Annotated in this window: 53 protein-coding genes and 1 pseudogene (2 of these 54 cut by a window edge); 18 read left to right on the top strand and 36 right to left on the bottom strand. The window is 73.6% G+C overall.

The window, feature by feature from the left end; genetic code table 11:
- Positions 1 to 12,513 carry the 5' portion of an SDR family NAD(P)-dependent oxidoreductase gene (locus tag ACFYXV_RS19425; RefSeq protein WP_389383569.1) on the bottom strand. The gene continues 4,131 nt to the left of window position 1, outside the view, so the window shows 12,513 of its 16,644 coding nt (coding positions 1-12,513); the start codon lies at positions 12,511 to 12,513; the stop codon falls past the left edge of the window.
- A 308-nt stretch (positions 12,514 to 12,821) separates the two neighbouring features.
- On the opposite strand from ACFYXV_RS19425, the gene ACFYXV_RS19420 reads away from it, so the two are divergent.
- Entirely contained in the window at positions 12,822 to 13,580 is a 759-nt protein-coding gene (locus ACFYXV_RS19420; RefSeq protein ID WP_385476402.1) for a thioesterase II family protein, read from the top strand.
- A 73-nt stretch (positions 13,581 to 13,653) separates the two neighbouring features.
- Here the strand turns inward: ACFYXV_RS19420 and ACFYXV_RS19415 are convergent, their stop codons facing one another.
- From ACFYXV_RS19415 to ACFYXV_RS19365, 11 genes and pseudogenes are all read right to left on the bottom strand, one after another.
- Positions 13,654 to 14,568 (bottom strand): proline iminopeptidase-family hydrolase, encoded by a 915-nt coding sequence (locus ACFYXV_RS19415; protein ID WP_389383568.1) that lies wholly within the window; start codon positions 14,566 to 14,568, stop codon positions 13,654 to 13,656.
- A gap of 114 nt (positions 14,569 to 14,682) precedes the next feature.
- Positions 14,683 to 31,185: an SDR family NAD(P)-dependent oxidoreductase gene (locus ACFYXV_RS19410; protein WP_389383567.1), complete on the bottom strand. Its 16,503-nt coding sequence runs from the start codon at positions 31,183 to 31,185 to the stop codon at positions 14,683 to 14,685.
- On the bottom strand, positions 31,186 to 46,908 hold the full coding sequence (locus ACFYXV_RS19405) for an SDR family NAD(P)-dependent oxidoreductase (RefSeq protein ID WP_389383667.1): 15,723 nt from the start codon (positions 46,906 to 46,908) through the stop codon (positions 31,186 to 31,188).
- Between the two features lie 96 nt (positions 46,909 to 47,004).
- The gene (locus tag ACFYXV_RS19400; RefSeq protein ID WP_389383566.1) at positions 47,005 to 51,921 is read right to left on the bottom strand and encodes a type I polyketide synthase; all 4,917 of its coding nucleotides are present in this window, start codon (positions 51,919 to 51,921) and stop codon (positions 47,005 to 47,007) included.
- A 6-nt stretch (positions 51,922 to 51,927) separates the two neighbouring features.
- Positions 51,928 to 61,200: an SDR family NAD(P)-dependent oxidoreductase gene (locus tag ACFYXV_RS19395; protein WP_389383565.1), complete on the bottom strand. Its 9,273-nt coding sequence runs from the start codon at positions 61,198 to 61,200 to the stop codon at positions 51,928 to 51,930.
- A gap of 222 nt (positions 61,201 to 61,422) precedes the next feature.
- Positions 61,423 to 62,862, bottom strand: a complete 1,440-nt coding sequence (locus tag ACFYXV_RS19390) for an NAD(P)/FAD-dependent oxidoreductase (RefSeq protein WP_389383564.1) — start codon at positions 62,860 to 62,862, stop codon at positions 61,423 to 61,425.
- Positions 62,859 to 64,055, bottom strand: a complete 1,197-nt coding sequence (locus ACFYXV_RS19385) for a DUF993 family protein (protein ID WP_385466716.1) — start codon at positions 64,053 to 64,055, stop codon at positions 62,859 to 62,861. The genes ACFYXV_RS19390 and ACFYXV_RS19385 overlap by 4 nt, the downstream gene beginning before the upstream one ends.
- 282 nt (positions 64,056 to 64,337) lie before the next feature.
- Positions 64,338 to 65,864, bottom strand: a complete 1,527-nt coding sequence (locus tag ACFYXV_RS19380; protein WP_385466719.1) for an MFS transporter — start codon at positions 65,862 to 65,864, stop codon at positions 64,338 to 64,340.
- A 268-nt stretch (positions 65,865 to 66,132) separates the two neighbouring features.
- Complete coding sequence (locus ACFYXV_RS19375) at positions 66,133 to 67,404, bottom strand: LLM class flavin-dependent oxidoreductase (RefSeq protein WP_385466722.1); 1,272 nt, start codon at positions 67,402 to 67,404, stop codon at positions 66,133 to 66,135.
- A gap of 123 nt (positions 67,405 to 67,527) precedes the next feature.
- Positions 67,528 to 68,061 carry a flavin reductase family protein gene (locus ACFYXV_RS19370; protein WP_385466725.1) on the bottom strand — a complete coding sequence of 178 codons (534 nt, stop codon included), beginning with the start codon at positions 68,059 to 68,061 and terminating at the stop codon, positions 67,528 to 67,530.
- 23 nt (positions 68,062 to 68,084) lie between these two features.
- Positions 68,085 to 69,443: pseudogene (locus tag ACFYXV_RS19365) on the bottom strand (type I polyketide synthase); the annotation flags it as partial.
- A 219-nt stretch (positions 69,444 to 69,662) separates the two neighbouring features.
- Here ACFYXV_RS19365 and ACFYXV_RS19360 point away from each other — a divergent pair.
- A complete protein-coding gene (locus ACFYXV_RS19360) occupies positions 69,663 to 71,216 on the top strand; it encodes an AMP-binding protein (RefSeq protein WP_389383563.1) in 1,554 nt (517 codons plus the stop codon).
- Between the two features lie 86 nt (positions 71,217 to 71,302).
- Here the strand turns inward: ACFYXV_RS19360 and ACFYXV_RS19355 are convergent, their stop codons facing one another.
- Positions 71,303 to 72,838, bottom strand: coding sequence for an AMP-binding protein (locus tag ACFYXV_RS19355; protein ID WP_389383562.1), 1,536 nt, complete (start codon positions 72,836 to 72,838; stop codon positions 71,303 to 71,305).
- Positions 72,839 to 72,963: 125 nt separating this feature from the next.
- Here ACFYXV_RS19355 and ACFYXV_RS19350 point away from each other — a divergent pair, with 125 nt between their 5' ends.
- On the top strand, positions 72,964 to 73,206 hold the full coding sequence (locus ACFYXV_RS19350; RefSeq protein WP_385466734.1) for a phosphopantetheine-binding protein: 243 nt from the start codon (positions 72,964 to 72,966) through the stop codon (positions 73,204 to 73,206).
- Between the two features lie 96 nt (positions 73,207 to 73,302).
- On the opposite strand, the gene ACFYXV_RS19345 is transcribed toward ACFYXV_RS19350, so the two are convergent.
- The 5 genes from ACFYXV_RS19345 to ACFYXV_RS19325 form a co-directional block, all read right to left on the bottom strand.
- Positions 73,303 to 74,265 carry an ACP S-malonyltransferase gene (locus tag ACFYXV_RS19345; RefSeq protein ID WP_389383561.1) on the bottom strand — a complete coding sequence of 321 codons (963 nt, stop codon included), beginning with the start codon at positions 74,263 to 74,265 and terminating at the stop codon, positions 73,303 to 73,305.
- A 14-nt stretch (positions 74,266 to 74,279) separates the two neighbouring features.
- Positions 74,280 to 75,536, bottom strand: coding sequence for a pyridoxal phosphate-dependent aminotransferase (locus ACFYXV_RS19340; RefSeq protein WP_385466740.1), 1,257 nt, complete (start codon positions 75,534 to 75,536; stop codon positions 74,280 to 74,282).
- Between the two features lie 13 nt (positions 75,537 to 75,549).
- On the bottom strand, positions 75,550 to 76,923 hold the full coding sequence (locus ACFYXV_RS19335) for a KamA family radical SAM protein (protein ID WP_385466743.1): 1,374 nt from the start codon (positions 76,921 to 76,923) through the stop codon (positions 75,550 to 75,552).
- Between the two features lie 6 nt (positions 76,924 to 76,929).
- Complete coding sequence (locus ACFYXV_RS19330; protein WP_385466746.1) at positions 76,930 to 77,778, bottom strand: mycofactocin-coupled SDR family oxidoreductase; 849 nt, start codon at positions 77,776 to 77,778, stop codon at positions 76,930 to 76,932.
- A gap of 364 nt (positions 77,779 to 78,142) precedes the next feature.
- Entirely contained in the window at positions 78,143 to 78,451 is a 309-nt protein-coding gene (locus ACFYXV_RS19325; RefSeq protein ID WP_385466749.1) for a PqqD family protein, read from the bottom strand.
- Positions 78,452 to 78,532: 81 nt separating this feature from the next.
- Here ACFYXV_RS19325 and mftA point away from each other — a divergent pair, with 81 nt between their 5' ends.
- Genes mftA through mftE form a run of 12 tightly spaced genes read left to right on the top strand, consistent with a single transcriptional unit; the run spans position 78,533 to position 90,440 of the window.
- Positions 78,533 to 78,679 carry a mycofactocin precursor MftA gene (mftA, locus tag ACFYXV_RS19320; RefSeq protein WP_385466752.1) on the top strand — a complete coding sequence of 49 codons (147 nt, stop codon included), beginning with the start codon at positions 78,533 to 78,535 and terminating at the stop codon, positions 78,677 to 78,679.
- Positions 78,680 to 78,686: 7 nt separating this feature from the next.
- A complete protein-coding gene (mftB, locus tag ACFYXV_RS19315) occupies positions 78,687 to 78,977 on the top strand; it encodes a mycofactocin biosynthesis chaperone MftB (protein WP_389383560.1) in 291 nt (96 codons plus the stop codon).
- Complete coding sequence (gene mftC, locus ACFYXV_RS19310) at positions 78,974 to 80,179, top strand: mycofactocin radical SAM maturase (RefSeq protein WP_385466759.1); 1,206 nt, start codon at positions 78,974 to 78,976, stop codon at positions 80,177 to 80,179. Before mftB ends, mftC begins: the two co-directional genes overlap by 4 nt.
- A complete protein-coding gene (locus ACFYXV_RS19305) occupies positions 80,176 to 82,167 on the top strand; it encodes a mycofactocin system FadH/OYE family oxidoreductase 1 (protein ID WP_389383559.1) in 1,992 nt (663 codons plus the stop codon). The genes mftC and ACFYXV_RS19305 overlap by 4 nt, the downstream gene beginning before the upstream one ends.
- Positions 82,164 to 84,140: a mycofactocin system FadH/OYE family oxidoreductase 2 gene (locus ACFYXV_RS19300; protein ID WP_389383558.1), complete on the top strand. Its 1,977-nt coding sequence runs from the start codon at positions 82,164 to 82,166 to the stop codon at positions 84,138 to 84,140. The genes ACFYXV_RS19305 and ACFYXV_RS19300 overlap by 4 nt, the downstream gene beginning before the upstream one ends.
- Positions 84,137 to 85,069, top strand: coding sequence for a mycofactocin-associated electron transfer flavoprotein alpha subunit (locus ACFYXV_RS19295; protein WP_389383557.1), 933 nt, complete (start codon positions 84,137 to 84,139; stop codon positions 85,067 to 85,069). Before ACFYXV_RS19300 ends, ACFYXV_RS19295 begins: the two co-directional genes overlap by 4 nt.
- Positions 85,062 to 86,372: an FAD-dependent oxidoreductase gene (locus tag ACFYXV_RS19290; RefSeq protein ID WP_385466771.1), complete on the top strand. Its 1,311-nt coding sequence runs from the start codon at positions 85,062 to 85,064 to the stop codon at positions 86,370 to 86,372. The genes ACFYXV_RS19295 and ACFYXV_RS19290 overlap by 8 nt, the downstream gene beginning before the upstream one ends.
- Positions 86,369 to 86,683, top strand: coding sequence for a ferredoxin family protein (locus tag ACFYXV_RS19285; RefSeq protein ID WP_389383556.1), 315 nt, complete (start codon positions 86,369 to 86,371; stop codon positions 86,681 to 86,683). The genes ACFYXV_RS19290 and ACFYXV_RS19285 overlap by 4 nt, the downstream gene beginning before the upstream one ends.
- Positions 86,680 to 87,591, top strand: coding sequence for a mycofactocin-associated electron transfer flavoprotein beta subunit (locus ACFYXV_RS19280; RefSeq protein ID WP_389383555.1), 912 nt, complete (start codon positions 86,680 to 86,682; stop codon positions 87,589 to 87,591). The genes ACFYXV_RS19285 and ACFYXV_RS19280 overlap by 4 nt, the downstream gene beginning before the upstream one ends.
- Positions 87,592 to 87,601: 10 nt before the next feature.
- Positions 87,602 to 88,366 carry a mycofactocin-coupled SDR family oxidoreductase gene (locus tag ACFYXV_RS19275; protein WP_389383554.1) on the top strand — a complete coding sequence of 255 codons (765 nt, stop codon included), beginning with the start codon at positions 87,602 to 87,604 and terminating at the stop codon, positions 88,364 to 88,366.
- Positions 88,363 to 89,754, top strand: a complete 1,392-nt coding sequence (mftF, locus tag ACFYXV_RS19270; RefSeq protein ID WP_389383553.1) for a mycofactocin biosynthesis glycosyltransferase MftF — start codon at positions 88,363 to 88,365, stop codon at positions 89,752 to 89,754. Before ACFYXV_RS19275 ends, mftF begins: the two co-directional genes overlap by 4 nt.
- Entirely contained in the window at positions 89,751 to 90,440 is a 690-nt protein-coding gene (gene mftE, locus ACFYXV_RS19265) for a mycofactocin biosynthesis peptidyl-dipeptidase MftE (protein WP_389383552.1), read from the top strand. Before mftF ends, mftE begins: the two co-directional genes overlap by 4 nt.
- A gap of 40 nt (positions 90,441 to 90,480) precedes the next feature.
- Here the strand turns inward: mftE and ACFYXV_RS19260 are convergent, their stop codons facing one another.
- The 7 genes from ACFYXV_RS19260 to ACFYXV_RS19230 all read right to left on the bottom strand — a co-directional run bounded on the left by ACFYXV_RS19260 (position 90,481) and on the right by ACFYXV_RS19230 (position 100,079).
- A complete protein-coding gene (locus tag ACFYXV_RS19260) occupies positions 90,481 to 91,305 on the bottom strand; it encodes a metallophosphoesterase family protein (protein ID WP_389383551.1) in 825 nt (274 codons plus the stop codon).
- Positions 91,306 to 91,429: 124 nt separating this feature from the next.
- Positions 91,430 to 93,610: a condensation domain-containing protein gene (locus tag ACFYXV_RS19255; RefSeq protein WP_389383550.1), complete on the bottom strand. Its 2,181-nt coding sequence runs from the start codon at positions 93,608 to 93,610 to the stop codon at positions 91,430 to 91,432.
- Positions 93,611 to 93,772: 162 nt separating this feature from the next.
- A complete protein-coding gene (locus tag ACFYXV_RS19250; protein ID WP_389383549.1) occupies positions 93,773 to 94,747 on the bottom strand; it encodes an aromatase/cyclase in 975 nt (324 codons plus the stop codon).
- A gap of 76 nt (positions 94,748 to 94,823) precedes the next feature.
- Positions 94,824 to 95,777, bottom strand: coding sequence for an aromatase/cyclase (locus ACFYXV_RS19245; RefSeq protein WP_389383548.1), 954 nt, complete (start codon positions 95,775 to 95,777; stop codon positions 94,824 to 94,826).
- Positions 95,777 to 96,595, bottom strand: coding sequence for an SDR family NAD(P)-dependent oxidoreductase (locus tag ACFYXV_RS19240; protein ID WP_389383547.1), 819 nt, complete (start codon positions 96,593 to 96,595; stop codon positions 95,777 to 95,779). The genes ACFYXV_RS19245 and ACFYXV_RS19240 overlap by 1 nt, the downstream gene beginning before the upstream one ends.
- On the bottom strand, positions 96,592 to 98,418 hold the full coding sequence (locus tag ACFYXV_RS19235) for an FAD-dependent oxidoreductase (RefSeq protein ID WP_389383546.1): 1,827 nt from the start codon (positions 98,416 to 98,418) through the stop codon (positions 96,592 to 96,594). The genes ACFYXV_RS19240 and ACFYXV_RS19235 overlap by 4 nt, the downstream gene beginning before the upstream one ends.
- 59 nt (positions 98,419 to 98,477) lie before the next feature.
- The gene (locus tag ACFYXV_RS19230; RefSeq protein WP_389383545.1) at positions 98,478 to 100,079 is read right to left on the bottom strand and encodes a class I adenylate-forming enzyme family protein; all 1,602 of its coding nucleotides are present in this window, start codon (positions 100,077 to 100,079) and stop codon (positions 98,478 to 98,480) included.
- Between the two features lie 172 nt (positions 100,080 to 100,251).
- Here ACFYXV_RS19230 and ACFYXV_RS19225 point away from each other — a divergent pair, with 172 nt between their 5' ends.
- Positions 100,252 to 100,692, top strand: a complete 441-nt coding sequence (locus ACFYXV_RS19225; RefSeq protein ID WP_389383544.1) for a nuclear transport factor 2 family protein — start codon at positions 100,252 to 100,254, stop codon at positions 100,690 to 100,692.
- Between the two features lie 9 nt (positions 100,693 to 100,701).
- On the opposite strand, the gene ACFYXV_RS19220 is transcribed toward ACFYXV_RS19225, so the two are convergent.
- On the bottom strand, positions 100,702 to 100,905 hold the full coding sequence (locus ACFYXV_RS19220; protein ID WP_389383543.1) for an EF-hand domain-containing protein: 204 nt from the start codon (positions 100,903 to 100,905) through the stop codon (positions 100,702 to 100,704).
- A gap of 247 nt (positions 100,906 to 101,152) precedes the next feature.
- On the opposite strand from ACFYXV_RS19220, the gene ACFYXV_RS19215 reads away from it, so the two are divergent.
- Positions 101,153 to 102,325, top strand: a complete 1,173-nt coding sequence (locus ACFYXV_RS19215) for a serine hydrolase domain-containing protein (protein WP_389383542.1) — start codon at positions 101,153 to 101,155, stop codon at positions 102,323 to 102,325.
- An 11-nt stretch (positions 102,326 to 102,336) separates the two neighbouring features.
- Here the strand turns inward: ACFYXV_RS19215 and ACFYXV_RS19210 are convergent, their stop codons facing one another.
- The 7 genes from ACFYXV_RS19210 to ACFYXV_RS19180 form a co-directional block, all read right to left on the bottom strand.
- Entirely contained in the window at positions 102,337 to 104,553 is a 2,217-nt protein-coding gene (locus ACFYXV_RS19210; RefSeq protein WP_389383541.1) for a condensation domain-containing protein, read from the bottom strand.
- A gap of 265 nt (positions 104,554 to 104,818) precedes the next feature.
- Complete coding sequence (locus ACFYXV_RS19205; protein WP_389383540.1) at positions 104,819 to 106,105, bottom strand: FAD-dependent monooxygenase; 1,287 nt, start codon at positions 106,103 to 106,105, stop codon at positions 104,819 to 104,821.
- A 4-nt stretch (positions 106,106 to 106,109) separates the two neighbouring features.
- Positions 106,110 to 106,373 (bottom strand): acyl carrier protein, encoded by a 264-nt coding sequence (locus tag ACFYXV_RS19200; protein ID WP_385466824.1) that lies wholly within the window; start codon positions 106,371 to 106,373, stop codon positions 106,110 to 106,112.
- Between the two features lie 51 nt (positions 106,374 to 106,424).
- Entirely contained in the window at positions 106,425 to 107,693 is a 1,269-nt protein-coding gene (locus tag ACFYXV_RS19195) for a ketosynthase chain-length factor (protein WP_389383539.1), read from the bottom strand.
- On the bottom strand, positions 107,690 to 108,955 hold the full coding sequence (locus ACFYXV_RS19190; RefSeq protein WP_389383538.1) for a beta-ketoacyl-[acyl-carrier-protein] synthase family protein: 1,266 nt from the start codon (positions 108,953 to 108,955) through the stop codon (positions 107,690 to 107,692). The genes ACFYXV_RS19195 and ACFYXV_RS19190 overlap by 4 nt, the downstream gene beginning before the upstream one ends.
- Complete coding sequence (locus ACFYXV_RS19185; protein WP_385466833.1) at positions 108,952 to 109,758, bottom strand: thioesterase II family protein; 807 nt, start codon at positions 109,756 to 109,758, stop codon at positions 108,952 to 108,954. The genes ACFYXV_RS19190 and ACFYXV_RS19185 overlap by 4 nt, the downstream gene beginning before the upstream one ends.
- Before the next feature lie 137 nt (positions 109,759 to 109,895).
- The gene (locus ACFYXV_RS19180; protein WP_385466836.1) at positions 109,896 to 110,717 is read right to left on the bottom strand and encodes a BTAD domain-containing putative transcriptional regulator; all 822 of its coding nucleotides are present in this window, start codon (positions 110,715 to 110,717) and stop codon (positions 109,896 to 109,898) included.
- A 214-nt stretch (positions 110,718 to 110,931) separates the two neighbouring features.
- Between ACFYXV_RS19180 and ACFYXV_RS19175 the strand changes: the two genes are divergently transcribed.
- Positions 110,932 to 111,897: a BTAD domain-containing putative transcriptional regulator gene (locus tag ACFYXV_RS19175; protein WP_389383537.1), complete on the top strand. Its 966-nt coding sequence runs from the start codon at positions 110,932 to 110,934 to the stop codon at positions 111,895 to 111,897.
- Here the strand turns inward: ACFYXV_RS19175 and ACFYXV_RS19170 are convergent.
- From ACFYXV_RS19170 to ACFYXV_RS19160, 3 genes are all read right to left on the bottom strand, one after another.
- Entirely contained in the window at positions 111,823 to 112,731 is a 909-nt protein-coding gene (locus tag ACFYXV_RS19170; RefSeq protein WP_389383536.1) for an MBL fold metallo-hydrolase, read from the bottom strand. The genes ACFYXV_RS19175 and ACFYXV_RS19170 overlap by 75 nt on opposite strands.
- 249 nt (positions 112,732 to 112,980) lie before the next feature.
- Positions 112,981 to 113,802, bottom strand: a complete 822-nt coding sequence (locus ACFYXV_RS19165) for a 4'-phosphopantetheinyl transferase family protein (RefSeq protein ID WP_385466845.1) — start codon at positions 113,800 to 113,802, stop codon at positions 112,981 to 112,983.
- Positions 113,799 to 115,343 carry the 3' portion of a beta-ketoacyl synthase N-terminal-like domain-containing protein gene (locus tag ACFYXV_RS19160; protein ID WP_389383535.1) on the bottom strand. Its footprint extends 303 nt past the window's final position, so only the last 1,545 of its 1,848 coding nucleotides appear in the window; its start codon lies beyond the right edge, outside the window — the gene reads right to left on this strand; its stop codon occupies positions 113,799 to 113,801. Before ACFYXV_RS19160 ends, ACFYXV_RS19165 begins: the two co-directional genes overlap by 4 nt.

Below are 115,343 nucleotides of genomic sequence, written 5' to 3'. Positions count from 1 at the left end.
CGCGGCGTGCAGTTCACGGCCCATGCCCAGGCGCTGCGCACCCTGGCCGGTGAACAGGAACGCCGTACGGCCCTTGGCGGCGGCCGCACCGAGGGATCCGGCGGCGGGCTCCTCGCCCGCCGCCAGGGCGGCGAGGTCCCGCAGGACGGCGTCGCGGCCGTCGGGGGCCGCGACCAGGACCGCGCGGTGTTCGAGCGTGGCACGCCCGGTCGCGAGGGAGAACGCCACGTCGGTGAGGTCCGCTCCGGGCTCGGCCAGCAGCTGGGCGCGGAGCCGCTCGGCCTGCCGGGCGAGGGCCTCGGGACCGGTCGCGGACAGCAGCAGCGGCAGAGCGTCCGGAGCGGACGCGCGCTCGGCCGGGCGGGCCGGCGCCGGTGCCTCCTCCACGATCAGGTGGGCGTTGGTGCCGCTGATGCCGAACGAGGACACGGCGGCGCGGCGCGGACGGCTGCGCTCGGGCCAGGCACGGGCCTCGGTGAGCAGTTCGACGCTGCCCGCGTCCCATTCGACCTCGGGCGAGGGCCGGTCGACGTGCAGGGTCTGCGGCATGATCCCGTTGCGGATCGCCATGACGGACTTGATGACGCCGCTGACGCCCGCCGCCGCCTGGGCGTGACCGATGTTGGACTTGATGGAGCCGAGCCACACCGGGTCGTCGCCGTCACGGCCCTGACCGTAGGTGGCCAGCAGCGCCTGCGCCTCGATCGGGTCGCCGAGGCGGGTGCCGGTGCCGTGGCCCTCGACCATGTCGACGTCGGCCGTGGTGAGTCCGGACGCCTCCAGGGCGCGCTGGATGACGCGCTGCTGGGAGGGGCCGTTGGGCGCGGTGAGGCCGTTGCTGGCACCGTCCTGGTTGATGGCGGTGCCCCGGATGACGGCGAGGACCTCGTGGCCGAGGCGCTGGGCGTCGGAGAGCCGCTCGACGAGGAGCACGCCGACGCCTTCGGACCAGCCGGTGCCGTTCGCCGCCGCCGAGAAGGCGCGGCAGCGGCCGTCGGCGGAGAGCCCGTACTGCTGGCTGAACTCGACGAAGACCTCGGGCGTCGACAGCACGGTGACGCCGCCCGCGAGGGCCATGCCGACCTCGCCCCGCCGCAGTGCCTGGCAGGCCATGTGCAGGGCGACCAGGGACGAGGAGCAGGCGGTGTCGACACTGACCGCGGGGCCCTCAAGGCCGAGCGTGTAGGCCACGCGGCCGGTGAGGATGGAGGCCGCGGTGCCGTTGCCGAGGTAGCCGGCGATGTCGTCCGGGACGTTGTGCAGTCGGGTGCCGTAGTCGTGGTACATCACACCGGCGTAGACGCCGGTCTGCGTGCCGCGCATGCTCGACGCGTCGATCCCGGCGCGCTCGAAGGCCTCCCAGGAGGCTTCGAGGAGCAGGCGCTGCTGCGGGTCCATGGCGAGGGCCTCGCGCGGGCTGATCCCGAAGAACGCCGGGTCGAACTCGGCGGCGTCGTAGACGAATCCGCCGTCGCGGGCGTACGTCTTGCCGGGAGTGGCCGGCTCGGGGTCGTAGACGTCTCCCCATCCCCGGTCGGCGGGGAAGCCGCCGACGGCGTCGCGGCCGTCGGCCAGCAGCTCCCACAGGTCCTCGGGAGAGCGCACCCCGCCGGGGTAGCGGCAGCTGATGCCGATGATGGCGATCGGCTCGTCGTCGGAGACGGCCGTCGGCGCGACGGCTTGCGCCGACGGCTGCTTGGCCTGCGCCCCGCCGAGCTGGCCGTCGATGTACTCGGCCACGGCGCGCGTGGACGGGTAGTCGAAGACCAGGGTGACGGGCAGCCGCAGCCCGGTGGCCGCGTTGAGGGCGTTGCGCAGCTCGACGGCGGCCAGTGAGTCGAAGCCGAGCTCCTTGAACGCCCGGTCGGCGCCGACCGCGTCCGCGGAGGCGTGTCCGAGGACCGTCGCCGCGTGGCCGGCCACCAGGTCGAGCAGGGTCCGCGTGCGCTCGGCGGCGGTCAGGCCGGCGAGGCGGCGGGCGAAGTCGCCGCCGCTCTGCGCTGTGCCGGCGACGGCACGCCGCTGGGCTGGCCGTGCCGTGCCGCGCAGCAGCGGGGGCACCTCCGCGCGGGCGTGCAGCGCGGCGGGGGCGATCGGCAGCGGGACGAGCAGGGCGTGCCGCGTGCGCAGCGCCTCGTCGAACAGGGCCAGGCCCCGCTCGGTGGGCAGCGCCGGCAGACCGCTGCGCTCGGCCTTCTCCAGGTCTGCGTCGGTCAGGTCCCCGCCGAGTCCGGTGTTGACGGCCCACAGGCCGAAGGCGAGGGAGGTGGCGGGGAGCCCGGCGGCGCGGCGGTGCGCGGCGAGGGCGTCGAGGAAGACGTTGGCCGCCGCGTAGTTGCCCTGTCCGGCGGGGAGGACGAGGCCTCCGGCCGAGGAGTACAGCGCGAAGACCGTGATCCGCTCGGAGTGCTCGGTCAGTTCGTGCAGGTGCCAGGCGGCATCCGCCTTGGGCCGCAGGACGGCGTCGACCCCGTCCGGGCCGAGTGCTCCGACGAGGCCCGGCGCGACCACGCCCGCGGCGTGCACGATGCCGGTCAGGGGCCGGTCGGCGGGGATGCAGGCGAGCAGCGCGGCCAGCGCGTCCCGGTCGGACACGTCGACGGCCGCGATCCGCACGTCGGCGCCCGACTCCGAGAGTTCCGCCCGCAGTTCGCGGGCCCCGGGGGCGTCCTCGCCGCGCCGGCTGGTCAGCACCAGGTGGCGCACCCCCTGCTCGGCCACCAGATGGCGGGCGACGATGGCGCCCAGGCCGCCCGTGCCTCCGGTGATCAGGACGGTGCCGTCGGTGTCCCACGGCGCCGGGGCGTCCGGGACGAGGGCGGACACGAGCCGGGGAGTGAGGAAACGGTTCTCGCGCAGGGCCAGTTCGGGCTCGCCGAGGGTCGCGGCGAGGAGCGCGGCGTTCAGGTCCGCCTCCCCGTCCGCGTCGGTGTCGGTGTCGGTGTCGAGGAGCACGATCCGGCCCGGGTTCTCGGCCTGCGCGGCGCGGACCAGGCCCCACACGGGTGCCTGGGCGAGGTCGGGTGCCGCGTCCTCGGTGGTGGCGACCGCGCGCCGGGTGAGCACGACCAGGGTCGACGTCTCGGAGCGCGGGTCGGCCAGCCACGCCTGGAGCAGGCCGAGGACCCGGATGGTGGTGGCGCGGACCGCTTCCGGCAGTTCTCCGTCGGCGGTGGCGACCGGCGCGATCACGGTACGGGGCAGCTCGGCGAGCCCGGAAAGCGCGGCCAGCGCGTCGGCCGTGCCGTGGGCGAGCCGCTCGTACGAGGAGGGCTGCGGGTTCCCCGGGACCTGGACCGGGGTCCACTCCAGGCGGCGCAGGTCCTCGGACAGGGTGCCGTCGGCGGGCTCCAGCTGCTCGGCGGAGACCGCGCGGCAGATCAGGGATTCCACGCTGAGGACCGGGGCGCCGCTCTCGTCGGCGACCAGCAGGGCCGATTCCTCGGCTCCGCGGATGCGCCGGATGTAGACGCGCAGGGCCGCGGATCCCGAGGCGTGCAGCGAGACTCCGCTCCACGCGAAGGGCAGCAGTGCCTCGGTGCCGCCCTCGCCCTGGTCGACGAGTACGTCGGCGTGCATGGCGGTGTCGAGCAGGACCGGGTGCAGTCCGTAGCGGACGGCTTCGGCGCGCACGCCCTCGGGGAGGGCGACCTCGGCGAAGAGCTCGTCGCCGCGCCGCCAGGCGGCCCGCATGCCCTGGAAGGCGGGCCCGTATCCGTAGCCGCGCCCGTTCAGCCGCTCGTAGGCGCCGGTGACGTCGACGGGTGTGGCGCCGGGCGGCGGCCACTGGGTGAGGTCGGGGGCGTCGAGCCGGGCGGTACCGGTGGCGAGGAAGCCCGTGGCGTGCCGGGTCCACGACTGCCCGGCGGCGTCGTCACGGCGCGAGTGGATGGTCAGCGGGCGGCGGCCGGTGTCGTCGGCGGCGCCGGCGACGGCCCGCAGGGTGGCCCCGCCGTGCGGCGGCAGCACCAGCGGTGCTTCGAGCGTGAGTTCCTCAAGGAGGTCGCAGCCGACCTGGTCGCCGAGGCGTACGGCCAGTTCGACGAAACCGGTGCCGGGGAGGAGCACGTTGCCGTGGACCTCGTGGTCGGCGACCCATGCGTGGGCCGCCGTGGACAGCCGGCCGGTCAGGACGACGGAGCCGTCCTGCGGGGACTCGACGGCCGCCGTGAACACGGGGTGGTCGACCGCGTCGAGGCCCGCGGAGGCGACGTCCCCGGTGGGGGCGGTCACGTCCAGCCAGTACCGCTCCCGCTGGAAGGCGTACGTGGGCAGATCGGCCCGGGCGTCGCCGGTGCCGCCCAGCACGGCGGCCCAGCCGACGCCGACGCCGTGCGCCCAGGCGGCGCCGAGGCCGGAGAGCACCTCGCGCCGCTGGTCGCGGTCGCGGCGCTGCAGGGAGACGAACGCGGTGTCCTCGTGGGCGGCGCACCCCTGGCCGAGTGCGGTCAGGACGGCGTCGGGGCCCAGCTCGACGAACGTACGGGCGCCGGCGCTTTCGGCGCCGCGGACGGCGTCGGCGAAGCGGACGGCGGCGCGGACCTGGCGCACCCAGTACTCGGGCGTCTGCCACTCGGTGGCCCGCTCGCCGGTGACGGTGGAGACCGCGTGGATCTGCGGATCCCTGAAGGTGACGGTCCGCGCGACGGCGCGGAACTCCTCCAGCATCGGGTCCATCAGCGGCGAGTGGAACGCGTGCGACACCTTCAGACGGCTCGTCTTGCGGCCCTGCGCCTCGAAGTGCGCGCCGATCGCCAGCGCGGCGGCCTCCTCACCGGAGACCACCACCGACGACGGCCCGTTCACCGCGGCGATCGACACACCGTCGGTCAGCAGCGGGAGGACTTCCTCCTCGGCCGCCTGGACGGCGACCATCGCACCACCCGGGGGCAGCGCCTGCATCAGGCGGCCGCGGGCCGCCACCAGACGGGCCGCGTCCTCCAGGGAGAACACCCCGGCGACGTGTGCGGCGGCCAGCTCGCCGATGGAGTGGCCGGCCAGGAAGTCCGCGCGGACCCCCCACGCCTCCACCAGACGGAACAGCGCGACTTCGAGTGCGAACAGGGCGGGCTGCGCGAACTCGGTCCGGTTCAGCGCATCCGCGTCCTCACCCCACACCACCTCGCGCAGCGGGCGCTCCACGTGGCGGTCCAGTTCTGCCACGACCTCGTCGAAGGCCTGCGCGAACGCCGGGAACGCGGCGTGCAGCTCGCGGCCCATGCCCAGGCGCTGCGCGCCCTGGCCCGTGAACAGGAACGCGGTCTTGCCGTCCCGGGCGGCCGCGGCGCCGCCGAGGAGTTCGAGCGAGCGGGCGAGTTCGGCGCGGTCGGCGCCGACGGCCACGGCCCGGTGCTCCAGGGCCGCCCGGGTGGTGGCGAGGGCGCGGGCGGCCGCGGGCAGCCGGTCGTCGGGCAGCGTGCCGAGGAAGGCGGACAGGCGGTCGGCCTGGGCGCGCAGCGCCTGCGGCGTGGCGCCGGAGACGACCAGCGGGACGAGGCCGGGCGGGTTCGTCTCCCGCTCCCGCGCGTCCTGCGCGGATCCGCCCGCGGGCGCCTCTTCGACGATGACGTGGGCGTTGGTGCCGCTGATGCCGAAGGAGGAGACGCCGGCGCGGCGCGGGCGGCCGTCCGCCGTCCAGGCACGGGCCTCGGTGAGGAGTTCGACGTGGCCCGCGTCCCAGTCGACCTGGTCGGAGGGGGTATCGGCGTACAGGGTGTGCGGCATGAGGCCGTTGCGCATCGCCATGACCGTCTTGATGATGCCCGCGACGCCCGCGGCGGCCTGGGTGTGGCCGAGGTTGGACTTCACCGAGCCGAGCCAGAGCGGTTCCCCGGACTCGGGGCGGTGCTGTCCGTACGTCTCCAGCAGCGCCTGCGCCTCGATCGGGTCGCCGAGGCGGGTGCCGGTGCCGTGGCCCTCGACGAGGTCGATGTCGGCGGCGGTCAGGCCGGCGTCGGCGAGCGCCTGCTCGATGACGCGCTGCTGGGCGGGGCCGTTGGGCGCGGTGAGGCCGTTGCTCGCACCGTCCTGGTTCACGGCGGAGCCCTTGACCACCGCCAGGACCTGGTGGCCGTTGCGGCGGGCGTCCGAGAGCCGCTCAAGGACGAGCAGGCCCGCGCCTTCGCTCCATCCGGTGCCGTCGGCGCCGATGCCGTAGGACTTGCAGCGGCCGTCGGCGGCGAGCCCGCGCTGGCGGGCCATGTCGGTGAAGGTGTCGGGGGTCGACATGACGGTCACGCCGCCGGCCAGCGCCAGGGTGCACTCGCCGCGGCGCAGCGACTGCTGGGCCCAGTGCAGGGCGACCAGCGAGGAGGAGCAGGCGGTGTCGACGCTGACCGCGGGGCCTTCGAGGCCGAGCGTGTAGGCCACGCGGCCGGAGACGACGCTGGCCAGGCTGCCGTTGCCGTGGTAGGCCGCGACGTCCTCGGGCAGCGGGCCCAGGCGCAGACCCCAGTCGTGGTACATCACTCCGGCGAACACGCCGGTGCGGCTGCCCTTGACCGAATGCGGGTCGATGCCGGAACGCTCGAAGGCCTCCCAGGCGACTTCGAGGAGGAGGCGCTGCTGCGGGTCCATGGCCTGGGCCTCGCGCGGGCTGATCCCGAAGAACGCGGGGTCGAACTCGGCGGCGTCGTAGAGGAATCCGCCGTCGGTGGAGTACGTCTTGCCGGGCTTGCCGATCTCCGGGTCGTACAGGTCGGCGGCCCAGCCCCGGTCGGTGGGGAACGGGCCGATGGCGTCGCTCCCCTCGGCGACGAACTGCCACAGGTCCTGCGGCGAGCCGATCCCGCCGGGGTAACGGCAGGCCATGCCGACGATGACGATCGGGTCCTCGTCGGTGTCCGTGGAGGGCGCCGCGACGGCGGGTGCGGCGGCCGGCCGCGCGGCCGGTCCCCGCAGCTTCGAGACGAGGAACTCGGTGAGCGCGGCCGCGTTCGGGTAGTCGAAGGTGAGGGTGGGGCTCAGGCGCAGCCCGGTGACGGCGGAGAGCCGGTTGCGCAGTTCGACCGCGGCCAGCGAGTCGAAGCCGGTCTCGTTGAAGGCCCGGTGGGGGGCGATGTCCTCGGCGCCGTCGTAGCCGAGCACACCGGCGGCCTCGGTGCGCACCAGGCGCAGGACGGTTTCGGTGCGGGCGCTCTCGTCGAGTCCGGCGATCCGCTCCGCGAGCGGGGAACCGGCGCCCGCCGCGGCCGCGGCGGTAGCCGCGGCGGCCTTGCGTGCGGGCCGGCGCACGAGCGCGCGCAGCAGGGTCGGGATGTCGTCGCCGCGTTCACGGACGGCACGGTGGTCCACGCGGACGGGGACGACGGCCGGGTCCGTGGCGGTCAGCGCCTTGTCGAGGCGCTCCAGGTTCTCCTCGAACGTCAGCGAGTCGAGGCCGAGCCGCTTGATGCGGGTGAGGGCCGCCTCGTCGAGGCCGGCCCCCATGCCGGCGTCTCCGGCCCACAGGCCCCAGGCGAGGGAGGTGGAGACCAGGCCCTCGGCGGCGCGCCGCACGGAGAGCGCGTCGAGGAACAGGTTGGCCGCGGCGTAGTTGGCCTGCCCCGCACCGTCGAGGATGGTCGAGGCGGAGGAGAAGAGGACGAAGGCCTTCAGGCCGTGGTCCCTGGTGAGTTCGTGCAGGTTCCAGGCGGCATCCACCTTGGGCCGCATGACGGTGTCGACGCGCTCGGCGGTGAGGGAGCCGACGAGGCCGTCGTCGATGACGCCGGCGGCGTGCACCACGCAGGTCAGCGGGTGTTCGGCCGGGACGGCGGCGAGGAGCGCGGCGAGGGCCTCGCGGTCGGAGACGTCGACGGCGGCGATGCGTACGTCCGCGCCCGACTCCCGCAGTTCCGCGAGGAGTTCCGCGGCGCCGGGGGCATCGGGCCCGCGGCGGCTGGTGAGGACGAGGTGGCGGACGCCGTGTTCGGTGACCAGCTTGCGGGCGAGGGCCGCGCCCGCGCCGCCGGTACCACCCGTGACCAGGACGGTGCCGGTCGCGTCCCAGGGCAGCTCGGTGGGGACCTCGGGCTCGGGGACGGCCGCGAGCCGCGGCACGAGGACGCGGCCTTCGCGGAGCGCGAACTCGGGTTCACCGGTGGCCAGGGCCTCGGTCAGCGCCGCCTCGGAGGCTTCGGTTCCGTCGAGGTCGGCGAGGACGAAGCGGCCCGGGTTCTCGGCTTCCGCGGATCGGACCAGACCCCACACGGGTGCCTGGCCGAGGTCCGCGGTGGTGCCGTCGGCCCAGGTGCCCCGGCGGGTGACCACGACGAGCCGGGAGTCGGCGGCGCGCTCGTCGGCGAGCCAGCGGCGTACGGCGTCCAGGGCGTCGGCGGTCACGGCGCGGACCGCGGCCGGGACGTCGCCCTCGGGGGTGTGCGGGACCCGGTACTGGACGAAGCCGGGCACGGGGGCGGCCGGAGCCGGCTCCGCGAGGGCGACGGGTGCGGCGTCCGCGGTGCGGCGGGGCTCCGCGGCCTGCGGGAGCGGGTTCCACCGCACGCTGAGGAGCGGGTCCCGGCGGGCGCTCGCCAGCTGGTCGCCGCTGACGGAGCGCAGCAGCAGCGAGTCGACGGTGGCGACGGGCGCGCCGGCGGAGTCGGCGAGGGCGACGGCGAGTTCGTCGCCCTCCGAGGTGATCTTGACGCGGACGGCGGTCGCACCCGTGGCGTGCAGGGTGACGCCGTTCCAGGAGAACGGGATCCGGACGCCGTCGGAGGCCCCGTCGGAGAGGGCGAGGTCGGCGGGGTGCAGCGCGGCGTCGAGGAGGGCCGGGTGCAGGCCGAAGGCGGCGGCGTCGCCGCGGGCGCCTTCGGGCAGCGCGATCTCGGCGAACACCTCTTCGCCCCGGCGCCAGGCGGCGCGCACTCCGTGGAAGGCGGGCCCGTACCCGTAGCCCTGTCCGGCCATGTCGGTGTACAGGGTGGCGACGTCGAGGGGCTGGGCGCCGGCCGGGGGCCAGGTGCCGGCGAGGGCGCCGTGGGCGTCGGCGCGGGCCGCGGCGGTCGCCGGGGCGAGGGTGCCGGTGGCGTGGCACACCCATGCGTCGTCGCTCTCGTCGTCCTCGGGCCGGGCGTGGCAGCCGACGGTGCGGCGGCCGGAGGCGTCGGCGGGGCCGACGACGACCTGGAGGACGGTGGCGCCGGTCTCGGGCAGGACGAGCGGCGCTTGGAGGACGAGCTCCTCAAGGAGCTCGCAGCCGGTCTCGGCCCCGGCCCGGAGGGCGAGTTCGACGAAGGCGGTGCCCGGGAGCAGCGTGGTCCCGGAGATGACGTGGTCGGCGAGCCAGCCGTGGGTGCGCAGGGACACGCGGCCGGTGAGGACGGTGCCGTCGCCGCCGGCGAGGCCGACGACGGAGCCCAGCAGCGGGTGCTGCGCGTCGAGCTGGCCGAGACCGGCCGGGTCGGCGCCGTCCCGGGTGTCGGTCAGCCAGTAGCGGCGGGTCTGGAAGGCGTAGGTCGGCAGGTCGACGCGGTCCGTGGCGCGGTCCGCGTAGAAGGCCGTCCAGTCCAGGGCGGCGCCCCGGGCGTGCGCGAGGGCGACGGCGGACAGCGTCTGGCGGACTTCGTCCTTGCCGCGGCGCAGCAGGGAGGTGAACGCGCTGTCGGCGGCGGCGAGGTCCGGCAGGCAGTGCTGGCCGAGCGCGCTGAGGACGGCGTCGGGGCCCAGCTCGACGTACGTGCGGACACCGCCGGCCCGGGCGAGCCAGTCGATGCCGTCGGCGAACCGCACGGCTTCGCGGACGTGGCGCACCCAGTGGTCGGGAGAGGTCAGTTCCGCGGTCGTGGCGAGGCGGCCGGTGAGGGTGGAGACGATGGGGACGCGCGGCGAGGAGTACGTCAGGACGGACGCGACCCGGCGGAACTCGTCGAGCATCGGCTCCATCAGCGGCGAGTGGAACGCGTGGCTGACCTTGAGGCGGCTGGTCTTGCGGCCCAGGGCGGCGAAGTGGTCGCCGACCGCCAGCGCGGCTTCCTCGTCGCCGGAGACCACCACGGACGAGGGGCCGTTGACCGCGGCGATGCCCACCCGGTCCGTCAGGAGCGGCAGGACCTCCTCCTCGGTGGCCTGGACGGCGACCATCGCGCCGCCGGCCGGGAGGGCCTGCATGAGGCGGCCGCGTGCGGCCACGAGGGTGGCTGCGTCCCGCAGGTCGAGTACGCCGGCGACGTGGGCCGCGGCGATCTCGCCGATCGAGTGGCCGGCGAGGAAGTCGGGGGTGAGGCCCCAGGACTCCAGGAGCCGGAAGAGGGCGACCTCGACGGCGAACAGCGCGGGCTGCGCGTAGCGGGTCTGGTCGAGGAGGGCGGCCTCGGCCGAGCCCTCCTCGGCGAACAGCACGTCCCAGAGGGAGACGTCCAGCTGGAGGTCGAGGTGGCCGAGGGCGTCGGCGAGGGCGTCGGCGTAGACGGGGAAGGCGTCGTAGAGGCGGGCCCCCATGGCGACGCGCTGGCTGCCCTGGCCGGTGAACAGGAAGGCGAGGCGGCCGGTGTGGGCGGTGCCGGTGAGGACGTCGGGGGAGGACCCGTCGCCGGCGAGGGCGTGCAGGGCGTCCAGGAGGGCGTCCCGGTCCTCGGCGAGGACCACCGCGCGGTGTTCGAGGGCAGCCCTGGTGGTCCCGAGGGAGTGTCCGACGGAGGCGGGGTCGAGGTCCGGGGCCGCGGTCAGGAAGTCCGCGAGGCGGGCGGCCTGGGCTCCCAGGGCGGCGGCCGAGCCGCCCGAGACGGCGAGCAGCGAGGGCAGCTGCGGCTGCCCGGCCCCGTCCTGGCCGGCGGAGTCCTGGCCGGCGGAGTCCTGGCCGGTGCCGTCCTGCCCGGCGGCGTCCGGCCCGTCCTCGCGGGGCGCCTCTTCGATGATCAGGTGGGCGTTGGTGCCGCTGATGCCGAAGCCGGAGACACCGGCGCGCCGGGGACGCTCTGCCTCGGCGGGCCACGGTACGGGCTCCGTGAGCAGGCGTACGGTTCCGGCCGACCAGTCGACGTTCGGGGAGGGCTCGTCGACGTGCAGGGTCGCCGGCAGGACGCCGTGGCGCAGCGCCATGACGACCTTGGCGATCCCGGCGACGCCGGCGGCGGCCTGGGTGTGGCCGATGTTGGACTTCACCGATCCCAGCCACAGCGGCTTGCCGGCGTCGCGGCCCTTGCCGTAGGTGGCGATGAGCGAGGCGGCCTCGATGGGGTCGCCCAGGGTGGTGCCGGTGCCGTGGGCCTCGACGGCGTCTACCTCACCGGGGGTGAGACCGGCGTCGGCGAGCGCCTGCAGCACGACCCGCTGCTGCGCGGTGCCGCTGGGGGCGGTCAGGCCGTTGCTCGCGCCGTCCTGGTTGATGGCGGTACCGCGGACCAGGGCGAGGACGGGGTGGCCGTTGCGGCGGGCGTCGGAGAGCCGCTCGACGAGGATCAGACCGGCGCCTTCGGCGAAGGTGGTCCCGTCCGCGCCGGCGGCGAAGGCCTTGGTCAGACCGTCGGGGGCCAGCCCGCGCTGCCTGCTGAACTCGGTGAACAGGCCGGGGGTGCTCATGACGGTGATGCCGCCGGCCAGGGCCAGCGAGCACTCGCCGCGGCGCAGCGACTGCACGGCGAGGTGCAGGGCGACCAGCGAGGAGGAGCAGGCCGTGTCGATGGTGAGGGCGGGGCCCTCAAGGCCGAGCGCGTACGCGATGCGGCCCGAGGCGACGCTGAGGGCGCCGCCGGTGATCAGGTAGCCGGCCAGGGCCTCGGGGGCGTGCTTGACCCGCGTGCCGTACTCGGTGGCGCCGGCGCCCACGAAGACGCCGGTGCGGCTGCCCCGCAGACCGGTGGGGTCGATGCCGGAGCGCTCAAGGGTCTCCCACGCGGTTTCCAGCAGCAGGCGCTGCTGGGGGTCCATGGCGAGGGCCTCGCGCGGCGCGATCCCGAAGAACTCGGCGTCGAACTCGGGGGCGTCGTGCAGGAATCCGCCGACGCGCGTGTAGACGGTGCCGTACGCCTCGGGGTTCTCGTCGAACAGGGCGTCGAGGTCCCAGCCCCGGTCGTCCGGGAAGGGACCGACGCTGGTCCCGCCGGAGCTGACCAGCTCCCACAGCTCCTCGGGGCTGCGCAGGCCGCCGGGGAAGCGGCCGCCGATGCCGACGATGGCGATGGGGTCCTCGTCGTCGTTGGCGAGCGGCGCCTCGACGACGAGGGGGCCCGCGTCCGCGCCCAGCAGCTGTGCGCGCAGGTGCCCGGCGAGCAGTTCGGGGCTGGGGTGGTCGAAGGCGGCGGTCACCGGAAGGCGCAGCCCCGTCGCGGCGTTGATCCGGGCGTGCAGTTCCACCAGCCCGATGGAGTCGAGACCGAGCTCCTTGAAGGGTCTGGCGGTCTCCGTCACCGCCTCGGTGTCGGGACGGGTGGTGCGGCGCAGCACGTCGAGGGTCTGTGCGCACACGAGGTCGAGCAGGAGGCGGCCCTGCTCGGTGTCGGGCAGGCCGGCCAGCCGGCCTGCGAGTACGGCCCCGGGACGGGCCTCGTCGCCGTTCAGGTGATCAGCGTCAGGAACGAAGCCCGCGGACATCTGCACGCTCCAAGCTCGGTGTCGATTTGCATCGGGCCTACTCGGGCCCGAGGTCATCGCACGGTAATTGCGGGAGAAAGCCGCAGGACACCCCTAACACCGCCCCGCCTGCCCCTGATCGGTGCAGGCGGGGGCGGGTCCGAAGCCGGGTGCTCAGCACCGCGGCACGGCTCGGGAGCCGGAATCCCGGGGTGGATTCAGGGGGGTGCCCGGGTTCTCCCCGGCCCCCTCGTCCCTTTTCAATGACAGGACAGGAATCCAGCACTCCCGAACTCGAAAAAGACGCAAGCCGAAGACATGGGGCACTCATGACCAATGCGACAACCACGACCGGCGCGTGGGTGCGCCGGTTCCACCCGGCCGACGACGCGGCCGCCCGCCTGGTCTGCTTCCCCCACGCGGGAGGGTCCGCCAGCTACTACTTCCCGGTGTCGCGGGCGCTGTCGCCGGCACTGGACGTGGCGACCGTCCAGTACCCGGGGCGTCAGGACAGGCGGTTCGAGCCGTGCGTGGACGACGTGCGGCGGATGGCGGACGTGGTGGCCGCCGAGCTCGGCCCGTGGTGCGACCGCCCGGTGGCGCTGTTCGGGCACAGCCTGGGCGCCACGCTGGCGTTCGAGGTCGCACTGCGCCTGGAGGCGCAGGGGACGCCCCTGGTGTCCCTGTTCGCCTCGGGCCGGCGCGCCCCTTCCCGCCACCGCGAGAAGGAGTTCATGCACCTGGCCGACGACGACCGGCTGCTGGGGACCATCAAGCGCATGGGCGGCACGAACGCGGCGGTGCTCGCCGACGACGAGGTGCTCCGCATGGCGCTCCCGGCGATCCGGGCCGACTACAAGGCGGCGGAGACCTACCGCTACGAGCCGGGGCCGCAGCTCACCTGCCCGGTGGTCGTCCTCAACGGCGAGTCCGACCCGGAGGTCACGGCGCACGAGGCCGAGGGGTGGCGCGAGCACACCGCGGCCGACGTCGCGTTCCACTGGTACGCGGGCGGCCACTTCTACCTCAACGACCACGCGTCCGAGGTGATCTCGCTGATCCGCGACCGGGTGCTGAACGGCCGGTAGCGAAACGGACCGAAGGGGGTGCCCGCCGCGCGTGCGGCGGGCACCCCCTTCGTCCGTCCCGGAGCCGGCCGCCTCAGGCGGCGGCGACCCGCTTCAGGTAGTCGAGCATGACCTCGTCGAACCGCTCGGGCTCCTCCAGGTGCGGTACGTGGCTCGACTCCTCCAGGATCTCCCAGCGCACGTCGGGGATCAGGTCCTGGAACGGCTGCACCGTCCGCGGCGTCGCCTCGTCGTGGCGGCCCGAGATCACCAGCGTCGGGACGTCGATGTCGGCGATGCAGTCCACCACACCCCAGTCCTTCAGGGTTCCGTTCACGTGGAACTCGCTCGGGCCGTTCATCGCGTAGTAGACGGTCGGGTCGTTGAAGAGCTCGTAGAACGTGGCCTGCCAGTCCCGCGGCCACGGCTTGAGACGGCACACGTGGCGCTCGTAGAACGGCAGCGCGGCCGCGTGGTACTCGTCGGTGTTCGTCGTCCCGGCCGCCTCGTGCCGGCGCAGGGTCTCGTCGACCCCCTCGGGCAGCTGCGCGCGCAGCACCTCCATCTCCTCCAGCCACAGGGGGTACGAGGCGGGCGAGTTGGCGATGATCAGGCCCTTGAGGCCGGCCGGGCGGGCGGCGGCGTACTTCGCGGCCAGCAGTCCGCCCCACGACTGGCCGAAGACCATGTGGTTGTCCGCGATCCCCAGGGCCTCGACCAGGTTCTTCAACTCGGCGAGGAAGAGGTCGACCGTCCAGAAGTCCGCACCCTTCTCCGGCAGGTGCGTGGATCCGCCGTTGCCCAGCTGGTCGTAGTGGACGACCGGCCAGCCGTGCGCGGACAGCTCGGCGAGCCGCAGCAGGTAGTCGTGGGTGCTGCCCGGGCCGCCGTGCACGACGACCAGGGCGGGGAGCCCGGAGTTCAGGTCTCCCGTCACCCGGTACCAGGTCTTGTACGGGCCGAAGGGGACGGTTCCCTTGGCGGACGGGGCGATGCGGGCGGACTGCATGCGGCTGCCTCTCGATGGCGCGGGGTGCCGGGCGGGCCGCCCTCCTGCGGACGGCCCGCCCGGCCTGACGGATACGGCTGCGGCGGGACCGCCGCACCGCAGTTGCTGCTACTGCTACTGCTGCTGTTCGAGCGAGGTCAGCCACTCCTCGACGACACCGGCCGTGACCGGCGCGTCCTGCTCGATCATGCTGAAGTGGTTCGTCGGCAGGGTCCGGTGCGCGTGCCGGTCCTCCCACGGCTTCGCCGCCCAGCTGTCGTCCTCGGGCTCCGCGCCGCTCGGGTCGGGCATGAAGGGCTTCTCCGCTCCGACGAACAGCACCGGCGCCTCCACCGAGGTGAGCTCGAACTTCGGCACGAGGTCGAAGTAGCAGGCCATGGCCGACAGCACGGTGCTGTCGAACATGCCGTACTCCGAGTCCTTGCCGACCAGCGCCATCGCGAGCTGCTTCATCAGCTCGTTCGAGTCGCCGTTGCCGGTGTCCACCCGGTAGGTGTCGAGCAGCACGACACCGGCCGGCTTCACGCCCATCTCCCGCTCCAGGTACGCCGCCACCTCGTGGGCGATGATGCCGCCGGCCGAGTAGCCGACCAGCGCGAAGGGCTCGCCCTCCGCCGTCTCGAGGATGCTGCGCGCGAAGGTCTCGATCACGGTGGGGACCGAGGTCGGCAGGCTCTCCCCGGCCGCGAACCCCTGGGTCGGCAGTGCGCTCACCTTGCGGACGCCGCGGAACGGCGCGGCGAAGCGGGCGTGCTGCTGGGGTCCGGCCGTGGCCATCGGCGAACTGACGCAGATGAGGCGGATCCGGCCCGGGCCGTCGGCGAGCCGCACGCCCGCCGGCACCCGGCCGAGGTCCTCGACCGTGTCGAACCGCGGCCGCAGGGCCACCACCGCGCGCAGCAGGTCGAAGCCCTGGACGACCTGGCCCGAGAGGACCGCGCCGCGGAACATCTCGGTCAGCGTCTCCGAGGGACGGTTCTGCCCACCGGGCTGGACGGACGCCTCCGCCACGGGGGCCGAGCCGTCCAGGTGACCGGCCAGGTCCTCGACGAGCTGGCGGGCCAGCCCGGCCGGGTTCTTGCTGTCGAAGACCACCATGGGCGGCAGCCGAAGCCCGGTCGCGGAGACCAGGGTGTTGCGCAGTTCCATCGCGGCCAGCGAGTCGAATCCCGCCTCAAGGAAGTCCCGCTCCGGGTCGACGGCCGAGGCGTCCGCGTAACCGAGTGCGGTCGCCGCGTGCCGCAGGACGAGCTCCACGAGGACCTGCTCCTGCTCGGCCCCGGTGAGCGGGGCGAGCTGCCTGCGCAGCGCGCCCGGATCGTCGCCGCCCGCCGCTGCCCGCCGCTTGGTGGCGGGCACCAGCCCGCGCAGCAGCGCCGGCAGACCGTCACCGCGGCCGCGCAGACCCTGCGGGTCGACCTTCAGCGGGACGAGCGTGGCGTGCTCCGTGGTCAGCGCCGCGTCGAAGGCGGCGAGGCCGTCCGCGACGGGCAGCGCGGGCAGGCCCTGGCGCTTCATGCGCTCGCGGTCGGCGTCGGTCAGCCACTGGGACAGACCGGTGTCCGCGTCCCACAGGCCGTAGGCGAGCGAGGTGGCGGGCAGGCCCAGCGAGCGGCGGTGGGCGGCGAACGCGTCCAGGAAGACGTTGGCCGCGGCGTACCCGCCCTGGCCGGCCGCCATCACCAGGCCGCCGGAGGAGGAGAAGACCACGAAGGCGGCGAGGTCGAGGCCGGACGTCAGCTCGTGCAGGTGCCAGACGGCGTCCGCCTTCGGCCGCAGCGACACCTCCACCTGGTCCGGTGTGAGCGTGGAGACGAGGCCGTTGTGGGCGGTACCGGCGGCGTGTACGACCGCGGTGAGCGGGTGTTCGGGGTCGATGCCGGCGAGGAGGGCGGCGAGGCTGTCGCGGTCGGAGACGTCGCAGGCCGCGATGGTGGCCCGGGCGCCCAGTGCGGCGAGTTCGTCGCGCAGTTCGGCGGAGCCGGGGGCGTCGAGGCCGCGCCGGCTGGTGAGCAGCAGGTGACGTACGCCGTGCTCGGCGACCAGGTGGCGGGCGACGAGCGCACCCAGACCACCCGTACCACCGGTCACCAGCACCGTACCCCCGGGACCGAAGACGGGCTCCTGCGGGGTCTGCGCGGGTGCGGGCACCCGGACCAGCCTCGGCAGCAGCACCTGTCCGCCGCGCACCGCCAGTTCGGGTTCGCCGACCGTGACCGCGGCGGACAGCAGCCGCTCGGACGCCTCGGTCCCGTCGGTGTCGACGAGGACGAACCGTCCGGGGTTCTCGGCCTGCGCGGCCCGTACGAGGCCCCAGACCGGGGCCTGATCGAGCGCGGTGGCGGCTCCGGACGTCACCAGGGCCAGGGACGAGGAGACGAACACCTCGTCGGCCAGCCACTGCTGGAGCAGCTCCAGCGCCTCGAAGGTCCGGGAACGCACGGCCGACAGCACGTCGTCCCCGGCCGCGGTCCCGGAGCCGATCCGGGCGATCACGGTGTCCGGCGCCGTGATGGTGCCGTCGGCGATCGCCGCCGCCAGCTCGGCGATCCCGGCGAAGGCCGGTGCGTCGAGGGCGGGTTCCGGTGCTCCGAGGACGGCGACGGTCCCGCCGGCCGCCGCGGCGGAAGCCGGGGCCGCGATCCAGTCGACTCGCAGCAGCGAGTCCCGTCGCGCGCCGCCGCCGAACGCCTCCGGGGCGGCCTCGCGCAGGTCGAGTGCCGCCACGTGGGCCACGGGGGCACCGGACGGGTCGGCCAGTTCCAGCGTCACCGTCTGCGGTCCGGTCGGCGCGATGCGGACGCGTACGGCCCTGGCACCGGTCGCCTGGAGCGTCACCCCGCCCCAGGAGAAGGGCAGCAGGGTCTGGCCGCCCTCGTCGTCCTCACGCAGGCCGGCGAGCGGCATCACGTGCATGGCCGAGTCCAGCAGGGCCGGGTCGATCCCGAAGGCCGCGGCGGGCGCCTCCTCGGGCAGGGCGGCTTCGGCGAACAGCTCGTCGCCGCGCCGCCAGGCGGCCTGGATGCCCTGGAACAGGGGGCCGTAGTTGTAGCCGTACTCCACGAGCGTCTCGTACGCGCCGTCGACGTCGACGACCTTGGCGTCGGCGGGCGGCCACTGGGAGAAGTCGTACGAGGGCGCCGGGCGCCGGCCGGTCCCCAGGTGTCCTTCGGCGTGCTGGACCCACGGCTCGTCCAGGCCTTCGGTACGGGAGTGAATGGTGATGTTGCGGGCGCCGGACTCGTCCGGGCCGCCGACGGCGACCTGGAGCGCGACACCACGCTCGTCAGCGAGCACCAGCGGTGCCTGGAGCGTCAGTTCCTCGACGCTGTCGCAGCCGACGTGCTCGGCGACGCCGAGCGCCAGGTCCACGAAAGCGGCTCCGGGCAGCAGCACGTTGCCCAGCACGTCGTGGTCGGCCACCCAACGGTGGGTACCGGCCGCGAGCCGGCCGGTGAAGACGAACCCGTCGGTGTCGGGCAGCGCCACCACGGCGCTGAGCAGCGGGTGGTCGATCGAGTCGAGCCCCATGGCGCCGGGGCTCGTGCCGGGGTCGTCACCGAGGTGCCAGAAGTACTGGCGCTGGAAGGCGTAGGTGGGCAGGTCGACGCGGCGGGCACCGGTGCCCGCGAAGAACGCCGTCCAGTCGACGGCGGTGCCGCGGACGTGAAGCTGGCCGAGGGCGGTCAGCAGCGCCGCAGCCTCCGGACGGTCCTTGCGGACCGCCGGGACGGTCAGGACGTTGTCCCCTTCCAGGGACTGCTGAGCCATCGCAGACAGCACACCGTCCGGACCCAGCTCGAAGAACCGGGAAACGCCTTCCGCCTCAAGGAACCGAACACCGTCGGAGAACCGCACCGCCTCACGCACATGGCGGACCCAGTACTCGGGACTCGACAGCTCCTCACCCGCGAGGGTGCCGGTCACGTTCGAGACGACCGGGATGGCCGGCTGACCGTAGGTCAGACCCTCGGCGATCGCCCGGAACTCGTCGAGCATCGGCTCCATCAGCGGCGAGTGGAACGCGTGCGACACCTTCAGACGGCTCGTCTTGCGACCCTGCGCCTCGAAGTGCGCACCGATCGCCAGCGCAGCAGCCTCCTCACCGGAAACCACGATGGACGACGGCCCGTTGACCGCAGCGATCGACACACCGTCGGTCAGCAGCGAGAGGACTTCCTCCTCGGTCGCCTGGACGGCGACCATCGCGCCACCCGCAGGCAGCGCCTGCATCAGACGACCACGAGCCACCACCAGACGGGCCGCGTCCTCCAGCGACAGCACCCCCGAGACGTGAGCTGCCGCCAACTCACCAACCGAGTGACCGGCCAGGAAGTCCGCATGAACCCCCCACGCCTCCACCAGACGGAACAGAGCGACCTCAACAGCGAACAGAGCGGGCTGCGAGAACTCCGTCTGGTTCAGAGCATCCGCATCCTCACCCCAGACCACGTCCCGCAACGGACGCGAGAGGTGCCCGTCCAGCTCGCCCGCGACCGCGTCGAACGCGGCGGCGAACACCGGGAACGCGGCGTGCAGCTCACGGCCCATACCGATGCGCTGCGCACCCTGACCCGTGAACAAGAAGGCGGTACGAGACGTCGAACGACGGGCCGAAACCGCACCACGGCCGGCAGCCACAGCCGCCAGACCCCGCACCAGCTCCTCACGGTCCTCACCGACCACCACCGCACGGTGATCGTGGACCGTACGCCCGGTCGCCAGGGAGTACGCCACGTCCAGCGGGTCCAACTCCCCGCGCTCCCCGACGTGCGCCAGCAGCCGCTCCGCCTGGGCCGCCAGGCCCTCGGCGGAAGCTGCGGACACCAGCCACGGCACGAGACCGCCGTCCTTCGCCGCGTCCGCCTGCGGGCCGTCCTCGGCGACCTGCTCGATGATGACGTGCGCATTGGTACCGCTGATGCCGAACGAGGAGACACCGGCCCGGCGCGGACGCCCCAGCTCCGGCCACTCCCGCGACTCGGCGAGCAGCTCTACGTCACCCGACTGCCAGTCGACGGCCGGCGAGGGCTCGTCGAGGTGCAGGGTCTTGGGCATCACGCCGTTCCGCATCGACTGGATCACCTTGATGATGCCCGCGACACCGGCGGCGGCCTGCGTGTGGCCGATGTTGGACTTCAGCGAACCCAGCCACAGCGGCTGTCCTTCCGGCCGCTCCTGGCCGTAGGTGGCGAGCAGCGCCTGCGCCTCGATCGGGTCACCGAGCGTGGTGCCGGTGCCGTGCGCCTCCACCAGGTCCACGTCCGCCGTCGACAGCCCGGCCGAGGCGAGCGCCTGCCGGATCACCCGCCGCTGGGCCGGTCCGTTGGGGGCGGTGAGGCCGTTGCTCGCACCGTCCTGGTTGACGGCCGAACCACGCACCACCGCCAGCACCGGATGCCCGTTGCGGCGCGCGTCCGACAACCGCTCCACGAGCAGCATGCCGACGCCCTCGCCCCATCCGGTGCCGTCCGCGCCCGCCCCGAAGGACTTGCAGCGGCCGTCGGGAGCAAGGCCGCGCTGGCGGCTGAACTCGACGAACACGTCCGGGGTGGCCATCACAGCCACACCGCCGGCGAGGGCCATCGAGCATTCACCGGTGCGCAGCGCCTGGATGGCCCAGTGCAGGGCGACCAGCGAGGACGAGCAGGCCGTGTCGACCGTGACGGCCGGGCCTTCCAGCCCGAAGACGTAGGAGAGCCGGCCGGAGGCGATCGATCCGGTGTTGTTGTTGTCCGCGTAGTCGTGGTACATCATGCCGGCGAACACGCCGGTGGAGCTGCCCCGCAGCGTCGCCGGGTCGATGCCCGCCCGCTCGAAGACCTCCCACGAGGCCTCCAGCAGCAGACGCTGCTGCGGATCCATGTAGAGCGCCTCGTTCGGGCTGATCCCGAAGAACGCCGGGTCGAAGTGCGCGGCGTCGTGCAGGAATCCGCCTTCGCGGGTGTACGTCCGGTTCGCCTTGCCGGGTTCGGGGTCGTAGACGTCGGGGTCCCAGCCGCGGTCGGTCGGGAACTCGGTCACGCCGTCGATGCCGTTCGCGACGAGGTGCCACAGGTCTTCGGGCGATTCGACTCCGCCGGGGTAGCGGCAGGCCATCGACACGATCGCGATCGGGTCGTCGTCCAGCACCGCCAGGGCGGCGACGGTGTCGCTGCCCTCGACGGATCCGGTCAGCTCGGCCGCCAGGTGGTCGGCGACCGCTTCGGAGGTCGGGTAGTCGAACACCAGGGTCGGCGAGAGGCGCAGACCGGAGAGCTCGTTGAGGCGGTTGCGCAGTTCGACGGCCGCGAGGGAGTCGAAGCCCAGCTCGTTGAAGGCGCGTCCGGCCTCGACGGCGTCGGCGGACGCGTGGCCGAGCACCTCGGCGACCTGGCCGCGTACGAGGTCCAGCAGCAGTCGTCCGCGTTCGCCGGCCGGCAGCGCCGAGAGACGCGCACCGAGCGAGGACTCGCCCCCGCCCGAGCGGGCCGCCTGGCGGACGGGGATCCGGACCAGGCCGCGCAGGACCGGCAGGACGAATCCCGACGCGGCCTGGGCACGCAGGGCGGCCAGGTCGAGCTGGAGGAGCACGACGTGCGCCGCCGGGGAGCCGAGCGCCCGGTCGAAGAGCGCGAGGCCCTCGTCGACGGAGAGCGGCGGGAAGCCCTGGCGCTTGAGCCGGGCCACGGAGGCGGCGTCCAGCTCACCGCCCATGCCGAAACCGGTGTCCCACAGGCCCCAGGCCATGGAGACGGCGGGCAGGCCGGCCGCCCTGCGCTGGGCCGCGAGGGTGTCGAGGAAGCCGTTGGCCGCCGTGTAGTTGGCCTGTCCGGCGCCGCCGAAGGTGCCGGCGATGGAGGAGAAGAACACGAAGGCGGACAGGTCCATGCCGCGGGTGAGTTCGTGCAGGTGCCAGGCCGCGTCGGCCTTCGGCGCCAGCACGGTGTCGAACCGCTCCGGCGTCAGAGCGCCCAGGACACCGTCGTCCAGGACACCGGCCGAATGGACCACACCCGTCAGCGGATGCTCCGCCGGCACCGCCGCCAGGACCGCCGCCAGCGCCTCACGGTCGGAGACGTCACACGCGACGACGGTGACCTGCGCACCGGATGCGCCGAGCTCCTCGCGGAGTTCGGCGGCGCCCGGAGCGGCGAGACCCCGGCGGCTGGTCAGCAGCAGGTGCCGCACGCCGTACTCGGCGACCAGGTGGCGGGCGAACAGCGCGCCCAGACCACTCGTACCGCCGGTGACCAGCACCGTGCCCTCGGCGTCGAAGCTGACGTCGGAGGCGGTGTCGGCCGCGGCCCGGGCCAGTCGGGGCACCAGTGCCTCGCCGGCCCGCAGCGCGACGTCGGACTCGCCGCCGGCCACCACGGCCGCCAGCACCCGGAGCGACTCGGCCGAGCCGTCCACGTCCACGAGCGCGAAGCGGTCAGGGTTCTCGCTCTGCGCGGCCCGCACCAGACCGCGCACGGCGGCCACGGACAGGGCGTCCACGCAGATCTCGCCGGGCTCTCCCGCGGTTCCGGTGAGCGCCGCGTTGCGGGTCACCACCACCAGCTGGGAGTCGGCGAAGCGCTCGTCCTCAAGCCAGTTCTGTACGACGTCCAGCGCACGGTGGACGCCGTCGCGCATGCCGGCGACCGCGTCGCCGTCGGCGCGCACGGAGATCGGATAGACCACCCGCTCCGGGGCGGGGGTTCCCGCGTCGACCTGGTCCGCGAGGGCCGCCAGGTCCGCGTACCGGGTGCCCGCGAAGCCGTCGACGAGGTCGCCGTCGGGGCCGATCACGCTCCAGCCCGAGTCCTGTGAGCCGTCCGCCACGGTGACGGGAACGCGAGCCCACCGGACCTCGTACGAGCCCTGGTTGCGTTCGCTGCCCGCGGCGGCGAGCTGCTGGGCGGAGACCTCGCGGGCCACCAGCGAGGACACCGTGAGGACGGGCCGGCCGGTCCGGTCCGCGACAAAGAGCGCCGTGCCGGTGCCGGGGCCGTCCGTCTCCTGAGGTGATACGCGGACGCGCAGGGCGGTTCCGCCCACCGAGTGCAGCTCGACGCCGTTCCATGCGAACGGGACCAGGGTGCGGTCGTCCTCGCTGTCCGCGGCGACGAGGTTCACGTGCAGGGCGGCGTCCAGCAGGGCGGGGTGCAGGCCGAACTTCGCCGCGTCGCCGTGGGCCGCCTCGGGCAGCTCCACGTCGGCGAACAGCTCGTCGCCGTTGCGCCAAGCGGCCTTGAGGCCCTGGAAGACGGGGCCGTAGTGGTAACCGGACTCGCGCAGCCATGCGTACGCGCCCTCGACGTCGATCGGCGTCGCGGCCGCGGGCGGCCAGGCGGCGAGGTCGAAGGAGGGGGCGTCCGTCGGCGCCGTGAGCACACCGGTAGCGTGCAGGGTCCACGGCAGTTCGGCGTCCTGCGCCTCCTCGGAGCGGGAGTGGATGCTCAGGCTCCGCGCGCCGGAGGCCTCCGGGGCGCCGACGGCGACCTGCAGGGCGACGCCGCCGCGCTCGGGGAGGACGAGCGGGGCGTGCAGCGTGAGCTCCTCGACCCGTCCGCAACCGACCTGGTCACCGGCGCGCACGGCGAGTTCGACGAACGCCGTGCCCGGCAGCAGCAGGCTGCCCAGCACCTCGTGGTCGGCCAGCCAGCGCTGCGTACCGGCCGCGAGGCGACCGGTGAGGACGACGGAGTCGTTCTCGGGCGAGGCGAGGGCGGCGCTGAGGATCGGGTGGTCCACCGGCTCAAGGCCGGCCGCGCCCAGGTCGGCGGTTCCGCCGGGGAGGGAGTCCTGCCAGTAGCGGGTCCGCTGGAAGGCGTAAGTGGGCAGGTCGACGCGGCGGGCACCGGTGCCCGCGAAGAACGCCGTCCAGTCGACGGCGGTGCCGCGGACGTGGAGCTGCCCGAGGGCGGTCAGCAGCGCCGCAGCCTCCGGACGGTCCTTTCGCACCGCCGGAACGGTCAGGACGTTCTCGCCTTCCAGGGACTGCTGAGCCATCGCAGACAGCACACCGTCCGGGCCCAGCTCGAAGAACCGCGAGACCCCTTCGGCCTCAAGGAAACGGACCCCGTCGGAGAACCGCACCGCCTCACGCACATGCCGCACCCAGTACTCGGGAGTGGACAGCTCCTCACCCGCGAGGGTGCCGGTCACATTCGAGACGACCGGGATCCGAGCAGTGCCGTAGCGCAGCTCCTCAGCAACGGTCCGGAACTCGTCGAGCATCGGCTCCATGAGCGGCGAGTGGAAAGCGTGCGACACCTTCAGACGGCTCGTCTTGCGACCCTGCGCCTCGAAGTGCGCACCGATCGCCAGTGCGGCAGCCTCGTCACCGGAGACGACCACCGAAGACGGTCCGTTGACCGCAGCGATCGAGACGCCGTCAACCAGGTGCGGGAGGACTTCCTCCTCCGTCGCCTGAATGGCGACCATCGCACCACCTGACGGCAGCGCCTGCATCAGACGACCACGAGCCACCACCAGACGCGCAGCGTCCCCCAGCGACAGCACCCCCGAGACGTGAGCTGCGGCCAGCTCGCCCACCGAGTGACCGGCGAGGAAGTCCGGACGGACTCCCCAGGCCTCCACCAGACGGAACAGAGCCACCTCAACAGCGAACAGAGCGGGCTGGGAGAACTCCGTCTGGTTCAGAGCATCCGCGTCCACACCCCAGACCACGTCCCGCAACGGACGCGAGAGGTGCCCGTCCAGCTCACCCGCCACCGCATCGAAGGCGGCAGCGAACACCGGGAACGCCCCATACAGCTCACGGCCCATACCGATGCGCTGCGCACCCTGACCCGTGAACAAGAAGGCGGTACGAGACGCCGAACGACGGGCCGAAACCGCACCGCGGCCGGCAGCCACAGCCGCCAGACCCCGCACCAGCTCCTCACGATCCTCACCGACCACCACCGCACGGTGGTCCAACAACGACCGGCCGGACGCGAGCGAGTACGCCACATCCAGCGCATCCAGGGCGTCGTCGGCCTCCACGTGCGCCAGCAGCCGCTCCGCCTGGGCCGCCAGACCCTCGGCGGTCTTGGCGGACAGGATCCAGGGCGTCACGCCCGTGGCAGCGGTCTCGACCGGAACCCGCTCGTCCTCGGCGACGTGCTCGACGATCACGTGGACGTTGGTGCCGCTGATGCCGAAGGAGGAGACACCGGCGCGGCGCGGACGCCCCAGCTCCGGCCACTCCCGCGCCTCGGCGAGCAGCTCTACGTCACCCGACTCCCAGTCCACCTGCTCTGACGGCGCGTCCACGTGCAGGGTCTTGGGCAGGACACCGTGACGCATCGCCTCGACGACCTTGATGATGCCCGCCACACCCGCAGCGGCCTGGGCGTGGCCGATGTTCGACTTCAGCGAACCCAGCCACAGCGGCCGGCCCTCCTCGCGGCCCTGGCCGTAGGTGGCCAGCAGCGCCTGCGCCTCGATCGGGTCACCCAGCGTGGTACCGGTGCCGTGCGCTTCCACCAGGTCCACGTCCGCCGTCGACAGCCCGGCCGAGGCAAGCGCCTGCCGGATCACCCTCCGCTGCGAAGGACCGTTGGGGGCGAAGAAGCCGTTGCTCGCGCCGTCCTGGTTGACGGCCGAACCACGCACCACCGCCAGCACCGGATGCCCGTTGCGGCGCGCGTCCGACAACCGCTCCACGAGGAGGATGCCGACGCCCTCGCTCCAGCCGGTGCCGTCCGCCGCGTCCGCGAAGGACTTGGAGCGGCCGTTCGGGGCCAGACCGAGCTGGCGGCTGAACTCGACGAGCATTTCCGGGGTGGCCATGACGGCCACACCGCCGGCGAGCGCCATCGAGCACTCCCCCGCGCGCAGCGCCTGGATCGCCCAGTGCAGGGCGACCAGCGACGAGGAGCACGCCGTGTCGACCGTCACCGCCGGGCCCTCCAGCCCCAGCGTGTAGGCGATGCGGCCGGAGACGAGGCTGCCGCCGCTGGTGCTGCCGCCGCCGTGCCCCATCCCGTAGTCGTGGTACATCAGTCCGGCGAACACGCCGGTGGAGCTGCCGCGTAGCGCGTCGGGGTCGATTCCGGCCCGCTCCAGGGCCTCCCAGGACGCTTCCAGCAGCAGCCGCTGCTGCGGGTCCATGGCGAGGGCCTCGCTGGGCGAGATGCCGAAGAAGCCGGCGTCGAAATCGGCCGCGTCGTGCAGGAAGCCGCCCTGGTTCACGTACGACTTGCCCGGCTTTCCGGGCTCGGGGTCGTACACGTCCGGGTCCCAGCCGCGGTCGGTCGGGAAGTCCGCGATGGCGTCGACGCCGTTCGCGACGAGCTTCCACAGGTCCTCGGGGGAAGCGACGCCGCCCGGGTAGCGGCAGGCCATCGACACGATCGCGATGGGCTCGTCGTCGTTGCGTACGCCGACGGGCGCGAGAGCCGCTGCGGACGACTCCTCGGTGCCCTCGAAGGCCTCGTCGATGTGCTGGGCGACGGCCTGGGAGTTCGGGTAGTCGAACAGAAGGGTGGCGGGCAGGCGCAGGCCGGTCTCCGCGTTGAGCACGTTGCGCAGTTCGACGGCGGCGAGGGAGTCGAAGCCCAGTTCCTGGAACGCGCGGTCCGCTTCGATGGCGTCACCGGACGGGTAGCCGAGCAGGTTGGCGACGTGCCCGCGGACCAGCTCCAGCAGGATGCGGGACCGGTCTTCGGCGCTGCGGCCGGCGAGCCGTCCGGCCAGGGCCGGGGCACCGCCTTCGCCCTGGCCGCTCGCCACTTGGCGTACGGGGGTCCGTACGAGGCCGCGCAGCAGGGAGTGGAGGTCACCGGCACGGGCCCGCAGGGCGGTGGTGTCGATGCGCAGCGCCACGAGGACGGCCGGCGAGGCCGGAGCCTCGAACAGGGCCGCGTCCACGGCGGACAGGCCCTCCTCCGCGGTGAGCGGCGGGAACCCCTGCCGCTTGAGGCGGACGAGGTCGGCTTCGCCGAGGTACGCGCCGAGGCCGGCGTCCACGCCCCAGAGCCCGTATTCGAGCGAGGTGGCGGGAAGGCCCGCGGCCCGGCGGTGGACGGCCAGGGCGTCCAGGAAGACGTTGGCGGTGGCGTACGCGGCCTGTCCCGCGGCGAAGATGGTGCCGCCCGCGGAGGAGAACAGCACGAATGCGGAGAGGTCGAGGTCGCGGGTGAGCTCGTGCAGGTGCCAGGCGGCGTCGGCCTTCGGCGCGAGCACGGCCTCGAACTCGTCCTCGGTCAGACCGGTGACGACACCGTTGTAGGCGACACCGGCGGCGTGTACGACCGCGGTGAGCGGGTGTTCGGGGTCGATGCCGGCGAGGAGGGCGGCGAGGCTGTCGCGGTCGGAGACGTCGCAGGCCGCGATGGTGGCCCGGGCGCCCAGTGCGGCGAGTTCGTCGCGCAGTTCGGCGGCGCCGGGGGCGTCGAGGCCGCGCCGGCTGGTGAGCAGCAGGTGACGTACGCCGTGCTCGGCGACCAGGTGGCGGGCGACGAGCGCACCCAGACCACCCGTACCACCGGTCACCAGCACCGTACCCCCGGGGGCGAGCGCGGCGCCCTCCTGCGGTGCCGCGACGGCGGCCCGGGCGAGGCGGGGTGCCCGTACTTCGCCGCCGCGCAGCGCGATCTCGGGCTCGCCGCGATCGAGGGCGGCCGCGAGGACGCGGGCGGACTCCTCGGTGCCGTCGGTGTCGACGAGGACGAACCGTCCGGGGTTCTCGGCCTGCGCGGCACGCAGCAGTCCCCAGACGGGGGCGAGGACGGTGTCGATGCCCTCGGTGTCGGCCACCGCGACGGCGCCCCGGGTGAGGACGGCGAGGCGGTGGGAGGCGTAGCGCTCGTCGGCGAGCCAGGCCTGCACGGCGGCGAGGGTCTCGTAGGCGACGGACCGGAGGTTCGCGAGAACGTCGCCGGACGGTGCCACCGGCTGCCAGACGACGGTCTCCGGGAGGGTCTCGCCGGAGTCGAGGGCCGCGGCGACGGCGGAGAGGCTGTCGTGGACGACCACCTCGGTGGCGGGACCGCCGGTGGCGGGCAGCAGGGTCCAGTCGATGCGGAACATGTGCTGCTGGCGGGCGGCCGAGCGGGCGAGTTCGAGCTGCTCGGAGGAGACCGGCCGGGAGACCAGTGCCTCGACGTGGACCACGGGCCGGCCGGCCGCGTCGGCCGCGGCGAGGGTGACGGCGTCGGAACCGGCCGAGGCCATGCGCATCCGCAGGGACGTCGCGCCGACGGCGTGCAGGGAGACACCGTTCCAGGAGAAGGGCAGCAGGGTTTCGTCCCCGCTCGACTCCTCCTCCAGCAGGGCGGCGTGCATCGCGGAGTCGAGGAGGGCGGGGTGCAGGCCGAAGCGGGCCGCGTCCTCGTGGGCGGCTTCGGGCAGCCGGACTTCGGCGAACAGCTCCTCGCCGCGCTGCCAGGCCGCTTGGAGGCCCTGGAAGACCGGGCCGTAGCCGTAGCCGCGCTCACGCAGCCGGGTGTACGCGTCCTCGACGTCGACCGCGGTGGCGCCGGCGGGCGGCCACTGGGTGAAGTCGAACGGGGAGGCCTGCGCGCCACTGCCGATCAGGCCCTCGGCGTGCAGCGTCCACGGGGCGTCCTCGGACTCCTCCCGGGAGTGGACGCTCAGCGGGCGGCGGCCGGCCGGGTCCGGACCGCCGACGGTCACGCGAAGGACGACGCCGGTCTCGGGGGTCAGGATCAGCGGTGCCTGAAGGGTGAGCTCCTCCAGGACGTCGCAGCCGACGTGGTCGCCGGCGCGCAGCGCCAGCTCGACGAATCCGGTGCCGGGCAGGAGGACGGAGCCGAGTACGTGGTGGTCCGCGATCCAGGCGTGGGTGTCGAGGCCGAGGCGGGCGGTGAAGACCAGCCCGTCGGTCTCGGGGAGGGTGACGACACCGCCGAGCACGGGGTGCTCCACGGCAGTGAGGCCCATGGAAGCCGGGTTGCCGCCGAGTTCGGTGCCGAGCCAGGACTCGGCGAGGTACTCCAGGGTGTGCAGCCAGTACCGCTGGCGCTGGAAGGCGTAGGTGGGCAGGTCGACGCGGCGGGCACCCGTACCGGTGAAGAACGCCGTCCAGTCGACGGCGGTGCCGCGGACGTGGAGCTGGCCGAGGGCGGTCAGCAGCGCCGCAGCCTCCGGACGGTCCTTGCGCACCGCCGGAACGGTCAGGACGTTCTCACCCTCAAGGGACTGCTGCGCCATCGCCGACAGCACACCGTCCGGGCCCAGCTCGAAGAACCGCGAGACCCCTTCGGCCTCAAGGAAACGGACCCCGTCGGAGAAACGCACCGCCTCACGCACATGGCGGACCCAGTAGTCGGCAGTCGACAGTTCCGCACCCGCGAGGGTGCCGGTCACGTTCGAGACCACCGGGATGGCCGGCTGACCGTAGGTCAGACCCTCGGCGATCACACGGAACTCGTCGAGCATCGGCTCCATCAACGGCGAGTGGAACGCGTGCGACACCTTCAGACGGCTCGTCTTGCGACCCTCCGCCTCGAAGTGCGCACCGATCGCCAGCGCAGCAGCCTCCTCACCGGAAACCACCACCGAAGACGGCCCGTTGACCGCAGCGATCGAAACCAGCTCGGTCAGATGCGGGAGGACTTCCTCCTCCGTCGCCTGAATGGCGACCATCGCACCACCCGCAGGCAGCGCCTGCATCAGACGACCACGAGCCACCACCAGACGCGCAGCGTCCCCCAGCGACAGCACCCCGGACACATGCGCAGCGGCGATCTCGCCCACCGAGTGACCGGCCAGGAAGTCCGGACGAACTCCCCAGGACTCCACCAGGCGATACAGGGCGACCTCAACGGCGAACAGAGCAGGCTGCGAGAACTCCGTCTGATTCAGAGCATCCGCATCCACACCCCACACAACGTCCCGCAGCGAACGCGACAGATGCCCGTCCAGCTCACCCGCCACCGCGTCGAAGGCGGCAGCGAACACCGGGAACGCCCCATACAGCTCACGGCCCATACCGATGCGCTGCGCACCCTGACCCGTGAACAAGAACGCCGTACGGCCCTTGGCGCTGCGCCCGACAGCCTGACCACGGCCCTCGGCCACCGCCGCCAGACCGTGCAGGAGCTCCTCACGGTCCTGGCCGACGACGACCGCACGGTGCTCGTGCAGGGTGCGCCCGGTCGTCAGCGAGTAGGAGACGTCGAGCGGCTTCAGTACCTCTCGTTCCTCGACGTGCGCGAGCAGCCGCTCCGCCTGGGCCTCCAGGCCCTCGGCCGTCGCCGATGACAGCAGCCACGTCACGGCGGACGGCGCGGGGCCGTCCTCGACCGCGTCGGTGGCCGCCTCCTCATCCGGAGCCTGCTCGATGATGACGTGTGCATTGGTACCGCTGATGCCGAACGAGGAGACCCCGGCTCGGCGGGGACGCCCGAGCTCCGGCCATTCCCGCGCCTCGGCGAGCAGCTCGATGTCGCCCGCCTCCCAGTCCACCTGGTGCGAGGGCTCGTCACCGTCGAGGTGCAGGGTCTTGGGCAGGACACCGTGACGCATCGCCTCGACGACCTTGATGATCCCCGCGACACCGGCGGCGGCCTGCGTGTGGCCGATGTTCGACTTCAGCGAACCCAGCCACAACGGCTGCCCCTCCGGCCGCTCCTGGCCGTAGGTGGCCAACAGCGCCTGCGCCTCGATCGGGTCACCCAGCGTGGTACCCGTACCGTGCGCCTCCACCAGGTCCACGTCCGCCGTCGACAGACTCGCGGACGCCAGCGCCGCCTTGATCACCCGACGCTGCGAAGGACCGTTCGGAGCCGTCAGACCATTGCTCGCACCATCCTGGTTCACCGCGGAACCACGCACCACCGCCAGCACCGGATGCCCATTACGACGCGCATCCGACAACCGCTCCACGAGCAGCATGCCCGCGCCCTCGCCCCACACCGTGCCGTCCGCACCCGCAGCGAAGGACTTGCAGCGGGCGGCGTGGGAGAGGCCGCGCTGGCGGCTGAACTCGATGAAGGTCTCGGGGGTGGCCATGACGGCCACACCACCGACCAGTGCCAGCGAGCACTCCCCCGACCTGAGGGACTGGATGGCGGAGTGCAGAGCGACCAGCGAGGACGAGCAGGCCGTGTCGACGGTGACGGAGGGGCCCTCCAGCCCGAGGGCGTAGGAGATGCGGCCGGAGGCGATCGATCCGGTGCTCGCGTTGGCCGGGTAGTCGTGGTACATCATGCCGGCGAACACGCCGGTCGAGCTGCCCCGCAACGAGACGGGGTCTATCCCCGCCCGCTCCAGGGCTTCCCACGAGGTCTCCAGCAGCAGACGCTGCTGCGGGTCCATCATCAGCGCCTCGTTCGGGCTGATCCCGAAGAACGCCGGGTCGAACTCCGCCACCGAGTGAAGGAATCCGCCTTCACGGATGTAGCTGGTGTTCTCGCGCTCGCCGCTCGGGTCGTAGATCCGTTCGGTGTCCCAGCCCCGGTCGGACGGGAACTCGGAGATCCCGTCCACACCGTCGGCGACCAGCTTCCAGAGGTCCTCCGGCGACTCGACACCGCCCGGGTAGCGGCACGCCATCGCCACGATCGCGATCGGTTCACGGGCAGCCGCAGTGAGTTTCCGGTTCTGCGCGCGCAGCCGCTCGGTCTCCTTCAGCGACGACCGAAGAGCCTCGACAAGCTTCTGGTCAGAGCTGGCCATTTAAAGTTCTCCCGTTTCCTCTGTCGTATCGTCGAAGCCCTGACCGTCGAGCGCCATGAGGATGAGCGCATCGGTGTCCAAGTCGTCGATGGACGGCTGCCCGTCGGGGTCATCGTTGTCGGCGCTCCCAGAGCGCCGGTCGAGGATTCCCCCTAGTTCCAGCAGGGCATCGATGAGCCCCGCGTCCCTGAGGCGGCTGAACGGGATGTTCTGCAGTACCTGGCGGATCTCCTGCTCTTCGTCGAGGTCGGTTTCCGAGGCCGGTGCGAACTCGGATTCCAGGTGTTCCACCAGCACGGCGGCGTTCGGGTAGTCGAACACGAGGGTCGGCGGCAGCCGCAGTCCGGTGGCCGCGTTGACGAGGTTGCGGAACTCGACCGCACTCAGCGAGTCGAAGCCCAGTTCCTTGAAGGCGCGGTCCGGCTCGATGCCGTCGGCGTCCCCGTGGCCCAGTACCTCCGCCGCGTGCGTGCGGACGAGGTCCAGCAGGATCGAGCGGCGCTCCGCCTCTCCGGCGGCCTCAAGCCGCCGGCGCAGCGCCGAGCTGAGCCCGGCGGCGTTTCCGCTGCCGGCCGCACGGCGCGCGGGACGGCGTACGAGACCCCGCAGCAGGGCGGGCACGTCCGCGCCGTCCGCCGCCGACAGGTCCAGCTGTACGGGGACGAGGACGGGCGCGTCCAGGCCGCTCGCCGTGTCGAACAGGGACATGCCCCGCTCCGCGGAGAGCGCCTCGACGCCGGTGCGGTTCATCCGCTGCAGCGCCGAGTCGTCCAGCTCACCGGCCATGCCGCCGTCGTCGGCCCACAGACCCCACGCGAGCGACTGGCCGGCCAGGCCCTGCGCCCTGCGCCGGGCGGCGAGTGCGTCCAGGAAGGCGTTGGCCGCCGCGTAGTTGCCCTGGCCGGGGGTACCGAAAGTGCCCGCCGCCGAGGAGAACAGCACGAAGGCGGTGAGTTCCGCTCCGATCTCCTGCGTCAGTTCGTGCAGGTTGAGGGCGGCGTCGACCTTGGGCCGCAGCACTCCGTCCACCCGCTCCGGAGTGAGAGCGGTGATCACACCGTCGTCGAGCATGCCCGCCAGGTGGACCACTCCGGTGAGCGGGTGTCCGGCCGGCACCGACGCGAGGACCTTGGCCAGGGCGTCACGGTCGGCCGCATCGCAGGCGGCGACCTCGATGTGGGCGCCCTGCGCGGTCAGTTCCTCGACCAGTTCGGCCGCCCCGGGCGCCTCGATGCCGCGCCGGCTGGTCAGCAGCAGACGCCGCACGCCGTGCTCCGTGACCAGGTGACGGGTGACGAGTCGGCCCAGCGTGCCGGTGGCGCCGGTGAGGAGGACCGTGCCCCGGGCACCGAAGGTGCTCGCGGGCACCGGCTCGGCGGCGACGGGTACGCGCTGCAAGCGTGCCGCGTGGAACACGTCGCCCCGCACTGCGACCTGCGGTTCACCGAGGGCGACCACGGCCGGGACGGCTGCGGAGTCGGACAGATCGGCCAGCAGGAAGCGCTCCGGGTTCTCCGACTGCGCTGCGCGGACCAGACCCCAGACAGCGGCGCCGGCGAGGTCGGTGAGGGCGGAACCGTCCACCTCCACCGCGCCTTCGGTGACCACGAGCAGCTTCGCGTCGTCGTACCGGGCGTCCGCCAGCCAGCTCTGCAGAACGGACAGCGTCCGCTGTACCGCGGCGTGCACGGAGTCGGTGTCGGTGCCGGGTGCGGAGCGCAGTACGACCACCGCGGGCACGGGGTCCGCGGCGCCGAGCTCATCCCAATCCGCCCACGAGACGGCGGAAACCGCAGCCTGTGCCGGGGTCGGCAGCTGCGTCCAGCCCAGCTGGAACAGGCCGTCGTGGTGGGCGGACCCGCCGGCGGCGGAGAGCTGCTCCGCGGAGACCTCGCGCAGCACGAGGGTGTCCACGGACGCGACGGGCCGGCCGGCCGCGTCGGCCACGGCGAGCTTCACACCGTCGGTTCCGGCAGGGGTGACCCGTACGCGAACCAGACCGGCGCCCGCCGCGTGGAGGGCGACCCCGGTCCAGGCGAACGGAAGACGGGCGGCGGAGCGGTCGCCTTCGGAACCGGTACGCAGGCCGACGGCGTGCAGGCACGCGTCCAGCACGGCGGGGTGCATGGCGAACCGTGCCGCCTCGGCCAGGTGTGCCTCGTCGAGCGCGACCTCGGCGAACACCTCGTCGCCCAAGGTCCAGGCGGCGCGCAGGCCCTGGAAGGCCGGGCCGTACTCCAGACCGCCGGCGGCCAGGGACTCGTACAGGTCGTCCACCGCGACGGGCTCGGCACCGGCCGGCGGCCACGCTCCGAGATCGAAGCCCGCTTCGGCCGCGGCCGGGGACAGCAGACCGGTGGCGTGCCGGGTCCACGGGACGTCGGCCTCCGCGCGCTGGGGCCGTGAGTAGACGGCCAGCGGCCGGGCACCGGCCTCGTCGGGGATGCCGACGGTGACCTGAAGCTGGACGCCGCCGCCCTCGGGCATGACGAGCGGCGCCTCGATGGTCAGCTCGTCGATCAGGGCACAGCCGACCTGGTCACCGGCCCTGACGGCCAGCTCGACGAAGCCGGTGCCGGGGAAGAGCACGGTCCCCGCGACGGCGTGGTCGGCGAGCCACGGGTGGGTGGCGACGGACAGCCTGCCGGTGAGGACGACCGAGTCGTCGGCGGGCGATTCCAGCACGGCGTTGAGCAGCGGGTGCTCGACGGCGTCCAGGCCTGCGGCACCGAGGTCGGTTCCCGCGCGCTGCGCTTCGGTCCAGTAACTCCGGCGCTGGAAGGCGTAGGTGGGGAGGTCGACGCGGCGGGCACCGGTGCCCGCGAAGAACGCCGTCCAGTCGACGGCGGTGCCGCGGACGTGGAGCTGGCCGAGGGCGGTCAGCAGCGCCGCAGCCTCCGGACGGTCCTTGCGGACCGCCGGGACGGTCAGGACGTTGTCACCCTCAAGGGACTGCTGAGCCATCGCAGACAGCACACCGTCCGGGCCCAGCTCGAAGAACCGGGAAACGCCTTCGGCCTCAAGGAAACGGATCCCGTCGGAGAACCGCACCGCCTCACGCACGTGCCGGACCCAGTACTCGGGAGTCGACAGCTCCTCACCCGCCAGCGTGCCGGTCACGTTGGAGACCACCGGAATGCGGGGTGTGTGGAAGGTGAGGCCCTCGGCGATCGCACGGAACTCGTCGAGCATCGGCTCCATGAGCGGCGAGTGGAACGCGTGGCTGACCTTGAGACGGCTCGTCTTGCGACCCTCGGCGGCGAAGTGCGCACCGATCGCCAGCGCGGCAGCCTCGTCACCGGAAACCACGATGGACGACGGCCCGTTGACCGCAGCGATGGACACGCCATCAGTCAGCAGGGGAAGGACTTCCTCCTCGGTCGCCTGAATGGCGACCATCGCACCACCCGCAGGCAGCGCCTGCATCAGACGACCACGAGCCACCACCAGACGGGCCGCGTCCTCCAGCGACAGCACCCCGGAGACGTGAGCTGCGGCCAGCTCGCCGACCGAGTGACCGGCCAGGAAGTCCGCACGGACCCCCCACGCCTCCACCAGGCGATACAGGGCGACCTCAACAGCGAACAGAGCGGGCTGCGAGAACTCCGTCTGGTTCAGAGCATCCGCATCCACACCCCACACAACGTCCCGCAGCGAACGCGACAGATGCCCGTCCAGCTCACCCGCCACCGCATCGAACGCGGCAGCGAACACCGGGAACGCGGCGTGCAGCTCACGGCCCATACCGATGCGCTGCGCACCCTGCCCCGTGAACAAGAACGCCGTACGAGACGTCGAACGACGAGCCGAAACCGCACCACGGCCGGCAGCCACAGCCGCCAGACCCCGCACCAGCTCCTCACGATCCTCACCGACCACCACCGCACGGTGATCATGGACCGTACGCCCGGTCGCCAGGGAGTACGCCACATCCAGCGCATCCAGGGCGTCGTCGGCATCCACATGCGCCAGCAGCCGCTCCGCCTGAGCCGCCAGACCCTCGGCGGAAGCCGCGGACACCAGCCACGGCACGAGGCCACCGGTCTTCGCCGCGTCCGCCTGCGGGCCGTCCTCGGTGACCTGCTCGATGATGACGTGCGCATTGGTACCGCTGATACCGAATGCCGAAACGCCGGCTCGGCGGGGACGCCCGAGCTCCGGCCACTCGCGCGCCTCGGCGAGCAGCTCGATGTCGCCCGCCTCCCAGTCCACCTGGTGCGAGGGCTCGTCACCGTCGAGGTGCAGCGTCTTGGGCAGGACACCGTGACGCATCGCCTCGACGACCTTGATGATCCCCGCCACACCAGCCGCGGCCTGCGTGTGGCCGATGTTCGACTTCAGCGAACCCAGCCACAGCGGCCGGCCCTCCTCGCGGCCCTGGCCGTAGGTGGCCAGCAGCGCCTGCGCCTCGATCGGGTCACCCAGCGTGGTACCCGTACCGTGCGCCTCCACCAGGTCCACGTCCGCCGTCGACAGACTCGCGGACGCCAGCGCCGCCTTGATCACCCGACGCTGCGAAGGACCGTTCGGAGCCGTCAGACCATTGCTCGCACCATCCTGGTTCACCGCAGAACCGCGCACCACCGCCAGCACCGGATGCCCGTTACGACGCGCATCCGACAACCGCTCCACAAGGAGCATGCCGACGCCCTCGCCCCAGGCGGTGCCGTCCGCACCGGCCGCGAAGGAGCGGCATCGGCCGTCGGCCGACAGACCTCGCTGGCGGCTGAACTCGACGAACACGTCCGGGGTGGCCATGACGGCCACACCGCCGGCGAGCGCCATCGAGCACTCCCCCGCACGCAGCGCCTGGATCGCCCAGTGCAGGGCCACCAACGACGAGGAGCACGCCGTGTCGACCGTCACCGCCGGACCCTCCAGCCCGAAGACGTACGAAAGGCGGCCCGAAGCGATCGATCCGGTGTTCGTGTTGTCGGCGTAGTCGTGGTACATCATGCCGGCGAACACGCCGGTCGAGCTGCCCCGCAGCGTCGCCGGGTCGATGCCCGCCCGCTCGAAGACCTCCCACGAGGCCTCCAGCAGCAGCCGCTGCTGCGGATCCATGTAGAGCGCCTCGTTCGGGCTGATCCCGAAGAACGCCGGGTCGAACTCGTCCGCGGTGTGGAGGAATCCGCCCTCGCGGACGTAGCTGGTGTTCGGGCGCTCCTTGCTCGGGTCGAAGATCTCGTCGAGGTCCCAGCCGCGGTTCGACGGGAACTCGGAGATCCCGTCGACACCGTCGGCGACCAGCTTCCAGAGGTCCTCCGGCGACTCGACACCGCCGGGGTAGCGGCAGGCCATCGACACGATCGCGATCGGGTCGTCGTCCGACGCCGTCGCGGCGGCGACGATGTCGCTGCCCTCGACGGATCCGGTCAGCTCGGCCGCCAGGTGACCGGCGACCGCTTCGGAGGTCGGGTAGTCGAAGACGAGCGTGGCCGACAGACGCAGGCCGGACACCTCGTTGAGGCGGTTGCGCAGTTCGACGGCGGCGAGGGAGTCGAAGCCCAGTTCGCTGAAGGCGCGTCCGGCCTCGACGGCGTCCACCGACGGGTGCCCGAGCACCTCGGCCACCTGTGCACGGACCAGGTCGACGAGGAAGCGCTCCCGCGTGTCCTGCGGCATCCCGGCGAGCTGTGCACCGAGGCCCGAACCCGCGCCGGTCCCGGCGCCGTTGCGGGCGGTCTGCCGGGTCGGCGTACGGACGAGACCGCGCAGCATCGGCAGCGAGTTCCCGGTCGCGGCCTGGGCGCGCAGAGCGGCCAGGTCGAGCCGGAGCAGGACGTTCAGCGGAGCCTCGGAGCCGAGTGCCCGGTCGAAGAGCGCGAGGCCCTCGTCGACGGAGAGCGGCGGGAAGCCCTGGCGGCGCAGCCGCCGGACGGTCGCCTCGTCGAGGTGCCCGCCCATGCCCGACTCCCACAGGCCCCAGGCCAGGGAGACCGCGGGCAGTCCCAGGGACCGCCGGTGGGCGGCGAGGGTGTCCAGGAAGACGTTGGCCGTCGCGTAGTTGGCCTGCCCCGCCGCGCCGAGCGTGCCGGCGACGGAGGAGAAGACGACGAACGCGGCCAGGTCCGTGGCGCGGGTGAGTTCGTGCAGGTGCCAGGCCGCGTCGGCCTTCGGCGCCAGCACGGTGTCGAACCGCTCCGGCGTCAGAGCCCCGACGACACCGTCGTCCAGGACTCCGGCCGAATGGACCACACCTGTCAGCGGATGCTCCGCCGGCACCGCCGCCAGGACGGCCGCCAATGCCTCACGGTCGGAGACATCGCAGGCCGAGACGGTGACGCTCGCGCCCAGTCCGGCCAGCTCCGCCCGCAGTTCGGCGGCGCCGGGGGCGTCGAGGCCCCGCCGGCTGGTGAGCAGCAGGTGCCGCACCCCGTACTCGGTGACCAGGTGGCGGGCGACGAGCGCACCCAGACCACCCGTACCGCCGGTGACCAGCACCGTGCCCTCGGCGTCGAAGGCGACGTCGGAGGTCTCGTGCACCGCCTTCACCAGACGGGGAACCAGCACCGTGCCCGCTCGCAGCGCCACCTCGGACTCGCCGCCGGCGACCGCGGCCGCCAGCACCCGGAGCGACTCGGCCGAGCCGTCCACGTCCACGAGCGCGAAGCGGTCGGGGTTCTCGCTCTGCGCGGCCCGCACCAGGCCCCACACCGCGGCGGGTGCCAGGGTCTGCGCCGCGCGGCCGGCATCGGGTCCGGCGGCACCGCGTGTCACGACGACGAGCCGCGAGGCGGCGAACCGCTCGTCGCCCGACCAGGTCTGTACGGCCTCCAGGACCAGGTGCGCGGCCCGGTGCGCCGCGGCCGGGACTTCCGCGTCGGGCTCCGTGACGACCGGGAGCAGCACGTGCGCCGGCACGTCCCCGCCGGCGTCGACCGAGGCCAGCAGGGCGGTCAGGTCCGCGTGGTGCGCGGCGCCGGTTCCCAGGTCCAGTACGTCCGGGCCGACCACGGCCCAGTCGGTGCCGGCCGGCGGGGTCGCGGCCGAGACCGGTACGGGCGCCCACTCCACCTCGTACGAGACGGGTCCGCGGTCGGTGCCGGCAAACGCGAGCTGCTCGGCCGAGACCTCACGGGCCACCAGTGAGGAGACGCTGAGGACGGTGTGGCCGGAGCTGTCCGCGACGGTCAGCTCGCGGCTGTCCGGGCCGGTCGGCGAGACGCGCACCCGCAGCGAGGTGGCACCCGTGGCGCGCAGCGCCACCGCGTTCCATGCGAAGGGCACGAGAGCACCGCCCGCGTCGGCCCCCGCGGCGTCGTCCTCGGCGGCGTCGCCGATCAGGCTGACGTGGAGGGCGGAATCGAGGAGGGCGGGGTGGATGCCGACACGGTCGGCGTCCTCGTACGCCTCTTCGGGCAGTTCGACCTCGGCATAGACGGTGTCACCGGCCCGCCAGGCGGCCTTGAGGCCCTGGAAGGTCGGCCCGTAGCCCAGGCCGCGCGCGAGCAGCCGCTCGTAGACGCCGTCGACGGGCAGCTGCTCGGCGCCGGCGGGCGGCCACTGGGCGAGGTCGTGCGCCGGAACGGGCACATCGGACGCCAGCAGACCGTCGGCGTGCAGCAGCCATGCTTCGTCGCCGGACTTGGCCCGCGAATGGATCCGCACGGAACGGCTGCCGTCGGCACGGGTGACGCCGACGGCGACCCGCAGCACCACGGCTCCCTGCTCGGGCAGTACGAGGGGTGCCTGCAGGGTCAGTTCGGCGAGGCCGTCGAGACCGACGTGCTCTCCGGCTTGCAGAGCCAGTTCGACGAAGGCCGTGCCGGGCAGCAGGACGCTGCCGAAGGCCTGGTGGTCGCCGATCCACGGGTGCGTGGCGAGCGACAGCTGTCCGGTGAACACCGGTCCGTCGGCATCGGGCGATTCGACGATTCCGCCGAGCAGAAGGTGGTCGAGTGCATCCACACCGGTGGCCGCCCCACCGCCGGAGCCGGCGCCGGCCCACGGGTCGGCCCAGTAGCGGAGGGTGTCCACCCAGTACCGCTGGCGCTGGAAGGCGTAAGTGGGCAGGTCGACGCGGCGGGCACCGGTGCCCGCGAAGAACGCCGTCCAGTCGACGGCGGTGCCGCGGACGTGGAGCTGGCCGAGGGCGGTCAGCAGGGCCGGGGCCTCCGGACGGTCCTTTCGCACCGCCGGAACGGTCAGGACGTTCTCACCCTCAAGGGACTGCTGAGCCATCGCAGACAGCACACCGTCCGGACCCAGCTCGAAGAACCGGGAAACGCCTTCGGCCTCAAGGAAACGGATCCCGTCGGAGAACCGCACCGCTTCACGCACATGGCGGACCCAGTAGTCGGCAGTGGACAGTTCCTCACCCGCGAGGGTGCCGGTCACGTTCGAGACGACCGGGATGCGGGGTGTGTGGAAGGTGAGGCCCTCGGCGATCGCACGGAACTCGTCGAGCATCGGCTCCATCAACGGCGAGTGGAACGCGTGACTGACCTTGAGACGGCTCGTCTTGCGACCCTCGGCGGCAAAGTGCTCGCCAATGGCCAGCGCGGCAGCCTCGTCACCGGAAACCACGATGGACGACGGCCCGTTGACCGCAGCGATCGAAACCAGCTCGGTCAGATGCGGGAGGACTTCCTCCTCGGTCGCCTGAATGGCGACCATCGCACCACCCGCAGGCAGCGCCTGCATCAGACGACCACGAGCCACCACCAGACGCGCAGCGTCCTCCAGCGACAGCACCCCGGAGACGTGCGCTGCGGCGAGCTCGCCGACCGAGTGACCGGCGACGAAGTCCGGACGGACCCCCCACGCCTCCACCAGACGGAACAGGGCGACTTCGATGGCGAACAGAGCGGGCTGCGAGAACTCCGTCTGGTTCAGAGCATCCGCATCCACACCCCAGACCACGTCCCGCAACGGACGCGAGAGGTGCCCGTCCAGCTCGCCCGCGACCGCGTCGAACGCGGCGGCGAACACCGGGAACGCCCCATACAGCTCACGGCCCATACCGATGCGCTGCGCACCCTGACCCGTGAACAAGAAAGCGGTACGGCCCTTGGCGCTGCGCCCGACAGCCTGACCACGGCCCTCGGCCACCGCCGCCAGACCATGCAGGAGCTCCTCACGGCTCTCACCGACGATCGCCGCACGGTGTTCCATCGCCGGGCGGGTCGTGGCCAGCGACAGTGCCACGTCGAACAGGTCCGGGCCGTCGTTCGCCTCGACGTGCGCGATCAGCTGGGCGGCCTGGGCGGGCAGTGCCTCGGCCGACTTCGCCGAAAGCACCCACAGGGCGGGTGTCGTGGCGTCGGATCCGGCGGGTGCCGCCGTGTCGTCCTGTACGTGCTCGATGATGACGTGTGCGTTGGTGCCACTGATGCCGAACGAGGAGACCCCGGCTCGGCGGGGACGCCCGAGCTCCGGCCACTCGCGCGCCTCGGCGAGCAGCTCGATGTCGCCCGCCTCCCAGTCGACCTGGTGCGAGGGCTCGTCACCGTCGAGGTGCAGGGTCTTGGGCAGGACACCGTGACGCATCGCCTCGACGACCTTGATGATCCCCGCCACACCGGCGGCGGCCTGCGTGTGGCCGATGTTGGACTTCAGCGAACCCAGCCACAACGGCTGTCCCTCCGGCCGCTCCTGGCCGTAGGTCTCCAGGAGGGCCTGGGCTTCGATCGGGTCGCCGAGCGTGGTGCCGGTGCCGTGCGCCTCCACCAGGTCCACGTCCGCCGTGGAGAGCCCGGCCGAGGCGAGCGCCTGCCGGATCACCCGCCGCTGCGAAGGACCGTTCGGAGCCGTCAGACCATTGCTCGCACCGTCCTGGTTGACGGCCGAACCGCGCACCACCGCCAGCACCGGATGCCCGTTACGACGCGCATCCGACAACCGCTCCACGAGCAGCATGCCGACACCTTCACCCCACACGGTGCCGTCCGCGCCGGCGGCGAAGGACTTGGCCCGCGCGTCCTGGGAGAGGCCGCGCTGGCGGCTGAACTCGACGAAGGCCTCGGGGGTGGCCATGACGGCCACGCCGCCCGCGAGGGCCATCGAGCATTCACCGGTGCGCAGCGCCTGGATCGCCCAGTGCAGGGCGACCAGCGAGGACGAGCACGCCGTGTCGACCGTGACGGCCGGGCCCTCCAGCCCGAAGACGTACGAGACGCGGCCGGACGCGATGGCGCCCGTGCCGCTGTTCGCGGCGTAGTCGTGGTACATCATGCCGGCGAACACGCCGGTGGAGCTGCCCCGCAGCGTCGCCGGGTCGATGCCCGCCCGCTCGAAGACCTCCCACGAGGCCTCCAGCAGCAGACGCTGCTGCGGATCCATGTAGAGCGCCTCGTTCGGGCTGATCCCGAAGAACGCCGGGTCGAAGTGCGCGGCGTCGTGCAGGAATCCGCCCTCGCGGATGTAGCTGGTGTTCTCGCGCTCGCCGCTCGGGTCGAAGAGGGCGTCGGTGTCCCAGCCGCGGTCGGTCGGGAACTCGGAGATCCCGTCGATGCCACCCGCGACCATCTGCCACAGCGCCTCCGGCGACTCGACGCCGCCGGGGTAGCGGCAGGCCATCGAGACGATGGCGATCGGGTCGTCGTCGACGGGGGCCTGCCCGGGGGTGAGCGGGGTCGCCGTGGTCTCGCCGAGGCCGGACAGCTCCTCCAGCAGGTGTCGGGCCAGCGCCGTCGGGGTCGGGTAGTCGAAGACGAGGGTGGCCGGGAGGCGCAGCCCCGTATCGCTGTTGAGGCCGTTGCGGAGTTCGACGGCGGCGAGCGAGTCGAAGCCGAGGTCCCGGAAGGCGCGTTCCGCCTCGATGGCCTGGCCCGAGCCGAAGCCGAGGACGAGGGCCGCGCGGTTGAGCACGAGGTCGAGCAGGGTGGTTTCCCACTCGGCCTCCGGCAGTCCGGCCAGCTGACGGCGCAGGGAGCCGGATCCGGCGGCGGTGTCCCGGGCGGTACGCCGTCGGGCGGCGGGGACGAGACCGCGCAGCAGTGCGGGGAAGGTGTCGCCGGCGTTGCGGATGGCCGGGAGGTCGAACTTGACGGGGACGACCGTGGGCGCGTCGGTCGCGACGGCCGCGTCGAAGAGGTCGAGCCCTTCCGCCGGTGCCAGCGGGAAGATGCCGCCTTGCGACATCCGCGCGTGATGGGTGTCGGCGAGGGTCTCGGCCATGCCACCGGCCCACGGGCCCCAGGCCAGCGCTTGCGCGGGCAGGCCGGAGGCGCGTCGGTGGGTGGCGAGCCCGTCGAGGAAGGCGTTCGCCGCGGCGTAGTTGCCCTGTCCCGGGGTGCCGAGGGTGCCGGCGCCCGAGGAGAAGAGGACGAACGCCGTCAGGTCGATGCCCGCGGTGAGTTCGTGCAGGTTGAGTGCGGCGTCGGCCTTGGGTGCGAGGACGGAGTCGACGCGCTCGTGGGTGAGGGAGGTCAGGATGCCGTCGTCGAGGACGCCCGCGAGGTGGACGATGGCGGTCGGCGTGGTGCGGGAGAGCAGGCGGGCCAGCGCTTCGCGGTCGGCCGCGTCACAGGCTTCGAGAGTGACCTCGGCTCCCAGCCCGACGAGTTCGGCGCGCAGTTCGGTCGCCCCGGGGGCGTCCGGGCCGCGGCGGCTGGTGAGCAGGAGGCGCCGGACGCCGTGGCGGGTGACCAGGTGGCGGGCCAGGAGGGATCCGAGGCTGCCGGTGGCTCCGGTGAGCAGCACGGTGCTGTCGGGGCCGAAGGCGGGGGCCTGCTCCTCGGCGGGGGCGGACACCCGGGCGAGTCGGGCGGCGTACGGCACTCCGGCGCGTACGGCGATCTGGGGTTCGCCGGTGGCCAGCGCGATGTCGAGGGCCTGGTCACGGCCTTCCTGCGTGGCGTCGGCGCCCGTGTCGACGAGGACGATGCGGCCCGGATTCTCGGACTGTGCGGAGCGGGCCAGACCCCAGACGGCCGCGCCGGCCAGATCGGTGACGTCCTCGCCGTCCAGGGCGACGGCGCCCTGTGTGACCAGGACCAGCTGCCGTTCGTCCGCGTCGGCGAGGCCGCTCTGCAGGAAGTCGAGCGCGTCCTTGACGGCACCGTGCAGGGCCTCGGCGTCGGTGCCGGGCGTGCTGCGCAGCACGAGGGTGCGGCTCGCCGCGGGGTCCGCGTCGTCGGTCGCGGGGACGGCGGTCCAGTCCGTCCGGTAGAGGGAGTCTTGCTGCGGGGAGCTCGCGGAGGCGATCTGCTCGGCGGAGATGGGCCGTACGGTGAGGGACTCGACGGAAGCCACGGGCCGGCCCGAGCCGTCGGCGACGGCGAGCGTGATGCTGTCCGTACCGGTACGGGTGAGCCGGACCCGGAGGTCGGCGGCGCCCGAGGCGTGCAGGACGACCTGGCTCCACGCGAACGGGATGGCGGCCTGCTCCGCGGAGGCACCGGTGAAGACGATCGCGTGAAGGGCGGCGTCCAGCGCCGCCGGGTGGAGACCGAGCCGCTGGGCGTCGGCGTGCGCCCCGGACGGCAGGGCGACCTCGGCATAGACGGTGTCACCGGCCCGCCAGGCGGCCTTGAGGCCCTGGAACACGGGGCCGTAGGAGAGTCCGGCCTCCGACAGGGTCGTGTAGTGACCGTCGAGGTCGATGGCCTCGACGTTCAGCGGCGGCCACGGATCGAGGGTGGTGCCGGTGGAGGTGCCGGCGGTCTGGGGACGGAGCACACCGGTGGCGTGCCGGGTCCACGGCAGGTCCGCTTCGGCGTGCTGGGGGCGGGAGTGGACGCTGAACGGGCGCGCCTGCGAGCCCTCTGCGGGTGCGCCGATGGCGACCTGCAGCTGGACGCCGCCGCGCTCGGGCAGGACGAGCGGAGCCTCCAGGGTCAGCTCGTCGACCTCTCCGCAGCCGACCTGGTCGCCGGCCCTGATGGCCAGCTCCACGAAACCGGTGCCGGGGAAGAAGACGGATCCGCCGACCACGTGGTCGGCGAGCCAGGGGTGGGTGGAGACGGACAGGCGCCCGGTCAGTACGACGCCCTCGGAGTCGGCGAGGACGACGGCGGCGCCGAGCAGCGGGTGGTCGGCGGAGTCGAGACCGGCCGAAGCCACGTCGCCGATGCCGCTTTCGGGAACGATCCAGTAGCGCTCGTGCTGGAAGGCGTAGGTGGGGAGGTCGACGCGGCGGGCACCCGTACCGGTGAAGAACGCCGTCCAGTCCACGGCGGTGCCGCGGACGTGGAGCTGGCCGAGGGCGGTCAGCAGCGCCGCAGCCTCCGGACGGTCCTTTCGCACCGCCGGGACGGTCAAGACGTTGTCACCCTCAAGGGACTGCTGCGCCATCGCCGACAGCACACCGTCCGGACCCAGCTCGAAGAACCGGGAAACACCCTCCGACTCCATGAACCGAACACCGTCGGAGAACCGCACCGCCTCACGCACATGCCGCACCCAGTACTCGGCAGTCGACAGCTCCTCACCCGCCAGCGTGCCGGTCACATTCGAGACCACCGGAATGCGGGGTGTGTGGAAGGTGAGGCCCTCGGCGATCGCACGGAACTCGTCGAGCATCGGCTCCATCAACGGCGAGTGGAACGCGTGACTGACCTTGAGACGGCTCGTCTTGCGACCCTCGGCGGCGAAGTGCTCGCCAATGGCCAGTGCGGCAGCCTCGTCACCGGAGACGACCACCGAAGACGGTCCGTTGACCGCAGCGATCGAAACCAGCTCGGTCAGATGCGGGAGGACTTCCTCCTCGGTCGCCTGAATGGCGACCATCGCACCACCCGCAGGCAGCGCCTGCATCAGACGACCACGAGCCACCACCAGACGGGCCGCGTCCTCCAGGGACAGCACCCCCGAGACGTGAGCTGCGGCCAGCTCGCCCACCGAGTGACCGGCGAGGAAGTCCGGACGGACCCCCCAGGCCTCCACCAGCCGGTACAGGGCGACTTCGATGGCGAACAGAGCGGGCTGCGAGAACTCCGTCTGATTCAGAGCATCCGCATCCACACCCCACACAACGTCCCGCAGCGAACGCGACAGATGCCCGTCCAGCTCACCCGCCACCGCGTCGAACGCGGCAGCGAACACCGGGAACGCCCCATACAGCTCACGGCCCATACCGATCCGCTGCGCACCCTGACCCGTGAACAAGAAAGCGGTGAGTCCCTCGGTCACGAGACCGGTCTGCAGCGCCGGGTGCGGTTCGCCCTCGGCCAGTGCGGTGAACGCCGCGAGGGCGCCGGCGGCGTCTTCCGCCAGGACCACCGCCCGGTGTTCCAGCGCCGAACGCCCGGTGGCGAGGGAGTGGGCGAGGTCGAGGGGCTCCGCCCCTGCCAGGACGGGCGCGATCCGGTCGGCCTGGCCCGCGAGCGCCGCGGCGCTGCGCGCCGAGACCAGCCAGGGCAGCGGGAGCCCGTCGGCCCATGCGGCGGGGGGTGCGCCCTCCTGCGGTTCCTCGGCGGGCGCCTCGGCGGCCGGGGCCTCCTCCACGATGACGTGGGCGTTGGTCCCGCTGACGCCGAACGCGGAGATGCCGGCCCGGCGCGGGTGCTCGGTCTCGGGCCAGTCGACGGACTCGTCGAGCAGCCGGACGTCTCCGGCCGTCCAGTCCACGTGGCTGGACGGCTCGGTGACGTGCAGGGTCTTGGGCAGGACGCCGTGGCGCATCGCCTGGACCATCTTGATGATCCCGCCGACGCCGGCCGCGGCCTGGGCGTGGCCGATGTTCGACTTCAGCGAGCCCAGCCACAGCGGCCGGCCTTCGGGGCGGCCCTGGCCGTAGGTGGCGAGCAGGGCCTGCGCCTCGATCGGGTCGCCGAGGGTCGTGCCGGTGCCGTGGCCCTCGACGGCGTCGACCTGGGCGGCGGGGACTCCCGCGGCGGCGAGGGCCTGGCGGATGACGCGCTGCTGGGCGAGGCCGTTGGGGGCGGTGAGGCCGTTGCTCGCACCGTCCTGGTTGACGGCGGAGCCGCGTACCACGGCGAGCACCGGGTGGCCGTTGCGGCGGGCGTCGGAGAGGCGTTCGAGGACGAGCATGCCCGCCCCCTCGGCCCAGCCGGTGCCGTCCGCACTGTCGGAATAGGCCTTGCAGCGGCCGTTGGCGGCGAGTCCCTTCTGCTTGCTGAAGGCGATGAAGGGGCCGGGCGTGGACATCACCATGACGCCGCCCGCGAGGGCGAGGCTGCATTCGCGCTTGCGCAGGGCCTGGGCGGCGAGGTGCACGGCCACCAGCGAGGACGAGCAGGCGGTGTCGATGGTGAGGGAGGGGCCTTCGAGACCGAGGGCGTACGAGATGCGGCCGGAGATCACCGCGGCCACGGCGGCCGTGCCGAGATACGCCTCGGCGGCTTCGGGTGCTGCGGAAAGGAGGTCGCCGTAGTCCTGGAAGCCGGAGCCGACGAACACGCCGACCCGGCCGCCGTGCAGGCTGTCGGGGGCGACGCCGGCGCGCTCGACGGCCTCCCAGGAGACCTCCAGCATCAGCCGCTGCTGCGGGTCCATGGCGAGGGCCTCGCGCGGCGATATCCCGAAGAACGGGGCGTCGAACTCGCCGGCGCCGTAGAGGAAGCCGCCTTCGCCGACGTAGCTGGTGCCGGAGCCCGCGGAGTCGCCGTCGCCGAGGATGGCGTCGAGGTCCCAGCCGCGGTCGGCGGGGAAGGGTGCGACCGCGTCGGCGCCGTCGGCGACGAGCTGCCAGAGCTGCTCGGGCGACTCGACTCCGCCCGGGTACCGGCACGCCATCGACACGATGGCGATGGGGTCGTTGTCCGCGGACTCGACCTCCTGGAGCCGGCGGCGCGTCTGTGCCAGGTCGGCGGTCACACGCTTCAGATACTCAAGGAGCTTGCCGTCGTCAGCCATCCCAGCCTCACAACACCTTTCAGTCCCCGGTGGGACCCCAACACAACTGATCGTTTTTCAGGACAGGCCGAGTTCTTGGTCGATGAACGCGAGGACGTCCTCGGCGGAAGCGTCGTCGAGCCCGCCGATGTCGCTGCCGAAGTCGCCCTCGGCCGCGGGTGAGGCGGACCCCCCACGGTTCCTCAGCCTGGTCGCAAGGTCCTGGAGTCGCGCTGCGATGCCGTGGTCCTCGGCCTCCTGCGGGGTGAGGGAGGCCAGTGCGAGTTCGAGCCGGTCGAGTTCGGAGAGCAGCCCCAGTACCTCTCCCGCCTGGTCCTTGCACAGCTGCTGGTGCAGGTACTCGGCGACGGCGGCGGGGGAGGTGTGGTCGAAGACGAGGGTGGCGGGCAGGGCGATGCCGGTGGCGGAGCCGAGCCGGTTGCGCAGGTCGGTGGCGGCGACCGAGTCGAAGCCCAGGTCGGTGAAGGCCCGGCCGGGCTCCAGCTGGGCCGGGTCGTCGTAGCCGAGCAGGGCGGCCACGTGCGTGCGTACGAGTTCCAGCAGGGTCCTGGTCTGCTGTGCGGGCGGCATGCCGTCGAGCCGTGCCGCGAGCCCGGAGTCCGCGCGGCCGTCCGACGCGTCGCCGCCGTCCGGGGCGGCGAGGGCCTCGCGGGCCTCGGGCAGGCCGTCGAGCAGTGGCCGCGGGCGGGCCGTCGTGTAGACGGGGGCGAACCGGGACCAGTCGATGTCCGCGACCACCAGGTGGCTTTCCTCGTGGTCGAGGGCGGTCCGCAGGGCGCGCAGGGCGAGTTGCGGCTCCATCGGCGGGGCGCCGATGCGCTGCATGACGGAGGTGATCTCGTCGTCGACCATGCCGCTCGCCCAGGAACCCCAGGCTATGGAGGTGGCGGCGTGGCCCTGGGCGCGGCGCCGGTGGGCGAGCGCGTCGAGGTAGGCGTTGGCGGCCGAGTAGGCGGCCTGGCCGGCGCTGCCCCAGACGGCCGCGCCGGAGGAGAAGAGCAGGAAGGCGTCGAGGGGCCGGTCTTGGAGGAGTTCGTCCAGGAGTGCGGCGCCAAGCACCTTGGCGCGGCCCACCTCGGCGAATTCCTCCAGGCCGAGTTCGGCGGCGGGGGCGAGGCGCTGCAGTACGCCGGCCGCGTGGACGACCGCGGTGAGCGGGGTGTCCTCGGGGATGGCGGCGAGCAGGGCGGCCAGGTCGTCGCGGTCGGCCGCGTCGCAGGCGGCGATGGTGACGCGGCAGCCGAGGGCGACGAGTTCGGCCTCAAGGTCCGCGGCTCCGGCGGCGGCCCGGCCGCGGCGGCTGGTGAGGACGAGGTGTTCGGCGCCGAGGCCGGCGAGGAGGCGGGCGACGTGTGCGCCCAGTCCGCCGGTGCCGCCGGTGATGAGGACGGTGCCGCGGGGCTTCCAGTCGCGGGGTGCGGGCAGCTCGCCGAGGGGGGCGTGCACCATGCGGCGGGCGAAGAGGCCTCGGGCGCGGACCGCGAGCTGGTCCTCGCCCGCCGTTCCGGCCAGGGCGGACACCAGGCGGCGGGCCGCCGCGGAGTCGATCGTCGCGGGCAGGTCGACGAGGCCGCCCCAGGTGTCGGGCTGGTCGAGGGAGAGACCGATGCCGGTGCCCCACAGCAGGGCCTGCCAGGGGTCGGTGGGTTCGGCGGGGTCGACGGTGGCCGCACCGGTGGTGGCGCTCCACAGCCGGGCGCGGCTGCCGGTGTCGCCGAGGGCCTGGGCGAGGGCGAGGGTGGCGGCGGTGCCGCGGGTCAGCGAGGGGTGCGCGGGGTGGACGCGGTCGTCGAGGGCGAGCAGGGAGAGGACTCCGGCGGCCCGTGCGGCGGCGTCGGTGGCGCGGAGCCGTGCGGCGAGGGCGGTGCGGTCCTCTTCGCCGGTCTCGATCCGTACGACGGCCGCGGCCCCTCCCGTCTCGAGGGCGGCGGCGACGGTCCGTACCCGCTCGTCGTCGGACAGGCCGGCGGGTACGGCGAGCAGCCAGGTCCCGTCGAGGCGTGCCGAGGTCTCCTCGGGTACGGGCTGCCAGGCGACGCGGTAGCGCCAGGAGTCGACGGTGTGGGCTTCGCGCACCGTGCGGCGCCAGGCGGTCACCGCGGGCACGACCTCGCCGAGGGAGACGGGGTCGACGCCGAGGCGGTCGGCGAGGACGGGGAGGTCCGCGCCTTCGAGGGTGTCCCAGAAGGTGGCGTCGGCCGGGTCGGCGGAGCTCCGCTGCGGGGTCGCGTCGGTGTCCTGCCAGTACCAGCGGCGCTGGAAGGCGTAGGTGGGCAGGTCGACGCGGCGGGCGGCGCTGCCCGCGTAGAAGGCGCTCCAGTCGACGGGGAGGCCGCGGACGTGCAGGTGGCCGAGGCCGGCGAGCAGTTCGCGCTCCTCGCTGCGGCCGCGGCGCAGCAGCGGGACGAACGCGGAGTCGGTGTCCGGCCCGGTGCAGTCGGGTCCGGTGGCGGACAGGGCTGCGTCGGGGCCGAGTTCGACATACGTGGTGACGCCCTTGGTGCTGAGGAAGCCGATGCCGTCGGCGAAGCGGACGGCTTCCCGGACGTGGCGGACCCAGTAGTCGGGGGTGGAGAGTTCGCCGCCGGCGGGGGTGCCGGTGACGTTCGAGACGACGGGGACGGCCGGGGTGCCGTACGTGATGCTCTCGGCGACCGTGCGGAACTCGTCCAGCATCGGATCCATGAGCGGGGAGTGGAAGGCGTGGCTGACGCCGAGGCGCTTGGTCTTGCGGCCGAGGGAGTCGAAGTGCGCCGTGACCGTGAGGACCGTCTCCTCGTCGCCGGAGATCACGACGGATCGCGGGCCGTTGACGGCCGCGATCGCGACGGCGCCGCTGAGCTGCGCGAGGACCTCTTCCTCGGTGGCCTGGAGGGCGGCCATGGCGCCGCCGGCGGGCAGGGCCTGCATGAGACGGCCGCGGGCGGCGACCAGCCGTGCCGCGTCCGCGAGGGTCAGTACGCCGGAGACGTGCGCCGCGGCGAGTTCGCCCACCGAGTGGCCGGCGAGGAAGTCGGGGCGCACTCCCCAGGAATCGAGGAGCCGGTGGAGCGCCACCCCTACGGCGAACAGGGCGGGCTGGGCGAACTCGGTACGGTTCAGGGCGGCTTCGTCCTCGCCCCACATCACCTCGCGCAGGGGGCGGGACAGGTGCGCGTCCAGCTCGGCCGTGACCTTGTCCAGGGCTGCGGCGAACGCGGGGAAGGCCTCGTACAGTTCGCGGCCCATGCCGGTGCGCTGGGCGCCCTGGCCGGTGAAGAGGAACGCGGTGCGGCCTTCGGTGACCGCGGCGGTGGACAGCCCGGGGTGGGGTTCCTCGGCGGCGAGCGCCTTGAGGGCCTGGCCGAGTTCGGTCCGGTCGGCCGCGACGACGGCGGCGCGGTGGCGCAGCGCGGCGCGGGTGGTGGCCAGGGAGAAGCCGAGGTCGACGACGGTGGGTTCGTCGCCGGTGCGGGCGTCGAGGTGGGTGAGGATCCTGCGGGCCTGGTCGGTGAGGGCGTCCGGGCTCTGGCCGGAGAGCACGACGGGGACGGGGGACGTCGCCGCGGGGGCCGGGGCGCCGGCCGTCTCGGCCGTGCCGGGCGTCTCGGCCGTGCCGGCCGTCTCGGGTGCGGGCGCGGGTGCGGGCGCCTCCTCGATGATGACGTGCGCGTTGGTGCCGCTCATGCCGAACGAGGACACGCCGGCCCGGCGCGGCTGCTCGCCGCGGGGCCAGGGCCGGGCCTCGGTGAGCAGCTCGATGTCGCCCGCCGTCCAGTCGACCTCGGTGCTGGGTCCGGCGATGTTGAGGGACTTGGGCAGCAGGTCGTGGCGCATCGCCTGGACCATCTTGATGATTCCGCCGACGCCCGCCGCCGCCTGCGCGTGGCCGATGTTCGATTTGAAGGAGCCGAGCCACAGGGGGCGGCCCTCGGGCCGGCCCCGGCCGTAGGTCGCGAGCAGGGCCTGGGCCTCGATCGGGTCGCCGAGGACCGTGCCGGTGCCGTGCGCCTCGACGGTGTCGATCTCGTGGGCGGAGAGCTGGGCGGCGGCGAGCGCGGCCTGTATGACGCGTTGCTGCGAGGGACCGTTGGGCGCGGACAGTCCGTTGCTGGCGCCGTCCTGGTTGACGGCGGATCCGCGGAGGACGGCGAGTACGGGGTGCCCGCTCCGGACCGCGTCGGAGAGCCGCTCCAGCAGGAGCAGGCCGACGCCCTCGCCCCAGCCGGTGCCGTCGGCGTCGGAGGAGAAGGACTTGCAGCGGCCGTCCGGGGCGAGCCCGCGGTCCTGGCTGAAGCCGACGAACGACGACGGGGAGGACATGACGGTGGCACCGCCCGCGAGGGCGAGCGTGCACTCGCCGGCGCGCAGGGCGCGGGCCGCCAGGTGCAGGGCGACGAGGGAGGAGGAGCAGGCGGTGTCGACGGTGATCGCCGGGCCTTCGAGGCCCAGGCAGTAGGAGATCCGGCCGGAGGCGACGCTGGCCATGCTGCCGGTGCCGCCGTCGCCGTAGTCGTGGTAGACGATCCCGGTGTAGACGCCCGTGGAGGTGTTCTTCAGCGAGTCCGGTGCGATGCCGGCCCGTTCCAGGACCTCCCAGGCCGTCTCCAGCAGGAGCCTCTGCTGCGGGTCGGTCTCGCGGGCTTCGCGGGGGCTCATCTTGAAGAAGTCCGCGTCGAATTCACCGGCGTCGAGCAGGAAGCCGCCCTCACGGGCGTACGACTTGCCCGGTGTGCCCGGTGTGGGGTCGTAGAGGCCCGCGGTGTCCCAGCCGCGGTTCTCCGGCAGGTACGAGATGCCGTCGCGGCCTTCGGAGACCATCTCCCACAGCTCTTCCGGCGTGCTGATCCCGCCGGGGAAGCGGCAGCCCATCGCGACGATGGCGATCGGCTCGTGCTCCTTGGCCTCGACCTCTCTCAGCCGCCGCCGGCTCTGTTGCAGGTCGGACGTGGCGCGCTTGAGATAGTCGCGGAGCTTGTCCTCGTTCGTCGACATGGCACATCAACCAATCTCAAGGTCGTCCAGGGCCTGGAACAACTCGTCGTCCGTGGCCGAGGCGAATTCGTCGTCTGTTTCCGCGGTGGCGGCACCGTCCTGCGCGTCACGCCATTTGCGCAGCAGGGCCTCCAGGCGGGCCGTGATCCTGGCCGCTTCGGCCAGGGTGGGGGCGGCGGCCGCGAGGGCGGTCTCCAGCCGGTCGGTCTCGTCGAGCACCGGGCGGGCGCCGTCGGCGTCCTGCGGGGCGAGCACGCCGTCCAGGTAGCCGGCCGCGGCGCGGCAGGTCGGGTGGTCGAAGACGAGGGTGGCGGGCAGCCAGAGCCCGGTGACGGCGCCGAGGCGCTTGCGGAGGTCGACCGCCGCCATGGAGTCGAAGCCGAGTTCCTGGAACGCCCGCTCGGGGTCGACCGCTTCGGGGTCGGGGTGGCCGAGCACCGCAGCGACGTGCTCGCGGACCAGCGCGAGCAGGGTCCGCTCGCGCTCGTCCGCGGTCAGCCCCGCCAGCCGCTCCGCGAGGGAGGCGCCGCCGGCGGCCGCCGCGGACCGGGCCGGGGTGCGGACCACGGAGCGCAGGACGTACGGGAGTTCCTCCGGCCGGGTGCGCAGCGCGGCCCGGTCGAGGCGGACGGCGGCCAGGGTTCCCGCCGCCTCCTGGGCGAGGGCGGCGTCGAAGAGGGCGAGTCCTTCCTCGGCGGTGAGCGCGGGCAGGCCGGCCCGCTCCTGGGCTGCGGCGGCCGTTCCCGGTGTCCGCCAGGGGCCGTAGGCGAGGGCGGTGGCGGGCAGGCCCCGGCTCCGGCGGTACCCGGTGAGGGCCTCGAAGCCGATCTGGGCGAAGCCGGTGCCGGACTGCCCGTCGCCCTGCAGCAGCGCCTCGGCCGAGGAGACCAGGACGAAGGCGGCGAGGTCGCTGTCGCGGGTCGCCCTGTGGAGGTTCCACGCGGCCTGGTCGGCCCGGCCGGCGGCGGCGAGGCGGTCGGCGGTGAACCCGGCGAACGAGGAGCCGTCCGCGAGGTCGTGGGCCGTGTGGACGACCGCGGTCAGCGGGTGCTCGGGGGCGATCGTCGCGAGGAGCGCGGCGACCGCGGCGGGGTCGGTGAGGTCGGTGGTGAGCACGGAGATCTCCGCGTCCGGCCCGCCCACCCCGTCGGCGTCCGCCGCAAGGCCCTGTTCGGTGGCCAGCACCAGGTGCCGCACGCCCCGCTCGGTGACCAGGTGGCGTGCCAGCGCGCCGGCCGTGCCGGCGGCGCCGGTGACCAGGACCGTTCCCTGCGGGTCCCAGGCGGGCGCGGCGGCGGGGGCCGGGACCGGGGCCGGGGTGAGCCGCGGGACGAGGGCGGCGCCTGCGCGCAGCGCGGTCTCCGGCTCGTCCGAGGCCAGGGCGGCGGGCAGGGCGTGCAGCGACTCGTCGGAGCCGTCCAGGGCGACCAGGGTCAGCGGGCAGCCGCTCTCGGCGCGCGCGGTGCGGACCAGGGCCTGCACCATGCCGGCGGCGGCGCTGTGTTCGCGGGTGACGACGGCGAGCGGCAGGGTGCCGAGCCGCTCGTCCGCGGTCCAGTGGTGGAGCAGGGCGAGGGTCTCGGGGGCGGCGTCGGGGCCGTCGGCGAGGTGGACCACCAGTTCGGGCGCCGCGCCCCGCTCGAGGTCGGCCAGCAGGGCTTCCAGGTCCTGGTGGGCGGGTACGTCCTCGCCGAGGCCGAGCCGGTCGCCGCCGAGCACCGCGATGCCCTGCGGACGGATCCGGGTCCCGGCCGGCCGTGCGTCCTGCCAGTCGAGCCGGAAGAGTGCCTCCTGGGCGATGCCCCGGCCCGCGGTCAGCTCGGCGGCCGTCACGGGGCGGGAGACGAGGCGGTCGACGGTGAGCACGGGCCGCCCGTCGGTGTCGCTCGCCGTCAGCGCGGTGCCCCCGTCCTCGGCCGGGGCGAGGTGGACGCGCAGGTCACGGCTGCCGGTGGCGTGCAGGGCGACGCCCTGCCAGTCGGCGTCGTACTGCACGGAGGCGTCCGCGGTGAGGCGCTGGGCGTGCAGGGCGGCGTCGAGCAGGGCCGGGTGGAGGGTGAAGCGGTCCGCGTCCCGGTCCGCGCCCTCGGGCAGCCCGATCTCGGCGAAGAGTTCCCGGCCGCGCTGCCAGGCGGCGCGCAGCCCCTGGAAGGCGGGCCCGTATCCGTAACCGCGGGCGAGGAGTTCCTCGTACGCGCGGTCGGTGGCCAGCGGTGTCGCGCCGGCGGGCGGCCAGGCGGCGCCGGTGTCCGGGGTCTGTGCGGGGGTGTGGCCGGGGACGGCGGTGCCGGTGGCGTTCCGGCGCCAGCCGGAGTCGGGGCCGGTGCCGGTGCCGGTGCCGGTGCCGGTGCGGGAGTGGACGTGTACCGGGCGGGCTCCGGACGCGTCCGGTGCGCCGACGGTGACGCGCAGGTCGACGGTGTCGCGCTCGGGGAGCACGAGCAGGCTCTCGACGGCGAGTTCCCGCAGCCCGGTGCAGCCGGTGCGCGCCGCGGCGTGCAGCGCCAGCTCGACGAGTGCGCCGCCGCCGAGCAGTACGGTGCCGAGCAGGTCGTGGTCGGCGAGCCAGGCCTGGCCGGTGGCGGAGAGCCGCCCGGTCAGGACGAGGCCGTCGGTGTCGGGCAGTTCGACGACGGCCCCGAGCAGCGGGTGTCCGGCGCTCTGCTGGCCGACGGTGGTGACGTCGCCGCTGCCGGCGACGGAGTCGAGCCAGTAGCGGCGGCGCTGGAAGGCGTACCCGGGCAGTTCGACGCGGTGCGGCTGCCGCGGGGTGTGGACGGCGCTCCAGTCGACGGCCACGCCGCGGGACGCGGCCCGGCCGGCGGCGGCCACCAGCTCGCGCGGCTCGGGCCGGTCGCGGCGCAGCGCGGGCAGGAACGCGACGTCGCGCTCGCCGGTGAGGCAGTCCGCGCCGAGGGAGGACAGGACGGCGTCGGGGCCGAGTTCGAGGTACGTGGTGACCTCGTGGGCGTCGAGGGTGCGCACGGCGTCCTCGAAGCGGACGGTGCCGCGTACGTGCCGGACCCAGTACTCGGGGTCGCCGAGCTCCTCGGCGGTGGCGAGCCGGCCGGTCAGCGTCGAGACCACGGGGATGGCCGGCTTGCGGTAGGTCATCTTCCGGGCGACCGTGCGGAAGTCGTCGAGCATGGGCTCCATGAGCGGCGAGTGGAAGGCGTGGCTGACCTTGAGACGGCTCGTCTTGCGGCCGTCCGCCTCGAAGCGGGCCGCGAGGGCGAGGACCTCGTCCGCGGCGCCGGAGACGACCACGGACGAGGGGCCGTTCACGGCGGCGAGGGACACCGCGTCGTCCAGGAACGGCGCGACCTCGGCCTCGGCGGCCCGGATGGCGACCATGGCGCCGCCGGCCGGCAGGTTCTGGATCAGGCGGCCGCGGGCGGCGACGAGCGCGGCGACGTCCTCAAGGCTGAAGACGCCGGCGGCGCGGGCCGCGGCGAGCTCGCCCACCGAGTGCCCGGCGAGGTAGTCCGGTCGGATGCCCCAGGACTCGGCGAGCCGGAACAGGGCGATCTCGAGGGCGAACAGGGCGGGCTGGGCGTACTCGGTGCGGCTCAGGAGTTCGGCGTCCGTGCCCCACATGACGTCGAGCAGCGGCCGCTCCAGGTGCGGGTCGAGGGCCTCGGCGGCGGCGTCGACGGCTCGGGCGAACACCGGGTGGGCCTCGTACAGTCCGCGCCCCATGCCCGGCCGTTGCGCACCCTGGCCGGTGAAGAGGAAGGCGGTGGACCCGGCGGGGCCGGAGGCGGCCGTGGCGGCGGGCGGCTGCCCGGCGAGCCCGGCGAGCGCGCCGAGGAGTTCCTCGCGGTCCTCCCCGACGACGACGGCACGGTGGCTCAGCAGCGGGCGGCCGGTGCCGAGGGAGTACGCGACGTCCACCGGGCGCAGCCCGGGGCGCCGGGCGACGTGGTCGGCCAGGCGGCGGGCCTGGTCGGCGAGGGCTTCGCCGCCCGCCGCGGACAGCAGCCAGGCGACGGCGCCGGTGTCCTCGGCGGATTCCGGCCCGGGGGAGGCGGACCCGGGAGCGGCGGCGGACCCGGGTTCCTCGTCGGGCACGTGCTCGACGATCACGTGGGCGTTGGTGCCGCTGATGCCGAAGGAGGAGACGCCCGCGCGGCGGGGTCCTTCCGCGCTCCAGTCACGGGCCTCGGTGAGCAGCCGGACGGCGCCGGCCTCCCAGTCGACCTTCTGCGAGGGCCGGTCCACGTGCAGGGTCCGGGGCAGCACCCCGCGGCGCATGGCCTCGACCATCTTGATGACGCCGGCGACTCCGGCCGCGGCCTGTGCGTGGCCGATGTTCGACTTGATCGACCCGAGCCACAGCGGCCGGTCCCCGGGCCGGTCCTGGCCGTAGGTGGCGAGCAGGGCCTGGGCCTCGATCGGGTCGCCGAGCACCGTGCCGGTGCCGTGCGCCTCGACCGCGTCGACGTCGGCGGCCGACAGTCCGGCCGAGGCGAGGGCCTGGCGGATGACGCGCTGCTGCGAGGGGCCGTTGGGGGCGGTCAGGCCGTTGCTGGCGCCGTCCTGGTTGACGGCGGAGCCCTTCACGACGGCGAGGACCTGGTGGCCGTTGCGCCGGGCGTCGGAGAGCCGCTCCAGCAGGAGGAGGCCGACTCCCTCGGAGAAGCCGGTGCCGTCGGCGGCGTCGGCGAACGGCTTGCACCGGCCGTCCGCGGCTAGGCCGCGCTGCTGCCCGAACTCGATGAGGACACCGGGGGTGGCCATGACCGTGACACCGCCGACGAGGGCCAGCGAGCACTCGCCGGAACGCAGCGCCTGCCCGGCCAGGTGGACGGCGACGAGCGAGGAGGAGCAGGCGGTGTCGACCGTGACGGCCGGGCCCTCAAGGCCGTAGTGGTAGGACAGGCGGCCCGAGACGATCGATCCGGCCGCGCTGCTGTCCGCGTAGTCGTGGTACATCATGCCGGCGAAGACGCCGGTCGAGCTGCCGCGCAGGGTGGCCGGGTCGATGCCCGCCCGCTCGAACAGCTGCCAGGAGGTCTCCAGCAGCAGACGCTGCTGCGGGTCCATGGCCAGCGCCTCGTTGGGGCTGATGCCGAAGAAGCCGGGGTCGAAGTCGGCCGCGTCGTGGAGGAACCCGCCGGACTTGGTGTACGTACGGCCGGGCCGGCCGGGCTCGGGGTGGTAGAGCTCGTCGATGTTCCAGCCGCGGTCCCCGGGGAAGGCGGAGACGGCGTCAGTGCCGTCCGCGACCAGCTTCCACAGGTCCTCGGGGGACTCCACGCCTCCGGGGAAGCGGCAGGCCATGGCGACGATGGCGAGCGGCTCGTCCGGGTCGGCCGCGGCGGCGGCCGGGGCGGCCCCGCCTGCTTGGGCGCCGGAGCCCGCGAACTGGCCTTCCAGGTGCTTGGCGAGGACGCGGGCGCTCGGGTAGTCGAAGACGAGGGTGGGGGGCAGCCTCAGTCCGGTGGCCGCGTTGACGCGGTTGCGCAGCTCGACGGCGGTGAGGGAGTCGAAGCCGAGCTCCTTGAAGGCCCGGTCGGGGTCGACGGCGTCGACGCTGCCGTGGCCGAGGACCTCGGCGACCTGGCGGCGTACGAGGTCGAGGAGGGCCTTGGTCCGCTCGCCTCCCGACAAGGAGGCCAGCCGGTCTCCGAAGGAGGCCTCGCCGCGGTCGGCCTTGACGGCCTGCCGCAGCGGGACCCGGACCAGGGAGCGGAGCAGGGCCGGTACGGTGCCCGAGCCCGCGGCGACGCGCAGCGCAGCGGTGTCCAGCTTGAGCAGGACGCGCAGCGACCCGCCGTCCGCGGTGGCGGTGAACGCGCTGTCGAAGAGGGCGAGGCCCTCCGCGGCGGCGATGGGCGGGAACCCGCCGCGGCGCATGCGGGCGACGGTGGCCTCGTCGAGGTGGCCGGTCATACCGGTGCCGTCGGCCCACAGGCCCCACGCCATGGACACGGCGGGGAGTCCGGCGGCGCGGCGGTGGGCGGCGAGGGCGTCGAGGAAGCCGTTGGAGGCGGCGTAGTTGGCCTGGCCGGCCGAGCCGAGCGTCCCGGCGATGGAGGAGAACAGGACGAAGGCGGCCAGGTCCAGGTCGCGGGTCAGCTCGTGCAGGTGCCAGGCGGAATCCGCCTTGGCACGCAGGACGACGTCGAGCCGCTCCGCGGTGAGGGAGCCGATCAGGCCGTCGTCGAGGACGCCGGCGGCGTGCACGACGGCGGTGAGCGGGTGGGCGGGGTCTATCCCGGCGATCAGGGCGGCGAGGGAGTCCCGTTCGGCGGTGTCGCACGCCGCGATCTCGGCCTCGGCGCCCAGTTCGGCCAGCTCGGCGCGCAGGTCGGCGGCGCCGGGCGCGGCGGGGCCGCGGCGGCTGGTGAGCAGCAGCCGGCGGGCGCCGTGCCGGGTGACGAGGTGGCGGGCGACGAGCGCGCCCAGGCCTCCGGTGCCGCCCGTGATCAGGACGGTTCCCTCGGGGTCGAATTCCGCGCGGGGCGCGGGATCGGCGGCGGTCAGCCGGGGGGCGAGGACCTCGCCGTCGCGGAGCGCGGTCTCGGGCTCCCCGGTGGCGAGGGCCGCGGCGAGGGCGTCCGCGCCGGGCGCCGTACCGGCGGCGAGGTCGGCGTCGGTGTCGACGAGGACGAACCGGCCGGGGTTCTCGGCCTGGGCCGAACGGAGCAGGGCCCACTGCGGGGCCTGGGCCAGGTCCGGGGCGCCGTTCCCGGCCGCGGCGACGGCGCCGCCGGTGACCAGCAGGAGGGTGGCGTCGGCGAAGCGGTCGTCGGCGAGCCAGGACTGGACGCGTTCCAGGGCCCGGCCGGTGCTCCGGCGCACCGCGGCCGGTACGTCGCCGGGCTCGGCGGATCCGGTGAGCAGGGCGACGACCACCTGGGGCGGGGCGTCGGCGGTGGCGTCCGCGAGGGCTGCCAGGTCCTCGTGGGCGGGGACGCCGAGGGCGGCGGCGAGGTCGTCGGCGGCGGCGCCGGATCCGGCCACCGCCCAGCTGCCGGCGGCGGGTCGCGCGGCGCCCGCGGTCGTCGACACCGGTATCCAGCGCACGGCGTACGGCTGCGGGCCGCTGCCCGCGCCGGCGGCCGCGAGCTGCTCCGGGGAGACGGCCCTGGCGACGAGCGAGTCGACGGTCAGGACGGGCTCGCCGGTGCCGTCGGCGGCGGTGATCCGCGTGGCGTCGGGTCCGGCCTCGGCGAGGTGGACGCGCAGCGAGGTGGCGCCGATCGCGTGCAGGGTGACGCCGGTCCAGGCGAAGGGCAGGACGGTGTCGCCGGACTCGTCCTGTCCGGCGAGGAGTTCGGCGTGCAGGGCGGAGTCGAGGAGCGCGGGGTGCAGATCGAAGCGGGCGGCGTCCGTGTGCGCCTGCTCGTCCAGCTCGACCTCGGCGAACAGCTCGCGGCCGCGCCGCCACAGGCCCTTGAGGCCCTGGAAGACGGGTCCGTAGGCGTAACCGCGGTCCAGGAGCCTTTCGTAGGCCCCCTCCAGCGGTACGGGTTCGGCGCCGGGCGGCGGCCAGGAGGCCAGGTCCGCGGCGGGGGCCGCCGCGAGCGGTGCGCGGGCGTCGAGGGTGCCGGTGGCGTGGCGGGTCCAGGTGTCGTCGCCGTTCTCGCCGCGGGACTGGATCGTGACGGGGCGGCCGTCGCCCTCGTCGGGTGCGCCGACGGTGACCTGGAGCTGGAGCCGGCCGTCGGCGGGCAGGACCAGCGGTGCCTGGAGGGTGAGCTCGCGGACGGACTCGCTGCCGGTGTGCCGGCCCGCGCGCAGGGCCAGGTCGACGAAGGCGGTGCCGGGGACGAGCACGCTGCCGAGGGCCTCGTGGTCGGCGAGCCACGGGTGCGAGGAGAGCCCGACGCGGCCGGTGAAGACGGTCTCGCCGGAGGCGGACGAGGTGATGACGGCGCCGAGCAGCGGGTGGGCGGCGGAGTCGAGTCCGGCGGCGGTGACGTCGGCGCCCCCCGTGGTCGAGTCGATCCAGTAGCGGCGGTTCTGGAAGGCGTACGTGGGGAGGTCGGTGACGCGGGCGTCGGGGGCGAAGAAGTCGGTCCAGGCGACGGGGGCGCCGCCGAGCGAGGCCTCGGCCAGGGAGGTGGCGAAGCGCAGGAGTCCGCCGTCGTTGCGCCGCAGCGAGCCGACGGCGGTGGCCTGGGCGCCGGCGGACTCGAAGGTCTCGCCGAGGCCGTTGCGGAGCACGGGGTGCGGGCTGGCTTCGACGAACAGGCCGTAGCCGTCGGCGAGCAGGGCGCGGGTGGCGGCCTCGAAGCGGACGGTCTGGCGCAGGTTGGTGAACCAGTAGGAGCCGTCGAGCTCGGAGGTGTCGATGAGGGCGCCGGTCACCGTCGAGTAGAAGGCGATCTCGGAGCGGCGCGGGCGGACGGGGGCGAGGAGGACGTGCAGCTTGTCCTTCAGCGCCTCGACGTAGTGCGAGTGGGAGGCGTAGTCCACCCGGATCTTGCGCGCCTGGACGCCCTGCGCGGTGAGGTTTTCGTGCACCTCGTCGAGCGCGGCGTTCTCGCCGGCCACGATGGTGGAGCCCGGGCCGTTGACGGCGGCGAGCTGTACGCGCCCCTGCCACGGGGCGAGGCGGGTCTCCAGCTCGGCCGCGGGCAGCGGTACGGACATCATGCCGCCCTGGCCGGCCAGTTCCTCGGCGATGAGCTGGCTGCGGAGGGCGACCACGCGGGCGCCGTCCTCAAGGGTGAGCGCTCCGGCCACGCACGCGGCGGCGATCTCGCCCTGCGAGTGGCCGACGACGGCCGCCGGTTCGATCCCGTACGAGCGCCACAGCGCGGCCAGCGAGATCATGACGGCCCACAGCACGGGCTGGACCACGTCGACCCGCTCGAAGGTCGGTGCGCCCGGCTCGCCGCGCAGCACGTCTTCCAGGTCCCAGTCGGTGAAGGCCCTCAGCGCGGTGGCGCACTGGGCCAGCGCGGTGGCGAAAGCCGGTGCGGTGTCGAGCAGTTCGACGGCCATGCCCTGCCACTGGGAGCCCTGGCCGGGGAAGACGAAGACCGCGGGGGTGGAGCCGGTGCCCGTCACGGGGCCGGTGACCACGGTGCCGCCGAGGCCGCCGGCGGCGAGGGCCTCGAGACCTTCGAGGAGGCTTTCGCGGTCGGTGCCGAGGACCACGCCGCGGTGCGGCAGGGCGGCGCGCGTGGTCGCCAGGGAGAGGCCGATGTCGTGCGGGCGGGGTGCCTGCCCTTGCGGGCCGCGCTCCGAGAGGAAGGCGCTCAGCTTCAGCGCCTGGGCACAGACCGCCGCCTCGCCGGTGCCGTGCAGCACCCAGGGGATCACTGCGGGAGTGGGAGCCGCCCCGCCCGGAACGCCATGCTCCCCCGAATTCCGGTCGGAAACGGAGAATTCCTGGTCGCCGCTCATGCGGGGCACCCTCCTCGAGATGTCCAGAGCTCTTTTGAAAGCCGTGACGGCACCCTGCGGGTGCCGTCGAAATGACGCTATTCAGCGCACCGTAGGGAGCCAACCCTTATGTGGACGGGCGGGCCCCCTATCGGGGTGCTACTGGGGGTGGGACACGGGTACCCGTCCTTCTGCACGGGCGTCGTCCAGCAGATTCCCGAATCCGGGGAACTGGGCGATGGCCTGGTCGGCCGTGAGGGCCGGCTTCCGGGGTCCGCGCAAAACGGGCCACAGATAGGCGAAGGAGAACATCCGGCTCACCGGGGCGACGAACGTGCCGACGGTGAAGGCGATGTTGCAGACGGTCGGATTGCGGGCCGCCACCTGCGAAATGCGGGCCGCGAGCCAGATCTGGAACTTCTCGCCCTTGACCGGTACGGAGGTCTGCACACCCGGGAAGAACACGTCGTTGCCCGCCGAGGTCTGCCACGCGAACGCCACGATCTTGGCGATGCGCCCCTGTACCCGCTTGGCCAGGCCCGGTGTCAGACCGCCGCCCGCGCGCAGTTCGGCGCGCAGCTCCAGTGCGCTCTTGGCGGATACGGTCATACCCGTTCCGTACGTGGGGTTCAGCGCCGCGTTGGCGTCGCCGACGACGAGATAGCCCTCGGGCATCTCCGCCTTCTCGTAATGCCGCCAGCGGTTCTGCATGCCGCGGTAGGAGCGGATTTCGGTGAGCGGGGTGGCGTTCGCGAGCAGCTTGGGAATGACGGGGTGGTCCCAGTCGCCCGTGTAGTTCGCGAAGCCCTCCTCGTCCGTGGGCGGCTCGCCGCCCTTGGAGCCGAACAGGGTGACGATCCACTTGTTGCCCTCGTTGGGCAGCAGGGCCACGCCCCGGCCCGGTCGGCCGGTGCCCGGCTGGACCTGGATCATCACGCCGGGGAAGTCCTCCGGTGTGCCCTCGGGAGCCTCGTACCAGCGGCTGGCGTAGGCGAAGCCGGCGTCGACGACGTCCTCCGCCGCCGCGGCGACGCCGAGTTCCTGCAGCCACTGCGGGGTGCGGGCGCGGCGGCCCGTGGCGTCGACGACGAAGTCGGCGGCGAGCGTCTCCTCCGTCACGGACTGGCCGGCCTCGCGGCCGCCCTTCTCGATGCGCACGCCGGTGACCCGCTGCGCGTCCCCCACCAGGCCGATGACCTTGGTGTTCTGCAGGACCTTCAGCTTCTCGTTCTTCAGTGCCTGGCCGCGCACGACGTCGTCGAGCACGGCCCGGCTCATGAGCAGCAGCCAGGTGTCGGTGTGGCTGCGCTCGAACCAGTCGCGCGGGCCGCGCGTGAGGATGTCCTGCGGCAGTCCGCGCTGCTTGGCGCCGGCGGCGCGCAGCAGAGCGGTGGTGCCGGGGAGGAGTTCGTCAAGGGCGTCGGCGCCGCCCTTCATGAACAGGTGGTTGTGCTGTCCCTGGGGCAGGCCGCGGCGCGGTCCGGGGGCGTCGGGGTACCGGTCGCCCTCGATGACGACGACCTCGTCGACGTGGTCGGCGAGCACGGTCGCGGCCAGCAGTCCGGCCATGCCGCCGCCGAGTACGACCGCGGCGGTCACTGCTCTATTCCGTACGTGCCGAGGAAGGCGCGGAAGCGGCGCTCGGCGAGTGCCGGGTCCGGCAGGGTGCCGAGGCTGTCGGCGATGCGGTACAGCTTCGCCAGGTGCGGCAGGGAGCGGGCCGAGGACTCTCCCCAGACCATCTGGTAGTGGCTGGTCTCGCCCCGGAGCCAGCCGAGGAAGGCCAGGCCGGTCTTGAAGAAGATGATGCTGCGGCCGAAGCCGGAGAAGAGGTGGCGCGAGAGCTCCTGGGTGGGGTCGAGGAGCGCGCGTGCCTGGGCGTGGTCGCCGGCGTCCGCCGCGCGCAGCGCCTCGGCGGCGATCGGGGCGAACGCGCCGAAGACCGGGGTGAGTCCGTCGCTGAAGCCGTGCTCGTCGCCGACCAGCAGCTCGGAGTAGTTCTCGGTGTCGCTGGTGTAGAAGCGGATGCCCTCCGGGAGGCGGCGGCGGATCTCCACCTGGCGCTCGGGGGTGAGGAACAGCGCGGCGATCTTGATGCCGTCGACCTTGTCGGCGTTGTTCTTCGCGATGTCGATGAGGGTGTCGAGCGCCGCGTCGAGGTCCTGGTGGCCCCAGTAGCCGGTGTGGCCCGGGTTCCAGTCGGACGCGACCCAGTGCAGGACGGCCGGCTTCGAGACCTGGCGCAGCAGCGAGCCGTAGAGCTCCGCGTACGCCTCGGGGCCCTGGCCCAGCGGGGCCAGCTGCGGGCTGCACATGATGATGGCGGACGCGTCGGCGCCCTCGACGACCTCAAGCTGCTGCTCGTACGCCTTGGTGATGTCCTCGGGGGAGGCCGGGGCGAACGGGTTGAGCTGGTCGGTGGTGACGGCGACGGCCAGCTTGCCGCCGACGGCCTTGGCCTCGGCGGCCGAGCGGTTGATCAGCTCCACGGACGCGGGCCAGTCGAGGCCCATGCCGCGGTGCGCGGTGTCCAGCGCCTCGGCGAGGGTGAAACCGTGCTTCCAGAGGTTGCGGCGGACCTCAAGGGTGGCGTCCCAGTCGACGGCCGCCGGCGGCGGCGGACCCATGGGCGGCCCGAAGGGCTCGTTGCCGGCCAGCGGGTCGCCCAGGATGTGCGCGGTCGCCAGCGGGGACCGGGTGCGGAAGGGGCTGCTGTCGGGAGTGGCCACTCGCGGGGACTGATTGGGGTGGTACTCGGTCAGCGTCCCGTCGGCCTCAGGGAGTTTGATCACTGTTTTTGCTCTCCAAGTCTCAATCGGACCAGCGCGGCGGCATCCCGCCTGTGCGCCTTTCATTCAACTGACGCGGAGTCCGGACGGGCCAGAGCACAGACCCCCTGAAGGCCGTTGATCCACCCCTAGGTCCGGTGCCGCGAGATATTCGGGGTACCTGTTTTCGCGGGAAACTCGCCGGGAAAAGGGCGAAGACCCCCGCCGGAAATCCGGCGGGGGTCTTCGTTTTCGCGGCCGGCCACCCGTCTGCGGGGGGTTGAGGAATGGCCGGTGGCAGGTGGATCAGCGCATCGGGGCGTCCTGCAGCACCGGTGCGTCGACGATCAGGTCGGGGTTGACCGCGTCCGGGCGGACGTTGACCTTGCGCAGGTAGGTCGCGGCGAAGACCGTACCGGCGGCGAGCAGCGCCATGCACATGTAGGCGGTGGTCTGGACTCCGTTGGTGAAGGCCTCCCGGGCCGCGCCGAGGACGGCGTCGCCGATTTCCTTGGGCAGCTGGCCGGAGACCGCGACGGCCCCGCCCAGGGTCTGCTCGACCGCCGCGGTGGCCGACTCCGGAAGCCCGTTCGGCAGGGCGCCCACGACCTCGTCGCGGTAGACCGCGCCGGCGACGGAGCCCATGACCGCGAGTCCGAGCGCACCGCCGAGCTGGGCACCCGTCTCCAGGGTGGCGGCGGCGATGCTGGCCCGCTCTGGCGGGGCCGAGCCGACGAGCAGTTCCGTGGCGAGGGTCATGACGATGACCAGGCCGCCGGCGAGCATGCCCGCCGAGAGCAGGATGACCCAGATCCCGGAGTCGGGGGTGGCCAGGGTCAGTACCGCGAAGGCCGCGATGCCGATGATGTAGCCCACGCTGACCAGGATCGAGCGGTGCACGCCCTTCTTGAGGAGGATCGTGACGATCGGGGTGGTGATGCTGACGCCCGCCGAGGGGAGCAGGCTCCACAGACCGGCGACGAGCGGGGTCAGGCCGTACACGGACTGGAGGTACTGGGCGGTGAAGGCCGACATGCCGACCAGGCAGAACATGGCGATCATCTTGCTGAAGACCGGGCCGTTGATCTCGCGGCGGCTGAGCAGCCTCAGGTCGATCATCGGGTCGGGGCGGCGCTGGCGGAGCACGAACAGCAGGCCGATGACCACACCCACGGCGATCGCGCCGATGCGGGTGCCGTTGACGCCGTTGGCCGCCCATTCCTTGATGCCGTAGATGATCGGGAGGATCGCGGCGAGGGAGAGGAAGGAGCTGATCCAGTCGAAGCGGCCGGCGTTCGGGTCACGGGACTCGGGCACCAGGAGCGGGGTCAGGATCAGGAGCATCGCCATGAAGGGCAGGTTGACGAGGAAGACCGAGCCCCACCAGAAGTGTTCGAGCAGCAGACCGCTCATGACCGGGCCGAGACCGATGCCGCCGGCGAGGCCGCCGGTCCAGATCGCCACCGCGGTCTGGCGCTGCTTCTCGTCGTGGAACATGTTGCGGATGAGACCGGCGGTCGTGGGCGTCAGCACCGCACCGGCGATGCCGAGCACACCGCGGGCGATGATGAGCATCAGCGGGCTGGAGGCGTAGGCCGCGGCGACCGAGGCCAGGCCGAAGCCGACGGTGCCGATGAGCAGCAGCTTGCGGCGGCCGATACGGTCGCCGAGCCAGCCCATCGTCAGCAGCGTGCCGGCCAGAACGAATCCGTAGATGTCGAACATCCACAGCTGTTCAGTGCTGCTCGGCGAGATTTCCTCGCTGATGTACGGCACCGCGAAGTACAGCACCGAAACGTCCATGGAAACGAGCAGCAGAGGCAGAAGGAGCACGAAGAGCGCAATCCATTCCTTGCGCCCCGCCTTCGGCTGCAACTGATTCACGTCGGGATTCATGTACACGTCCTATCCATACGTATAGCCAATCCGGTCGTCCGTATAGGACAGGTTTCCAGTACGAACGTATTACCGACACGGGTGCGGGAACGGCCCCGTGCGAGGCCGGCCCCTGATGCACCGTCGGTACGGTGCGCCCGCGGTTGAAGCAGTGTTCGGCGGGCCGGCCGGGGCCGGGCCGGCCCGCCTGTCCGGCGGGAGCCGGTCAGGAGCCCTGCGTGATGATCGCGAGCTCGTTGTCGATCACGAAGTCCGAGGCGTCGTTCGTCTTGACCTCGACGCGGCCGAGCGCCTCCTTGATCGGGATCTCAAGGCGGGCGGCCTTCTCGGCCTCGCGCTCGTCGCGGCCCTCGGTGAAGTGCGGGAGCACCTCACGGGCGAACAGCTCGAGCGACTCCATGATGTGCTCGTGCTTGTTCTTGCCGATCTGGACCGAGAAGATCACCTGGTCGACGCCGGCGGCCTCGTACTGGCGCAGCAGGTCGACGATCTGCTCCGGCGTGCCGATGCCGCGGCGCAGCGAGGTGATCTGCTCCAGCATCTGCTCGGCACCGGGCGCCTTCGGCGAGTCGTCCGGCGCCGGGATCTCGCGCGTGAAGCCGAGCATCTCCTTGGTCGCCTGGAACTGCTGCCACACGTCCGTCTGGCCCGGCTTGTGCTGGCCGAAGACGAAGTAGTGCATCAGCGAGTACGCGAAGAAGTGCGCGCCTTCCAGGCCGCGGTCGAGCGCGGTCTCCTGGTCCTCGTGGCACATGAACGGCACCACGACGGCGAAGTTCGGGTTGACCGTGCGGCCGGCCGGGCGGCACTCCTCCGAGTTGATGATGGAGTAGTACGTGTCGACGTACTCCTTCGCCTGGTCGGGCGAGGAGAAGGAGAAGGAGAGCGCGCCGAGGCCGAGGCGGGCCGCGTTCTCGATGGTGTCGCGGGCGCTGCAGGCCAGCCACAGCGGCGGGTGGTCCTTCTGCTTCGGCTTGGGCACCACGTTGCGCGGCGGGATGTCGAAGAACTCGCCCTTGTGACCGGTGAAGGGCTCCTCGGTCATCATGCGCACGACGATGTCGAGGGCCTCGCGCCAGTGCTCGCGCTTGGTGGTGCGCTCGACGTTGAAGGCGCCCAGCTCAAGCTGCGAGCTGCCCTGACCGGTGCCGAACTCGACGCGGCCGCCGGAGATGAGGTCCAGGGTGGAGACGCGCTCGGCGACGCGGGCCGGCGGGTTGACCGCGCCGGGAAGCTGGACGATGCCGTGGCCGAGACGGATGTTCTTGGTCCGCTGGGACGCGGCGGCGAGGATGACCTCGGGCGCGCCGGAGTGCGAGTACTCCTCCAGGAAGTGGTGCTCCGTGGCCCAGGCGTAGTCCAGACCGATGCGGTCGGCCAGCTCGATCTGCTCAAGGGCCTCGTTGAACATCCGCTCTTCGCTGTCGGCGGCCCACGGCCTGGGCAGCTGGTGGTGGTAGCTGAGCCCGAATCGCATTTCGTTTCCTCTCCTTGGCAAGCAAGACGGTAGGGGCAGCACCGGCGGCCCTGGAGCCTTCGGAGCGAAGGACAGGGGGGTGCTGCAAGGCATCAGGGGGGTATCGGGGTAAGGGGTGTGGTGCTAGGGGGTGGGCGCGGAAAGGGAGCGGAATCCGGCCTCGTAGTAGAGGAGCGGTTCGATGGAGCCGGGGCCGGCCGCATCGAGCGCCTGCACCCGTCCGACCACGATGCTGTGGTCACCGCCCGGATGGACGGCCTCGATCCGGCAGTCGATCCATGCGAGGGATCCGGCCAGTCGCGGCGACCCGGTGCCGGGTCCCGGGCTCCACTCGACGCCGGCGAACTTGTCGGTGCCGCTGCGGGCGAAGGACCGGCACAGCATCTGCTGGTCGGCCGCGAGGACGTTGACGCAGAAGGCGCCCGACGGCTCGATGTGGGGCCAGGTGGCGGACCGGTCCGAGACGGTGAAGGCGACCAGCGGCGGGTCGAGGGAGAGCGAGGTGAACGACTGGCAGGTGAACCCCACCGGCGCTCCCGTCGCGGGGTCGATCGCGGTGATGACGGTGACCCCGCTGCAGAAGTGCCCGAGGACGTGCCGGAAGCCCTCGGTGTCGGCCGGGTTGACGAAGACCGCGGATTGCAGGGCGTGTGCCATCAGGCCACCTCCTTGTTGGGCGCCACCGGCTCCGCGCCGCCGTGCGGCGCCTGTTCGACGATGACGTGGGCGTTGGTCCCGCTGATGCCGAAGGAGGAGACCCCCGCGCGGCGCGGCCGCCCGGTATCGGGCCACTCCCGGTTCTCCGTGAGCAGCCGTACGTGCCCGGCCTCCCAGTCCACCTGGGGTGAGGGCGCGTCGACGTGGAGGGTGGCGGGCAGCACGCCGTGGCGGATCGCCATCGTCATCTTGATGATTCCGGCGACGCCGGCGGCCGCCTGCGTGTGGCCGATGTTCGATTTGACCGACCCGAGCCACAGGGGGCGTTCGGCCGTGCGGCCCTGCCCGTAGGTGGCGAGGAGCGCCTGCGCCTCGATCGGGTCGCCGAGCCGGGTGCCGGTGCCGTGGGCCTCCACGACGTCGACGTCGTCGGTCCCCAGGCCCGCCTGGTCCAGCGCACGGCGGATCAGCCGCTGCTGGGACGGCCCGTTGGGGACGGTGATGCCGCTGGAGACCCCGTCCTGGTTGGTCACCGAGCTGCGGATCACCGACAGGATCCGGCGCCCGTTGCGCACCGCGTCGGAGAGCCGTTCGAGGACGAGCATGCCGACGCCCTCGCCCCAGCCCGTACCGTCGGCCGCCGCGGCGAAGGCCTTGCACCGGCCGTCGGCGGACAGGCCGCGCTGGGCACTGAAGTAGGTGAAGGTCTGCGGCGTGGACATGACCGTCACTCCGCCGGCGAGCGCCAGCGAGCACTCGCCCGTGCGCAGGGACTGGGCCGCGGAGTGCACGGTGACCAGCGAGGAGGAGCAGGCGGTGTCGACGTTCACGGCGGGGCCCTCCAGCCCCAGGGTGAAGGAGACGCGGCCGCTGACGAGGCTTCCGCTGCCGTCCGCTCCCTCGTAGTCGTGGTACATCAGTCCGGCGAAGACTCCGGTGCGGCTGCCCTTGAGGGACAGGGGATCGATCCGCGCGTTCTCCAGTGCCTCCCAGGCCGTCTGCATCAGCAGCCGCTGCTGCGGGTCGAGCTCCTTGGCCTCGCGCGGGGAGATGCCGAACAGCTCGGCGTCGAAGTCCCCCGCCTCGTAGAGGAATCCGCCCTCCCGGGTGATGCTCTTGCCGGGTGCCCCGGGCTCCGGATCGTAGAGGGAGTCCGTGTCCCAGCCACGGTCGGCCGGGAACTGCGAGATCGCGTCACGTCCTTCTTCGACGAGGCGCCAGAGCGCTTCCGGTGAATCGGCGCCGCCCGGATAGCGGCATGCCATGCCGATGACGGCGATGGGCTCGGTGGTCGCGCCGGCCAGCTGGTCGTTCTGCTTGCGCAGGCGTTCGTTGTCCATCAACGACTGGCGCAGCGCGGCGACGACTTTGTCGACATCCATCGTTCTGTCTCAACCCCCGGATTACCTGTTCAATGCGGCGAAGAATTCACGACTACGGCGGGCGCACGGTACGTTCGAACGTACCGACGGGCAGGGATGCCGACCCACCCCTATGCACCCCACGCCCGACCTCTGACCTTCGGTCGATTCACCCCCGGTACCCCCTAGGGTGTTCCGTCTCCCTGTTCCCGGGCACGGCCGCGCTGCTTAGCTGTGCTAATGCTGCTTCATGAATTCATGCTGGCGGCCGGGCGGAGCACGCCCGACCGCCCCGCCGTCGTGGAACTCTCGGGATCCGGGGGCCTGGTCACCACGACTTACCGCCGGCTGGAGGAACTGGCCGACGCGTACGCGAATTCCCTCAGGGAATTCGGTCTCGGCGTCGGCGACAAAGTGATTCTCGAGTCCGACACGTCGGCGGCTGCCATCTCCCTGCTGCTCGCCTGCTCCAAGGTGGGCGCCACCTTCGTCCCGGTCAGCCCGGAGACCCCCGATCAGCGCCTGCGCTCGATCACCGACGCCACCTCTCCGGCCCTGCACCTGCAGGGTTCCGAGGGCAAGCGCGAGGGCCTGGACCCGTCGATCGGCACCGCCCGCTTCGGCGCGCACGGGATCGCACTGGAACGCGCCCCGCAGCCGCGGGTGCGGCGCCGCCGCGAGCCCGTCGAGACCGACACCGCGTACATGATCTTCACTTCGGGCACCACGGGGCGCCCCAAGGGCGTCGTGATGAGCCACCGCGGTGTCACCGCCTTCTACCAGGGCATGATCGCCGAGGAGATCGTCACCGCGGACGACCGGGTGGCCACCACCTCACCGCTTCAGTTCGACTTCTCCCTGCTGGACATCGGCCTGGCCCTGGGCAGCGGGGCCGCGGTGGTGCCCGTACCCCGCGCCGTCCTGTACTTCCCGCGGCGCTTCCTCGGCCTGCTGGAGGAGGCCGAGGTCACGCACGTCGACGGGGTCCCGTCCATCTGGCGGCCGGTGCTGCGCCACGAGCCCGAGCTGCTGGCCGGCCTCACGCGGCTCGGCGGCATCCTGTTCTGCGGCGAGAACTTCCCGCTACCGGAGCTGCGCCGGCTCCAGGAGCTGCTGCCGAAGGTGCGCATCGTCAACTGCTACGGCGCGACGGAGTCGATGGCGGCCTCGTTCACGGACGTCCCGAGCCCCCTCCCCGAGGACACCGAGAAGCTGTCCATCGGCCGCGCCCACCGGGGTGCGGACATGCTGGTGTTCGACGAGGAGGGGCGGCCGGTCGACGAGCCGGGCACCGTGGGCGAGATCCACCTCTACAGCCCGGCGCTGTTCACCGGCTACTGGGACGACCCCGAGGCCACCGCCCGGGCGCTGGTGGCGGACCCGCTCGATCCGCAGTCCGGCAGGATCGTGCTGCGGACCGGCGACCTCGCGTACGCGGGCGAGGACGGCGAGCTGTACTTCGTCGGCCGGCGCGACTCGCAGGTGCAGATCCGGGGCAACCGGGTGGAGATCGGCGAGGTCGAGCGCGTGATCCTGGAGTTCCCGCAGGTGAGCGCTGCCGCCGTGCTCGCGCTCCCGCTCGCGGACGGTGAACTCGCCCTGCACGCCTTCGTCGTCCCCGCCCTGGAGGGCCCGGCCCTCTCGGAGGCGGAGCTGGCCTCGTTCTGCAAGAAGACCCTGCAGCACTACATGGTTCCGGCGCGGCTGATCCCCGTGGACCGGCTGCCGGTCACGTCCAACGGCAAGACGGACCGCAAGGCGCTGGCCGCGCGGTACGCCCAGACCGGTTCCTGACCGCAGGGCCCCGCACGAAGGCCCGGGGCCCGCCCGTACTCACCGTGTACGGGCGGGCCCCGGGCCCTGTCGTGTCCTGCGGGCCGCTACGGCAGCGCCGCCGCCTGAACGGCCAGTTCCTTGCGGTCCGTCTTGCGGTTGGAGTTCAGCGGGAACTCCTCCAGGTGCCGGAAGTAGCGGGGCAGCATGCCCGAGGGGAGTACGGCCCGCAGCTCGCGGGCGAGGGCCGCGGCCGGTGTCTGCTCGCCGGTGTAGAAGACGACGAGCTCTCCTCCGGCGTCGGTGGTCCGGGTGACGGCGACCGCGTCCCGGACGCCCTCGCAGGCCCGGGCGGCGTGCTCGACCTCCGCGAGTTCGACGCGCCACCCCTGCACCTGCACCTGCGAGTCGAGGCGGCCGAGGTAGATCAGCTCGCCGTCGGGGAGCCTGCGGACCCGGTCGCCCGTCCGGTAGTAGCGGGCCCCTCCGTGCTCCAGGAACCGGCCTTCGTCGTCGCTCGGGTTGATGTACCCGGCGGTGAGCTGGGGCCCCGTGATGAGCAGTTCGCCCTCGGTCTCGGTGGGACGGCCCTGCGGGTCGAGCAGCAGGTGGTCGTGGCCCTCGTGGACGGAGCCGATGGGTACGAGGCCGTTGACGCACAGGTCCGGTGAGGTCGTCGGCTCCCAGCGGTGCCCGGTGATGGTGATGGTGAGCTCGGTGGGGCCGTAGATGTTCTCCAGCGTGGAGTTGGCCGCGGCGGCCTGCCAGTCGGCGGCGTCGTCCTGGCGCAGCGCCTCGCCGGCGAACAGGCTCCAGCGCAGCCCGGGCATGGAGCCGGGGTTCAGCCCGCCGAGGCGGCGCAGCAGGGTGATCGCGCTCGGTGTGGAGAACCACACGGTCATGCCGCTGCGGGCGATGTACTCCGGCAGGTTCCGGAAGCCCTGGACCGGTATGGAGTCGACGGTGGCGCCGGCTCCCCAGGCGCAGAACAGGTCGAACATGGCGCAGTCGAAGTTGAGGTCGAACGTCTGCGAGAAGACGTCCTCCTCGGTGAAGTCGTAGCGCTTGTCCATCAGCTGGAAGTAGTGCTGCGCGCTCGCGTGGGTGATGGGCACGCCCTTGGGGCGCCCGGTCGAGCCCGAGGTGAACAGCACGTACGCCGGGTCGCCGGGGGTGACGGGCCGCGGCGCGTCCAGCGGGCGGCCGCCCCGGGCGATGCGGCGCAGGGCGGTGGGTCCCCCGTCCTCCTCGCCGGCGACGAGGACGGGGAGGTCGAGCCCGGTCTCGCCCAGTGCGGCCAGGCCCCGGGCGTCGGCGATGACGGCGGAGACCCCGGAGTCCTCCAGCATCCGGCGGGTGCGGGCGGCGGGGAAGTCGGCGTGCAGGGGTACCAGGGTGGCGCCGGAGTAGAGCCCGGCGAGGAGCGCGAGGTAGGAGTCGGCACCCTTGCCGGTCAGTACGCCGACGGCCCGGGGAGGGCGGTCGGCTCCGGCGAGCAGGTCGCCGGCCCAGCCGAGTGCCGTCGCGTGGGCCTCCTCGTAGCTGACGGTCCTGCCTCCGGCCCGGACCGCTGCCCGGCGGGGCGATATCTGCAGCCCGGTGAGAAATCGCTCGTACAGCGGCTGCCCCACGGTGTCTTCCATTGTTCCTCCGGTTTCTCGGAATAGGGGGTGGGAAGGGTTGCGTCCATTCCGGTCGCCGCCTTACTCATGGAGGTGCGGTCCATCAACCGCTGGACCGCGGATACCGCGACGAATCGGAGTACTTCATGTGGGATGCGCAGTTCGAGGAGATTCTCCGCAGGAACCTTCCGTACCTGCCGTCGGGTCAGGCCCTCCAGGAAGGCGATGATTTGCGCGACCTGGGTCTCGATTCCATGGGTACGGTTTCCCTCATGGCCGACTTGGAGGACGCCTACACGATTCGCTTCGTCGACGACATGATGCGGATGGAGAATTTCGCCACCCCGGGCGTGCTGTGGAACGGCATCGCCGCCCTGGTCTCCGCCTGATCGTGCGGGACGAGGCGTGACCGCCCTTCGCCGCGGCCCATGCGGGGCGAAGGGCGGTCTTACGCCCGGTGCGCTGCTTCGACCACGCCCCTGGGCCTAGGCCGGCACGGACCGGGGCCGGCGCCGTGCGGTGACCGGCCTCATGGCCGTGTCGGGCGTGAGCCGGAGCACCTCGAAGTTGCGGGTGGTGCGCGGCACCCGGCCGAACAGGCTGTCGGGGCCGGCCACCCGGACGGTGCCCACGCCCAGCTCCTTGAGCGTGTCCACGACGGCCGGCCACACGACCGGCCGTACGTAGCCGTCGAGGAGCATGGTGCGGACGTCGGCGGCGGTCTCCAGTGACCGGCCGTCCTGGTCGGCGAGGACCGGCAGGTCGGGGTCGCGGAAGGTGAGTTCGGGGAAGACGTTCTCCTCGATGAGGTCCTTCAGCCCGCCGAAGGCGCTGGAGTGCATCGGCGGCTTCATCGTGTAGATCGGCATCCCGCCCAGGGCGCGCAGCCGTTCCTTGATCCAGTCGACCATCCCGTCGCGCAGGGACAGCATCCAGAAGTCGTCGTCGATGTGGCAGGAGATGTCGTGCCACTCGCCGAGTTCCGTGAGCTCCGCCATGATGACGTCGAGCTGCTCGCGCGGCGTGCGCGCGAAGGACTGCGTGACGATGTCGGTGTGGTGCTCGGCGAAGTACCGCGTCTCGTAGCGCGTCATCTGCGCCGTCATGCGCACGGCGTCGGCGAAGCCGAGCGCGCCCGAGTGGACGGCCGCTGCCTTCCCGCCGAAGCTGGCCCCCACACAGACGTCGGGCCGGGCGCCCACGGCGTCCTCGGACATCCGGGCCAGCGCGACGCTGTTCACGAGGAACGCGACCTGGGCGTACTCCGAATAGTCGTCCGGGTCCGCGCGGAAGCGCTCCAGCAGGTCGTAGCCGAGGACCTCCTCCGCCACCCCCAGGAGCTTCCTGGCGAACGGGTTGACCAGCATGAAGCGCGCGACGTCCGTGTAGGGGGACGGCGCCATGCCGGGGAAGACCACCGCGGTACCGCGGCGGGCGTCGTTGTCCATGGTTGTTCGGCCTCCTACGAGGTCAGTTTCACGAAGCTTTCCTCGATCCGGGTGAGGACAGCGCTGATGTGCGGCAGCCGCAGCGGGTCCGCGGCGTCGAGTGCCGCCTGCTGCTCGGCCCGGGTCGCTCCGTAGAGCAGGCTCGTCGCCGCCTTGAAGCGCAGCGCCCCCTCGTCGTCGCCCAGTTGGTGGCCGGCCAGGACCACGATGCCGTGCTCGTCGAAGAGGTGCTCGAAGAGCGAGAGCGAGTCCGTGATGCCCTTCATGGCGAGGGCCCCGCGCAGCGGCTCGAAGTCCGGGTAGACGTAGAAGGCGCCCGTGGGCGGGCGGCAGTCGGCGCCCACGCCGGTCATGATCCCGTGCACCGCGCGGGCGACCACACCGTGCAGCCGGGCGCTGGCGGCGAGCCTGGCCGTGATCTCCGGCGGCTCGTTGAAGACGTACGTCGCGACTTCCTGCATCGGTGCGGCCAGCGTGGACCACACCTCGCTGGCGGCCGAGACCACGCCGTCGTGGATCTGGCGGCCCCATTCCCCTTCCGGGAAGCGCATCGCGCCGATGCGCCACCCGCCGAGGGCGAGCGTCTTGCTCAGTCCGGTGCTCACCACCGTGCGGTGGGGGGCGACCTCGGCGGGGCTCAGGAACGGGGTGGCCGGGTCGTGGACGATGTCCCGGTAGATCTCGTCCGAGACGATCAGCAGGTCCTCTTCCTCTGCGATGGCGCAGAGTTCACGGATCCGCTCCGGTCCGGCCAGGGTGCCGGTCGGGTTGTCGGGCAGGGTCAGCACCAGGATCCGCGGGTCGTGGCCGAGGACCCGGGCGGCCCGGATCTCCTGCCGCAGCTTCGCGGGATCGGGGATGCCCCCGCAGTCGTCGGGGATCGGGACGCCGAACGCGCGCTTGCCGGCCAGGGCCGCCTGGGGGGCGTACGTGTTCCAGGCCGGGCGCGGGATCATCACGTCACCGGGTACGACCAGCTGGACGGCCATCAGCAGGGGTTTGCTGCCGGGGGCGACGACCACCTGGTCGGAGGTGGTGGGGAGCCGTCGCCGGGTGAAGTACCCGGCGACGGCCTCCCTGACCTCGGAGCCGCCGTCCACGGGTCCGTAGGCGTTGTGGGCCGATCCTGCGGTGAGGCGTTCCGCCAGCGGGGCGAACACGGGGAGGCGCGCCTCACCGAACCCGAGGTGGACGAGCGATTCACCCTGCGCCTGGCGCCTGGCCACTGCCTGGTTGAGCAGGAGGTTGGGCGACACTCTGCGGGCGGTCATCGTTCGGCTCCTTTCAGCTGTGGGTGTTCTCGGCGGGGCCGGCGCTGTGCAGACGGGCGGCGGCCGAGCCGAGGAAGGCTTCGGCGATGTCCAGATCGGTGGCGGGGTCCAGTTCGAGTTCGTCCACCCAGGCGGCGGTGTCCGAGTAGAGCGCCCGGAAGGGCCGGCCGACCAGTGCGGGGTTGCGGGCCTGGAGCATGCGCAGCTGGAAGTAGCGCCCCTCGGCGGTGTCCTGGATGCCGTCCACGGCGACCTTGCCGGGGGTTGCCGACATCACGGGGCCGCGCACCGTGCGGGCCAGTCCCGGCAGCTGCCGGTAGGCCTCCTGGAAGATCTCCGCCGCCTTGGCCAGGGGGACCTTGAAGTACTCGTGCGGGCCGGTGTCCCGCTCGACGAACATGTAGTAGGGGACCGCGCCGAGCGCCAGTTCGGTCTTCCACAGGTCGCGCCATGCCGTCGCGTCGTCGTTGACGTGGGCGATGAGCGGAGCCTGGCAGTAGACCAGCGCACCGGTGGACTTGATCCGGGAGATCGCCCTGCGGGCGATGTCGGTGGAGAGCTCGCGGGGGTGGCTGAAGTGCGCCATCACCGCGAGGTTCTTCCCGGAGGCGATCACCTGCTCGAACAGGCGCAGGACGTCGTCCGCGTCCTGGTCGGTGGTGAAGCGCTGCGGCCAGTAGGCGACCGACTTGGTGCCGATCCGGATGGTCTGCAGCGTGTCCACGGCGAGCAGCGGCTCGATGTGGGTGCGCAGCCGGTCCGTGGTCATGATCATCGGGTCGCCGCCCGTGATCAGGACGTCGTTGATCTCCGGGTGCTCGCCGAGGTAGGTGATCAGCCCGCTCGGGTCGGGCGCCGAGAACTTGAGGTCGGCGTCGCCCACGAACTGCGCCCATCGGAAGCAGTACGTGCAGTAGGCGTGGCAGGTCTGTCCCTGCCCGGGGAAGTACAGCACCGTCTCGCGGTACTTGTGCTGCAGCCCGGGCAGCTCCACCCCGTTCTGGCTGGGCTTGTTGAGGCTCATCTGCCCCGAGGGATGCGGGTTGAGGCGGGCGCGGATGTCGCGCACCGTCTCCCGCAGCTCCCGCTTGGCAGCGGCGTCGGTCTGGTCCGCGAGCACGGCGAGGCGCTTCTCGTCCTCGGTGTTCAGCATTCCCTTCTGCGGGAAGACCAGCTGGTACATCGGATCGTCGGGAAGCCGCTGCCAGTCAATGAGCTGCTCCAGGACGTATTCGTTCACCCTGAAGGGCAGGACCATCGAGATGAGCCGCACCGTCTCGCGAGATGCGTCGTCGAGCCCGTATCGGGCCGCGATGTCGTCGATGTGGCGCGGCCCGTAGGCGCGGTACCGCGCCGCCTCGTCAGAGGCCTGGGCCAGGAGGGACAACGAAAGTCACCGGCCCTGCTTGACCAGAGCGCCGCCGTCGATCCGGATGTTGGTTCCGGTGACGTAGCGGGACTCGTCGGACACGAGGTAGACCACGGCGTTGGAGACGTCGTCGGCGCTGACGTAGGGAACCGGCATCGACTGGATGGAGGCGAACACCGGGAGGGCGTCCTCCTGCGTCGGGTTCTCCAGGTCGGGGCGGAAGGTCCGGTACACCGTGTCGTTGAGGAGCAGCGGCGTGTCGACGTTGGTCGGGTGCACGGCGTTGACGCGGCGTCCGGAGGGGCCGAGCTGCGCGGCCAGGGAGGTCACGTAGTCGACGATGGTGTGCTTGGCGAACTTGTACGCGCCCATGCCGGGGCCGGCGATGGCATCCTCGGGCCCGTACGGCGTGAAGGCCATGACCGAGCCGACGAGGATGACGGAGCCGCCCTCGCCGATGTGCGGCAGGGCCGCGTGCACGGTGTTGAACACGCCGACGAGGTTGATGTCGAGGGTCGTGGTGTAGCCGTCCACCGGGCCCTGGCCCAGGGGCAGGATGCCGGCGTTGGGGATCACCGCGTCCAGACGGCCGCCGAGTTCGGCGACGCCCTCGTCGATGGCCTTGCGCAGCGCGACGGCGTCACGGACGTCGACGCGCTTGGCGACGGCGCGGCGGCCGGTCTTCTCGACGAGCTTGACGGTCTCGTCGAGCTCCTCCGGCGTGGCCAGCGCGTACGTGGCGACGTCGATGTCCTCGCAGAGGTCGATCGCGATGATGTCGGCGCCTTCTTCGGCCAGCCTGACCGCGTGGCTGCGGCCCTGCCCCCGAGCCGCGCCGGTTATCACCACGACCTTGTTTTCCACCCGGCCCATTGGGGCCCTCCCTACCTCATTGATGACGATGCTTGATGCATCGCCCTCAGCAGTTCTACCGTCGGAGCCGGGGGGAATCCGTTTGCGCTATCCCCTAACCGACGGACGCAGGCCCACGTCAGGGGCCCCCTACACGTCCGCGGCCCGTGGACGGGGAATCCCTAGGGGGTCGCGCGTATTTCTCTGCGCCGCGCCATTTCCGCGGTAGCCGGAAAAGCGCTGGGCTGCATATCGACTTAGGGGGCCATAAGGGTTTTCCGGGCGCCCGGCGCACGGAAACCTTAGGCGAAGGCTCGTACGGGTGCGAGCCGGTCGGACACCGGGGAGAACGGGGGTACAGCGTGGCGAGGCGGTACGGCGACACTCACCGCGCGGCCTTCAGCAGCCCGGTGTCCATCATCCGCTCCGCCCAGATCGTCATCGCGGTGCGGACCTTTCCCTCGTCGGTCTGCCAGGCTTCGGCGAGCGAAGCCGCGGCGAGGTCGAGGAAACCGTCGTTGTGCCGCAGCGCGATCCACATGGCGGTGCCGACAGGGCTGCACCGGAGTTCGTCCCGGCCCGCCTTGCGCAGGTCCATCCGGCCGTTCGCCAGGGCCGTACCGCTCACTCCGTCGGCTGCCAGGATCCGCATTCCGTCCTCCTCGTTCGACTGCGACTCAAGTGCTTCGAGCATCGCGGCTCAAGGAGAACCCGACCATGGGGCTACCCACCCTGTCCGTGCTGTTGCCACCTCCCGTGAAGGACGTGAGACGTCATGAGTCCAGCTGACCAGAGCGCCGCCGAAGGAGCTCTCGCCACGGGCACCGGGTCCACCGCCCAAGGCGATGCGCAAGACGCCGCGGTCGAGTCGGAGCTGCTGGTCGAGGAGGTCTCGATCGACGGCATGTGCGGCGTCTACTAGGCCCGTTGTGACCAACGTCTTCGACCCCCGCCTTCCCTACCGCCTCAGCCCGAGCGTGTCCCTGCGCCCGGAGCCGTTCGGCGCCCTCGCCTACGACTTCCGCACCCGGCGGCTGTCGTTCCTGAAGACGCCCGCGCTGGTGGGCACCGTGCGCAGGCTCGCGGAGCTGCCCGACGCGCTCGGCGCGCTCACGGCCGCCGGGGTGCCGGCCGACCAACACGCCCAGTACTGCCAGGCGCTGGCCGGACTGCTGACCGCGGGGACGATCGAACCCCGCGAGAGTGAGGTACGCGCATGAAACTCGTCGACCACTTCGAGCAGGGGCTGGACGCTCCCATCTGCCTCACCTGGGAGCTCACCTACGCCTGCAACCTCTCCTGCGTGCACTGCCTGTCCTCGTCCGGCCGCCGAGACCCGCGCGAGCTGACGACCGACGAGTGCAAGGCCGTGATCGACGAGCTGCAGCGGATGCAGGTGTTCTACGTCAACATCGGGGGCGGCGAGCCGACGGTGCGCCCGGACTTCTGGGAGCTCGTCGAGTACGCCGTCGCCCACCAGGTGGGCGTCAAGTTCTCCACGAACGGCCTGCGCATCACCCCGGAGCGGGCCCGCTGGCTGGCCGCCACCGACTACGTCGACGTGCAGATATCCCTGGACGGCGCCAGCGCCGAGGTCAACGACGCCGTGCGCGGCGAGGGTTCGTACGACATGGCGGTGACCGCGATGCGCAACCTGCGCGACGCGGGCTTCCGCGATTTCAAGATCAGTGTGGCCGTGACCCGGCACAACGTCCCGCAGCTCGACGAGTTCGCCGCGCTGGCCGCGCGGTACGGCGCGCAGCTGCGGATCACCCGGCTGCGGCCCTCCGGGCGCGGCGCCGAGGTCTGGCACGACCTGCACCCGACCGCCGACCAGCAGATGGTGCTCTACCAGTGGCTGCTCGCCAACGGCGAGAAGGTGCTGACCGGCGACTCCTTCTTCCACCTCAACGCTCTGGGCTCCACCCCGCTGCCGGGCCTGAACCTGTGCGGCGCGGGCCGGGTGGTCTGCCTCATCGACCCGGTCGGCGACGTGTACGCCTGCCCGTTCGCCATCCACGACGAGTTCCTGGCCGGCAACGTCCGCGACACCGGCGGCTTCGCCTCGGTGTGGCGCGGATCCGAGCTGTTCGCGCGGCTGCGCAGCCCGCAGCCGGCCGGGGCCTGCTCCTCGTGCTCCGCCTTCGACTCCTGCCGCGGGGGCTGCCCGGCGGCCAAGTTCTTCACCGGGCTGCCGCTGGACGGCCCGGATCCGGAGTGCGTGCAGGGCCATGGTGAGCGGGCCCTCGAACTGGTCGGCGCGGCGGCCCGGCCCCGACCCGACAAGGACCACTCGCACCGCACCCGCCGTACGAAGTCCGCCGCGGTGCCGGTGTCGATCGGCTGGGGGCCGCCCGCCGAATCCCCGGCCCCGGTCGCCCGGCCCTGCGACACCAGCCCGCTCGCCGGGTTCCGGCCGTGAGCGCGCTGACCGGCCCCGTCGTACTGGCCGGCCGCAGCGCGCAGAGCCGTGTCGTCTTCGGTGCGCACGAGACGAACCTGGGCACCGCCCGTGCCCTGTCGGAGCGGCACGTCGCCTATTACGGGCGGCGGGCCGCGGGCGGCGCCGGCGTGATCGTCACCGAGACGGCGAGCGTCCTCGCCTCCGACTGGCCGTACGAGCGCGCGCCGCTGGCCACCGCGTGCGGCCCCGGCTGGGCGGCGACGGTCGCCGCCTGCCACCCGTACGGTGCGCTGGTCCTGGCCGGGCTCGGACACAGCGGCTCGCAGGGCTCCTCCGCGTACTCCCAGGAACCGCTGTGGGCGCCCTCGCGGGTGCCGGACGTGGTCAGCCGCGAGATGCCGATGGAGATGGAACGGGCCGAGATCGACTCCGTCGTCGGCGCGTTCGCGGCGGCCGCGGAGCTGGCGGCCGCCTCCGGTCTGGACGGTGTGGAGGTCAACGCCGGCCAGCACGCGCTGCTGCGGCAGTTCCTGTCGGGTCTGACCAACCAGCGGGAGGACGCGTACGGCACCGACCGGGCCGCCCTGCTGCTGGAGGTGCTGGCCGCGGTGCGCGAGCGGATCGGCCGCGAGCGCGTCCTCGCGCTGCGGCTGAGCTGCGACGAGCTGGCTCCCTGGGCCGGAATCACGCCCGAGGACGGTGCGGAGCTCGCCCGGCGGATCGCCCCGGAGGTGGACCTGCTGGTGGTGGTGAGGGGTTCGGCGATGGGCACGGCGGCGACCCGCCCCGACGCGCACACCGCTCCCGGTTTCAACACGGAGCTGTGCCGGTCCGTCCGCGATGCCGTCGAGGGGCACTGCGCGGTGGTCCTGCAGGGCTCCGTCGTCGACCCGGAGCCCGCCGGGCAGGCCCTGTCGGACGGGGTCGCGGACCTGGTCGAGATGACCCGGGCCCAGATCGCCGACCCGGAGTTCGTCCGCAAGCTGGCCGCCGGGCACGCCGACCGGATCCGCCCCTGCACCCTGGGCAACCAGCGCTGCCAGGTGCGCGACAACCGCAACCCGGTGGTCTCGTGCATCGCGGAGCCGCGCAGCGGCCACGAGACCCGGGACCGGCCGGTCGCGTCCGCCGCCGGCGGCGGCGCCCGCGGCGGCCGGCCCGTGCTGGTGGTCGGCGGCGGGCCCGCCGGGCTCGAAGCGGCCCGCGTGCTGGCGCTGCGCGGGCATCCGGTGCGGCTCGTCGAGTCGGCCGGACGTCTGGGCGGAGCACTGCACCTGGCCGCCAGGATCCCGGGACGGGAGCGGCTGGCGCGGCTCGCGCACTGGCTGACGTCCGAGGTGGAACGCCTGGGCGTCGCCGTCGAGACGGGTACCCGGCTGTCCGCTGCCGAGCTGGAGGCCGCCGCCGGCGCCCTGGTCCTGGCCACCGGTTCGGTGCCCGGTCCGCGCGACTACGCGGTGCACGACGGCGCGGCCGTCCTCGACGTCGCCGACGTCCTCGGCGCGCCGGATCCGGCCGCCGCCCTGCCCGAGGGTCCGGTCGCGGTGTACGACACGGTGGGCGACGCGGTCGCCGTCGGCGTCACGGAGCTGCTCGCCGCGGCCGGCCGCACCGTCACCGTCATCACGCGCGACCAGGTGGTGGGCACCCAGCTGGCCGTCACCGGCGACCTCGCACCGGCCAACTCCCGCCTCCAGCAGGCCGGTGTGGTCCAGGCCCGGCGCAGCGTACTGCGCGAGGTCCACCCGGACCACGTGGTGGTCACGGACGCGCTGACCGGCGTACGGACCGAGATGCCGTGCGCGGCGCTCGTGCACTGCGGCCACCGGTTGCCGGACCCGGCCGCCCCGCCGGCGGGCGCGGTCTCCGCGGGGGACCGGGTGGCCCCCCGCACCGTGTACGAGGCGGTGCTCGAAGGCCGGCGCGCCGCGCTCGCGGTGTCGGGCGCCGACTCCGCGACCGTGCTGCCCGCCGTGCCCGTCCGCGAGTTCCAGGTGGTGTCATGAGCAGTAATCCAGGGCGGCTGCGCCATCTGCTGAGCCCGCTGCGGATCGGCCCCCTCACCGTCGCCAACCGCGTGGTGTTCTCGGCCCATCTGACGAACTACGCCGAGGACGGGCTGCCGAGCGAGCAGCACGCCGCGTACTACGCCGCCCGGGCCGCCGGCGGTGCCGGGCTGATCATCACCGAGGAGCACTCGACCCACCCGACGGACTGGCCGTACGAGAAGCTCATCCACGGGTTCCGGCGCGCGGCCGTCCCCGGCTACCGGCGCATCACCGATGCGGTGCACGCCCATGGCGTGCCGATCATCGCGCAGCTCAACCACAACGGCGGGCAGGCGTCGGGCATGTACTCGCGGCTGCCGGTGTGGGCGCCCTCCCCGGTGCCCGACCCCCTCTTCCGCGAGGTGCCCAAGGCCGTCGACGCACACGAGATCGCCGAGATCGTGGCGGGCTACGGCACGGTCGCCGGGCACTGCGCCGAAGGCGGGTTCGACGGGGTGGAGCTGCAGTGCTCGCACTCCTCCATCGTCCGCGGGTTCCTCTCCCCCGCCACCAACCACCGCACGGACGGGTACGGCGGCTCCCTCGCACACCGCGCCCGGATCCTGCTGGAGATCATCGACGCGGTGCGGGAGGCCATCGGCCCCGACCGGGCGCTGGGCGTCCGGCTCTGCGGCGACGAGCTGATCGAGGGCGGCACCACCATCGACGAGGCCGTCGCGGTCGCCCGGATGGTCGAGGCGACGGGCAAGGTCGACTACATCAACACCTCGATCGGCGTGGCCACCTCCACGCTGTACATGATCGAGGCCTCGATGGCGATCCCGGCGGGATACGCCCTGTTCATCTCCAACGCCATCCGGCGCGCGGTGGACCTCCCGGTGATCGGCGTCGGCCGGATCAAGGACCCCGTCCAGGCCGAACGCGCGCTGGCCGAGGGGCACTGCGACCTCGTCGGCGTCGTACGCGGCCAGATCGCCGACCCGGACTTCCTGGCCAAGGCCCGCGCGGGCGAGACCTCCGCGATCCGCACCTGCCTCTCCTGCAATCAGGAGTGCGTCGGGCGCATGGGCCTGAACCGCTGGCTGGGCTGCATCGAGAACCCGCGGGCGGGCCGGGAGGCCGTGCCGCTGCCCGTGCCCGTCCCCGGGCGCCGGCCCCGGCGGGTGCTGGTCGTCGGCGGCGGCCCGGGCGGACTCCAGGCCGCGGCCACGGCCGCGGAACGCGGCCACGACGTGACCCTGCTGGAGCGCGGGAGCGCCACCGGCGGCCAGGTCGCGGTGGCGGCGACCGTACCGTCCCGCGCCGAATTCCTGGACGTCGTGCGCAATCTCGCCGCCGAGTGCAGGCGCCGCGGGGTGACGATCCGCACCGGCACCGAGGCGACGGCCGCCTCGCTGCGCGCCGAGGCACCCGACGACGTGGTCCTGGCCACCGGGGCGCGCCCCGCGCCGCCGTGGTGGTCCGGCGGACTGGAGCGCGTCGTGGACGTCCGCGACGTGCTGGAGGGCCGGGCCGCCCCGTCCGGCGAGGTCGTGATCATCGACGACCTCGGCTTCCACCAGGCCACCTCGGTGGCCGAACTGCTGGCCGACCGCGGCTGCCGCGTCACCGTCGTCACCTCCGCGATGGTGGTCGGGCAGGACCTCGGCATCACCCTCGACATGGAGACCTTCCAGATCCGCGCGCACGCCAAGGGCATCGGCCAGCAGACGGACAGGGTCGTGGTGGGCGCGGCGGCCGAACCGACGGGCGGCGGCGTGGAGCTGCAGGTCCTCACCCACACCACGGGCGCCACCGAGCAGGTGCGCGCCGACTGGGTGGTGTGCGCCACCCACCAGACACCGGAGGACTCCTTGTGGCACGAGCTGAAGGACGCTCCGTTCGCCGTGCACCGCGTGGGTGACTGCGTGGCCCCGCGCCGTGCGCACGCGGCGGTCATCGAGGGCCACCGCGTGGCGGTGGCGCTGTGAGCCGGCCGGCCGTGGACGGCGAGGCCGTCGCGGTGGTCGTCGTACGCGGCGGCCGGCTGCCCGCCGGCAGCGACGAGGCCGTCGCCGAGGCCGGGGGTGCGGCCCTGCTCGTCGGCGACGGCACCGCGCGCGCCTGCGCCGCGCTGACCTCCGCCGAACGCGTCTGGCGGGCCGAGGACGCCCGTACGGCGCCCGGCGTGCTCGCCGCCGCCCTGGCACCCCTGCTGGCGGACGTGCCGGTCGTGGTGCTGCCCGCTTCGCCGGACGGCCGCGATCTGGCTCCCCGCCTCGCCCTGGCACTGGACCGGCCGCTGCTGGCCCGGGCGGTGGCCGTGACCCCGGGCGGCGCCGACGTGCTGCGCTGGGACGACCAGGCGCTGGTGGAACTCGCCGTCGACGGCCCGTTCGTGGCCACGCTCGTGCCGGGCGTACGCGGAGCCCTGCCCGCCGCGCCGGTCCGTGAGCCCGTGACCCTCGTCCTGCCCGAAGCGCTCGCGCCGGTGGCCGACGCCCGCGTGCGCGAGGTCCTCGAACCGGAGCCCGGTACCGCCGATCTCGCCGAGGCGCCGCGGGTGTTCGGCGCGGGTGCGGGGCTCGGCAGCGAGGCTTCGACGACGCGGCTCGCCGCGGTCGGTGCGGCGCTCGGCGCCTCCGTCGGCGGGACCCGCGTGGTCACCGACGTGGGCTGGCTCGGACACGAACGGCAGATCGGCACGACGGGCGTGGTGATCGACCCCGAGCTGTACATCGCCTTCGGAGTGTCCGGCGCCGCCCAGCACACCGGCGGCCTCGGCCGGCCGCGCCACGTGGTGAGCGTCAACACCGATCCGTCCTGTCCGATGACCGAACTCGCCGACCTGGGGATCGTCGCCGACGTGCCCGCCGTGGTCGAAGAGCTCGCCCGCCGCCTGGGAGTCACCCATGACTGACCCGATGTTCGACGTGGTGGTGGTCGGTGCCGGTCCCGCCGGCTGCGCGGCCGCCTTGGAGGCGGCCCGCGCGGGCCGCACGGTCGCCCTGGTCGAGCGCGGCCCCTTCCCCGGTTCCAAGAACGTCTACGGCGGGGTGGTCTACGGGCGCGTCCTCGACGAACTCGTCGGGAACTGGTGGGAGAAGATGCCCGTCGAGCGCTGGGTGACACGCCGCTCGACCATGGTGATGACCCGGGACCAGGCCCTGACCGTGGACTTCCGCAGCCAGGACTGGGGCGCTCCCCCGTACAACGGCGCAACGGTCCACCGCGCCGAATTCGATTCCTGGCTCGCCTCCCTCGCCGTGGAGGCGGGCGCCGTCCTCGTCACCTCGACGGTCGCGACGGGACTGCTGCGCGATGCGCGGGGCAGGGTGACGGGCATCCGTACGGACCGCCCCGACGGGGACCTCACCGCATCCGTGGTCATCGCCTGCGACGGCGTGAACTCGTTCCTGGCCAAGGAAGCGGGCCTCTACCCGTCCGGGCCGACGGCCGAGCACACCACGCTCGGTGTGAAGGAGACCCTGGCACTGCCCCGGGAGGTCATCGAGGAGCGCTTCGCCGTCACCGGCCGGGAGGGCGTGGACCTGGAGATCCTGGGCTGCACGGGGTCCGTCCCGGGCGGCGGCTTCCTGTACACGCACCTCGACTCGGTCAGCATCGGCGTCGTCCTCGGCCTCAAGGGGCTCGCGGCCGCCAAGGTGCGCCCCGAGGAGATCCTGGCCGATCTCAAGGCGCACCCGGCCATCGCCCCGCTGATCCGGGGCGCGGAGCTGAAGGAGTACTCCGCCCACCTGATCCCGGAGGGCGGCTACGACACCATCCCCGACCTGATCGGCGACGGGATCCTGGTCGCCGGGGACGCCGCCTCGATGTGCCTGGCCGCCGGCATCTGGCTTGAGGGCGTCAACTTCGCGCTCGGCGCCGGCATGTACGCGGGCCGTGCCGCCGCGGCGGCGGTGGGCCGCGGCGACTGCTCCCGCATGGGCCTGTCCGGCTACCGGCGGATGCTGGAGACCTCGTTCGTCCTGGCCGACCACCGGAAGCTGCGCCGGGCCCCGGGCCTGCTGTTCTCCGAACGGTTCCAGCAGCAGTACCCGGCCCTGATCTGCGACGTGGTGCAGGGCCTCTTCCACGTCGACAACCCGCGCCCGAAGCCGGGCGCCCTGCGGCTGCTGCGCACCGCGGCCCGCCGCCACGGCGTCCGCACCCGCCACCTGGTGGCCGACGCGCTCAACGGATTGAGGACTTTCGGATGACCGCGACCGCCAAGGGAACGCCGCAGCCGTACGGGACGGCGTTCGAAGACCGGATGGACACCGTCGAGTTCCGGGTCTCGCCGAACGCGCACATCACCGTCGACACCGACGTCTGCCGCGGCTGCACCACCCGGGCCTGCCTGCACGCGTGCCCCGCGAAGCTCTTCGTGCCCACCGCCGACGGCGGCCTCGTCTTCAACCACGAGCAGTGCTTCGAATGCGGCACGTGCTATCTCGTCTGCGACGCCGACGGTGCCATCAGCTGGAGCTACCCCGAAGGCGGCCACGGCGTCGTCTTCCGGAAGGGATGAGCGCCGTGCTGGTCGTGGCCGCGCTGCGGTGGGACACCGGGCGGACCCGGGTGCACCCGCTGACCGGAGCCGTGGAGAGCGACGTGCTCGCGGGAGGCGCCGCGGCCGCGGACCGCAGCGCCCTCGAACACGGGCTGCGCCTGGCCGAACTGCACGGCGGCCGCTGCGTCGCCGTCACCGTGGGCCCGCCCGCCGCCGAGGCCATGCTGCGCGAGGCGCTGGCCTGCGGGGCCGCGGACGTCCTGCGGGTGACCGGCCCGGACGAGAACGCGGAGGACGCCGGGGACGCCGAGGACGCGGAGGTCGCCGAGGACGCGGAGACGACCGCGCGGACCCTGCTCGACGCCGTGCTCCGCCGTTTCGGCAGTCCGGACCTCATCGTGTGCGGGGACCGCTCGGCCGGCTGGGGTACGTCGGCCACGCCCGCGGTACTGGCCGGCCTGCTCGGTGCGGCCCAGGCCACGGGACTGGTCGCACTCGGCTCCGACGGCTCCGTTCTGCGGGCGGTGCGGCGGCTGGACGGCGGGCGCCGCGAACTGCTCGACGTACCGCTGCCCGCCGTCTGTTCGGTGGAGGCCCACAGCGCGAAGCTGCGGCGCGCGGCGCTGCCCGCCGTGCTCGCGGCGCAGTCCGCCCCCGTCCCGGCCGTGCGGGCCGAGGGCGCGGGGGCGCGGGGCCGGGTGCGGACCGGCGCCGTACGCCCGTACCGGCCCCGTCCGGTGGAGTGCCCGGCACCCGACGCCGCCGACCCCCGCGAGCGGCTGCTGGCCCTGACCGGGGCCCTGGAGCAGCGCACCCCGCCGCGGCTCGTCACACCGCCGACCCCGGCCGAAGCCGTCGACGAACTCCTCGGCTACCTGCGTGAGCACGGCTACCTCGACTCAGCGGACACCGAAGCCGGTGCCTAGGGTCGCGCTGGTGACGGGCGCCGCACGCGGGATCGGCGCCGCCGTGGTGGAGCAGCTGGCCGGCGCGGGCTGGCAGGTGGTCGCCGCCGACCGGTGCGCGGACCTGCCGGGCGTGCCGTACCCGATGGGCAGCCAGCGGGAACTGGCGGAGCTCGCCGCGCGCTGGCCGGGCCGGGTCCTCGACGTGGTCGCCGACGTCCGCGACCCGCAGGCGCTGCGCGCCGCGGTGGCCCTCGCCGAGGAGCGGTTCGGAGCGCTGGACGCGGCCGTGGCGGCGGCCGCGGTCATCGCGGGCGGCCGCCCGCTGTGGGAGACCCCGGACGAAGAGTGGGACGCCCTGTTCGAAACCGGTGTGCGCGGTGTCGCCAACCTGGCGCGGGCCGCCGTTCCCGCACTGCTGCGCAGGCCCGAGCCGCGTTCGGGCCGCTTCGTGGCGCTGGCCTCGGCCGCGGCCCACCGCGGCCTGTGGCACCTGGCGGCGTACAACGCGGCCAAGCACGGCGTGGTGGGCCTGGTCCGGGGCCTGGCCACGGACCTGCGCGGAACGGGCGTCACCGCCACGGCCGTCTCCCCCGGCTCCACGCGCACCGCCATGCTCGACGCGAGCGCGGCGCTCTACGACCTGCCGGACGTCGAGGAGTTCGCCGTCCACCAGCTGGTGGACCGGCTGCTGGACCCGGCGGAGGTCGCGGCCGCCGTGTGCTGGCTGTGCAGCGAGCAGTCGTCCGCCGTCACCGGCACGGTCGTCCACGCCGACGGGGGCTTCACCGCATGAACACGTACCTCCTGACACCCGATCCGGGGCTGCGCCGCCTGGCCGGCGGCCGGGTCCTGCTCGGCGGCTCGCCGTACCGGGTACTGCGCCTGACCGCGGCCGGCGCACGGCTGGCGGACGGCTGGCTGGCCGGGTCCCCGGTCGCGGACCGGCCGGCGCACCGGCGGCTGGCCGCCCGCCTGGTGCGGGCGGGGCTGGCCCATCCGCACCCGGCGGGCGGCCGCCTCACTCCGGCGGACGTCACGGTGGTCGTCCCCGTCCGCGACCATGCCCGGGCCCTGGGCGAACTCCTGCCGGCCATCGGGCCGGTGGGCCGCGTCGTGGTGGTGGACGACGGCTCCGCCGTCCCCGTGGCCGGGGCCGCCGTGCGCCACGCCGCCGCGCGGGGTCCCGCGGCGGCCCGCAACTCCGGCTGGCGTCTCGCCTCGACGGAGCTGGTGTGCTTCCTCGACGCGGACGTCCGCCCGCAGCCCGGATGGCTGGAGCCGCTGCTGCGGCAGTTCGAGGACCCCGGGGTGCGGGCCGCGGCCCCGCGCGTGCGCAGCGCCCCGGGCCCCTCCGTACGGGAGCGCTACGAGGAACACCGCTCCCCGCTGGACCTCGGTCCCCTCCCCTCGGCCGTCCGTCCGGGAACCCGCGTTCCCTACGTGCCGACGGCCGCCCTGGTCGTCCGTACCCGGGCCCTTGAGGAGCACGCGGGGTTCGACGAGGAGATGCGCTTCGGCGAGGACGTCGACCTGGTCTGGCGCCTGGCGGAGGACGGCGAGGTCCGCTACGTCCCCGATGCGGTCGTCCACCACGCCCCGCGGCGCACCTGGCGCGCCTGGGCGCGGCAGCGCTTCGGCTACGGCACCTCCGCCGCCCCGCTGTTCGAGCGGCACGGCCCGGCCGTCGCCCCGGTGCGCATGTCCCCCTGGAGCGCGCTGTCCTGGGCCGCCGTCGCCGCGGGCCGGCCGCTGGCCGGGCTGGCCGTGGCAGCCGGTACGGCGGCCCTCCTCCCCCGCAAGCTGTCCCGCTCGGGGGTTCCGGCCAGGGTCTCCCTCTCCCTGGCGCTGCGCGGACACGCGGGTGCGGGCGGCCTGCTGGCCGAGGCGGCCGGCCGCGTCTGGTGGCCCGTCCTGGCCGCCCACCCCCGCGGCCGGATGCTGCTGGCCGCCTCCTGCGCCCGGCACCTCGCCCGCTGGTACCGGGTCCGCCCGGACCTGGATCCCGTGCGCTGGACGGCCCTGTCCGCGGCCGACGACCTGGCGTACGGGGCCGGAGTCTGGTGGGGCGCGCTGCGCGGCCGTACGACGGGGCCGCTGCGGCCCGACCTGGCCGCGCACGGCGGCGCCCGCCGCACCGGCGCCGGCGGCTCCGCGGACGAGGGGACGGGCACACCGGTATGAGCAGCCTGGACGGCGCGGCCTGGCCGCGGTACGCGGGCTCCGGCCGTGCCGGTGTGCTGGTGGTGCCACTGGGCTCCACCGAACAGCACGGGCCCCACTTGCCGTTCACCGTGGACACGGAGATCGCGGCCGCGCTCGCCGGGGCGCTGGAGCGGCGGCGCACGGACGTGGTGCTGGCACCCGCCGTGCCGTACGGGTCCAGCGGGGAGCACGCCGGGTTCCCCGGCACCCTCTCCATCGGCCGGGCGGCCCTCGAACTGCTCCTGGTCGAACTCGTACGGTCGGCGGACGCGTTCGACGGGGTGGTCCTGATCAACGGGCACGGCGGCAACGCGGTGCCCCTGCGGGCCGCGGTGGCCCTGCTGCGCGGCGAGGGCCGCGAGGTACTGGCGTGGTCACCGTCCGGCGACCCGCGGGACAGTCACGCGGGCCGCACGGAGACCTCGGTGATGCTCGCGCTGCGGCCCGGGGCGGTGCGGATGCAGGACGCCGTGCCCGGCGACGGACGCCCGCTCGCGGAGGTGCTGCCCGTCCTGGTGGAGTCGGGCGTGCGCGCCGTCTCCCCGAACGGCGTCCTCGGCAACCCGCTGGGCGCCACGGCACTGGAAGGCGCGGCCGTACTCGCCCGCTGGGAGGACTCCCTGCTCGGGGCCTTCGACACCTGGCGGTCCGCGCTCCACGGCTGAGCGGCCCGCGTCGGGGCGACGCGCGGACCGGCCCCGCCGGTCATCCGCGCGGCAGGATCTGCCGCGGCACGTCGCGCGGGTGGCCCGGGCGGCGCCACTCGCGCGGGTAGCCCACCGAGACCTCCTCGAAGGGGACTCCGTCGTGGACGGTGGAGCGGGGGATGTGCAGGTGCCCGTAGACGACGGCCGCCGCACGGAAGCGCAGGTGCCAGTCCGCGGTGAGCTCGGTCCCGCACCACTGGGCGAACTCCGGATGGTGCAGGATCCGCGTCGGTTCCCGGACCAGCGGATAGTGGTTGACCAGGACGGTGGGCAAGGCGGGGTCGCAGGCGGCCAGGCGGCGCTCCGTCTCGGCGACGCGCGCCCGGCACCACGCCTGCCGGCTGGGGTAGGGGTCCGGGTGCAGCAGGAACTCGTCGGTGCACACCACGCCCTTCTCGTACGCGAGCGCGAGGGACTCCTCGGTGCTCCGGGCCGCCGGGACGCGGAAGCTGTAGTCGTACAGCACGAAGAGCGGCGCGACGGTCACCGGTCCGCCGGCCCCCTCCCACACCGGGTACGGGTCCTCCGGGGTCAGCACCCCCAGGCCGCGGCACATCTCCACGAGGTGGCGGTAGCGCTCCGCGCCGCGCAGCTGGACCTCGTCCTCGCGCGGGGTCCACAGCTCGTGGTTGCCCGGCGCCCACACCACGGTGGAGAAGTTCCGGCTCAGGGTGGCCAGTCCCCACTCGATCAGCTCGCTCGTCTCGGCGACGTCCCCGGCGACGAGCAGCCAGTCGTCGTCGGACACCGGTCGCAGGTCTTCGACGATCTTGCGGTTCTCCGGGTGACCCACGTGCAGGTCGCTGATCGCGAGCAGGCTCATCCGCTCAACCTAGACGCTCCACCGGCCCCGTGACACGGGTGGATCCGGACTTCCGCGCACCGCACCGCCCGGCTGGACACGAAGGCCACGACACCGCCCCCCGACGGTGTCGGGGCCTTCGCGTTCAGCCCGGCCGCCCGGCCGCCGCCAGGGTGCGCGCGAGGCGGCGGACCGACTCCGGACTCCCGTCGGCCGTGCCCGCGATGGCCACGAGCGGCGGCAGCCAGCCGTGGGCCGCGACGCGCTGCGCCACCTCGTAGGCGACGCTCCCGCCTCCGGAGAAGCATCCCAGCAGCAGCGGTTCGCCGGCCGCGAGGGCGGGGCGCAGCGCGGCCAGGCACGCCGGCGCGTCGGCCGGCGCGGTGATGGTGGTCAGCGCCTCCGGGCCCCGGTGGGCGTGCACGAGGGCGTCGTAGCAGTCCTTCGGCGCGGCGGGCGGCGGGACGAGCAGGATGGTGCCGGCTCCGGGGCGCTCGGCCGCCCTCAGCGTGCGCGGACCACCGCCGGGCGGAACCGGGGCGGGCGCCGCCGGCCCGGCCGTCGGCAGGTCGCCCGGGTCGCCCGGGTCGCCCGGGTCGCCCAGGGTCCGCAGGATCTCCCCGACGCGGGTGGTCCCGTCGGCCAACACCGGGAACGCGCGCAGCAGCCGTGCGGTCCGGGCGAGCGCCGCGGCCGCCTCGCCGTCCGCGACCCGCGTACGGTCGTTGACCGCCGTCAGCAGCAGGGCGCCGTCCGCGTCGTGGCGCGCGCTGACGACGACGGGCTGCGGCGTGGACGGGACCGTGGTCTGCGGAGGGTCCACTCTGCATCCCTCGGCCGCGAGTTCGCTCCCCAGCGGATCCCGGCCGTCCCTGCCGTCCCGGCCGGGCGGCCGGCCCTGCGCGCCCTCGAAGAAGAGGAGCGATTCCGTGAGGCCGCCCGGTTCGGTCCGCCCGCTCCACTCGCGGATCTGGCCCGCCGAGACCCATTCGTACGCGGCTGCGCCCAGGGCCCGGTCGCGCAGGTCGGCCAGCAGCAGCCGCAGCGGGGCGGCGGGGTCCACCTCGACGTGGACGGGCAGCGCGTTGCGCAGGGGGGCCGGGATGCCGGCGGCGCCCTCCAGGGCGATGCCGCGGCCGGACACGGCCATGGCGAACGCGACGGGGGCGGGTACCGCGCCGGCTCCGCCGGACCGGTACAGCAGCATGGCCCAGGCCGCGTGCAGTGCCGTGCTCTCCGCGGCGCCGTGCCCGGCGGCCCAGTCGCGCAGCCGTGCCGCCTCGGAGGGGGTCAGCCGCTCTCGCGCGAGTCCGCGGCCGCGGCGGCTCCCGCCTTCCGCGGCCGTCGCGTGCGCCGGCGGGCAGGGCAGGGTCCGGCAGCCGGGCACAGGCGCGGCCTGGGACCAGAACGCGCGGGGCGGGGCGAGGTCTTGGCCCGCCAGCCACCGGAGGTGATCGCGCACGTCGGGCCGGCGTTCGCCCCCGGTCGAACGCCCCTCGGCCCGGTACGCGCGGTAGAAGGCGCGCAGCAGCAGGCGCACGCTCCAGCCGTCGAGCATGGCGTGGTGGTGGGTCAGGGCGATGCGCGTCGGCCCGGCGGATCCCGGCCCCTCGTCCAGCAGGGCGATGCGCATCAGCCCGGGCCGGTGCAGGTCGAAGGGGCGCAGCCGCTCGCTCGCCAGCAGGGAGTGCCAGTCGGCGGATCCGTGGTGGTGCCGGACGATCTCCGGCGAGGCGTGCGCGTGGACGAGGACCCGTGGGCCGGCGCCGCAACCGTCCGCCCGTGCCCGGTCGGCGAACGCGGCCCGCAGCACGGGTTCCTGTGCGAAGACCCGCTGCCAGGCCGCGTGGAACCGCCCGGTGTCCAGCGGCCCGTACCAGCGCCAGTGGAGCTGTTCGACGTGCAGCCCGGCACCGGGCCTGCCGGTGAGGCTGTCGAGCAGCACCTCGCGCTGGCGCGCACTCGCCGGGAGGCCGGTCGCGGGCTGCGCGGCCGGGCCGCCGAGACCGCCGACGCCGCCGGACGCCTCCCGCCCGGCCGGTCCCTCCCCGGCTCCCGCCCACGCCGTCCGCGGAGCCTGCGGCCGCGCGGATGTCCGCCGCGGCCGGGCTCCGGGTGTGGTCAGCAGGTCCGCCACCGTGCCGGCCGGCGAGTGCTGCCGGGGCAGGCGCAGGGTATGGTGCGTCGCCGTGTGGCGGCGCAGGGTGGTCGTGCCCGAGGGCAGCCCGGCGAGGGCCTCCCGGAGCGCGTCCTCGTCGAGGGGCCCGCGCAGCTCAAGCTCCGGGGCGGAGCCGGGTGCGATCACCACGGCCATGGCAGCGTTCATCCGCTCCCCCTCGTCCGGTCGTGGCGCCGGACGGCCCCACGCTTCAAAGGGGTCGAGTATGCGCGGGACGCCCACATTTCGCTGACGCGCCGCTGACACGCCGCCGGAGCCCTGCCGGAGCGCCACCGCCGAGGGGGCGGGCGCCGCCCCGGGGACCCGGCGCTACGTCGGCGCCCCTGCCCGGAGGGTCCGGATGGCCGTTTCCGCGTACTGCTTGGCGAGGTTGAGGGTGGCGGTGCTGTTGCGGCCGAGCGCCTCGCGCACGTACGACCTGGCGTCGTCGAGGCCGGCGCCGGGGCCCAGGACCTGCTCGACGGCCTCCTCCCGCAACAGCACGCTGTGCTGGGAGATCGCGGTCACCCCGGTCTCGTCGGGGATCAGCGACCACTCACCGGTGTGCGCGGCCATCAGGGCGGGCGTCGCGGTCTGCTTGTAGACGATGCGGCCCGCGTGCGGGAAGCACACCCGCACGGATTCGGTGGTGTGTGCCGCTCCGTCGGCGGTCACGGTGTCCATGCTCAGCAGCTGGACGCCGGGCTCGTCCTCGGTGACGGCGACGCGGGAGACGTGGGGAACGTGCTGCGGCCAGTCGGCGACCCCGTAGAGGAACCGGTAGACCAGGTCGGCCGGTCCGTTGACGCGTACGGAGTCCTCGAAGGACAGCAGCAGGCCGTCGAGCCGGGTCCAGCGCTCCGCGGCCTCCTTCAGCTGCGCCAGCTCGGCACGGCTGTTGGCGTCGGTGGCCCGCTTGGTCCAGTCGACGTCGGCGGGCCGGTCGGCGGCGACCGCGAAATCGTGCAGCAGGGTCAGTCGCGAGCGGTGGGAGCCCCGGGGCTCCACGATCCAGCTGCCGCCCATCGCGACGACGGGAGCGGGCGGGACCTCCTGGCGGAAGTCGATCCGGAGCCGGGGGGCGTCCAGGACCCGGCGCGAAAGCCAGGACTTGACGCTCCCGTTCGCGGTGACCCACATGTGGAACCGGTCCTGGGAACCGTCGAAGTCGAGCCGCTCGACGTGGATGCTCGGCGGGATGAACAGCGGCCACTGCGTCGTGTCCGCGATCAGACCGTAGACCACGCCTGCCGGCGCGTTCACATCGACGGCATAGGACGTTCGGTGGACCTGCTGGACGGACATCGCCACACCTTTCCCTCACACTTGGTCCAGAGCCTGTCCGCGACCGCCCGAGTCCCGCTCGAGACGGCCTGGAGCCTCAGCGCGCGAGCGCCGACTCCGCATGCTGTTTGGCGTACGTCATGGTCGCCGTGCTGTTGCGGCCCAGCGCCTCGCGGACGTACCTGCGGGCCGCCGCGAGGTCGGCCGAGGGGCCCAGCACCGCGGTGACGGCCTCCGCCCGGAGCACGACGCCGTGCCGCGAGACGACCGTCGAGCCGTACGCGCCGCCGGTCACGGTCCACGCGCCGGTGTGCGCGGACATCAGGGCCGGGGTGCGGGTCTGCTTGTAGACGATGCGGCCCGCGGCCGGGAAGCACACCCGCACCGATTCGGTGGTGTGCGCGGAGCCGTCGGCGGTGAGCGTGTCCATGGCCATGACCTGCACACCGGGCAGATCCTCGGTCAGCTCCAGCCGAGAGACGTGCGGCAGCAGCTCCGGCCACCGCTCGGCCCGCTCAAGGAACGAGTAGACCAGCTCCGGCGGGGCGTCCACGTCGACCCGGTCCTCGAAGGACATCACCAGGTCGTCGAGCCTGCCCCAGCCCTCGCCCAGCTTCGCCAGGTTCGCCAGCTCCGCACGGCTGTTGGTGTCGGTGGCGCGCTCGACCCACTCGACGTCCTCCGCCCGGTCGCCCTCGACGGAGAAATCGTGCAGCAGCGTCAGCCGGGAGCGTTCGGTGCCCAGCGGCTCCACGATCCAGGTGCCCGTCATCGCCGACAGCGGGGCCGCGGGGACCTCCTGGCGGAACTCGATGCGCCGCGCGGCCGCGTCGAGCACGCGGCGCGAGCTCCAGGTCTTGACCTGGCCGTTGGCCGTCGCCCACATCCGCAGCCGCTCGTTGACGCCGTCGAATTCCAGGCGCTCCACGTACACGTTGGGCGGGAAGTACAGGGGCCACTGCACGGGGTCCGCGATCAGTCCGTAGACCACGCCCGCCGGGGCGGCCACCTCGGTCTCGTGCACGGTGCGGTGCACTCGCCCGGCCGCCATCAGAAGTTCCCCAGTCCGCCGCAGACGTTCAGCGCCTGCGCGGTGACGGACGCCGCGAGGTCCGTGGTCAGGTAGCCGACCATGGCCGCCACCTCCTCGGGGGTCGCGTAGCGCCCCAGCGGGATCTTCGCCTCGAACTGCTCCTGCACGTCCTCGGTGGTGGTGTTCCAGGCCGCCGCGTAACCGGCCCGCACGCGCTGCGCCATCGGCGTCTCCACGTAGCCGGGGCACACGGCGTTGACCGTGATCCCGGCCGGGGCCAGCTCCTTGCCGAGGGCCTTGGTGAAGCCGACGACGGCGTGCTTGGACGCCGAGTAGGGGGCGCCCAGCAGGACGCCCTGCTTGCCGGCCGTGGAGGCGATGTTGATGATCCGCCCCCACGGGGCCCCGCCGAGACCGCCGCTCTTGAGAACCTCCCGGGTGAGCAGGAAGACGCTGTTGAGGTTGGTGTCGATGACGTCGTACCAGAGCTCGTCGCTGATGTCGGCCGTCGGACCGCCGCCGCTGCGCCCGGCGTTGTTGACCAGGACGGACACCGGGCGGTCCCATTCCGCGACGGCGGCGGCGACCAGCTCCGCGACCGCCTCGCGGGAGCGGACGTCGGCGGCGGCGCCGGCGACGTCCAGCCCCTCGGCGCGCAGCTCCTCGACGGTCCGCTTGACGTCCTGCGGGGTCCGCGCGCACAGGAACACCCGGTGACCGCGCGCGGCCAGGTCCCGTACGACCGCCAGGCCGATGCCGCTCGTGCCGCCGGTGACCAGGGCGACTGGCTTCTCCGGCGCCGTCGGCAGCGCCGACGGTGTTGACGCTGTGGTCATCGTGTCCCCTCCAGAACGCGTGGTGAGGTCTCGACCGTGTCGCGGAGCTCTGGAGACGCGGTGGAGGACGGTTCGAGGACCGGCACCATGCCGATGGCCCCGGCGGACGCGGCCGCGGCCGCGGCCAGCACCAGCTGCGGGGACACCCGGACGGGCCGCTCCGCATCGCGGATCACGTCCGGCAGCATCGCCGGCGCGCCCAGCGGTGCCAGGGCCCGGGCGAGCACGCGCCGGGTCAGCTCCTGGCCGCCCGCGGCGACGTACCCGTCGGGCCGCACCAGCACCCAGCCGCCCGCCCCGAGCCCCAGCACACTGCGCAGCAGCCCCTCGGGGTCCGCCAGCGGCCCGGGCCCGGCGCCGGTCCCGGCGCCGTCCGTGCCGTGCACGGTCCGCACCGACAGCCACGTGCCGTGCGCGGCCGCCGCGGCGGCCGCGACCCGTCCGGCCTCGCCCGCTCCGCCCGCCGACCACACCAGTGACCAGCGCGTGTCGCGCAGTTCGGCGCGCAGCGCCTCGCAGCCCGGGTCGTCCGGGTGCCGGGCGGCCGCGGCGGCCGCGCGCGAGCCCGCCGGCACCGGCATCAGCGGATCGGGCGTGGTCAGCGGGCTCTCGGGATACGACAGCAGCAGTCCCGACATACCGCCGAGCACCTTGCGCTGGATGGCACGGCGCAGCGGCCCAATGGCACGCACGAAGGTGAAGGCGACGGGCAGGCCCACGCCGGCCAGGGTGTTCTTGAACTGGACCAGGAAGGTGGCCTTGCGGGTGGAACCCAGCAGTTTCCTGCCGATCGGGACGCGCTCCTGCCCGTAGGTGACGAGCAGCTCCCTGCCCGCCTGCCCCCGGGCGGCCATGGCGAGCTTCCAGGCCAGGTTGTAGGCCTCCTGGATGCCGGTGTTCATGCCCTGTCCCGAGGCGGGGCTGTGGACGTGGGCCGCGTCCCCCGCCACGAAGCAGCGGCCCTCGTGCATGCGCGGCACCATGCGCTGCTGGAAGGTGAAGACGGAGGTCCAGTCGGGTTCGCCGACCCGCACCGGGCGGCCGAGCCCGGCGCTCAGCTTCTCGGAGAAGCGCTCCGCGGCCTCGCGCGCCCCCTCCGTCCGGCCCGAGGGCGCGGTGTCGAGCAGCCGCCAGTAGCCCTCGCGCCGGTACGGGACCATCATCAGGGCCTGACTGCCGGTGTGCGCCCAGTAGATGGTGTCCGGCGGCAGATCGACGGAGACTTCCGCGTCGGCCAGTGCCCAGGTCTCGCTGGACTCGCCGAGCAGGGGGAGGCCGAGCTGTTTGCGCACCGTGCTGTGGCCGCCGTCGCAGCCGACCAGCCAGGGCACCTCGTACTCCTCGGCGGAGCCGTCGGCGTGTTCGAGCCGGGCGCGTACGGTGTGCCGGTCCTGTTCGAGGGAGGTCAGCCGCACTCCCCATTCGATGGTGACGCCGAGCCGGGCCACGGCCTCGCGGAGCACCTGCTCCGTCTCGGTCTGGCCGATGACGACGGTGTACGGGAACCGGGTGGGCATCGAGCGGTAGTCCGCTTCGAGCCGGACCAGGCGGCTGCCGCGCGCGAACATGGTGAAGGCCCGGTTCTTGCGTCCCCGCGCGAGCACCCCGTCCACGACCCCCATCTGGTCGAAGGTCTCCAGCGTGCGCGGGTGGACCGCGACGGCGCGGCTGGTGGGGGCCGGGCCCGGGGCGCCGTCGACGACGCGCACGCGCAGTCCCCGGCGGGCCAGCTCGTGGGCGGCGGTCAGGCCCACGGGGCCCGCCCCCACCACGAGCACCCGGGGGGACCCTGCCGTGGGGGGTGTACCGGCGTTGCTCGCCACAGTGGTCGCTCCTCTGGTCGTACGGGATGTGGTGCGCGGGCCGTGCGGGTCTGACGGGTTCACGCCGCCACCGCCTCTTCCTCGGCCCGTCCGCGCAGGCTCCGGCGCAGCGTGCGCCGTTCGGGCTTGCCGACGGGGCTCCGCGGCACCGCGTCGAGCACCTCGACGCGGCGGATCTGCTCGAATTCGTTCAGGCGGGCGTTGGCCCGCTCCACGATGGAGTCGAGGACGTCGAGCAGGCCTGGGGCGGTGGGGTCGCGCAGCACGATGCCGGTCCACACGAGCGCGCCGTGCACCGGGTCGGGCCAGCCCGCCACGATGCATTCGGCGACGCGCGGGTCTGCGCCGATGACGTCCTCGACGGCGCTGGGCGAGACGAGTTCGTTGTCGTACTTGAAGACGTCGTCGAGCCGGTCCACCAGGAACAGCACGCCGTCCTCGCCCAGGTATCCGACGTCCCCGGTGGAGAACCAGCCGTCGGCGTCGACCGGCGAGGGCGCGCCGTCGTCGAGGTAGCCGGCCATCACCTGCGGCCCGCGGACCTGGACCTCGCCGGTGGCGTAGACGTCGAGCGGCGTGCCCGTGCCCGTGCCCACGGCGACGATGCGGCATTCGGTGCCCGGTACGGCGGGCCCCACCGAGCCGCTCTTGGGGCTGCGCGGGTCCTGGCAGTGGGAGAGCGGGGAGAGTTCGGCCAGCCCGTAGCCCTGGATGACGGGCACGCCGAGCCGGCCGCGCAGGGTGCGGGCGGCGGTGGGGGACAGGGCGGTGCCGCCGGAGAGCACGGCGGTCAGGCGGCGCCCGGCCGGGAAGTCGTGGGTGAGCCGCTCGTCCTGGGCCAGGCGGTGCAGGCGCGCGGGCAGCCCGTAGTAGTGGGTGGCCTCGGCGCGGGCGGAGGCGGCGAGCGAGGCGAGGGGGTCGGGGTCGGTGCACAGCACCTGGCAGGCGCCCGCGTACACGCCCGAGTTGAGGTGCATCGTGTGGTAGAGCGGCAGGTGGTTGAGGGTGACCGAGTCGCTGCCGAGGTCGTGGGCGGTGGCGGTCTGGGCGGCGTTCGCCACCAGGTTGCGGTGGGTGAGCCGGACGCCCTTGGGAGGCCCCGTGGTGCCGGTGGTGAACTGGATGCAGGCGTCGGAGTCCAGGTCGACGGCCCCGGGCAGGTCCGTGCGCTCGGGCGCGCGGGCCAGGGCCTCGGCCAGCGGGAGGGCGTCACCCGGGACCACGCCGTCGGGCGCGTCGGTGACGACGACCGAGCGCAGGTGCGGCAGCCGGTCGCCCAGTTTGACGAGGAGTTCGGCGGTGGCGGCCGGTACGAAGGCCACCTCGGCCTCGGACGTCCGCAGCACGTGGAGCAGACCCGCCTCCTTGATCAGCGGGTTCACCAGCACCACCGTGTTGCCGCTGCGCACCGTCCCGTAGTAGGCGGCGGCGAAGACGGGGTCGAGGACGTTGGCGACGCCGACCCGCGCCCCGCGCCGGCCGAGGGTGTGCTCCAGGTACGAGGCGAAGCGGTCGGCCCGGGCGTCCAGTTCGGCGAAGGTCACCGTCTTCGTGAAGCCGGTGCCCGTCGCGGTACGGATCGCCCGTCCGGCGGGGTCGCGGACCGCCGCCCGGCGCAGCAGGCCGTCCAGCGGGAGTTCCGGGTACGCGAATCTCGGCATGGTGCTCTCCTCCTGGCTCCCGAAGGGGCGGCCGCGGCTGCGGCGGCGCTCCCGAGACCTGTCGGCCTTGGACGCTGTCGGCCCAGCCTGGACAGCGGCGCTTGAGGAGTCTTCGAAGTGCGCTCGATCCGCGGTGCGGATGCTGTCGGGAACCGATGGAACGGAGTCCCCGATGACAGTGACGACGACGGCAGTGGTGGAGTTCGGCCTGCTGTACGCCGAGGTGCAGCAGTTCTACTCGCGCCAGATGCAGCTCTTCGACTCCTTCGAGGCCGAGCCGTGGGCGGAGACCTTCACCGAGGACGCCGTCTTCGACGTGCCGACGCTGCCCGCGCCGGTGGTCGGGCGCGCCGCCCTCGCCGCGAACGTCCGGCGCAACGCGGAGGTCCACGCCGGCAGCGGCGAGCTGCTGCGGCACTGGCTCGGCATGCTGGACGCGCGTCCGCAGCCCGACGGGACGGTGCACACCCGCAGCTACGCGCTCGTGTTCCTGACCCCGCGGGGCGGGGGTTCGAAGGTGCACCGGGTGTGCGTGATGGAGGACGTGCTGGTCCCCGCGCCGGAGGGCTGGCAGGTCGCCCACCGCCTGGTGACGCGCGACGACCTGCCCTGACCGTGACCGCTACTTCAGCAGCGTCCGGAACTCCTCGAAGTCGAGGACCCCGTCGTGGTTCGCGTCGGCGGCCATGGCCTTCCTGACCTCTTCCGCGAGGTGCCCCCGGGCGCCCTCGGCCTTGAACCCCTCCGCCAGTTCGACGATGTTGATCCGCCCGTCGCCGTCCGTGTCGATCTCGTCGAACAGTGCCCTGAGTTCGGCCTCGGTCATGACGTCTTCCCCTCTCGCGTTCACAGGACCGTGAAGGTCCACATGACCCACCACCCTGGCAGATCCCCTCCGCGAACCTCCGCGCCGTACCCCCGAACGGGTGCACCGCCCTCGTGTGCCGGGGGTTTTCCCCACCTCGGGCGGGTGGGTGGCGGGATCGTCCCGTCCGGCCGCGTCCGGACATGCTGGGCCCGGCGGAAACCGCTGGATTCCCGACGATTCACCACGATTCACTAGGAGTTGGCCCGTGCGCGCGCAGGAACAGCAGGCGTCTCGTCCCCCCGGCCGGCGGCAGAGGGGCGGCCGCCACCGGGCGGCGAGGGCCGCGGGGGCCCTGGCCGCCGGCCTCCTCGTGATCGGCGCGCCGGCGCCGTCGGCGGCGTTCGCCGCCTCCCGGCCCGACACCGTCCAGCGGGGCCTGGACGCGCTGGTGCGCGACGAGGGCCTGCCCGGCGCGCTGGCGAGCGTCACCGGCCCCGACGGCCGAACCCGTACGTACACCGCGGGCGTCGGCGACCTGGCCACCGGCGCGAAGGTGCCCACGGACGGCCAGGTGCGGATCGGCAGCAATACCAAGACGTTCACCGCGGTGGTCGTGCTGCAACTGGTCGGCGAGGGAAGGATCGGCCTCGACGCCCACGTCGACGACTATCTGCCCGGCCTCGTGCGGGGAGAGGGGATCGACGGCAGCCGCATCACCGTCCGCCAGCTCCTCCAGCAGACCAGCGGACTTCCCGACTACACCCGGGCCGACCTCCGGCCCCGGTACTACGAGCCCCGCGAGCTGGTCGGCTTCGCCCTCCGTTACCGGGCCGATTCCGCCCCCGGCGAGCGCTGGGCGTACAGCAACACGAACTACGTACTGGCCGGCCTGATCGTGGAGGCGGTCACCCACCGCCCCCTCGCGCAGGAGATCGACCGGCGCGTCATCCGGCGCATCGGCCTGCACCACACCTACTTCCCCGCCCCCGGTGACGCGACCATCCGCGAAGCACATCCCCGGGGCTACCACCGGGAGGAGCCGGGCGGTCCGCTGAGCGACATCACGGAGACGGACCCCTCGTGGGGCTGGGCGGCAGGCCAGATGGTCTCCACCACCTCCGACCTCGACCGGTTCTTCTCCGAGCTGCTCGCCGGCCGCCTCCTCCCGGAGGCCCAGCTCGACCAGATGCGCACCACCGTCCCCGCCGGACACCCCTTCGACTCCCGCGCACGCTACGGACTGGGGCTCGTGAGCACGCCCCTGTCGTGCGGCGGCGTCTCCTGGGGGCACGGCGGCAGCTTCCCCGGGTACGAGACCCGGGGCGGGGTCACCGGCACCGGACGCGCCGTCAGCATCGCGGTGACGGCCAGGCCTTCGGACGGGGCCGCCATGAAGCGCTTCGAGCACCTCGTGGACACGTCCCTCTGCAGCCGCTGACCCCGGCCCCGCTACGACTCGTGGTGCGCGGCGGCCCACAGGGCCCGGGAGAGGTCCCGGGCCGAGGCGGGGCCGCCGTCGGCGGTGCCGCCGATCGACACCAGCGGGGCCCGCCAGCCGTGGGCGCCGATGCGCTCGGCCACCTCGTACGCGACGGCTCCGCCGCCGGAGAAGCAGCCCAGCAGCAGCGGTTCGCCCGCGGCGAGGAACGGCCGCAGCGCCTCTATGCAGGCCGTGGCGTCGGCCGGGGCATCGAGGGTGACCAGCGCCTGCAGTCCCCGGTGGGCCCGCGCCACCTCCGCGTAGCACTCCGCCGGCGCGTCCGGGGGCGGTACGAGGAGCACCGTCCCGGCACCGGGATACGCGGCGGGGCGCAGCGTCAGCAGCCGGGGCGCGGCCGTGTGCGCTGCGGCCACCGCGCCCGGCAGGGGCAGGCCTTCGAGCAGCGTCAGCGCGTCGGCGACGGTGGCGCGGTGGAGGTCGGCCTCGGGTAGCTCGCGCAGCAGGAGCGCGACCTGCTCAAGGATCCGGGCCGCGTCGGCGTCGGCGAGGCGGGAGCGGTCGCTGTCGGCGGTCAGGACGAGGCCGCCCGCGCGGTCGTGGCGGGCGGTGAGGACGAACGGCAGCCCGGTGTGGGCCTCGACGGCCTCCGCCGGTCCCACGCGGACACCGGCCGCGGCCAGTTCCTCGTCGAGCGGATCGCCGACGCCGTCCGCCCCCGGGCGGGCGGGCACCCGCTCGAAGGTGATCAGCGATTCGGTCTGCGGCGGCTGCGCGGGACCGCCGCTCCCGCGGGTCTGCTCCCGGATCTGCCCGTCGGAGACCCACTCGTACGCGGCGAGGCCCAGCGCCCGGTCCCGGAGGTCGGTCAGCAGCCGGGCGAGCGGGGCCGCCGGGTCCACGTCCACGGAAAGCGGCAGCGGGTTGCGGAGCGGTCCGGGCAGCCGGTCCGCGCCTTCGAGGGATATGCCGCGGCCGGAGACGCTCACGCCGAAGGCGACCGGGACGCTCTCGCCGACCGCGCCGGGCTGGGCGGCCCGGTGCAGTCGCAGGGCCCAGGCCGCGTGCAGGGCGGTGCTCTCCGCGACCCCGCACGAGGCGGCCCATCCCCGCAGCCGTACCGCTTCGGTGGGGTTGAGCCGCTCCACGGCCCGGCCGTACCCCCTGCCGGCCGCAGGTGCCGGAGCCGGGTCCGGCGCCGGACCGCGGCCCGCCACCGGGGCGACCGCCGGAAACGTACGGGCCCCGGGGGGCGGGGCGGCCCGGGCCCAGAACTCGCGGGCCGGGCCCTGGTCCCGGGCGCCCAGCCAGCGCAGGTGGTCGGGCAGCCCCGGGCGGCGCTCGCCGCCCGCGGCGCGGCCGTCGGCCGCGTACGCCCGCAGGAAGGAGCGCAGCAGCATGTGCACGCTCGGGGCGTCGAGCAGGGCCTGGTGGTACGTCAGGACGATCCGGGCGTCGGGGGCGTGGGATCCGGCCGCCCCCTCGACACAGCGGACGCTCAGCGGGCCGGGCCGGCCGAGGTCCACGGGCCGCTCCCGCTCGGCGCGGAGCACGGCGGCCCAGGCGGCCGCCCCTCCGGCCGCCCCTCCGGCCGCGTCGTCGGGCTCGTCGGGCTCGTCGGGCTCGTCGGAGTCGTGGCGCACCCGCATCTCGGCCCGTTCGTGCACGGTGACGACGGGACCGCTGCCGCCCCGGCCGGGGCCCGGGGCGAACGCGGCGCGCAGCACGGACTCGCGGTCGCAGACCGCCTGCCAGGCCTCGTCGAAGCGGTGCCGGTCCAGCGGCCCGTACCAGCGCAGGTGCAACTGCCCGAGGTGGAGCTGCGGTCCGGCCGGTGCGGCCATGGCGTCGAGCAGCACCTCGCGCTGGCGGGCGGAGGCGGGCAGCCCGGCGGCCGCTCCGGCCTGGTGCTCCGCCCAGCCGGGGGGCGACAGCTGCGGGAGGGCGGCCGGCACGCCCGGCCGCCGGCCCGGGTGGCCGTCGGCCGCCGCCGGGTCGGTGAGCAGGTCCGCGAGCCGGCCGGCCAGGCCGGGCCGTTGGGCGGGCCGCTCACCGGGCCGGCAGGTGAGCTGGAGGGTGTGGTGGGTCGCGGTGTGCCGGTGCAGCGTCGGCTCGCAGGGGGCGGCCATGGCGAGTGCGCTGGCCAGGAGCGGGGCGTCGAGGGGGCCGAGCAGGTCGAGTGCGAGCGGTGAACCGGGCGCGATCACCACGGTCATGGTTCCGTCCATGCGCCCTCCCCTCCCTCAATGCACACCGCTGGAACGCCCCCGAGAAGGACAGGTCAAGTTAAAGTCAATTCTCAGGCAAGGTCTGGCAAAACAGCAAGCCTCAGACTCTGAATGTCTTATTCCACCTGGAAGTTGGCAAGTTCCACGTAGAACTGCCCCATTTTCCGGCCGATTCACACAGCCGACCGGATCTGGCCGCATCCGGCCGGATCGGGCCGTATCAGGCCGGATCCGGCCTGATCGGTCCGGCCCCGTACGCGTACCTCTACAGGGAGCGGTTGACGTGCAGCACCGGGAACAGGTCGGTGCGGACCCCCGCCGGATCCTGGCCGTGCGCGACCTCCCGGGTGATCTTCGTGCCGATCGGGGTGCGGGTGACGACCGCCGCCGCCCGCGCCCGCAGGAAGGCGGCCGGCCCGGCCCCGCCGAACAGCGAGCGGGCCTGCACGACCTGCATGCGGTGCACGGCGGCGGCCGCCGGGGCGCGCCGGTCCCGGTAGGGCGCGAGGCGCCGCGCCGTCGGCTCCCCGTCGGCCAGGGCGGAGACGAGTACGGGGTGCAGCGCGGCGGCGTCCTGGAGGGCCAGGTTGATGCCCTGGGCGCCGATCGGCCCGTGGGTGTGGGCGCTGTCGCCGAGCAGGACGAGCCCGTCGCGCACCCACTCCCCGGCGTGCGAGGCGAACACGTCGAGCAGGGTCAGGTCGGCCATCGAGGTGATCTGCCCGTGCACGAGGTCGGCGTACTGCGGCAGCGCCTCGGCCAGTTCCCGGCGGATGTCCTCGACGCCGCGCCGCGCGACGCCGCGCCAGCCGCCGTGCGGCAGGGTCCAGCCGATCCGCAGCCGGTCGGGGTGGGTGTCGTGGACGAGTACGGCGCTGCCCGGCCCGCGGTGCACCCGTACCCGACCGGTGGACCGGCCGGGCGCGTGCACCGAGAACCCGACCACGTCGTGGGCGAAGGAGTCGAGGCGACCGGCATCGATGCCGGCGAGCGCGCGCGTCTTGGAGAACCGGCCGTCGGCGCCGACGACCACCTGGGCGCGTACGGTGACGGGCACCCGGTCGGGGCCGTTGACCACGGCGCCCGTGCACGGGCGGTCCGGGCGCTTCTGGCGGAGCGCGGCGATCCGGTGCCCTTCGAGCAGGGTGAACCCCGGCAGTTCCCGGCAGGCGGCGAGGAGTTCCTCCAGCAGGTGGGGCTGCGGGAGGGCCAGCAGGTGGTCGTACGGGCCGCGCAGCCGCCCGTAGTCGACGTCGAGCAGCACCCGCTCCCGCTCCAGTACCTGGAACCCGCTCAGGCGGGCCGCGCCGCGGGCCGTCGCCCGGGCCAGGACGCCGAGCTCGTCGAGGATCCGCTGGCCGCCCGGCTGGAGGATCTCGCCGTGGAAGTCGCGGCGGAAGGCGGTGGAGCGTTCGACCAGGGTGACGCGGACGCCGGAGCGCAGCAGCATGAGCGTGAGCGCCAGCCCGGCGGGGCCGGCGCCGATGACGCAGACGTCGGTGTCGACACCGGCGCCGGTGCCGGTGCCGGTGGTGGGGGGTTCTTGGATCACCGAATCAGGCCGCTGCCCGTGCGGAGAGCACCTCGTTGACCATGGCGAGGTAGCGGCGGGGGGTGTCGGCGTCGTCGAGGGCCTCCTCGTCGAGCTGCACGTCGTACTCGCGCTCGATGTGGCCGGTGGTCTGGAGGACCGCGAGCGAGTCGTAGCCCAGTTCGAACCAGTTCAGGTCGAGGACGTCGCCGTCGAGGTCCACGCCCTCCTCCTCGCCCGCGCACTCGCGCAGGACGCGCTTCAGTTCGTCGAGTTCCAGCCGGTCCATGGTCTCCCTCTTGTTTCTGGTGGGTGGCTTGTTCTGGGTACGGGGCAGGCGTCAGGCGTCGGCGGCGCGTACGACGACGGCGGAGTTGAAGCCGCCGCGGCCGCGGGCCAGGACGAGCGCGGTCCGCAGCGGCAGCCCCGTGGCGGGGGCGGGCGCGCCGGTGACCAGGTCCAGCCGGTACTCCTCGGCCGGGAGCTCGGTTCCGGTGGTCGGCGGGATCAGCTGGTCGCGCAGGGTGAGCAGGGCGGCGGCCACGTCGAGCGCGGCACCCCCGGCGGCGAGGCGCCCGGTCATCGACTTGGGCGCGGTGACGGGCACCCCGTACGGGCCGAACAGGGCGGCGATGGCCTCGGCTTCGGCGCGGTCGGCTCCGCGTTCGCCCGCCGCGTCGGCGAAGACGACGTCGATCTCGTCGGGGTGCACGCCCGCGTCGGCCAGTGCCAGTTCCGCGGCCTTGCCGAGCCGGGAGGTCCCGTCGGCGTCGAAGGTGGCGGCGTGTCCGGCGAGGACGCCGTGGACGCGGGCGCCGCGCCGGCGGGCCTCCTCGGCGCCCTCCAGGACCAGCAGCGCGCCGCCCTCGCCGGCGACGTGGCCGCTCGCGTCCTCGGCGAACGGCCGGTAGGCGCGGGCCGGGTCCTCGCAGTCGGTGAGCCCTCCCCCGGCCAGATAGGCGGCCCAGCCCCAGGGGCAGAGGGCGGAGTCGATGCCGCCGGTGACGACGAGCTCGGCGCCCTTGCGGATCTGGCGGCGGGCGTGGGCCATCGCGTCGAGCCCGCCGGCCTGCTCGGAGACGATCACTCCGGAGGCACCGCGCAGGCCGTGCTTGATCGAGATCTGACCGCTGTTGACGGCGTAGAACCAGGCGAAGGACTGGTACGCGGAGACGTGCTGGCCGCCCTTGCTCCACAGCGCTTGGAGCTCCTGCTGGCCGAACTCGAAGCCGCCGAAGGAGTTGGCGGTGACCACGCCGGCGGCGTGCTCGGGCAGCTGCGCGGGATCGGCCCCGGCGTCGTCGAGGGCCTCCTTCGCGGCGGCCAGCGAGAGCCGGGTGACGCGGTCGGTCTGCGGCATGAGCCGGCTGGAGACGTGCTCGGCGTCGACGAATCCGGGCACCTCCCCCGCCAGCTTCGCCGGGTAGCCGCTCGCGTCGAACCGGCTGACGGGCCGGATGCCGGAGCGGCCGCGCAGGACGGCCGACCACCAGGCCTCGGTGCCGAGCCCGTTGGGCGCGGCGACCCCGATGCCGGTGACGACGGGGGCGGCGGTACGGGAGGCCGCCGGGACGGGGGCGGCGACGGAGGCGGCGACAGCGGTGGTCATCGGTCCGCCTTCAGGGTCGGGCTGGTCAGGATCATGGCGCTCTGGAACCCGCCGAAGCCGCTGCCGACGGTCAGGACGGCGTCGGTGCGCTGCCGGCGGGCGGTCAGCGGGGTGTAGTCGAGGTCGCAGGCCGGGTCGGGCTCGTGCAGGTTCGCCGTCGGCGGGACGGTGTCGTACTCGATGGCGAGGGCGCAGGCGGCCACTTCGAGGGCGCCGATCGCGCCGAGGGAGTGCCCGATCATCGACTTGATCGAGCTGACGGGGACCTCGTACGCCCGCTGCCCCAGGCTCCGTTTGAACGCCTCGGTCTCGTGCTTGTCGTTCTGCTTGGTGCCGGATCCGTGCGCGTTGACGTAGTCGATGTCCCCGGGCACCAGTTCCGCCTCGGCGAGCGCGGCCGTGATCGCGGCGGCCATCTCGATGCCGTCGGGCCGCAGTCCGGTCATGTGGTAGGCGTTGCTGCGCGAGGCGAAACCCGAGATCTCGGCGTAGACGTGGGCGCCGCGCGCGCGGGCGTGCTCGTACTCCTCGATGACGAGGACGGCCGAGCCCTCCCCCAGGACGAACCCGTTGCGGGTGCGGTCGAAGGGCCGCGAGGCGGTCTCCGGCTCGTCGTTGCGGGTGGAGGTGGCGCGGATGGCGTCGAAGCAGGCCGCGGTGATCGGCGTGATGGGCGCCTCGGCCGCGCCGGTGACCATGACGTCGGCGCTGCCCTCGCGGACGAGGTCGACGGCGTGCCCGATCGCGTCGAGGCCGGACGTGCAGCCGGTGGACACGAGCGCCACGGGCCCCTGGGCGCCGGCGGTACGGGCCACCTCGGCCGCCATGGAGCTGGGAACGAAGTAGTCGTACAGGTGGGGCACGGCCTTGGTGTGGTCGACGAGCGTACGGGTGCCCCGCTCGCTGACCACCCCGTACTCGGCGTCGAGGCCGGTGGTGCAGCCGAGCGCGCTGCCGAGGGTGACCCCGGTGCGCGTGGCGTCGTACGAGCCGGCCAGGCCGCTGTCCGCGAGGGCCTCGCGGGCGCTGACGACGGCGAACTGGGCGGCGCGGTCCAGGCGTCCGGCCTGTTCGGCGGTGAGCCCGGACTCCTGCGGGTCGAAGTCGGCCTCGGCGGCGATCCGGGAGCGGAATCCGGAGGCGTCGAAGAGGGTGATGGCGCGGGTGGCCGTCCGGCCGTCGGTCAGCAGCGACCAGAATTCCTTGGTGCCCGGGCGCCCCGGGGCCACGACCCCGATGCCCGTGATGACGACGCGTCTCATCGCCCGTCCCCCTGTTCTGTGTGGTGTGGGCGCAGCACGATGCGGGCGGCCCGGCCGAGCATCCGGGGCAGTTCGCCGCCCCGGACGAAGAAGTGGCCGCCGGGCACGGTCCGCCGCACGAACCGGCCGGTGGTCCAGCGCTGCCAGCCCGCGGCCGCCTCGGGGCCCACGAGGGGGTCCTCGCTGCCGGTGACCGCGAGCACCGGTACGGGCACGGGGCCGGGCGCGGTCGGCGCGACGGCGGCGGCCCGCAGGCTGCGGGCGAGGCGCAGGTCGGCGCGGAGCACGGGGAAGACGGAGCGGAACCACACGTCTCCGGGCTGCACGCCGGGCGGCAGGGCGTCGAAGCGGTCCAGGACGCGCAGCAGTTCCTCGTCCGGCAGCCCGGCGGAGTTCGCGAGGGCGGCCGGCAGGTCCGGCGGCGGGCTGGCACCGACAGCGAGCAGCGCGGGCATCGGCAGCCCGTACTCCAGCGCGGCGTGGGCGACCGTGAGGGCGACCGTCGCGCCGAGGCTGTGCCCGTAGAGGACGTAGGGGGCGCCGGGTTCGCCGGCGATCTGCTCGAAGAGCGGTTTGAGGTCGGACAGGAGCTCGTCGCGGGTGGTCAGCCGGACCTCGCGGCGCCTTTCGTCGCGCCCGGGCAGCAGCCAGGGCGTGGTCCTCACTCCGCTCCCGGCGAGCTTGTCCCACCGGTAGAACGAGGACACTCCGGCCCCCGCGTGTGCGAAACAGTGCAGCCGTACGGCCTGTCCGTCGCCCATCGCCACCTCCCAGGAACCCACCGCGTAGGCCTCGACACTCACCGAAGGCGCTTGAGACCGGCTCGAATCGGTGTGCACGGGTCCAGAGAGGCGGTGCGGACGGATGGCGGCCCCCGCAGCGGGGGCGGGGCGAGGCGGCGGCCTCCGGCCGAGGGCGCCCGCGCGGCACCCCCGGCCGACTACGCCGCGTACAGGTCGAACGTGGAGCCCCGGCGCGGCCCCGACACCACGTCCAGTGCCGGATCCACCGTCAGCATCGCCTGGTGCAGGCGCTGCAGCTGCGGGGACGGCTCCACTCCGAGTTCGTCGATCAGGCGGTTGCGCAGCCTGCGGTAGACGTCCAGCGCGGTGGCCTGGCGGCCGGAGCGGTACAGCGCGACCATGGCCTGCGAGTGCAGGCCCTCGTGCTGCGGGTGCCGGGCGATCAGCTCGGTCAGCTCGGCGATGACCTCGACGTGGCGGCCGAGCCGCAGGTCGGCGTCGATGCGCCGCTCCACCGTCACGAGCCGGCTCTCCTCCAGCCGCATGACCTCGATCTCCAGGATCGGTCCCACGCGGACGTCGACCAGCGCCGGCCCGTTCCACAGGCCGAGCGCCCGGCGCAGCAGATCGGACGCGGCCTCGTCGTCCCCCTCCTCGTACGCGTGCTGTCCGCCCGCCACGAGGGTCTCGTACGCGTGGACGTCGACCGCGTCCGGCGGAATCTGCAGCAGGTAGCCGCCGTGCCGGGTCGCGAGGACGTCCTTGGCGCTGCCCGGAACGCCCGGCCCCATGGCAGTGCCGAGTCTGCGGCGCAGCTGCAGGATGTACGTCTGCAGCGTGGTGAGCGCGCTCTGCGGGAGGTCGGTGCCCCAGATCTCCTCCATGAGGGTCTGCACGGGCATCACCCGCCCCGGGTAGAGCGCGAGCAGCGCCAGGATCTGGCGCGGCTTGCCAGCCGTCGGAACAATCGAGCCCCCGTTGACCTCGGCACTCAACGGACCCAGAACCTGAATCTTCACGGTGTCCTCCGTATTTCGTCGAGTTCCCATCGATTTTCAGCCTTCGACTCCGGCACCGTAGCGGTGGCCGGTACGCCGTCCCCGAATTCTCAAGCAGGCGTCGAGCCGCCCTCCGTCCCAAATGGTTGCACGTTGAAAACAAGGTGGTAGATTCCGCTCAGGGCATTGAAACCTGCACAATTCCATTTCCGCCGGCAAGGGGGGCAGCGGAACCGTGGACGACGACACCCGGGCGGACTTCCGCGTCCTGGGCCCGGTGGAGGTGCTCGACCGCCGCACGGGGACGCATGTCGCGCCCTCCGGCGCCAAACAGCGGGCGCTGCTGGGCTCCCTGGTGGTCGGGGCGGGCCGGGTGCTTCCCGCCGAGCGGCTCATCCACGAGCTGTGGGGGGACCGCCCGCCGGCGGGCGCGGCCAACGCCCTGCACGCCCATGTGGCCCGCCTGCGCCGGCTGCTCCACGCCACCGCGGGCCATGACCCGATCTCCACCCACACGACGGGCTACTCCCTGGGAGGCCCCGCGACGCGGACGGACGCCCACCGCTTCCACGACCTCTCCGTGCAGGGCCGGGCGACGCTCGCCGTCGATCCCGTACGGGCGGCGGAACTGCTCGGCGGCGCCCTCGCCCTGTGGCGCGGCCCGGCGCTGGAGGGCAGTGGGCCGGGGCCCCTGTGCGGACGGGAGGCGGAGCGGCTGGAGGAGCTGCGGCTGACCACCCTGGAGTCGCTGTACGACGCCCACCTGCGCAACGGACGGGCTGCCGAGGCCGCCCGGGAGCTGGAGCGGCTGACGGCCCGCCACCCGGTGCGCGAGCGGTTCTACGACCTCCAGATGCTGGCCCTGTACCGCTGCGGCCGCCAGGCCGAGGCGCTCGGCGTGTACGAGCGCGCCCGGCGCCGGCTGGTGGACGGACTCGGCGTGGAGCCGGGCCCGGCCCTGCGCGGGCGCATGGAGGCGATCCTCCACCACTCGCCGTCCCTGTCGGTGCCGGAGCCGGACGTCCCGCTCCACGAACTCGGCGGCGCGATAGCCCGCCTGGGGGCGCGGATCGAGGCGCTCGCGCGCGAGCAGGAGCGGCTGGTGCTCCGCTTGGGCATCCTGACCTCAGGCGTGGCACTCCAGGGGCCGCCCGTGGAAGGCGGTCATCTCCTCGAACAGGGCGCCGACGTCGAGGGGTGATCCCTCGGGCAGCCGGCCCTGCTCCTCCACGTAGCCGCGGTGGAGGTTGGGCAGCAGCCGCTCGGAGTCGAGCAGTTCGGCGTACGCCCCGAGATCGGTGCCGCGGGCCAGCTCCAGCGGGCTCACCCCGGCCGCGACGCCCTCCCGGGCCAGCTGCTGCACCCAGCGCAGGTAACCCTCGTTGGCGTCGAACACCTCGGGCCCCGCGACGGGCCCGTGACCGGGTACGACGGTGGTGGCCCCCAGCCCCCGCAGCCGCTCCAGGGCCCGCAGGCTCCCTTCGACGGACCCCATGACGCAGAACGGGGTGACCCCGTTCATGACGAGGTCGCCGGTGAACAGCACGCCCTGGTCGGGCAGCCAGACGACGGTGTCGTCGGTGGTGTGGGCGGCCGGTCCGATGTGGATGAGCTCGGCCCGGACGTCCCCCACGTGCAGTGTCGTGCGGTCCCGGAAGGTCAGCTCGGGCGGCCGGACCTCGATGTCCCCCCAGCACACGTCGGGCCACAGCCCGGCCATGTGCAGCCCGGCGGCCCCGACCATGGCCCGGGTCCGCTCGTGCCCGATCGTGAGCGCCTCGGGAAACAGAAAGTTCCCGTAGGTGTGGTCCCCGTGGAAATGCGTGTTGACGAGCGCCCGGGGCGCCCGGCCCGCCACCCGTACCGCGGCCTCGCGCAGCCGGCGGGCCCGCTCCTCGGTGGCGGCGGTGTCGACGAGCGCACTGGACCCTCCGCGGCTGATGATCCCCGCATTGTTCAGGCACCATCCGCCCTCGGGCTGCACATAGGCGTGGATCCCGTCGCCCACCTCGAGAACGCCGCTCTCCCCGCCCACGCCCGTTTCTCCCATTCAGCCGAAGACCAAGGCTGAAATCCTCCCCCGCTCCACTCGATTAGCGCTCGATTTCCGGCCTTCCGGCGCACAATTCCGCCTGAAGGCAGCCGCCCCTCAATTCCACGTCGAGCGATTTCCGGCACCCCGTCCCGTCGGTGGCCCACGGTGGAATCCGGACACCGGCCTCGGTCGGCGCACCGCCGCCGGCGATACGGGGGCGGGGCCTTCCCGTCCCCGGCCGGGGACGGCTCAGACACCCGCCGGTGCCGGCAGGACCAGGCGTCGGGGGGCCGCGCGGCCCCAGGGGAACCCGTGGTGGAGGTGGACCGCCGGCGGGCGCTCGGAGTCGACCTCGACCGCCACCGCCGCGAGCACCTCCGGCACCGGCTCCACCTCCAGGAACCGCCACCGCCGCGCCGAGTCGTCGGCGGGCGGCCGGAACGACAGCACCCCCCGGTCCTCGGCCAGCGCGAAAGCGAAGGAGTCGAACGGCAGCCCCAGACCCAGCCCCCGTGCCTTCGAGTACGCCTCCTTCAGCGTCCACAGCCGCAGCGCCCGCCGGTCTCGCGGGCGCCCCGGCGCGGCACTGGCGATCCAGTCCTGCTCCTCCCCGGAGAACGTCGCGATGATGTTGTCCAGCCCCCGGTCGCCCCGGTCCAGCCGCTCCACGTCCACACCGATCCGCAGTCCCCGCGAAACCCCCAGCAGGTTGTACGCGTTGGCGTGCGAGAGGTTGAAGTCCAGCGCGTCGGCCCCCCGCGGCAGTCCCCCGGCCGGCGTCTGCAGGAACGGCCGGCCGCGCGAGGACCGCCAGATGATCGCCTCGGCCTCGGGAATGCCGGTCTCCAGCGCCAGCACCCGCCGTACCAGCGCGTGCGCGACGAGGTACTGCCGACGGTCGCGTTCGAACAGGAACCGGCCCGCCACCTCCTGCTCGTTCTCGTCCAGCCAGTACGAGGCCAAGGTCGCCGCGATCCCCGGCGCCAGGTCCTCGTTGGGGCAGAACCACAGGTTGACCGGGGCCGGCTCGTTCTCCCCCGGTCCCAGCGGGTCGAGCGGCAGCGTCGTCATGCCGGCCCCTCCTCGCCGCCCAGCCACAGCGGTACGCGCAGGAAGGCGGACGCGGGCAGCGCCACCCCCGCGGCGGACGGCCCGCGGGCCGCCTCCAGCGCCGCCCAGTCGGCGTCCAGCCCGGACAGCCACAGGCCCCGCAGCTGGTGCAGGTGCCCGGCCTGCCAGAGCGCGGCCAGGTACCCGTCCGTCTCCGGTACGGCCCCCAGCCCCAGCGGGTCGGCCCCGCCCCCGCGCAGATCGGCGCAGGGCGCCCCGTCCCGTACGAACTCCTCCAGGACCCGCAGCAGTTCGCCGGTGTCCCCGACGACGGCCGCGAAGCGGCAGTCCATGGCGGCCCGCCCGGTCCGCAGGGCGGACGCGAGCCCGCCGAGCGACGGCACCGGCCGGGTCCCGCGCAGCATCTCGGCGAACCGCCGTGCGGTGGCTGCCAGATGGGACGGGGTGGGGGCGGACAGCAAGAACAGCTCGGGCCCCGCGCAAGCCCGGTCGGGGGCCACCTGCGGCTCGGCGGCCGGCGGGTACTCCTCCAACACCACCTCCGCGTCCGCACCGCCCGCACCCCGCACCCCCACGCAGATCCGCCGCGGCCCGTGCCCCCCGCTCTCCCAGGGCCGTGCCTCGACACGGTCCGGGCCGGGCGCCAGAACCCGGTGCCCCAGCTGGAGCACGGCCCGCGTCAGCAGGGCGGCCCCGGTGACGGCACCCGCGTCCCCCACGATCCCGCGCACGGCCCCGGCATCCTCACGAACTCCGACGGCCTCCCCCTCCAATCCGGCAGCCTTCAGCGCCTCCCGCAACACCCGCCCCGCAGGCACCGCGGCCCGCCCCGGCCCGGACGCGGAGTCCTCCCGTACGGTGGCGGCGGCCGCCGCACGCCCGCCGGCACTCCCCGTACGCGTGCCCGCGGCCCGGGGCCTGCGGCCCGGACCCGGGGCCGTCGGGTCGGGTGCGGTGTGCCCGACCGCGCTGCCGCGCACCAGGCAGCGGATGGCGTCCCCGTCGGCCAGGGCCCGCGCCAGCGGCTTGAGCAGCAGCGCGCCCACGCCCTCGCCCGCGCCGGGGTGCCGGCTGGAGGGGTGCAGCAACAGCCGCGCGCCGCCGACGAGGGCGGCGGCGCACTCGCCGCGCCGCAGGGCGGCGAGCGCGAGATGCAGGGCGACGAGGACCGAGGACTGCGCGGTGTCCACCGCCTGGCTGGGGCCGGTCAGGCCGAGCAGGGCCGAGAGCCGGTTGGGCAGGCTCCACTGGCCGCCCCGCGGCATCGGACGGGGCCGCTCTCGGCTCCACCCGCGGGCGGCGAGCAGCGCGTAGTCGCCCGGCCCGGCGCCGGTGAACACCCCGACGCTGCGCGGGGTCCCGTCGGCGGCGGTCAGGGCGTCGAGGCGGCCGCCGGTGCAGCCGGCGTCCTCAAGGGCCTCCCAGGCGGTTTCGAGGAACAGCCGCTCCTGGGGGTCCATCAGGGCGGCTTCGTGCACGTCGATCCCGAAGAACTCCGGGTCGAAGTCCTGTACGCGCTCCAGGTAGTGGCCGACCTCTCC

Origin of the sequence: Streptomyces sp. NPDC002181 (assembly GCF_042890485.1) — a bacterium.
In the GTDB taxonomy this organism is placed as follows: domain Bacteria; phylum Actinomycetota; class Actinomycetes; order Streptomycetales; family Streptomycetaceae; genus Streptomyces.
This window is presented reverse-complemented; position numbering and strand designations above follow the sequence as displayed.

Coding starts and splice junctions, on each gene's coding strand:
- ACFYXV_RS19225 (WP_389383544.1), top strand. CDS start 100,252: ATGACAGTGACGACGACGGCAGTGGTGGAGTTCGGCCTGCTGTACGCC.
- mftA (WP_385466752.1), top strand. CDS start 78,533: ATGAGTCCAGCTGACCAGAGCGCCGCCGAAGGAGCTCTCGCCACGGGC.
- ACFYXV_RS19300 (WP_389383558.1), top strand. CDS start 82,164: ATGAGCAGTAATCCAGGGCGGCTGCGCCATCTGCTGAGCCCGCTGCGG.
- ACFYXV_RS19280 (WP_389383555.1), top strand. CDS start 86,680: ATGAGCGCCGTGCTGGTCGTGGCCGCGCTGCGGTGGGACACCGGGCGG.
- ACFYXV_RS19260 (WP_389383551.1), bottom strand. CDS start 91,305: ATGAGCCTGCTCGCGATCAGCGACCTGCACGTGGGTCACCCGGAGAAC.
- ACFYXV_RS19250 (WP_389383549.1), bottom strand. CDS start 94,747: ATGTCCGTCCAGCAGGTCCACCGAACGTCCTATGCCGTCGATGTGAAC.
- ACFYXV_RS19195 (WP_389383539.1), bottom strand. CDS start 107,693: ATGACCACCGCTGTCGCCGCCTCCGTCGCCGCCCCCGTCCCGGCGGCC.
- mftC (WP_385466759.1), top strand. CDS start 78,974: ATGAAACTCGTCGACCACTTCGAGCAGGGGCTGGACGCTCCCATCTGC.
- ACFYXV_RS19415 (WP_389383568.1), bottom strand. CDS start 14,568: ATGCAGTCCGCCCGCATCGCCCCGTCCGCCAAGGGAACCGTCCCCTTC.
- ACFYXV_RS19220 (WP_389383543.1), bottom strand. CDS start 100,905: ATGACCGAGGCCGAACTCAGGGCACTGTTCGACGAGATCGACACGGAC.
- ACFYXV_RS19210 (WP_389383541.1), bottom strand. CDS start 104,553: ATGGACGGAACCATGACCGTGGTGATCGCGCCCGGTTCACCGCTCGCA.
- mftF (WP_389383553.1), top strand. CDS start 88,363: ATGAACACGTACCTCCTGACACCCGATCCGGGGCTGCGCCGCCTGGCC.
- ACFYXV_RS19190 (WP_389383538.1), bottom strand. CDS start 108,955: ATGAGACGCGTCGTCATCACGGGCATCGGGGTCGTGGCCCCGGGGCGC.
- ACFYXV_RS19340 (WP_385466740.1), bottom strand. CDS start 75,536: ATGACCGCCCGCAGAGTGTCGCCCAACCTCCTGCTCAACCAGGCAGTG.
- ACFYXV_RS19240 (WP_389383547.1), bottom strand. CDS start 96,595: ATGACCACAGCGTCAACACCGTCGGCGCTGCCGACGGCGCCGGAGAAG.
- ACFYXV_RS19230 (WP_389383545.1), bottom strand. CDS start 100,079: ATGCCGAGATTCGCGTACCCGGAACTCCCGCTGGACGGCCTGCTGCGC.
- ACFYXV_RS19290 (WP_385466771.1), top strand. CDS start 85,062: ATGACTGACCCGATGTTCGACGTGGTGGTGGTCGGTGCCGGTCCCGCC.
- ACFYXV_RS19355 (WP_389383562.1), bottom strand. CDS start 72,838: ATGGAAGACACCGTGGGGCAGCCGCTGTACGAGCGATTTCTCACCGGG.
- ACFYXV_RS19245 (WP_389383548.1), bottom strand. CDS start 95,777: ATGGCGGCCGGGCGAGTGCACCGCACCGTGCACGAGACCGAGGTGGCC.
- ACFYXV_RS19200 (WP_385466824.1), bottom strand. CDS start 106,373: ATGGACCGGCTGGAACTCGACGAACTGAAGCGCGTCCTGCGCGAGTGC.
- ACFYXV_RS19370 (WP_385466725.1), bottom strand. CDS start 68,061: ATGGCACACGCCCTGCAATCCGCGGTCTTCGTCAACCCGGCCGACACC.
- ACFYXV_RS19360 (WP_389383563.1), top strand. CDS start 69,663: ATGCTGCTTCATGAATTCATGCTGGCGGCCGGGCGGAGCACGCCCGAC.
- ACFYXV_RS19255 (WP_389383550.1), bottom strand. CDS start 93,610: ATGAACGCTGCCATGGCCGTGGTGATCGCACCCGGCTCCGCCCCGGAG.
- ACFYXV_RS19285 (WP_389383556.1), top strand. CDS start 86,369: ATGACCGCGACCGCCAAGGGAACGCCGCAGCCGTACGGGACGGCGTTC.
- ACFYXV_RS19325 (WP_385466749.1), bottom strand. CDS start 78,451: ATGCTCGAAGCACTTGAGTCGCAGTCGAACGAGGAGGACGGAATGCGG.
- ACFYXV_RS19400 (WP_389383566.1), bottom strand. CDS start 51,921: ATGTCGACGAACGAGGACAAGCTCCGCGACTATCTCAAGCGCGCCACG.
- ACFYXV_RS19410 (WP_389383567.1), bottom strand. CDS start 31,185: ATGGCCAGCTCTGACCAGAAGCTTGTCGAGGCTCTTCGGTCGTCGCTG.
- mftE (WP_389383552.1), top strand. CDS start 89,751: ATGAGCAGCCTGGACGGCGCGGCCTGGCCGCGGTACGCGGGCTCCGGC.
- ACFYXV_RS19345 (WP_389383561.1), bottom strand. CDS start 74,265: ATGGACAACGACGCCCGCCGCGGTACCGCGGTGGTCTTCCCCGGCATG.
- ACFYXV_RS19165 (WP_385466845.1), bottom strand. CDS start 113,802: ATGACGACGCTGCCGCTCGACCCGCTGGGACCGGGGGAGAACGAGCCG.
- ACFYXV_RS19420 (WP_385476402.1), top strand. CDS start 12,822: ATGACCAATGCGACAACCACGACCGGCGCGTGGGTGCGCCGGTTCCAC.
- ACFYXV_RS19330 (WP_385466746.1), bottom strand. CDS start 77,778: ATGGGCCGGGTGGAAAACAAGGTCGTGGTGATAACCGGCGCGGCTCGG.
- ACFYXV_RS19375 (WP_385466722.1), bottom strand. CDS start 67,404: ATGCGATTCGGGCTCAGCTACCACCACCAGCTGCCCAGGCCGTGGGCC.
- ACFYXV_RS19350 (WP_385466734.1), top strand. CDS start 72,964: ATGTGGGATGCGCAGTTCGAGGAGATTCTCCGCAGGAACCTTCCGTAC.